Genomic DNA, 115343 nt, shown 5'->3' with positions numbered 1-115343 from the left:
TTCGAAGGAGTCACTATTTATTCTGCCAACGATGCTACTGTTGCATTGGCTGAGTATATGGCTGGTTCAGAAGCCTCTTTTGTGCTCATGATGAACGACAAGGCACATAGTCTAGGCTTATCTTCTCGTACAATATTTACTAATGCAACGGGACTATCAGGTAAGGATCTTGGTTTCACTGATCCGAATATGCATATCAGCGGTGAGACTATGATGACAGCTCGTGATACCGCTAAATTGGCTGCCGCACTAATCTATCATCATCCGGATATTCTCAATATTTCCAGCCGTACACAAATGCATTTGAAGAATAAGGGGCTATATGTAAGTAATAGCAATTTCATGTTGCCAGCTATGGGTGGCATTTACGCTTATGAGGGTACAGACGGTTTAAAGACTGGACACAATAACCGGGCAGGGTACTGTATTGCAGGCTCGGCTCAGCGGGATGGGCATAGGCTTATTGCAGTCGTTATGGGGGCAAAGACTTATGAGAGCCGATTTGAAGGGGCAGCAAAATTATTTGATTACGGATTTTTCCGTGGTTTACAATCCGGTGATCGGGTTAAACATATGATGAATCCGCTCAGAATTAGGAACTAAAGTCGGAGCGCCATACCAGTATTTATTACTTGGTTTGGTGCTTTTTCCCTATTCATGTCGTTATTTGTGGTTTCTTTTTATCCATTTAGTGATTACAATAGAAATATTGTTTTAGTGCACATTATTTTAGAACCGCAAAAAACTTTTTTTCTATAATTTTGAATGACCTGAATTTCTTGAAAGGGGGGACAATAAGATAATGGAATAAGGGTCAGTTGATCGCCGTGAGAAATAAAGTCATGACTGCCTGATAAAGATTCAGGAAGCATTATATATATGGCAAGCAATTATTCTACAATAAAGAAGGAATCAAAAATGAAGGAATCAAAGATGAAAAAAATAAAGAAAAGATATATCGCCCTCATTGTTCTTGTTGTTATTATAGCGGGAGGCTTTCTGTTTCGTAATTCCCTGGCTGTATTAGCCTTTGACCTCTTTTTGTCTGATCGGGTTGAAACTAAGCTAAAGGAAGAATCTTACCAGCCGCTTAAGGATGATAATAAGGTTAAGCCAGAACCGGTTGTGTACAAGAGCGATCCGTTCTCAATTATGTTGCTAGGTACAGATCAACGTGATAATGAAACGGCACGTTCAGATACCATGATGTACGCTGTTGTTCGGCCTGAGGACTATAAGATCCTGCTCATTTCTATTCCGCGTGATACGTATACGGAAATTATAGGTCATAAGGATAATAAAAAGGATAAGATTACACATGCCTATGCTTTTGGGGGGCAACAGATGGCCAAGGATTCTCTAGAAGCTCTGCTTGGTCATGATATTCAATATTATGCGACAATAAATTTCCAAGGACTCAAGGATGCTGTAGATGCTATTGGAGGCGTTCCGCTGCCGATTAAGAAAGACATTGTGAACAAGGGTAAGGATCATGAAAAGTTTACAATTGAAGCTGGAAAGTCGCTTTATAACGGACAAGAAGCACTGAACTATACGCGTTATCGTGAGGATAGTGACTTTAATCGTACCAAACGCCAACAGGTTTTTATTGATGTTGTAGCGAATAAAATGTTATCGATCAGTCAAATTGGCAACATTCCGAAGTTGCTGGATATTATGGGAGATAATTTCAAAACCGATATAGAGCCTTCGATGATCATTAGTCTAGCCAAAAAATTCATGGGCGGAAAAGGCATGGATATCTCAAGCTTCACAGTTATGGGTGAAGGTAAACGTATGGATGGTGTTTACTATGATATCGTTGATGAAGAGGATTTGAGTGAAGCTAAGGCGATGATCGACAACTGGATGAGTGCAGCAACACCTGTAGATCAACTAATTGAGCCGGGAAAAGCAAGCAATGCACTGGAGCCTAAATCAACAGCAGTTACGCAATAATTCTAAAGTGGAGTTCAAACTCATATAATTAATTGCAGCAGCCATTCACATTCTTATGGCTGCTGCTTACTGTCTTCATGCTATAATGTATTGGAACGATTATTAAGCTGCCACGTATTAATAATTTTGCATGGTAGTAAAAGGAAGTTAAAGAACCGTAATTCCTTCGGAACTCTTTGAGGAGGATCAAGAGATGAATATTGCATTTTTTTTACTTCCGAAACAGGAAGTCGCTTGCGTAACGATCGATTCAACGCTACGCCAAACGTTGGAGAGGATGGAGTATCACCGTTATACGGCTGTCCCTATTCTGAACCGAAATGGAGAATACGCTGGTACGGTTACAGAGGGTGATCTGCTCTGGTATATGAAGGAATCCGAGGGCAAGGTTACTTTCGAGAACGCTTCAAAATTCTTGCTTAAAGATTTGCCGTTGAGGATGAATAACAGACCTGTCTCGATTGATGCGGATATGGAAGATCTGATTAATTTGGCTAAGGTACAGAACTTTGTTCCTGTAGTCGATGATATGAACCGGTTTATTGGCATCGTTCGCCGGAGTCAAGTCATAGAATATTGTGAGAAATTTGTATCAAAACAATCTCAAGAGTCATTATAGCCCAATTTATTCGCGGTAATAGAAGCAATCGGAACAAGGCCTGTATTTCCGGCGATAACGGAAAGCAGGTCTTTTTTAAAAATGTAAGAAGTACTAGTTCATCCCTTGTTGAAGCATACTTAAGGTGCGTGGGGCGCCTTTGTGTGACACGGAATTTTTTATGCTATAATGGAGAATAAAGCTTTTTGCCGGAGGTAGAGAGACGTGTCCAATGTGCCGAAGGATCTGGATGTCGCTAAACGCGCCAAGGTAATTGAATGGCTAAAAACAGAAGTGATTGACCAAGTTTCAAGGTTATTTAAAGCGTTATGGGAAGGCAGTACTACCCGTGTGGGCGACAGCCTGGCTAGTTTGATTATGAGCTCTTATATTTTGGGCCGCAGACTAGGGATTCCCTATCGTCAATTAGATGACTTGCTACTCGAGAAGCTCAGAAAGCATAAGCAGGAAGGGCATCAACTGGAAGAATGGTATCAAGATATATCTGCTTTAGAAGAACATATGCGTAAGAGGTGAATACTGTTGAAATTTCGCTGGTCATCTGTGGTTTGGAGCGTAGTATATTTACTTTTGCTGCTTAGTTTAACGACTCCACTGCTCATCATCACTACCCTATTTATGATTGTTCCGGCAGTAGTGTTATTCACTACGCTGAACACCAAACAATTCGTTCTACACGTATTGCCGGTGTTGCTGATTGTTGGTCTGATTACACCTATTTATGTGCTGATCGCGGCGTATTTCTTAATACCTGCTCTGGTTATGGGACGTTGGTATAAAAGACATGCTTCAGCAGTATCTACCGTGATTGCAGGTACGGTTACGATTCTTGGAGAATTCCTGTTACTCTTATTACTCGGTACGGCGTTATTTAACTTTGATTTGTCTAGCTATGTGAACGATGTGCTGCAGATGGTTAACTCGCCTCTGTCTGATCTTGGTACTGCTAATCCACTGTTTACTGATCTTGGATTTACGACTGAGGATGTAAACAAGCTAAGTCATATGACGGTTCAAATGATCCCAATGACTCTAATCGTAAGCTCTTTTATGATAGCTGTCATTACGCATTCTATTGTTCGTCCGATTCTGAACAGTATGAATTATGCAGTGCCTAAGATGAAGCCTGCTCGTGAATGGAGACTTTCGAGATCGTTTATTTGGTATTATTTGATTGGTGTGGTTCTTCAGCTCTTCTTCTCAGGATCAGAGAATAATTACATCCTCATGATTTCTGCCAATCTACTGCCGTTGCTACGAATTGGCTTTATGATTCAGGCGATTGGATTTTTCTTCTTCCTGGCGCATGAACGCAAATGGAACAAGGTGGTTGCCATTCTGCTAGCAATACCGGTCATTTTGCTGCCGCCGCTACGCATTATCGGTATTATTGATCTTGCTTTCCCACTGCGGGAGTATGTGACGAAATCGAAACGATAGGGTGAGAGTTCATGCCTAAATTTCTGCAAAGACGCTGGCACGGCTATCATACCGTATGGGCGTTCATGCTGCTGTTGGCCCTTATTATAATTGTTAGTATTTATAACTGGGCTCTTGGGGTCGTTAGCCTGTTTCTGGCAGGTACATTATGCTTCTATATGCTGAAGACGGAAATTTCGTTCCGCCGTAATCTGGTGGAATATATTAATGGATTAACTTTTCGTATTAAGCGAGTGGAGGGAGAAGCAGTGAGTATGCTGCCCCTCGGAATCATTCTGTTTAGCGAAGATCGAACAGTAGAATGGAATAACCGCTATGCTGGTGATATTTTTGCGCGCAAGTCTTTAGTTGGGGAACCGCTACTGGAATTGCTGCCGGATATGCAGTCTTTTTTTACGACGAATGTATCGGGAAAAAGGGATGTTCACAAAGAAGGCGTATTGCATGACACTCGCCTTGAGCTCACTGTGGATGAACGATTTTACCAAGCTGTCATTATTCCAAGTGAACGTATTCTTTACATGTATGATATCACTGAGCTTGTGGTGCTACGTGAACGTTATGAGGATGAAAAGCTGGCGATTGGCATAGTGATGATGGATAATCTAGATGAATCTGCTCAAGGAATGGATGATCAACAGCGTACTTCTCTGATCGCTAAGGTAGCGAGTGAGATCACCGAATGGAGTAAACAGTTTGATGTTTATCTACGTCGTCTGTCGTCTGAGCGTTATTTAATGCTACTTAATCATCGTAGTCTGCAAGCACTGGAAGAAAGTCGATTCGTTATTCTCGATGAGATTAGGGAAATGACAGCCGACCTTAAAGTGCCTATGACACTGAGTATTGGTATGGCATTTGGAGCGGACTCTGCAAGCGAGCTAGGTGCCTTAGCACAATCAAGTTTGGATATGGCGCTCGGCCGAGGTGGAGATCAGGCTGCTGTAAAAGCAGGTCAGAGGTTGTCTTTCTACGGTGGAAAGAGTAATGCTGCGGAGAAGCGTACACGAGTGCGGGCACGAGTCATTGCGCATGCGCTACGTGATTTAATGCAGGAGAGCGACCGTGTGCTGATCCTCGGCCACCGCACACCAGATATCGATGCTGTTGGTGCTGCGATTGGCCTTCTGAGAGCCGCACAGATGTATAATGTAGAGGCTAGCATTGTGATGGAGACTCCTAATCCTTCCATAACGAACATGATGGAGCAGATTCGGAAAGATGATGAATTGTTTAAGTCGTTCATCACAACGGAGCAGTCTTTACAAGTGATGACGGAGCATACACTGCTTATTGTTGTAGATACCCATAAGGCATCTATGACAATGGAACCGCGGCTTGTGCAATATGCGAGTAGAATTGTGGTCGTGGATCATCACCGTAGAGGTGAAGAGTTCATCAACGATGCTGTACTTGTCTATTTAGAGCCTTATGCTTCATCGACCTGTGAGCTGGTGACAGAGTTGCTTCAATATATCCATGAGAAGGTAAAGATTAGTCCATTGGATGCTACAATGCTCTTAGCGGGAATTACTGTAGATACGAAGCACTTTGCACTGCATACAGGCTCACGTACATTTGAAGCTGCAGGGTTTCTGCGCCGAAATGGTGCGGATACCGTTCTTATTCAGCGTATGCTGAAAGAGGATTTACAGGAGTATATTTCAAAAGCCGAAATTATCAAACATGCGCGTATGATTTATGATCAAATCGCATTGGTCGTTACGGCACCAGGTATGAAGATTCCACAGCTACTTATCGCTCAGACTGCAGATACATTACTTGGGATGACGAACGTAGTCGCTTCATTTGTCATTAGCGAGCGACCAGACGGCCTGATAAGCATTAGTGCTCGATCACTTGGGCGTATGAATGTACAGGTCGTGATGGAAAAAATGGGTGGCGGTGGGCATCTATCGAACGCGGCGGTACAGCTAGAAGGAACATGTAAAGAAGCAGAAGCCAGACTGCTGCAAGTGCTGGCTGAAATCGAATCGAAAGAGGGTTTATTCGAATGAAGGTCATTTTCATAAAAGATGTTAAGGGTCAAGGTAAAAAAGGTCAGGTTAAAGAGGTATCCGAAGGTTATGCTTCGAACTTCCTATTACCACGTGGATTAGTTCGTCCGGCAACGGAAGGCAATGTGAAGACGCTTGAGAATCAAGCAGCTGCTGAACAACGCCGTAAAGATAACGAAAAAGAAGAAGCTCAGCAACTGGGCAATAAGATAGATGAGCTTACCCTTACTATGAAAGCAAAAGCAGGTGAAGGCGGCCGTCTATTCGGAGCAATCACGAGCAAACAAATTGCTGAAACGCTAGCTTCCACTCAAAGCATTTCCATCGATAAGCGCAAGATTGAGCTAGGAGAGCCGATTCGTCATTTGGGAGTGTTTCAAGTAAGTATAAAACTACACACTGAAGTAAAGGCTACCCTTAAGGTTCAGGTAACGGAGGAGTAACATGGGTGGAGATCTCTTTTTCGATCGGGTTCCCCCGCAGAATCTTGAGGCGGAGCAAGCGGTAATTGGTGCTGTTCTGTTGCAGGATGAAGCGCTCATTACTGCAATGGAACGGGTGAATACCGAAGACTTCTACGATAAAGCGCATCAAATGATTTTTGAGGCGATGGTGCAGCTCGGAGAAGAGAGCCAGCCGATTGATCTTGTTACGCTTACTTCTAGACTGCAGGACAAGGGAGAGCTCGAAGATATTGGTGGTGTTAGCTACCTAGCTAAGCTGGCGCATGCTGTGCCTACTGCGGCTAACGTAGAATACTACGCACAGATTATTGAAGAAAAGGCTATGTTACGGCGTTTGATTCGTACAGCGACGCAAATCGTAAGCGAGGGTTACACCGGCGGCGAAGATGTAGCCGATATGCTTAGTGATGCAGAACGGCGAATTCTTGAAATCTCTAACCGGCGCAGCGGCAGTGGATTTATCGCAATCCGCGATGTTTTGATGGAAGTATTTGATAAGGTTGAACTCCTCCATCAGAATAAAGATAAGGGCGGCATGTCAGGTATTCCAACGGGATTTGTGGATTTAGACCATATGACTAATGGATTCCAGCGCAATGATTTGATTATTGTTGCAGCCCGTCCTTCTGTAGGTAAGACAGCATTCGCGCTAAATATTGCTCAGAATGTGGCCGTACGTGCCAAAGAGACGGTTGCCATATTTAGTCTGGAAATGTCTGCGCCGCAGCTAGTACAGCGGATGATTTGTGCCGAAGCTAATCTGGATGCGAATACTATGCGTACCGGTGACTTCAAGAGTGATGATGATTGGTCGAAGCTGACTATGGGCATTCAGTCCCTATCGGAGGCGGAGATTTATATCGATGATACAGCAGGGATTACTGTAACGGATATTCGTGCGAAATGCCGGAGGCTAAAGAAGGAAAAGGGCCTGGGGATGATCGTCATTGACTACTTGCAGCTCATTCAGGGCCGCGGTAAAGGCGGGGAAAACCGTCAACAGGAAGTATCGGATATATCCCGTACATTGAAGCAGATCGCTCGTGAATTGGACGTGCCGGTTATCGCCCTGTCGCAGCTTAGCCGGGGTGTGGAACAACGTCAGGATAAACGACCGATGATGAGTGACTTGCGTGAATCCGGTTCTATCGAGCAGGATGCCGATATTGTTGCGTTCCTGTATCGTGACGACTATTACAATCAGGACACTGAGAAGAAAAATATTATTGAAATTATTATAGCTAAACAGCGTAATGGTCCCGTTGGGACAGTAGAGCTTGTCTTCCTCAAAAACTTCAACAAGTTCGTTAACTACGAGCGAGCACATGCAGAACCATTTGCTGGGTAACCTGTCATGTATGATATCCGAACGATTGCACATTTCTTTGTGTAATCGTTCGTTTTATTTGACTTTGAAAAAAACGGCTGTTACACTGAGTATTGTCCTTTAGTGGGTAAATCCGCTTGGAGTCCGGAGGGCTACGTACATAAGAATGACGTACAGGGCCCATATTATGAAAAATAATGGTGCTTGCTAGCACCTACGGAGGAATGAACATGTCAACGGTAGTCGTCGTGGGAACACAATGGGGAGACGAAGGTAAAGGGAAAATCACTGACTTTCTAGCGGAAAGTGCAGATGTGGTTGCCCGTTATCAAGGGGGCAATAATGCCGGTCACACGATTCTGATTGACGGTGAGAAGTTTAAGCTCAGCTTAATCCCTTCTGGTGTATTTTATAAAGAAAAGACTTGTGTAATTGGTAACGGGATGGTTATTAATCCAGCTGCCTTGATCCAAGAAATTAATTATATTCACGAGAACGGATTTGACACTAAAAACTTAGTGATCAGCGACCGGGCTCATGTTATTATGCCTTATCACATGGTACTGGATGCTCTGGAAGAAGACCGTAAGGGTCCGAACAAGATTGGTACAACACGCAAAGGCATCGGTCCATGTTACATGGATAAGGCTGCACGTAACGGTATCCGTATTGCTGACCTGATGGATGCTGAGGAATTCGAATTGAGACTTCGTCACTTGATGGAAGAGAAGAACCAAGTGATTACTCAAGTATATGGCGCGGAAGCTCTTGATGTTGAAGAGATTCTGACTCAGTACCTGGAATATGCGGAAGTGCTACGTAATTATGTGACAGATACGTCGGTCATTCTTAATGAAGCTATTGATGCAGACCGCAAAGTATTGTTTGAAGGCGCACAAGGGGTAATGCTTGATATTGATCAAGGTACGTATCCGTTTGTTACTTCTTCTAACCCTTCTGCAGGTGGCGTATGCATAGGTTCTGGTGTTGGACCTTCTAAGATTAAACAGGTTATCGGGGTTGCTAAAGCCTACACTACTCGTGTTGGAGATGGCCCGTTCCCTACAGAACTGAACGATGCAACTGGTGATTATATCCGTGAAACAGGTCATGAATATGGAACAGTTACAGGACGTGCTCGCCGTGTAGGCTGGTTTGACAGTGTTGTTGTAAGTCACGCTCGTCGTGTGAGTGGAATCACAGGCTTGTCTCTTAACTCGCTGGATGTGCTGAGTGGACTTGAGACTGTGAAGATCTGCACAGGCTACAAATACCGTGGTGAAGTAATCACGCATTACCCAGCTAGCCTTAAGATGCTGGCAGAGTGCGAAGCGGTATATGAGGAGCTTCCAGGTTGGAGCGAAGATATTACTTCTGCAAAAACATTGGACGATCTGCCAGCAAATACACGCAGATATGTTGAACGTGTATCTGAGCTTACAGGGATTCCGATCGCCATCTTCTCAGTAGGCCGTAACCGTGAGCAGACGAATCAAGTAACGCCAATTTATATCTAAATAAATTTAGTCATTTATAAGGGACCTCGCGAGAGGTCTCTTTTTTATGTTTACTTTTATGCGTATGTTTCCCGAAGCCGGTTCTAGTCAATACTGGGAGTATAGAAAAACATGGAAAAAATATACCAGATAGACTTGAACATAGGTGAGAGGAGAGAAGAAATGAAGATCGTGAAGCGTGCACTGGGAGTATGTCTAATTGTAGTACTCGCAAGTACACTTTCAATTCTAACTACGGGCGTGGTTGTAAATGCTTATATTCAGTCGGTGCTGGCGAGCTTCGATATTAAAGTGGATAGTCCAGGCCCAGGTTTAGGTGGGATGGTCAAGAGTATTATTGGCATGGATAGCCAATCGGACTCCAATAAAGCGAATAAAGAAGCGACGACAACAGGCAGCGCAGTAAACAAGGATAAAGATAACAGTAAGGATACACCTGAAAAAGGGGAGCCGGTGGAGGAAAAAGCACCCGAGGATGCTTTACCGGTTATGGGCCAAGCCTCAAATGAGTCTTCTACTAACGAAAGCCAGAGTGGAAGTTTAGAGGACCAGAAATTGGTAATGACACCTGAGGCAATAGGTGACTTAAAAGATAATCTCCCTTCGGCGGAGAAGGTAAATATATTCAATATCTTGATGTCCAAACTACCGCAGGATGAGATGCAGAAAATCTCCACGGCGATGGAGGATGGTCTAACGGAGGATGAGGTTAAGGAGCTGCAACAAGTCATTGCCAAATATGTTGATCCCGATGAATACGAGAGTATAATGAAAATGCTTACACCAACTACAGAAACTCTACAGCAACCATAGTAATTGTCAATTTCTAGACACAAGAAAAAGGCTAAATTTTCATATTTGCGCAAAAAACCCGCGTATTTCGTGGGTTTTTTTATGTGTACAAAGTTGAAATTTTCCGCTCAGCTATGGTACATTAGATAAGGATGTTCAAAGGGTTAATTTTTTGTAACCAATTGTAACCTTTTTGAGGGTCCATTAGAAGCAGGAAATTAGAACTAGGATAAGTGGAAATATTCATGGTCGTAATCTATATACTCGAGATCGTATAACTAGCTTGGCCGCTCGTCTCGGATGACCGAGCGGACTGAAAGGGAGAGTTTCATGAAGGGATTTAAGTTCATGCGCCGGATGGGGAAACTGCAGGATAGCGACACAGCAGAATCCGGAGCAGATGTTCAGCAGAGCCACAATTTCGATCACGACTCCACACACTTTCATCAAGAAAAAGGAACTCGTAGATTCCGGCACTCTTGGATTTTGGGAGCTGTTGGTCTAGTACTTCTAACCACTGTGTTAATTGGTGCAGAGAAAAAGTATGTAGCAGCCAATACTGAAACCTTCTATCAAGTGTTGGTGAAGGGTAAGGAGATCGGGAAGCTTAACGATCAGGCACAGCTTAATCAGCTGTATGATAAGAAGCAACAGGAATATCAGGACAAGTATCCAGATTCAACGATGGTGCTTCAGACAGAAGGCATTACAATTAAACAGGAGAAAGCGTACAAGCCGGAAGTTGATAGTGAAGCAACGCTTAATAAACTAGATGGAATGCTGAAGGCCTATGCCGTAGGTGTACAATTATTGGTAGATGGCAAGGTGGTTGGCATTGTTAAGGATCAAGAGACCGCAAATGCGGTGCTTGAAGGGGTAAAGAATCATTATGTTCCGCAAACTAAAGTAGCAACGGCTAGTAAGCTCACAAGAACAGCAGCCTCAAGTTCAAGTGCTGCGAAAGCAAAAGCTCCTAACCAAGTGGAGTCAGTCAAAATTAGTGAAGAAGTTGCTATTGTTCCAGTGAAGACAGATCCTAACAAAGTGTTGGATGTCGAGGAAGCGGTCAAAACTCTTACCGAGGGTAAAGAAGCACCACTTCTTTATACCGTTCAAGAGGGCGATACGATTTCGGGGATTGCCAAACGGTTTGAAATTACACAAAAAGAGATCTATAGTAACAACCCGGATGTGAAAGAGCTAACGTTGAAGATTGGAGATACACTGAAGCTGAAGGTACCACAGCCAGATGTTACAGTTGTTACTGTAGAGCAAGTGTCAGAGCAGGTGGTTACTGAGCCTGAAGTGATCGTGCGGAAAAGCGACCAGTTACCAGCAGGCAAAAGTAAGGTCGTTCGTCCAGGACAAACGGGCCTTAAAGAAATGCAGTATCGGTTAACAAAGAAAAACGGAATGGTCGTACAAGAAGAGTGGTTGGGTCAGACCGTTATTAAATCTTCACTCCCTGAAGTGGTTTATCGGGGTACGAAGGTAGTTGGTGAAGGAACAGGCATGTTCAGTTGGCCAGTAAGCGGAGCAACCCTTACTAGTAGTTTCGGTGAGCGCTGGAGCCGTGCTCATAAGGGTCTAGATATGGTATCTGGCAACCGAAGCATTAAAGCCTCTGATGCCGGAACTGTAATCTTTGCTGGTGTGAAGAGTGGATATGGAAATGTGGTTATCGTGGATCACCGTAACGGATACGAAACCTATTATGGCCACTTAAACAGCATCTCCGTTTCTACGGGACAGCGTTTGGAACAAGGCGCCAAAATTGGTGTAATGGGCAATACTGGACGCTCGACGGGAACACATCTGCATTTTGAGATTCGGAAGAATGGCACTGCAGTAAATCCAATGAAGTATTTGCGATAATTCATATTTTAACCTCAACTGCTCGATTAAATTCGAGCGGTTTTATTTTTTTTGATATAGGAATGACGATACAGCTGTTTCTTTTTGCTGGGGAAGCCGATTCCTTATTTCGTAGGATGTGACGGTAAGACAGGTATGTTAAAATAAAGGAATGATCTTTAAGTAGGGATAGGAAGGTGAAGCTGAGACATGCAGATGGGAACGATTCTGGTAGTAGACGATGAACAGCCTATTGCTGATATATTGAAGTTTAATCTAGAAAAAGAGGGCTACGAGGTTATTTGTGCTTTTGATGGTAACAGTGCAGTAGAATTGGCATTGTCCAAAAAGCCTGATCTTATGCTGCTTGATCTTATGCTGCCTGGTAAGGACGGGATGGATGTTTGTCGTGAGGTTCGTTCTGCGCATTTGGACATTCCTATCATTATGCTTACTGCCAAAGACGGAGAGATTGATAAGGTGCTTGGTCTAGAGCTTGGTGCGGATGACTATGTGACCAAACCTTTTAGTACACGTGAGCTACTCGCCAGAGTGAAGGCCCAAATGCGGAGACAGCACAAACCGTCACCGCCGGGAATGGCGAATGAACCTGCAGAGACCAGACAGGGTATTTACCATTTTGATCTATTTATTGATACAGATATGTATCTGGTTTATAAGGGTGGGGAGCCGCTTGATTTGACCCATCGTGAATATGAGCTGCTCTACTATATGATTAAACATGCGGGTAAGGTGATGACCCGGGAGCATTTACTGCAGGCTGTGTGGGGATTCGAGTATTTCGGCGATGTGCGGACCGTAGACGTGACGATCCGTCGTCTAAGAGAGAAAATTGAGGAGAATCCCAGCAAGCCGGAATATATTTATACTCGGCGCGGACTTGGCTATTTGATGCATAGCCCTAAAAGCGGAGGACTGTGATGAAGTGGTGGTCCTTTTTCCGGACAATTCAGGCCAAGCTTATTATTATTTATGTGCTGCTGATTCTGATAGCTATGCAGTTAATTGGAGTCTATTTTGTCAGCTCGATGAAGAACTCGTTAACGGATAACTTCACGAAGGATCTTAAAGCACGTGCGGAGATGCTGTCCATCCTGACTGCTGATAAATTCGGTAGTGAGGCTGGTACCGTTGACGAGGAAACGGCTGTAGAAAGTCTGCGTGGTATGGTTAATAATCTTTACATTAACGGGGCTGAAATTCAAGTACTTGATGCTAGCGGCAAAATCATCACCACCTCCGTGCCCTCGCAGAATGACTATGTCGGACAGCGCAACACTCAGACCGTAGTCAATCGCGCCTTGCAGGGGATCAGCGATAATGAAGAATATATTATTGCCGATGATAATGTGCGGAAAAAGGTTGTGGCCAAGCCGGTACTTTCCGGTGACAAGGTAGTAGGTGCAATCTATATTGCTGCTGACATGAAAGATTTATATGCGACCATGGGCAGGATCAACAGTGTATTCATCTCTGGTTTGCTGTTAGCCTTGGGACTGACAGTTGTCCTATGTGTTATTCTTGCACACACCATTACGCAGCCGATTAAAGAAATGACTAGGCATGCAACAGCTGTTGCTGAAGGTCGGTTCAATCGAAAAATGCCCGTACTCGGCAACGATGAAATTGGACAACTCAGTCAGGCATTCAATTATATGACCGGCAGATTGCGTGAGGCGCTCTCTCAGAATGAGGAAGAGAAAGAGAAGCTCACCTCTATTCTGACGAATATGAGTGACGGTGTGGTAGCCACGGATGAGAATGGTGTAGTCATTCTTATGAACCTTCGAGCAGCACTTATGCTGGGAACAGAAGGTCCGTTGCCGGAAGGTGCGCCACTGGATAAATTGCTAGGTCTTGATTATGAGCAGAGTGGTTCCTTGGCTAAAGGAAATGCCCAGTCTGCAATGCTTCATCTGACACATATGGGTGGAGAAGATTCTAATATCGTGAGAGTTACGTTTACTCCGATTCATCGCCGTGAAGGTGGGATTGCCGGTACTATTGCCGTGCTGCAAGATGTAACTGAGCAAGAGAACCTGGAGGAATCACGCCGAGAGTTCGTCGCGAACGTTTCGCATGAGCTAAGAACACCACTTACAACGATTAAAAGCTATGTGGAGGCACTTGATGATGGAGCGCTTGAGGACCCGCAGTTAGCGGTTCGTTTTGTTGGGGTTATTCGTAACGAAACCGAGCGTATGATTCGTTTGGTTACGGATCTACTGCATCTGTCGCGTCTGGATTCCAAGGAGGCACTTCTCAGAATTCAGCAGACGGATATTACTGAAATGCTAGAGGATGTAGCAGACCGCTTTTCTTTTCAGATTCGGCAGAAGCGGATCGACATTAGTACAAGGGTCCGTAGGGATGTCAGCACAGCATGGCTCGATCGTGATCAAATCGATCAGGTCTTGGGGAATTTGGTCTCCAATGCATTAAAATATACGCCAGAAGGCGGTACGATTGAATTGGAAGCCTTGAAAAGTGAGGATGGAATGCTCTCCATTTCTGTACGTGATTCCGGGATTGGTATTCCGAAGAAAGACATCGAGCGGATCTTTGAACGTTTTTATCGGGTGGATAAGGCGCGTTCACGGAATATGGGAGGCACCGGACTTGGCCTTTCCATTGCCCGGGAAATTGTGAAAGCCCATGGAGGCTCTATTTCCCTGCAATCCGAGCTTAATGAAGGCTCTAAGGTAACCTTTACACTACCTCTGAATGCGCAAAGGGGGAGTGAGGCATGAAGGAGAGATTGAAGTCATGGATTCTAGCCTTGCTCGTGCTGGGAAGTCTTGTTGAGAGTTACTATTTGATTTATCGCTTGCCTGGTGCAGACTCAGCGGTACTCTCCGAGAATCTATATGTGAAGACAGACAATATGGGACCGGAGGAAAAGGTCGAGAACCTGCTGTACCCTGATAAAATGATCATCCATATGGGCGATAACAAACATACGCTTTTTTATCCAGACTCAACGTTCTATAGCTTGATTATGAATCGGTTAAAAGGGCGTGGATTTGAAAGCTTCCAGCGGCACTCGGTACAGGATTATGATTGGGATAAGATTCGAAATGAGAATCCGGGGATTGAGCTTTCGTTCGGATCCGGCATTCCGGTAACGTTACTGCAGCGGGTTATGCAGCTGTCACCTGATTCCCTATTTGAAGGAGAAAGCATTGATCGCATTTGGATCTATAACATTAAGAATGACTCCAAAGCGCATGCCATTTTCTTCAGTACGAGAGGCGACATTATATATGAAGCGGCAAAAGCGGATTTAACTGTGCAAGACGTGCAGCAGCATGTGGATTTCGGCAAGAACTGGACGCCTTACAAGTCCGTAGATGGTGATTATTATGTGCCAGACAGCAAGATTTCTCTGGTTCAGGTTGAGATGCCTTCAGGCATGTATACCATAGAACAAATGCAGAACAATCTTTTCTTCGATGTTGGAAGCACTAGATATATTCGCGAGAAAAATGGCTCGGAGATTTATACGGATAGCAAACGGAGTCTTCAGGTCGATAAGGAACGGAATTGGATGAGCTATAGCGATCCTGCCGCACTTCCAGCCGGAGACAGTACACCTGCCAAGGATGCGCTTGAAGCTGTAGAATTTGTGAACCAACATGGTGGATGGAATGGAACCTATCGTCTTGAAGCCACCGAGGAGGGGAGACAGGAGAGAAAGGTCTCTTTTCAACAATATTATGGTTCCTATCCATATGGCTCCTATCCGATCATGAGTAACTCGCAGCTGCAGTATGGTGTAATTAATCTGGAATTGCAGCAAGGCACCGTATCCTCTTATGAACGCTCGTTAATCTATATTGATGAGAGTAAGGCAGAAAAGAAAATCGTAGAGCTATCTGGAGGCGTGGAGCTAGAGAATCAATTGTCTGCGGTTAGTAAAACTTCGGCAGTGAAGGATTTAACGCCTGCGTATGTACCTGTAGTGAAAGAAGAGAAGCTGCAACTACTTCCAGTCTGGAAGGTTACGCTTATTGACGGCAGCGTTCTTACATTAAATTAATGTACAAGTTGTTCATATAACATTTAGGAGGTAAGGGTATGGATTGGGGAAGAGCCAAAAATGTACTAATTTGCGCCTTTTTAGGTCTAAATCTGCTGCTATGTTATCAGCTGTGGATTGATTTGCGCGATCAGGTTAGTGCCAATCTCGATTTCACTTCCCTGTCCGAAGAAACCCAGGCGGTCATGGAGCAGAAAGGGATTCGTGTGTTGTGTCCCATTCCGGCTTCTACCCCGCAGCTTCCTAATATAACTTATCGATATTCTGCTGAAGAGCAGAATGAACCACCCATTAAATTAGATGTTCCTATAGACAGCAAGCTGATCTATTCTTCCTTCACTGACCTTAGCAAGGCGCTTGAGAGTCAAATACCGGATATCGCAAATTATCGTTTTGATTCTCAAGAAAGTGAAGTTGGGAAGTTCGTGCTTCACCCGCTAGTTCAGAATCAGTGGTCGCTATTCCGAGTTAGGTTAGAGTTGATTAATAGTGATCAGAAGATTGTAGCTTTCCGCTCACCTAAGATTGAGATAGGGGCAAGCAGTAGCGATAAGGAACAGAAGGTACTGCCGGCATCGCAAGCGCTTAGCAGTTTGATTGAAAAATATTTTCCGGCAGACTCCGTAGTAAAGGAGATTGAGCTTGGTTATTATGGTGAGTTGTTCAACTCCGAAAGTCAGGTAGCGTCGCCAATGTGGCGGTTCATGCTGGAGAACGGCAATGCCTATTATGTGGATGCTATAAGTGCGGACATCATCAGTCCGAAGACAACAGATTAGAAGGAGTAAGGAAAATGGGGATTTCATTTACAGTACTGTCCAGTGGTTCTACCGGAAATGTAACGGTGGTTCGGAACGGGGAGACAACACTTATGATTGACGCGGGACTAAGTGCCAAGCGGATCGATGAGCTGTTGGCCATGCGCGAGCTAACGGGTAATGATATAGACGGGATTCTAGTCACACACGAGCATTCCGATCATATTAAAGGACTCGGGGCAATGGCCCGTAAATACGATCTTCCGATTTATGCGAACACCAATACCTGGGGAGCCATTGAAAAAGGCATTGGAAAAATACCCGACTATAACCGAATCATTATGGAGTCGGGACAGCATAGGGATTTTGGTAGTCTGCGTGTAGAATCGTTTGCAATTTCTCATGATGCGGCGGAGCCGGTGGGTTACAATTTTTATGATGGAAAAGAAAAACTGTGTGTAGCTACAGATCTGGGGTATGTTAGCGACAAGGTAAGAGATGCGATTTCAGAGGCGGACGTATTAGTGCTGGAGGCGAATCATGATATTGAAATGCTGAGGATGGGACGTTATCCGTGGAATACGAAACGACGTATACTTGGCGACATGGGTCACCTTTCTAATGAAGCAGCCGGAGCAGCACTAAGTGAAATTCTCACAGGACGGACTAAACGTACCTATTTAGCGCATTTAAGCCGGGATCATAATATGATGGATTTGGCTAAAATGTCGGTACGTTGCGCAATGGAGGATCGGGGCTGTTTCTTTAAAGATAGTGAGTTTAAGCTTTGCGATACGTATTATGACCAACCTACGCCATGGGATAAGTTGAGCCAGTTGTCATAAGCTGATCAAGCTCGGCAGTCTTTCGTTCTAATTCTTGGCGGGAGATCAGGCCTTTATCGATCATCAATTCGATCATAGCACTGAAGGCAAGGGTCATATGGTAGTGTTCATCCTTCAAATCGCCAAGCTTACCGATAAACTCCACCAGATCCATACTTGTGGAAAAAGAATTCATAATTATACCTCCTTATGTAGTAAAAGCAGAACTGGAGTTGTAAAAAATTCGCAGGCTTTTTACCTCAGGAAAATCACGAATTGAGGGTTGCCTGTGATACAATTATAGACGTGATAAGCAAACTCTAAATTTATGGAACCTTTCTATTAGTGTAGTCTTTTAAGTTGCAAAATATTCCTAGTAGAGAAGATATATTGAAAGATTCTAAAATTCTTTCGATTAACTGAAACTATTGTGTGGTTAATGGATAAAGTGAAACTTTTTAGTGATTGTTGGAGTCTAAAGGATGCAGAGGTATATGCTTGGAACGTGATTGCTAGAGGTTCAGGTTTTAGATACTGTGAACGGTTGGCAATAGAAGGGGGAGATTTTCGGTGGGATTGTTTGATGACGATTTCTATTCAACTAAAGTATCACGGTCCAGAGGGGATGAAGCATCAAAGGGATCATTTGCTAACCGCAAGCATTCTGTGCGAAGATCGCGCAAGGGCTTATCCACTTGGCAAATATCCGCCGTCTGCTCCTTAATCAGTGCTGTGGTGGCAGTGTTTTTATTCAGTATGCTTACTGGACAAATGAGTCACGAAACTGCCCCGAAGTCGGTAGTAACAACTGGGGAGGTTGCCCCAAGCAGAGATCCGTTTGACCGTATCATTCAAGCCGCTGCTACGGTTCGTCCTGCAGTAGTAAGTATTATCAATCATAAAGAAGATAATAAAGAATTGAACATTCTGGATGAGTCAGCATTAGGCTCTGGAGTGATTTATAAAAAGGTAGATAATAAAGCATTTATCATTACTAATAACCATGTCATCGAAGACTCTAGCAATCTTGAAGTCGTAACAGTAGATGGCGAGACACGTAAAGCTACACTTGTTGGAACGGATAAAGTGAGTGACATCGCGGTGCTTTCGATTGATGCCAAGGGTATCAATACAATCGCAGAGCTCGGGGATTCCTCGAAGCTTCGTCTAGGTGAAACGGTCATTGCCATCGGAAACCCGTTGGGACTTGGTGACACATTGACTTCAGGAATTGTCAGCTATACTGAACGGAAGGTTCCCGTATCCTTGAATCAGGACGGCGTATATGATTGGGAGCAAGAGGTCATTCAGACCGATGCAGCAATTAATGAAGGCAATAGCGGCGGGGCGCTTGTGGATCTGGATGGTAAAGTCATCGGTATTAACACGATGAAAATCTCCGATGCAGGTGTAGAAGGGCTGGGTTTTGCTATTCCAGCTAACCATGTGATAGATACCGCTAATGAACTGGCTGAGAAAGGGCGGATTGCCCGTTCCTACTTAGGAGTATATTCGGTAGATTTAAACAATCCTTACATTCCTCTCGCAGAGGACCAACGCAAGGAACTGAACCTACCGAACAATGTTAAGGATGGGGTTGTCGTTCTGGATGCTGTTGGACCTGCACAAGAAGCGGGAATACAGTTCAATGATGTAATTACGAAATTTAATGATGAACCGATTACATCCACGCTTTCCCTTCGCAAGTATTTATATAATCAGACGAAGATTGGTGAGGATCTGAAGATTACCTATTATCGAAATGGGAAAGTCAATCAGACCACAGTAAAACTTCTTGAAAAACCAGAGGAATAATATGCTGGAAGTCGGCATATAATGATATAGCAGTAATGACAAGTAGAGCGGACTACCCCTTCGGTTGAGAAGGTAGAGCTTCCTGAAATAGCGATACTCTGTATCGCTATCGGGGATCTATTTCTTCTAAAGTTTTGATAAATATGGCAATTATAAGCTGATTTAATCAATTTTGGGCTGACTGGCAACCCTTACATTGGAAGGTAATACTTATTAGGGTAGAAACGGATATATACGGATGCCAGCTTGCCTTTGCTAATCAGGTGTGGTAATATGATATCAATCATACATTTAGTCCCTAATTTTCGCATTGAAAAGGGCTGTTATATTCGGTAATACAACCTTTTTCAATGTGTGAATTTTTTCTTTGTTTGAAGATAAAAAGAACATATTAATTTAAATTTGTGGAGGTAACACACATGCAAACAGGTACAGTTAAATGGTTCAACGCAGAAAAAGGATTCGGATTTATCGAAGTTGAAGGCGGAAGCGACGTATTCGTTCACTTCAGCGCAATCACTGGCGACGGCTTCAAAACTTTGGACGAAGGCCAACGCGTTGAATTCAACGTTGTTCAAGGCAACCGTGGACCACAAGCCGAAAACGTTGTAAAACTGTAATAATAGAAGAAACCGTCCCAGCTTGTGAAAGTTGGGACGGTCTTTTTATATCTAGTTAGTCACTATTGACTTACAGGATGGGAGGAACGGCAATGAACTACCGGAAGAAACCTTTGGAAGAAATACCGGAAGAAAATACCGCGATTTGGGCGTGTACCAATGATGGATGCAACGGATGGATGAGGGATAATTTCGCATTTGAACATGCGCCTTCTTGCCGTCTATGTGACTCTCCAATGGTTCGCAGCACGAAGATGCTACCACAATTGCTTAATTCGAATGGCGATCTCAAATCGCTGAAGAAGGGTATTTCCATTACCTAACCAATGCCTTTATGAGTCAAGCTTTATAGAACAGTGAACAACTTCAAGACGGTCAAACCGTCTTATTTTTTTTGCTTTTTTTAAGGTAAATTGTGATTTTTGTCACAAATCATTTGAATTTCACCGTTAAAAGCACCCCTTTGTGTGACATTTATCACAAAATGACGTCTAAATTTTTGACACAATATAATTAACGAAAAGGGGAGAAGGAAGGGAAAAATATGGATACAGTAATGCTGTCGCGTATACAATTTGCGTCGACGACAATATTCCACTATTTCTTTGTACCGGTATCAATCGGACTAGCGCTCTTGATTGCGATCATGGAGACCATGTACGTTAGAAAAGGCAATGAAGAGTACAAAAGAATGGCACAGTTCTGGGGAAAGCTGTTTCTCATCAACTTTGCAGTAGGGGTAGTTACAGGTATTTTGCAGGAATTTCAGTTCGGGATGAACTGGTCTGATTATTCACGTTTTGTGGGTGATGTCTTCGGGGCTCCGCTTGCAGTTGAAGCATTGGCAGCCTTTTTTCTGGAGTCTACTTTTATTGGGATCTGGATATTCGGCTGGGACAAAGTGTCCAAAAGAGTGCACTTGTTATCCATCTGGCTGGTAGCATTCGGTACGATGTTATCCGCTTTCTGGATTCTAGCAGCGAACTCCTTTATGCAGCATCCTGTGGGCTTTGCGATAAATAATGGACGGGCAGAAATGAATGATTTCTTCGCGCTCATTACGAACGGACAATTGCTGGTTGAATTCCCGCACACGGTTCTTGCTGCGTATGCAACAGGCGCCTTCCTCGTAACGGGTATTAGTGCGTATAAGATATTGAAGAAACAAGATGTATCTTTCTTTAAGAAATCTTTTCAAATTGCAGCAATCGTAGGGATCATTTCTTCTATTGGTGTAGCCGTGGCAGGCCATGCGCAAGCACAGTATTTGGTTGAGACTCAACCTATGAAGATGGCGGCTTCCGAAGGACTGTGGGGTAAGAGTGGTGACCCGGCACCTTGGACCGTATGGGCAAATATTGATCCTGAGAAGCAAGAAAGTACTGGAGAATTTCAAATTCCGTATATGCTGAGCTTCCTTTCATACAGTAAATTTTCCGGTGAAGTTAAAGGTATGCTTGAACTGCAAGCTGAGTATGAGCAAACCTATGGCCCCGGTGACTATATCCCGCCTGTACGTACGACATTCTGGAGTTTCCGGATCATGGTTCTAGCAGGAACATTGATGATTGTACTGGGTATGTACGCAATGTATTTAATGTGGCGCAAAAAGATGGACCGTCCAAACACTTGGTTTATGCGGTTTATGTTATGGGGACTATTGCTTCCTCCAATCGCGAATACAGCGGGTTGGGTAATGACCGAATTCGGGCGTCAGCCATGGACGGTATTCGGACTGATGACAACGGAAGACAGCGTGTCGCCTAATATTACGAGTGGTCAGGTTCTATTCTCTGTTATTTCTTTTACAGCGATTTACGCCATTCTCGGATTAGTTCTAATTGGTTTGTTTATGAAAGTGATTAAAAAAGGTCCTTATGCGATGGATAACGATCACGGGGATTCGCATGATCCATATAACGAGGAGGGCGCCCAATGATGTCTCTTAATGAATTGTGGTTTGTGCTCATTGCAGTTCTGTTTATAGGGTTCTTCTTCCTGGAGGGTTTCGATTTCGGCGTAGGGATGGAAACACAAATTCTCGCTAAGAATGATACAGAGCGCCGGATATTGATTAACTCGATCGGACCCTTCTGGGATGGAAACGAGGTATGGCTAATTACCGCTGCAGGTGCAATGTTTGCGGCTTTCCCTGAGTGGTATGCAACGTTGTTTAGCGGATTTTACATTCCCTTTGTCTTTGCTTTATTAGCTTTGATTGCACGTGGTGTTGCTTTTGAATTTAGAGGTAAACGGGATTCCGTAGCTTGGAAAAAAACTTGGGATGTGTGTATCTTTTTCGGCAGCTTCCTCCCACCGTTCCTCCTAGCTGTGGTGTTCGCCAGCTTCATCAAAGGTTTGCCGATTGATGGGGATATGCAAATGTACGCAAGTTTTACAGATATCGTAAATGTGTATACCGTAGTAGCTGGTGTGACTGTTGTCCTTCTTTGTTTGGTACATGGTCTCATGTTCACAACGTTGCGTACAGTGGGAGATCTACAGGCTCGCGCTCGAAAAATGGCGCAAAGATTGCTTTTGCCACTTGGGGCTTTATTGCTTGCTTTCGTGGTAATGACTTATTATATGACTGATATTTTCGAACAACGTGGTTTAGTTCTTATGATTATAGTAGCGCTGGGAATTATCGCGTTTATATTATCGGGTTATTTCATGACGAAGAAGAAGGATGGCTATGCTTTTGGTATGACAGGAGCGGTAATAGCATTGTCCGTAACTTCTATCTTTGTAGGATTGTTCCCACGTGTTATGATTAGTTCAATCGATCAAGCCTTTAATTTGACAATCACCAATGCGGCCTCGGGACATTACTCTTTAAAGGTAATGACGATTGTGGCACTGACCATCCTTCCATTCGTATTGGGATATCAAATTTGGAGTTACTTTGTCTTTCATAAACGCGTTCACGAGAAGGAGCATCTTGAATACTAATGGATAAAAATTTGCTTGGGTATAAAGGAGTTAAGCCGGTATTTCTGATCGTTGGGCTCCTTACCCTGGTGCAAAGCATGTCCATACTTCTGCTGGCCAAATGGCTGGCAGAAGTCATCTCTGCGCTATTTGCAGGAGAACCTCTGAAGGAACAATGGGCTACTTCGCTATTGTTCCTTCTTGCATTTCTAGTGCGCCATGCTTGCGCCATGCTGATGAGCCGTATCTCTTACCGCTTTGCGGAAGCAACGGGCAGCAACATGCGGAGGGAAATGATGGATAAGCTCTTCCAGCTTGGACCCAGAATGGTGGGCGGGCGTGGAACCGGGGATCTTGTCACACTTGTGCTGGAAGGCGTAACAAAGTTCCGCACATATTTAGAAGCGATTATCCCTAGAATGGTAGGGATGTCAATTACACCGATTTTGGTACTTATTTATATCTACAAGATGGATACCGCGAGTGGGATAATTCTAACGATCACCATGCCGATTATTATTGTTTTTATGATCTTGATCGGGATGACGGCTCGCAAGCAGATGGACCGTCAGCTGAAATCTTATCGCACCTTATCTAATCATTTCGTAGACTCCCTCCGTGGGCTAGAAACGCTGAAATTTCTGGGCCGCAGTCGTAGTCATAGCACGAGCATTGCCACCGTTAGCGATCGATATCGCTCGGCGACGATGCGTACACTGCGAGTGGCCTTTTTGTCTTCGTTCGCGCTAGACTTCTTTACGATGTTATCCGTTGCTTCCGTCGCGGTAAGTCTCGGCCTGCGTCTGGTCAACGATCAGATGACCCTTGTTACGGGTTTAACCATTCTGATCTTGGCACCGGAATATTTTTTGCCTGTACGATTGGTAGGTTCGGATTTCCATGCTACTCTCGATGGTAAGGAAGCCGCTGAGGCAATGAAAAGCATTATAGATCAGGATGAAGTGAAAGCTGAAGTAGTAGGTTCTAATGGTGACCAAGCATTGAAATCAGCATCGAAAACACCAGAAGAGATATTCACTTGGCATAAAAATAGCACACTTACATTAAATGATGTCAGTGTGAAATACGAGGAAGCTGGTCTTTCTTCGCTGGAAGCGGTGAACCTGCAATTTAAAGGAGCAAGCAAAATTGGGATTATCGGAGAGAGTGGGGCCGGTAAATCTACGTTAGTGGATATATTAGGGGGCTTTTTGCACCCTACTTCAGGAAGTATCACGGTTAACGGTACAACGGTTAGCGCATTAACGGATGAGGCTTGGCGAAAGCAGACCTCGTATATCCCGCAGCGCCCTTATATTTTTAGTGGGACATTGGCTGATAATATTCGCTTCTATTACCCTGAGGCTTCTATGGAAGCTGTGGCTGCAGCTGTGAAAGCTACCGGATTATCAGAGCTGGTGGCAACCCTTCCGAATGGCTTGGATGAGATGATCGGCGGCGGAGGTCGTTCGTTCAGTGGTGGACAGGAACAGCGGGTTGCGTTGGCTCGAGCTTTACTCAGCAGTCGTCCAATTATGTTATTAGATGAGCCAACGGCACATCTGGATATTGAGACGGAATATGAGCTGAAGGAGACGATGGTGCCTCTTTTTGAAGGAAAGCTGGTCTTTCTGGCTACACATCGCCTGCACTGGATGCTTGATATGGACATTATTGTAGTAATGAAACAAGGAAAAGTAGCAGAAATCGGTACCCATCAGGAGTTACTTGCCCGCAAGGGTGCGTATTATGAGTTGATTGGGTCGCAATTGGAGGGAATCCATTGAAACGTGAAGGATGGTTTGCTCCGTATGTATCGTCGTATTTTTGGCGTTTTGTGCTTATTATCGTGCTTGGGGCGTTGACGATTTTTACAGCCTCATCATTAATGTATACTTCAGGATTTCTGATCTCAAAAGCGTCTACACCCGTCGAAAATATTCTAATGATTTATGTACCGATTGTAGGTGTGCGTACGTTCGGAACGAGTCGGGCTGTCATTCATTATGTAGAACGTTTAGTTGGGCATGACACGATTTTGCGAATTCTATCTAAGATGCGTGTGCGTCTGTACAATATTTTGGAACCACAGGCTTTGTTCCTGTCGTCACGCTTCCGCACTGGGGATATTCTCGGGATGCTTGCGGATGACATTGAATATTTGCAAAATGTATATCTGCGCACCGTTTTTCCAAGCATTATTGCTTTGCTGATTTATGGAGCAGCTGTGATTGCACTGGGTACTTTTGATATCGCCTTTGCGCTATTGATGGCTTTGTATATATTGGTGTTAGTAGTGGTGTTGCCGTTCTTATCTCTATTGTTCACACAGAAACGCCAACGTGAAGTGAAAGTAGAGCGTAATCGTCTCTATCAAAAGCTGACTGACGCCGTACTTGGTATGGGTGACTGGGTCATTAGTGGACGACAAAGCCAGTTCGTAGACACTTATGAAGCAGATGAGAGAAAAGTAGCCAAAACCGATGCAGCGCTGCGCAGCTGGGCACGTATTCGTACGTTCATTGGGCAAGCGGTAATTGGGATTGGCGTGCTTTCTATGCTGTATTGGGCCGCTGGAGAGTTTGCAGATGGTGCTATTGCGGGTACATTGATTGCGGCGTTCGTACTGGTTGTTTTTCCTGTAGCAGATGCCTTTCTTCCAGTGTCTGAAGCGGTGGAGAAAATCCCGCAGTACCGTAACTCCTTAGAGCGATTGTCTGGTGTAAATGGAACTGAGCAGAACATCGTCTCTGAAAAAGCAACTGTAGTCGATGCTCTGCCTCAGGCCATGAAGAGTGCTCACATCAAGCTCGAAAATGTAGGTTACCACTATGGTTCAGAGGCTAACTGGTCGGTTCGCGATCTCAGCCTCGATATTCCACAAGGTAAAAAGATTGCGATCATCGGCCGAAGTGGTGCGGGTAAATCGACGTTATTAAAGGCTATTCAAGGTGTTATTGAACCTTCTGACGGCTCGGTTACGATTAATGGAATCGCTGCAGATGCCTATGGCGAGCATATTCCTTCTATTATAGCGGTGCTTAATCAGAGTCCACATTTATTCGATACTACAGTAGCTAACAATATTCGTATGGGTGATCCGAAGGCTTCCGAACAAGCCATTAAAGAAGCTGGTGCCTTAGCCAAAATGGATACGTTGATCTCCTCGTTGCCGGATGGATATGATACCTTTGTCCGTGAAGCAGGGCAACGATTCTCTGGTGGAGAGCGTCAGCGGATAGCGTTAGCTCGTATTTTGCTGCAAAATACACCTGTTGTCATACTCGACGAACCGACTGTAGGGTTGGACCCGCGGACGGAACGTGATCTTTTGAAGACAATGTTCGAAGCCATGAAGGGTAAGTCACTAATTTGGGTAACGCATCATTTGGTCGGTGCGGAGCAGATGGATGAAGTGATTTTTATGGAAAACGGCTCGGTAGAAATGCGTGGAACCCATGCGGAGCTGATGAAAAAAGAACCACGTTACCGCAGATTATATGAGCTGGATCGTCCGGTGGAGTTTCTAGGGTAGGATGGAGAGTTTAAAATAATATTTATAGAAAATAGAGAGAGAGAAGTGATGAGATTCCTTTTGCCCTTCGGGGTGGGAGGAATCTTTTTTTGGTGAAGGGCAAGAATATAGATAATGGATGAACAGATCGCTGGAATGGATAGATAGGAGTTCCATTTTCGTGGGAAGTATGGTAGAACAATAGAAGGAGTATTAGGCCGTAGCGGCACAGAAAGGGATGCTTGGTTGAATGTATGTAGTATGTAAAGAACATGTAGAATTAGCTATTGATTTGTTTGTGGACGAGTATGAGGATGCACCAGATGTAGTGGATTTGAAGGAAACGGAATTCTCTGACTGGGACCCGCCGGCAAAGTGCACCCAATGTGAGAAGAACGCTGAATATTTGGTGGTCTAAAGGACCTTTAAGACTTATAAAAAAACACCTTGCAGTCCCGGAAATGGGCCGCAAGGTGTTTTTGCGTGGAATAATTATAGGTGCATTGGAGGATTAATCTTATGCATCTGCTGCATCTGCCATATTGGTCAGGGAGCTACCTCGGTTATTCTTGCGGTAGACAATGGCTGAGATGATGGCAAGCATTGCAGCAATAGAAAGTCCCCAGTAGATGTTCGAGTAAGCGGCCCGGAGCGGCAGCCCACGCTGCCATTCCAATGCACTTGCGGCCATAGCTACGCTGAAGGCGCCGCTAAAGAATTGCAGTAGCTGGAACAGTCCCATCCCCGAGCCGATTTGTGAGGAAGGCAGAATCCGTGAGATTTCATTGGATACACTACTGGACAATGTAGTGAATGCAAGACTCATAATCATATAGATCAGCATAACGGCAATCCAGGACCGCCCAGCGAAAAATGCGAACAGGACGGTAGCGGTCAGCACAAGCAGTGGAGCGAAGCGCAATATCCCCGCATTGCCATAACGGTCGATAATTCGCCCGACGGAGCGGGAAACGAAAATGGCGAGCAGTGAACCCGGAAAGATCACAAGCCCGGCATGACTTGCACTGAAGCCAAAGTGATGAGTTAAAATCTGTGGCAGCAGGAACAAGGTGGCGAAGCTGCACAGATAGGAGGCTATTCCGACCACCGCCAGCACGAGATATGAGCGGTTACGGAAAAGCGCGGGCATTACAAATGGGTCGGGCGTGCTGCGGATGCGGCCAACAAATAAAGCGATGGCGACAAGTCCGGCGACCAAGGCCACCCACAGCCCACTAGTCAGGAACAGCAGTAGACCGGTGGTGCCGACGCCCAAGAGCAGCCCACCAAGCACATCAAAGGAGCCGCGGGTGGGCACCTCTTTAGGCAACAGGATAAGGAACAACGGTACGAGAAGCAAAATAGCTGCCGTTACAGCGAACAACCAGATCCAGCCGAGATATTCGACGATGGCTCCGCCCGCGACCGGACCAAGGCCTAGGCCGAGTGAAACGGCTGACATAATCGTCGCCATCGCTTTGCCGCGACGGGCTTGCGGGACATAGCGGGTAAACAGAACAAGAGATAAGGACATTACTGCGCCCGCGCCCGACGCCTGTAGAATGCGCACGATAAGCAGAAAGATAAAGTTGGTGCTGAAGAAGCCGGCCACAGCCGCAAAGCCTAGCGTCAACAAGCCTATCACCAGCAGGCGGCGGATCGGCAGAAAATCAGAGAGCCGGCTGTACGTGATTGAGGCAATCGAAAACATAATGGAATACCCGGTAACAATCCAAGAAGCGGATGCGGCTGAAATGCCGAAGGCTTCGGTTACATCAGGCAGTGCCAGATTGAACATGGCTGTATTCATGATGACGAGAACCACAGCGATGCTGAACAGCAGAGTCAGCAGGCCTTCCCGTGGAAGAGTCGCTTCCGGAGCGGAGGCTTCATGATCCGCATTCGCGGAAAGGTTATTTACAGAAGTCATGTGCGAAGCACTCCTTTTATTATTGTTTAATAGTTCGATTACTTACGAACAATTGAAATATAGCATGCGTTGATATAAAATGCAATTAGGAGCACCAATATTTTTTCGCATTAAAAGTAGGACAAAGGGGATAATCATCCATGAAAATACTATTTCATCCAGACCGCAAGGACATTCAGCTTGCTTCCGTATTGTATGCGCTCAGCGATCCGATTCGCCTCCATATCGTATCGGATATTCATAGAAATGGAGAACAGGCTTGCAACGCCTTCAACGTTCCGATCGCCAAATCCACCATGTCTCACCATGCCCGTACGCTGCGCGAGTCAGGGGTTGTGTTTACGCGGGTGCAAGGAACCCAGCGCATACTGTCGTTGCGGACGGAGGATCTTAACGCAAGGTTCCCAGGTTTGCTGGATTCTATATTGAGTGCTTACGAAGCTGGGGAAAAGCCGGATTTTGCGATGGAGGAGCGGGAGGAGAGTAAGTAGGGGATGGATTGTCTGAAGAATAGGACGTTTAAGGAATGCGAAAGATTAGGAAGCTACTTACTAAAACTACAAGGGACGCCCAGTGCGCGTCCTTTTGCTATTTCAATAGAGGACTATAACAGGAGGCACTTATGCTTATTCAAATTATTGGCGTAGGAAAATTGAAGGAAAAGTACTTGATCAATGGCATCGCGGAGTATGCTAAACGGCTGACACCGTACCTGAAATTTCAGGTGATTGAGGTGGCAGATGAAAAAGCACCCGACTCTCTAAGCGAAGCAGAGGTCGGTATTGTTAAGGCGCGCGAGGGGGAACGCATCCTCGCGCACATAAAGAGCGAGGCGCATGTCATTGCGCTCGCGATTGACGGCAAGCTGTGGAGCTCGGAAGAGCTTGCCGCAGAAATTGACCGGCTCGGCACCTATGGGACGAGCCATGTCGTGTTCGTCATCGGAGGGAGCCACGGGCTCTCCGATGAGGTCATGCGCCGCGCGCAGCAGCGCATGAGCTTCGGGCGCATGACGCTGCCCCATCAGCTCATGCGCCTGGTGCTGGTGGAGCAGATTTATCGCGCGGTGAAGATAAATCGGGGGGAACCGTATCATAAATAAGGGCAAGTTTTTTGCTGACTTTTTCGTGCAGAAATTGCAAGGTATTCATTTTTTATTTCCGATAAAATTACCTTGAAGGGAGGGAATACGATGGATTGGTTGGACAGGATGAATAGTGCCATGGAATATATCGAAACAAATCTAGCGGACACTATTTCATTTGATGAAATAGCACAGAGAGCCTGTTGCTCTACCTATCATTTTCAAAGAATGTTTCCATTTATTACTGGCGTATCGTTATCGGAGTACATTCGACGTCGACGGTTGACATTGGCGGCATTCGAACTGCAGACAACAGACTCAAAGGTTATTGATGTAGCTATGAAATATGGATATGATTCGCCGGAGGCGTTTGCACGGGCCTTTAAGAATCTTCATGGTATTATGCCGACATCTGCGCGCGATACAGGCGTTTCTCTAAAAGCCTATCCTCGAATGTCCTTTCATATTTCAATAAAAGGGGATGTCGAAATGAATTACCGTATTGAGCAAAGAGGTTCTTTTGAGATGTTTGGAGTATATGGATTTATAAATGCAGAGCAGAAAACAGCGTTCTCTGAAGTTCCTCAATTCCGTATAAAATGTGATGATGATGGCAGCGTTGATCTTATGAACGACTTACTGGGACGTTTTGGTGACACCATGTTACACGCCGCCCTTTACGATCACACTAAAGAATCTTTCAAATACATGGTCTGTTATCATTTACCTAAGGGTCTTGAACTTCCGGAGAGATTTACAAAACTTTCTGTCCCAACATTAACGTGGGCGATTTTCCCGGAGCCGCAATGTGATATGCAAAAACTATGGCAACGAATCTATTCTGAGTGGTTTCCGACATCTGAATACGAACAGGTTGAGGGCCCTAGTTTCGAAATGTATTATGGAATGGCACGGCATGGGAATGTTTCAGGAGAAATCTGGATACCGGTGAAGAAAAAATAACGTCTTATGCGAGCGAAATGTAGGCGTTAACAAAGATGACAACTGAACAAATCTAGATTAATAAAGGGTCATCCCCACAAAGGATGGCCCTATAACTTGCCGTTACAGACAGCGCGGTGAGCCTTATCATAAGTAGGGCCAAAAAAAAGGAAGTGACCACTTAATTTGCCGTCTTATTGACAAAATCAATCTCATTTCTGATCCCTTTATGGGCGTCATTCCACAGGCCCTTTGTTAGGCGAATGCGCAGCAGGCATGTGTTAGGGTCTTCGTCGTTATTGGCTTCGTTATACCACTCGGCGAAAATTGTGCGCAGCTTTGTCATCATCTCCGCGTTCTTCTCGTCACATACCCAGCCCAGGTTTTGACCGATACCATCGGCCCCCCGGTTCCAGCGCGATGGTGGACAGAGAGATTAGGCCGTCCTTGTTACCTACTTGTTCTTCCAGCAGCTTCATGGCTTCGTCGTACTTGCTCATTATATTACCTCCTAAAGTATCATAAGGCATACAATGTTAAGCTTATCATTGTGAAATCTTAGTGCATGTGAGGAATAATACGATAAAATATTAAATCGCTATCATAATCCTCTGTTCGACTTAGGTATGGTTCAACTGAAACGAGCATGAAATAAAAAAACACTAAGAATCAACTTAGTGTTTTTCGTTATACAAAGGAAAGCCTCAATTGCCCTCAAGAATCCACTTGCTTAGCTCTTTGTCAAAGGTTCGAGGTTCTTCAAACATCGGATTGTGACCACTATGCTCAAAGATCACTTTTTTGACGTGCTTATAGGCTTCATTAACAGAATTCCAAAGTGAAACAGGCGCTACCAAATAATCATACCTGCCTAAACCGATAAATACTGGTTTGTTGAAGTTAGCGAGTGATTGTATAAGATTCAATTCTCCGAATGCTTCTCCCCACAGATAATCGATAATTGGCATATTCGTATATACATCTTCCCACATGTAAGCTGCGTCAAATGTATAATCATAAAAGCTTTGGGCTCCCATCCGAATACACATGTGAACGAATCGCCGTTCAGGATCTTTCTGAATGTCGCTTTCTAACAAAGCAATATCCATCTCGAACTGTCTTTTTCTCTCCGGACTTGCTGTCTCATTAAAAAATGCAAAACTTTGACGCTGTCTTTCCCCGCTATTTGTAGGTGCTGAATTCAATAAGGCAACTTTTTGGACATGGTAGGGATATTTTTTAGCATATTCCAAAGCCATGAAAGCATGTCCTGAATGCCCTAATAAGATGAAATTTGTTAAGTTAAGATCTTGCCTTGCCGTCTCTATATCATCTAATACTTTCTCCAATCTATAATCTTCCGGTTGCAGAGTTCGGGGCGGCTTCACAAATCCTCTATGATCAAGGAAAATAAACTGAAATGTATCATATAAATCTTCTGAGAATAATTGAGGATAATAAACACTGCTGCCTATCACCAAAATAGGTTTCCCAGTTCCTTTTACACAATAATTCAGTTCAAATCCATCGCTATTTATAGTTTGGTATTTATTCATTGTTATCATCCTTTTTCATTTTTATTTTACACATCACTCCTTCCCTTCACGGATTCCATTACATTCTCCATGGAACGTTCTAACATTCCGATCACCTCAGATTTTGTGGCTTGTAATAAATATTATGGTAGCATACTTTTTATTATTGATCATTTCGTCATATCAAGGACGATTCGACCATTGATTTTGCCTTCTAACATAAGATCGTAGATCTCATTAATATCTTCTAATTTACGTGTCTCAATAATGGTTTTTATTTTTCCTTCTGCAGCGAATTGTAATGTTTCTTGTAAATCTTTGCGAGTGCCGACAATCGAACCGACTACCTTTGTACCGTTTAATACCGTATCAAAGATCGGGACATCCATGGATTCAGGAGGCAGTCCAACCATGACGCAGGTACCGCCGCGACGAATGGCCCGGTAGGCTTGGTCGAATGCTTTTTTCGCAACCGCCGTACAAACGACACCATGTACTCCACCGATTTCTTTTTGAATCCAGTCTGCGGCATCTTCTTTTAATGCGTTTAGGGTTTTGTCTGCGCCAAGCTGTTTGGCAAGCTCCATCTTTTCATCCGACGTGTCGATGGCCACTACGTTCATTCCCATCACCTTTGCATATTGTACACCAAGATGACCCAATCCTCCGACGCCGAAAATGGCTACCCATTCACCTGGCTTTACACCTGATACTTTCAAAGCTTTGTAGGTCGTAACGCCAGCGCAAAATAAAGGTGCCGCTTCGATGAAGCCTAGATTATCAGGAACCTTCACTACATAATCGGCAGCTGCCACACAATATTCTGCATATCCACCATCTACGGAATATCCAGAATTTTGCTGATCGAGACAAAGAGTCTCTCTTCCTGTAAGACAATACTCACAATGACCGCAGGCTGAGTACAGCCATGGAATTCCTACTCGGTCTCCTACCTTTAAGTGTGTAACTCCTTCACCTATTTCTTCAATGATCCCAACGCCTTCATGTCCGGGAATAAGAGGGAGTTTCGGTTTTACGGGCCAATCGCCATGAGCAGCATGCAAATCAGTATGACACACTCCGCACGCCTGAATATGGACAAGGATTTCTTTGTGTCCGGGTTTTGGTTTAGGTACGTCTTGTATCTCTAACTTTTCTTTGAATTTCTTTACTATAGCGGCTTTCATTAGCATACTCCTTTAGTTTTTTGCTTTTCAAAAAGTAGTATGTTCATGAGGCTAACTTTAAATTCTTGAGACTTTTATCACTGATTAACACTCACATCACAAGTAATATGTTAGAATATCAGAACAGCTTTACTGCGTTACCGCTTTATCAACTTCATAATTCACGAGCTATGATGGCTAAGGATTACACTTTAGCTGGAGCAGCTTCTGGAGAGACTGCGGAAATTCCGCGGCGCCGAAGGGTTCACAATCTCAGGCAAAAGGACAGAAGAGTACTGGATATGTATTTGTCATGCTGATCGCCATCAGTAGGGCGAATATTATTTGATATTCTTACGATCTGGGAGATTGGATGACATCCAATCTCTCTTTTTTATTCCAATTTATTGTACTCACAAGGGGGAACTAGGTATGGCACAACCAGAATTAAAGAGAGAGCTGGCTAATCGGCATGTTCAGCTTATTGCTATTGGCGGCACCATTGGTACAGGATTATTCTTGGGGTCAGGCAAGGCGATAGAGAAGGCAGGGCCATCCATTATGATCACGTATTTAATCGTGGGTATTGCTGTGTTTTTTGTGATGAGAGCACTGGGAGAACTCCTATTATCTAAAGCGGGCTATCAATCGTTTACGGATATTGCTGAAGACTACCTTGGATCACGGGTCGCATTCATTACCGGTTGGACCTATTGGTTTTGCTGGATCATGACGGCTATGGCTGATGTCATTGCTGTTGGCGTATATGTACAGTACTGGTTTGATATCCCGCAGTGGGTTCCTGCCATCGCCTGTCTAGTCGTGTTATTAGGACTTAATCTATTAACTGTAAAGAGCTTCGGGGAACTCGAATTTTGGTTTGCTTTAATTAAGGTAATTACGATTCTCGCCTTGATTGGTCTTGGGGTCATTTTACTGATCATTGGATTTAAGACGGATGCAGGATCGGTGACGGTACGAAACCTATGGGAGCATGGGGGATTTTTTCCGAACGGCATATCAGGCTTCTTATTTTCTTTTCAAATGGTTGTATTTGCTTACGTGGGTGTGGAATTGGTCGGGGTGTCGGCAGCGGAAACAGCGGATCCGGAGAAAAATATCCCATCGGCGATTAATAAAATTCCTTTACGGATTCTATTCTTCTATGTTGGTGCGCTTTTCGTCCTGCTATGCATTAACCCTTGGACGGAGCTCAGTCCGGCAGAGAGTCCTTTTGTAAAAACCTTTACTTTAGTAGGGATTCCAATTGCCGCAGGGATTATTAATTTTGTCGTATTAACTTCAGCCGCTTCCGCTTGTAATAGTGGGATGTTCTCGACCAGCCGAATTCTCTATAATTTGAGTAGAAATAACCAGGCGTCACCTCGTTTGGGCAAACTGAATAAAAACCATGTACCAGGTAACTCGTTATTCATTTCTACAATTGTTATATCTGTGGGTGCTCTTTTGAGTAAACTTATTCCGGAGCAGGCTTTTGGAATCGTGACAACGATTAGCGCCATTTGTTTTATATGGGTGTGGGGCATTGTTCTTATCTGCCATATTAAGTATAAGAAAACCCGGCCAGACTTACAGGCGAAATCCAAATTCAAAGCACCGTTCACACCGGCTATTAATTATATTGTCTTAACCTTGTTCGCTGGAATACTGATCATCATGCTGTTCGCTGGAGAGACGCGCCCGGCTTTATTGTGTACTCCATTATGGTTTGTTTTATTATTCATCCTGTATTCGATTAGAAGCAAAAAAGGAAAAAGTAATCAAGCCTGAGTTAGGTCAACATCAACTAGCGGTAAGCCTAGTGTTAACTGCAACTTGGGGTTGCGGGGCTGCAACTAAAGCGTTCTTTACTTCTGCATACGATTAATCCAATATAGGCTTATGAATTGCAGAAAGGTAGTTGCTGCTATGATCTTTGGGGAGAAGTTAAAAGCGGAAAGAAATAAAAAAAGTTGGTCACAAGAAGAACTGGCCGAGAAGCTGTTTGTAAGCCGACAGTCGGTTTCGAAATGGGAGAATGGTCAAAACTACCCAAGCATTGAAATCATTATTAAAATAAGCGATCTTTTTGGGGTAACTATCGATGAGTTACTAAGGAGTGACGAGGAGTTGACCAAAAAGGTGATAGAAGAAGGCAAGAAATTGGCTCACCCGAAATTAAAGTTTGTATTTGATGTCTTCGTAATAGCAGGCATTGTGCTATTAGTGATTAAACTCTGTGTTCTCTTTCTGAACAAAGTAACGGCACTAGAGATTACCTTGAATGGCGGGTCATTCTTTTGGAACTTCGGTTCTTTGATTTTAATGGTTAGCGGGGGAATCGGCTCCAGCATCCTGAAAGAAAAATATAAACAAGAGTAAGCCGAAGAGCCGGGAATAGCTATTAATAATGTAAAAGGACAGCTGATCGCTGTCCTTTTTACATTCCACGTTATAAGGTTATTCCTTGTTAACTAGATTTGCTTTCTTTTCAACCATGATCTTGCTCTTCATCGGCATAAATAATGTTATAACAAACGCGGCGACGGATAAAATCATCATAAAGTAATAGGCGTCACTTGCCCCAAGAATGGATGCAAGGGATTTAAGGATCTCAGGAGTAGTAGAGGGGTTGCTCTGCATCACTGTGGCCGCATGACTTGTTGCCTGTACTGTATAAATCGTAATTACGACAGCAGTACCGATGGCTCCGGCAATTTGGCGAACGGTATTGTTCACAGCTGTACCATGCGTGCCGAGTTGTTTGGGCAGTGCATTTAGTCCAGCCGTATTGAGTGGCATAGTGATGAAGCTTAATCCAATTCGCAGGCCAATGGTACGAATCATTAGATACATATACGTTGTAGATTCAGATAGATCAGTTACCGCCCACATAGATGGAATAATAAACAGTAAACCAATAATGAACAGTGGTTTAGCACCAAAACGGTCGTATAATTTACCGGTGACGGGTGACATGAACGCATTTACGAGCGCCCCTGGCAGCAATAGTAGTCCTGCATCAAATGCTGTAAAGCCACGGCCATTCTGCAGATAAATAGGCAATAGAATCATATCTGCGTACATCATCATCGTGATTAATACGTTAATAAGAGAAGTCATCGTAAAAACTTTATTTTTGAAGACAGACAGGTTCAGCAGTGGATCATCAGACTTGATTTGTCGAAGACAGAATACGGCCGTAACAGCGATCCCGATCCCTAAGGTCAGAATTACTATTACATCGTCCCAGCCTTTACTGCCTGCACTACTGAAGCCGTATAAAATTAAGCCAAATCCAACGGTCGATAAAAGAACACTTACTACATCAAGCTTAGACTTAGACGTCTCGGATACATTCACTAAATACTTGAATGCCAACGCTATAACAATGATGACGAGTGGAATGAGGCCGATAAATAACCAGCGCCAAGAGTGATATTCAACAATAAATCCCGCAAGCGTCGGCCCAATAGCAGGAGCAAATATCATCGCCAGTCCAAGCAGTCCCATAGCACTGCCGCGTTTTTCAACAGGGAAAATAGCGAGCACAACGCTCATCATGAGCGGCATTATAATACCGGCACCTGCAGCTTGGATCATCCGTCCGACTAAGAGTAGACTAAAGCTCGGCGCTGCTGCACAAATGATTGAGCCAATTAATAAAAATGACATGGCACTTAGAAATAATTGACGTGTTGTAAAACGTTTCATTAAATAGGCTGTAATCGGAATCAATATCCCGTTGACCAGCATAAAACCCGTTGAAATCCATTGTACAGTTGTTGCCGTGACATCAAATACATCCATCAGACTACTTAAGGCGACATTTAAAAGCGTCTGATTGAGTGTAGATAAGAAACAACCAAAAATTAGAATGGTTAGTAGGATTCCTTTATTTATTTCCTTAATATCTTCTTGCATGGTGCAGGCCTCTCTTCATTGCTTTTTCGACACAGTGTCGATAAAATAAATCATATCAGCATTTAAACGGTATTCCTATTTGCAATTTTATTGAAAATGTCGACTAATCGACAGAATGGGTAAATTAGTTGATGAAATACTATATAAACGATAATAGAGGGATGAAATGTCCGAACATAAAAGAGTTGATCCACGAGCCATTCGCTCAAAAAAGATGCTGAAAAATGCTGTTTTTTCATTATTGGCCGAGAATGTGGAGATTTCTCAATTGACTGTCCAAAAAATCGCCAACCGTGCTGAGCTGAATCGTGCAACGTTTTATTTGCATTATGAGGATATTAACGATTTATTGCGCCAGATCGTACATGAAATCTTTGATGACCTGTCCATGAAGGTGGAACCGTTATTACAAGTGAAGAGCAGTATCGAGCAGGAGCAGTTGGTCACATTTTTAAGTTATTTTTATGAATACCGGCAAATCTTTGCTGTATTGGTAGAGCACAAAGGCTTCAAAAACCAATTAACCAACCTATTAAAAAATACTATCGAAAAGCGAAGAAACGTGAGAAACATAGATTCCACTAAGGAGGTTGTCTCCCTTGATATTATTGCAGCATCACTATTAGGGATTATTATGTGGTGGATTAAGGATGGCAGCCAATATAGTGCGGAATACATAGCAGGCCAAATTACCTTGATGTATAAAAGAAGGTATTTATAATCGCTAGACTATGCTACAGGAGGATATGGGTAAAAACCGTTGTATGATGTAGAGAGACAAATTTCAAGATAACGGATATTCTCCGCACCAACCTTAGGTAAAACTATAAAAAGCGGCAGTCTAGGACGCTAATTCTCGTCCAAAGGCTGTCCGCTTTTTTTAAAATCATGCTATTAAAAATCAACTTTAATTTGTGCTATCTCACTGTTCGTACCAATGCGTAATGGCGGTCCCCAGGTACCCACACCTGATGTAACAATAACTTGAGGACTGTCTAAATTCTTCTGATAGTGTCCGTAATCTACTGTGAACATAGCATTGGTGATTAGATTTGCAGGAAATACTTGTCCTTGATGCGTATGTCCGCTAAGTATCAAATCGACGTCATCTCCGTACTGAATCATATTCGTGGGTTGATGATCCATTACGATAACGGGCATAGTTGTATCAATGTTACCCATCACTTCAGAAGTAACTGCTCTAGCATTTCCTTGATCACCAATCGGTGATGAATCTCTCCTGCCAACTACAACGAATTGATTATCAATAACGACATGCTCATCATTTAGAAGTTTAATATTACTCTTATCTATAAAGTTCACAATCTCATCGTATGATCGTCCTGCATCATGGTTACCTAAACAAGCATAAACCCCATAGGTGGACTGAATAGTATTTAATAACTCTATTCCTTTGGAAGGATTAGAGAGCGCATAGTAGTTACCATTAAATATATCTCCTGACATCAACACAATATCCGGTTGCATGTTATTAATACGATCAACAACGTCTTCAATAAACTTTACATCATTTACGTAGCCTAAATGTAAGTCGCTGATCAGAACAATATTTAAATGCTCTAATGAGGTGCTTTTGTGTATTTGGATCGGATAAGTAACTTCTTTTATCTGATTCGCATTATAAATCCCATAGGACACCAACCCTATGACTAGAATTAATACTACTGACCTTGTATGAAAAATAACACGTTTTGGCGCAGGGGAGGGGATGATTTTGATCCATTTAATAATAAGTAAGATTACATCGGAAAGGAGTAACAGCAAGAACAAATAGAAGTAGATCCCCATCCAATAGTCCCCGAATTGACCAATAAAATTAACAATACTTGAATCGTTCGTCATAGCTGAAGAGGACAATAGTAAATTAATAATGATTGTTACCGCACACAAGCTGTAGATGACTCCGTATATAATCCCATTAATACTTGGAAATACATGTTGTAACCATTTAAAAATTTTTCTTGCGATGTAATAGTTACTTGCCGCGTACATAGCGAATATAAACAGAAATGCAAATACCATATGATGCACCGTCCTATTTCTTTAGATTTCAGAGAGCAATCGTTTATAATCAATAATTATGAGCAAATGGTCAGGTACTCAGTAACAGTAACATATTTTTTCATGTTGGAAGAGGAGATTGTTGATTTTGAATAAGAAGAAAAATGGATCAGATCAAATCCTACTAGCCGCAATCGAAACGATTGAGGAAGTGGATTTTCTACTTATGACGGAGTTAACGGCATGGTTTGTTCTTTCTGGTTATCTGGAAATTATGCGAAACGGTTCGGATATTTTGATTCGGACAGGCGATATTTTCGTTTTCAATAAAGGTGATATTGTTCGTGTAATTGGCAGTGAAGAGAATGCGACGCTCTCGGTAAAGTTTCTAACCAATGAGTATCAAGAGGAGTTTCCGGCATTTAAGCTTAACATTCCACTATCGATGGTGTACAAAAAAGATGGATATGAGCTTGTGAAGAATTGTATGGCGTACTTGTACGTCGAAAGGATATATCCGGGAGCCGGTTCTGATTATATCATCGAAGGGTATTCGAAACGTTTAATCGGATTGCTGTACCGATATCTTGGGCCAGAAGATGAAAAGAAGCAAGTTCATACTGCTTCGGATAAGGTAAAAGAAATTGTATCATATATCAATGTTAATTATGCGGACAAACTCAGCCTGGATGAGATTGCTGAAAAGTCTTATAGTAGCAAATACTACCTGGCACATTCCTTTAAAAATCAGCTAGGGATTTCAATCGGAAATTACATCAAAGAAGTGCGATTGTTTCATAGCTTACGTATGCTGGAAAATACGAACGAGAAGATTGTCACGATTGCTTTAGCTAACGGCTTTCCCAATGTACGCTCATTTAACGAGGCATTTAAAATAAGGTATGAGCTTTCACCTGCTGAATTTCGTGAACAGCGTCAAATAAGAGCGGTGCAGAATCGTGTCGATGCGGAGCTGTCCCAAGATGTATTAGCCTTACTATCGCCGTATGTGCCGTTAGGTGAATTACCGGCTGGCCCATCTATTGCCCCCAATCGCATCGAGGTTCAATTAGATTTGCATAAAACGATCGGCCAGTACTCAAAGGTGAATCATGTTCTTAAAATAAAAGGTAAACTTATGGATAGCCGTTTGCTCGAAGTGCGTCAGCGTCTAGGGGTGAAGTGGGTAGCGGTCAATCGTATTTTTAAAAAAGTGGATATACGGTTGAGCGAAGGGAAGCTGGTCTGTTCATTTAGTGAGTTGGATCGAATATTGCAGCAGATCGTGTCTGTTGGCATGATTCCCTACCTTCAATTTCAATCTATAGATTTGGATGATTGGGAGGAGCGGGGATTTCATAACAATGAATGGTTTCAAACGGTAATGACTGAATTGAATCTCCATCTGCAGCAAAATTATATGACAAGTCAGGATTGGATGTACGAGTTCCGCTGCTTCTATGAAATGAAAAATAGCAGGCAATTGCGTCTGTCGCTAGTGAATGCCATTTCAATTTTTAAAAACTATAAGAACGTGGTCATTCATTTTCCCATCCCGCCAGAAGATGCGGTGTTGCTTGATATAATCTGCCATAATGCCGTTTATTGCATTGATGACTGGACCCGTATGCGCAAGATTCCACTTGAAACTGCGCTTAATTATCTATTTGATGAAGACTACATTCGGGTCATTGGTGAGAATACAAACATACAAGATCAGAACCGTATTTTGGATCGAATGCTGATTTACGATCAGGATGATTATCTACACGCCTATTCGGATCTAGCGCAAGCAAATGCAAGCATTTGGCAATATATAAACCTAATGAATCAAAACGAAATTGCAGGTCACTATTTCCCCCCATTATCACTCGATTCTGCGAAGCTGTTTGAGTATTTTCCAGATGAGCTGGCAAGTAAGCTTTCATTACTTACACCGGATGGTCGTTACAAGGACAATTGGTATGCGACAGAGTTTGTGAGTCGCTTGTTTGATGAGATTGTGTTCAAAAACAACTCATGTATCGTGACAAAACAGCAAGATAATTACCGCATTTTAACTGTTTATCCAGAAGAAGAGCAGCATCTGTTTATCAATGAAAATAAGGAAAAACTGGAACTAGCTTGGCATAAGGCAAAAAGTCCCTATGTTTTTGTGAAGATGGAACTTACAAACCTTGAAGGGACATACCGATTGATCAAGCAACGATTAACAACTGAGCAGATAGATCAGCGATTAGACCTTGCTGATTTAAGAAAATGTAAAAAGTTGTCCTTCGAAGATATTGCGTATTGGAATGCGATTAATCGACCTTCGAGAAGCGTAGAGCAACTGAAAATAAAGGGAAATCATACACTTGAGTTCGAAGTCCCGATATTCGGAATCTTTATGATCGACCTAGAAAAGACTAATGATTAATGCTAAATATTGCTCACTCGATTTCTTGATAAATCGAATGAACGCAATATTTAGCTTTTTTTTCGACAAGATCCTCATAGTTAAAATGTAAGCGCTATATTATGATTGTGAAAAAGAAAGACGATACCGGAGGGGGTCGCCGTGGTGGACAATTTTAATACTAAACGCGTTAAGAAAAGTGAAATTGTGCAAAAGGTGAAGGAAGATAAAGCTAAGCTGCGAGCGCGAAAGCAAGAAATTAAAGCGCTACCGGAAGCAGAACGAACAGCAGCGATTGAACAGGACAAACAATTAAGAAAAGAGCAAAAGCAACAAACAAAAATGGAGTTGAAAGCTCTAAGTCGCAAAGATCGTAGAGCGATGAAAAAAGAAGCGAAACGCTACAAGAAAATTAAAAATAGACCAAGACGTTTCACAGGCTGGTCGATCGTAGCGCTTGTTGTCATATTGTTGTTCGTACAATTCGGTGCAACCGCTTCTAGCATCATCGATGCGCTGACAGGAAAACACATTACAGCCGTAACCGATTCCCCTGAGGCGCTTGCAGCACGTGAACAAGGTGGGAAAATAGCTGAAGAAATTGCGAATGAAGGCATTGTTCTATTGAAGAATGATGATAAACAGCTGCCTTTGAAAGATAAAAAGGTTAACGTCTTTGGATTAGCTGCATTAGAGCTACGTTATGGCGGTGGAGGATCTGGTGCGGGGGATACTTCCCGTGCGGTTAATTTATTTAGAGGTCTAGAAAATGCAGGTATTTCGTACAATACCGAGCTTCATGACTTGTATCAAGAGGTTGGTGCAAAAGCAGGAGTGGGCAGCAAGGCGAGTACCGGAGTCATTCAAGTTGTAAAAGGCATGTTAGGTGGAAACTCTAGCGATGAACCTAAAATCGATTATTTATCGGACGAAGCAATAGCACAAGCGAAATCCTATTCGGAAAATGCAATTATTGTCATTGCTAGTGAGAGTTCAGAAGCTAGTGATGCGACCGCTGAGCAGTTGAAATTGACAGCTAATAAACGCGCTTTGATTGAAAAGGTTGCACAGTCATTTGAAAATGTCACAATCGTTGTAAATGCGGGGAATGCCTTAGAGCTTGGTTTCGTAAATGAATTTAAATCTATTAAATCTGTCTTGTGGATAGGAACACCTGGGCCTTATGGTGCCAACGCATTAGGAAATATTCTTGCAGGAAATATTAATCCATCAGGCCGTATCACGGATACGTACGTGTATGACAATTCATCGGCTCCAGCAAGTGAGAACTTTGGAGACTACAAATACGATAATTTGAAGTATTCATTCCTCAATTATCAAGAAGGTATTTATGTAGGATACCGTTTCTATGAAACCTTCTTTTTAAATGACCAAGCAGGTTATCGAGATACGGTGTTATATCCTTATGGACATGGATTAAGCTACACAGATTTCGAGTGGAAGGTTTTGAATCAGTCATTGTCGGAAGACAAGATTGAACTACAAATCGAAGTGAAAAATGTTGGCGACAGAGCCGGGAAAGATGTTGTTCAAGTATATTATTCAGCTCCGTATATTGCAGGCGGCATTGAAAAATCGGCCATCGAACTGGCCACTTATGCAAAGACGTCTCTGCTGGAAGCAGGTCAATCCGAGGTGCTTACTCTTTCGTTTGCTACCGATGAGATGGCTTCCTATGATATGAACGTAGAGGAAGCGTATGTATTAGACCCAGGCACATACACGATTAAAGTGGCTCGCAATGTCCATGATATCGTGTCAAGTTATGACCTTGAGTTGGCTGACAAGAAGGTTTTCAAACAAGATAAGGATACCGGAACAACTTACGAGAATCGCTTTGAATTAGCAAAAGGTGAAGTTACGTATTTGTCCCGGAACGATTGGGAGAAGACATACCCTTCAGATGAAAATATTAGTCATAAAGCACCCCAAAATGTGGTCGACGCATTCTCAAAAGAGCCGGAAGCTTCAACGATGGAAATGCCAACGGTTGGCGCTGATAATGGCTTAGTACTGGAGGATTTGAAAGGTTTAGCCTTTGATGATCCGAAATGGAATGAATTCATGGATCAGTTTACATTGGACGAAATGATTGATTATGTAGCAAACGGCGCTTATAGAACGATGGCAGTAGAGCGTTTGGGTGTTCCTAAAACGTTGTTGATGGATGGACCTGCTGGATTTAGTTTCTTCTTTAAGCATATTGAAGCAGCGTCATATCCGTCTGAAATCGTCATTGCTGCAACATGGAACAATGATCTAGCCTATCAAATGGGAGAAGCGGTTGGTAAAGAAGCGCGTGCGTATGGCATTCAAGGCTGGTATGCACCGGGGATGAATATTCACCGTACAGCACAAGGCGGCCGTAACTTCGAATACTTCTCAGAAGATCCTGTGCTTTCAGGAAAAATGGCGGCATCTATGATAAACGGCGCAGAAGACCAAGGCATTATTGCCTTTATGAAGCACTTCGCGTTAAACGATCAAGAAACCAATGCTCGTTCAGGAAATCTGATCTGGGCCAACGAGCAAGCGATTCGCGAAATCTACTTGAAGCCGTTTGAGATTACGGTTAAAGAAAGCAGCCCTCTAGGCGCAATGTCTAGCTTTTCGATCATCGGGACAAAGTGGGCAGGAGCGAATTCTGTCTTGTTAAATGATGTTCTGCGTAAGGAATGGGGCTTTGATGGATTTGTTTCCAGCGATGCAGTCTTTGGGTTTATGAAAGCGCCGGATGCGGCTGTAGCTGGCAATGATCTCATGCTCGATATTATGACACCAAGTAAAAACGAGAAATTATTAAAACAAGCATACAAGAAGGATCCTGCAGGAATCACAAACGGGGTTCGCACAAGTGTTCAGCATGTGTTGTACACGATCCTGCAAACCTACTTATTCGAAAAATAGGCGTAAGCAAGCGGGGTGAAGAGATTGAAGTATAGAGCGTTAATCGAAAGTATGACCGTAGAAGAAAAGGCATCTTTAATGTCTGGCGCAAACTTTTGGAATACAAAAGCAATCGATCGAGTGAAGATTCCCAGCATTATGCTGACAGATGGACCGCATGGTTTGAGGAAGCAAGGCGGAAAGGCAGACCACTTAGGCTTAAATAAAAGTCTGCCTGCCACTTGTTTTCCGACGGCGGCAACCTTGGCTAATAGCTGGGACAGACAATTGATCTATGAGGTTGGTCAAACGATTGGAAAAGAAGCAGCTAGCGAAAAAGTGAGTGTGTTGCTTGGTCCTGGATTGAACATCAAGCGGAATCCGTTATGCGGACGAAATTTTGAGTATTTTTCCGAGGACCCTTATTTAACGGGAGAATTAGCGAGTGAGATGGTCAAAGGCATTCAGGTGAACGGCATTTCTGCATGTCCTAAACACTTTGCGGTCAATAGCCAAGAACATATGCGAATGACGATTGACGAAGTCGTGGATGAACGCTCGTTAAGAGAATTGTATTTAGAAGGATTTAGACGTGTAGTTGAGAAGGGTCAACCGAAAACCATCATGACCTCTTACAACAAAGTCAACGGCACGTTCGCCAATGAAAATAACGATTTGTTACAGGATATTCTGTACGGTGAATGGGATTTTAATGGCGTAGTCGTTACGGATTGGGGCGGTAATAATGACCGTGTTGCAGGATTGAAAGCAGGCAATCAATTGGAGATGCCTTCAACCAATGGAATTACGGATCAAGAAATCGTGCAAGCCATTAAGAACAATGAGCTAGACGAAGAAGTGTTGGATGACGCCGTCGATCGTCTGCTCGGATTAGTCTTTACTACCCAGCTGCATGATCAAGACACACCGCGCATTGATTATGAGGAGCACCACAAAAAAGCGATAGAAGCTGCCAAACGTTCAATTGTGTTATTGAAAAATGACGATAAGATATTACCGCTTAAACACGGCAATAAAGTTGCGATTATTGGTGATTTCGCCAGTAATCCTCGCTACCAGGGTGCTGGAAGCTCGCTTATTAATCCTGCCAAGCTATCCAATGCCTGCGATGTGCTCGGTCAATCTGGCTTATCGATTGTGGGATATGCGAAAGGCTTCAAGCGAATGGGTGGAAAAAATGACCGTCTGTTAAAGGAAGCTGTTACGTTAGCTCAGAAAGCAGATACCATTTTGCTGTTTTTGGGGCTGGACGAAGGCAGCGAAGCCGAAGGTGTTGACCGCGTAAACCTTAGCTTACGTGATAACCAGCTCGAACTGCTTCGTTCATTAACAGAAGTCAATTCCAATATTGTGGTGATTCTCGCTGGCGGTGGTGCCATTGAAATGCCGTTTATAAAGAATGTCAAAGCTATCGTTCATACCTATTTATCTGGACAAGGAAGTGCTGAAGCGTTAAAGAGTGTTTTACTTGGAGAGTACAACCCAAGTGGTAAGCTCAGCGAGACATTCCCGATCAAGTATAGTGATGTCTCTTCTGCTCCTTATTATCCAGGTAAGGAGGCAACCGCAGAGCATATCGAAGGCATTTTTATCGGTTACCGTTATTTTGATACCGTGAATAAACCTGTGTTATTTCCGTTTGGTTATGGGCTGTCCTATACAACCTTTGCATATACGGATTTAACGGTTAATCAGCATCAGGTTTCATTTACCATCACCAATACAGGGGCAGTCGCAGGGGAAGAGGTTGCGCAGCTCTACATCCAGAAACAAGATTCATCGATATTTAGAGCCAAACGAGAATTAAAAGGTTTTGAAAAGGTGAGCTTAGAGCCGGGCGAAAGCAAACGTGTCACAATGATTTTGGAGGAACGTGATTTTTCGTATTATAATCCGACGATTCACGATTGGGCGGTCGAGCCTGGCGCTTACGACATTCAAATCGGAAGTTCGATCCAGTCTATTCTTTTGCAGGAACGTGTTATGCTTACGGGCGATTCCGTTTCTTGTGAACATACAAAGGATCAATTCCCGCATTATTTTAGCGGACATGTTCATGAAGTAACGGCAGCGGAATATAAGGGGCTGTTGGGTTATGAACCTCCTTCTCCTTATTGGGATCCAAAGCAGGACTTGGGGTTAAACGACACCATTGCTCAAGCCAAATATAAGAACGCACTTGGAAAAACAATCTATCATATTGTCCTTTTCTTTAACAAGTTTTTTGAAGCAGTCAATAAACCTCTGCTAGCGAATAATGTCTACTTTGTTCTGAATATGCCTTTTCGTCAAATCGACCGTTTTACTGGCGGGAAAATTAGTCGAAAGCAAATCTTGAAGGTATTGAAATGGATAAACCGATAGGAAAATAGTAAGCGAGGAAAAGGGGATACTACGGTATCTCCTTTTTCTAGGCTTCAAAGGAGAAATAGAAGAGTATGAGCGAAGTAAATATCGAGAAAAATACAGGAATGATGGGTGTTTGGAATACATTCAAGGGACAACATCCGAATATTGCACAATTCATAGTATTTTTTATACTGAGTGCTGGAATGACGGTATTACAACTTGTTCTAATGCCTTTATTTAAACTCATATTTGCACAGACATCATTACTATCTACAAGCTTTCAAGTTTTTCAGTTAGGACATAACTTTGATGGAAGTGCTTATTATATATTCGATTATGCGGCTGGTTCGCTTACATCAGGAGGTGGAGGAGGACTTGGCTATTTTCTTGCCGTTCAAATCACGCTCGGCATTGCACAGATCATTAACTTTTTCGCACAGAGAAGCATTACATTTAAATCAAACAGTAACGTTTGGAAGGCTGCTTTCTGGTATGTATTAGCGTATATTCTTATAACCGTTGGTGCTGCCGCGGCGCAAGGATTTTACAAGGCTCCTATCTATAACTTATTAATTAACACATGGGGAATGGGTTCAATGGGGGAGACAACAGCGGATATTATTACAATGATTATCAATAGTACAATTTCGTTCTTGATATTCTACCCTATTTTTAAAATCATTTTTAAACAGGATCCTGCAAAATAAGCCTAGTAAAGGCACACCTTTCCTGATTTACGGGGGAGGTGTTTTTTTTATTTAAAGCGTTTATTTATCTGAAAGCTTTATAAAAATGTAAACAATAACATTTTACGACAATATTCACCTTACTTTTACATGGGAGGTATGATATATTCTGGTTGAAAATGGATAATAGGAAAAATGAAAGGAAGAATGCGTATGGAAGCGCTGGTGTGGACATCCAATGATAAGCTAGAGCTCTGCGAATGGGAAGAGCCACAGATTGTAACCCCGGATGAAGTTAAGATTCGGATTGAGATGACAGGCATTTGTGGAACAGATCTAGCGGTCATAACCGGTAAAGAGGAAGGAGTTCCAGGAATCATTCGCGGTCATGAGGCTGTGGGGACCGTAATTGAAATTGGCAGTAATGTTGACCGTGTTAAGGTGGGGGACCGAGTAGTTATCGATCCGAATCAAAGCTGCAATGAATGTTATTTTTGCTTGAAAGAACAGCCGCACTTATGTATAGGCTCCGATGGAAATGGGATGCCTATTGCTGGTTTGAATCGAAATGGGACATTCACTTTTTTTTTCTCAACTGTACAAACGTTTGCACACCTTTTGCCTGATCATATGAGCTGGGAGACGGGGGTATTAATCGAGCCGCTTGCCTGTGTGCTGCACAATTTCAAAGAAGCTAATGTCACGGCTGACGATAAGGTGCTCATTCTTGGATCGGGTCCAATGGGGCTGTTAAGTCAAATGGTGAGTAAATCAAAAGCTGCGCTCACGGTAGCGACGGAAATTAATCCCTATCGGTTGGCATTTGCTAGAGAGATCTCGGATTTTGCTCTAACACCATCCCAATTAAATCAAGCTACCGTAGATGAAATCTGCGCGGGACATAAGTTTGATGTGATTATCGATACGGTGGGCACTCAGCTCGAAGTAGCGGAGGAATGGATTGAGCGAGGAGGGCGCATCGTTCCTTTTGGAATTAATGCGAAGTATCGGTACACCTTTTCCCCTACCAGATTCGTACAGCATGCAATCAAAATTATCGCAGCAGGCGAATACCGCTACATGTTCGAGGAAGCTTTGCGGTTTGCCGCTGAGACACCTGAACTGGAGAAACTGGTGACCAGAAAAGTTAAGCTCAATCAGCACGAGGCAGCAATAAACGAGTTGATCGGCTATGAATTGAACTCTTTGAAGGTGGTTGGGAGTGACACCGTAAAGACGGTTTTTGTTCCCTAAATGTAGAACTGCAATCAACGAGAGGTGGATCTGTTAATGAGCAAAGAAAGCAAATTTAGACTTGTTCAGGATTACTTGTCTACACACAAAGATAAAGACGTCGCGCCAATTTGGATTCCTGCTGTGTGGAATGAGTGCAAATATGAGTGTGTTCTTTTCGAAAAAGACGGTGAAATTTGTGTACATCCGTATGATTTTTTGACAGAGCATTTGAAGTATGTAGACAAGCTATCGTGGAGATATACGCTCAAGGAACGCACGAATTTAGACGACAGCGCGATCTATTCTTCATTAATTCGTTATTCGACGGCTTGGGATTACAACCATGATGGAACAATTGAATCCGGCACTTTTTTAAGATTCCTTATTCTTCTGCCGCTGTTAAAAAAAATGGGCATCAATATTCTGTATATGCTTCCAGTGAACCAGTACAGCAAGTTGAATCTGAAAGGAGATATCGGGTCACCTTACGCTGTGCAATCGTTATTCCACTTGGATCAGAACCTACACGACAGCCTGCTGGATGGTATGGAGGAGTTTACGATCCACGATGAGCTCAGCGCTTTGGTAGAAGCTTGTCATTTGCTTGATATTAAGACTGTTGTTGATTTCATTCCCCGTGTAACGGCGAAAAACAGTGCGTTCATTACCGACCATCCCGAATGGGTGTATTGGATCAAAATGCAGGAATTAGAAGGCTTTGCACCGCCATCGATTCCTGAGCTTGGATTCTTTGAGGAGTGTACGCCTGACAAATTGGAGACGGTCTACCACAGCCAGGAAACCGCAGCATTTCTGCGGAAGTTCTCGCCGCCGCCCAATGAACTTCATCCAATCCTTTGGCAGCAGTTAAAAGAGAGGGCTGCTAAAACTGGAGATGAGCTATTAACTTTGGTGGAGCAAGAGATGGGGATAACGACTGCTCCCGCGCATTCGGATTGGATTAACGATGTACAGCCGATTTGGACAGACATTACGTTCTTGCGCCTCTACAAGGACTTTTCTCCGCAAGTGAGACATCTTATAAGTTCGGATCAGGCACCATATGTTCTTTTTGATACGATTAAATGCAATGACTACCCGGGTGAGGAGCCGAATCTGGAGCTGTGGGATGTGCTGGAGGAGGCCGTACGGTTTAATCTCGAAAAGTATGGGATTGATGGCTTCCGCATCGATATCGGACATGTACTTCCTATTCCGCTGTTGACTCGTATTTTTGACACGATTAAAGAGTTGAATCCGAATGCAATCTTGATCAGCGAAGATTTGTTCAATCGTAATCACAAGAAGGCGGCGAGCACCGGCTACAACATTATGCTTGGCAGCGGATGGAATGTCATGACGCAAATCAATAAGGACAATCTCGTTTCATTCTTAGAGGATCTGCCTGAGTTAAACATTCATGTGTTCGCCTGTGCAGAAACAGCAGATACGCCTCGGATCACGAGCCGTGGCGGTGTTGAGGTGGCTCGGATGATTGCGGTATTTAATCAATTTCTTCCGAATGCAATTCCATACGTGACGACTGGCTATGAAATGAATGAGGAGCAGCCCCTCAACTGTGGTCTTGGAGACAACACGAACGGAGAGGAGATTTCCCGCGCTTTTTTTAACGTCATGCAAATTAATTGGACTAATCCTGCACCGATGCTGCCGCTGCTGACGGAGCTGAGTGAATTCAAAAAAGATTGGCCTCAGCTAGTGAAGCCAGAAAACTTTTTCGTGGCTCAATCACCGGAAGGTACAGTTCTGTACGGGTATATGCATGGCGAACAGACGCTGCTCTGCTGCTTTAACTTGAGTGCTGATGTTTCCTGCCAAGTTGATTTGAAGGCTGCGGTACCTGGGCGGTGCCCAATGACCGTGACACTGGATAGTTCCTTAACGGGCAGCATCGCAGGTCAGACGTTAGACAGCTTACTGCTTGCACCAAATCAGGCTTTAGTGCTCGTAAACAATCATAGACAAGTTAGTTAAGGGAGAGAGGCAGCGATGGAAAAGAAGAACAAAGAAATTGTGTTATGGCATGAGTTTGACGGTCCGGGAGATACCTCGATTGAGGTGTTGGAGGGAATTTGCAAGCTGTATACAGAGCGCTTCGGCGTACAAATTACGCCACAAGTGATGAACATTACGGAGTTGACTGCGCGCCTGAACCAAATTAAGGACACCCATCAAGGTCCGCATCTGGCGATGGTTCCTGCGGATATGTCCTCCTACGTTGAGAATGGCCTTTACTCTGAAGTACCGGGCTGGCTGTTTGATGATGCACTCACTGAAGGGGCACTTTCAACGATGCAACTGAATGGTGTTCAGTATGGTATTCCGGTATTACGGGGCAATCATCTGGTTGTGTATTACAATCCGGAGATTTACGCCAGTGCGCCGACGACATGGGAAGTGTTCGAAGAGGCAGCAGAGAGGTTGTCCGCTCAAGGGATCATACCGATTGGAGCAGATTTACAGCAGGGTTATTGGTTTATTCCGTTTCTTACAGCTTTCGGTGGTTGGCCTGTTCAGGATGGAAAGCCGAATATCGTCACCCCTGAAATGAAGCAAGCACTTGAGTTCATCCATGACAAGATGGATCAAGGCGTGCTTGTCAGTCTCGATGGGTCCACAGGGCTGCTAGAGCAATTCATTGACGGTAAGATTGGCGCCATTATTTGTGGAGAGTGGATTTATAACCATCTGGACAAGCAGATGAACAACAGGCTTGCGGTCTGCCAGCTTCCGGTCATAGAGGGCCAGCAATCGCTATCCATGTCTTCTTCTATCGGCCTGATTTACCCGAATCATTCGTTAACGTCGGAGGAGCGGGAAGATATTTTGTCGTTCACGCATTTTATGCTGAGTGATGAGTGCCAAACCATGTGGACGCTGGGTGTACAGCGGATTCCAGCTCAGGAAGAGGTGCTGAACCGTCTAGCTGCCTCTGCTACGCCTAACAAAAAGATGATTATATCGCTGTTGGAGCACGCACGGCCGATGCCGACTTACCCCTTCATGATTCATGTATGGGAGGCGTTAAATGCGGGTCTAACCGAGCTGCCCTTAAGCAATTCTGAACAAGCATTGAATAAAATTGAACAGACCATCCAAGCATTCTGGGGCGCATATAAAAGCTAAAAAGAGACGGGGAGAAGACAAATGAAAACAACGATATTCAGCCAAATTTCGATTGACGGTAAGCTCACTATGGGAGCTGGTAATTCGAGTAAGGAGCTTTTTTCTTTGTTTTCCAGTGAGGATATGGAATTCATTCATCTATTCCGGGGGAATGTGCAGGGCATTATGGTCGGCAAAAATACAATCCTGACGGACAATCCCTTTCTTACTAATCGGTATGAGGAGAACAAAAATCCAATCCGGATCATTCCGACGTCCACCTTGGATATTCCGCTGGATAGCAATGTGCTCTCGGATGAGGGGAGGACGATTATTGTCACAACCGAGAAAGGACGGGATGAATATAAAATCAAGCAGATCCGGGAAAGAGGGAAGGAGTGCCTCATCTGCGGTGAGGATAAAGTCGATTTCGTGGAGCTTGAACGTCAGTTGGAAGACAACTTCGGGATTACCAGCTTGATGGTCGAGGGCGGCGGCTTTTTGAACTGGCATATCTTCGATCAGGACATTGTCGATGAAATTATTCTGATGCAGCTTCCGATCATCATAGGCGGTTCCACGAACATTACTTTAGTGGATGGAGACGGGTATCAGCAATTGTGCTTTGCGAAAAAGTTCAAGGTTGTAGAAATTCAGCCAAAAGATAATTATACGCTCATGCGCTACAAAAAAGTGATATAACCTCACACGAAGTCATAGACTGCGAATGGCTATGGACGCGGTAAAATCGAGAATATGGGGGTTGTGAATGATCCATGTCAGAGAAAGAGAACTTCTACAAAAGTGTGTATAAAATCGCTGTACCTGTTACGCTTCAAAGCTTACTGATGGCATTGCTCAATTTGACGGATCAGTTGATGGTCGGGCAGCTTGGAGATGTGGCGATTGCCTCGGTGGGGATGTCCACCAAAATATATGGGATCATCGCGGTTGTCTTGGCTGGTTTATCGACGGGTGTATCTATTTATGCAGCCCAGTTTTGGGGGAACAAAGATTCCAAAAGCGTCTCCCAGGTGCTGGGCCTTGGACTGATCGTCGGCTTCTCGTTCTCGTTCTTATTCTCTGCGGCTGTCTTCATCGATTCGCCGCTTTTTCTGAGCATGTTCACGACAGATGCGAATGTAATAGATAATGGGTATATTTTTCTGCAGATCATGTCGATCGGCTTTGTACCTATCATGCTCACGATGATGTATTCCGCGATTTTGCGTAGTACGGGCCATGCCAAATGGCCGATGTATGTAAGCTTAATTGCTGTTGTTTTGAATATTATACTGAATTACGTACTTATTTACGGGAACTTCGGCGCTCCAGCGCTTGGTCTGAAGGGCGCAGCTATTGCAACCCTTATTTCCAGGGTAATAGAATGTTTGTTGATCATTGGTGCCGTGTACCGATATCGTTTACCGGGCGCTGTTGGGTTAAAGAACTTGTTCATCATTCCTAAACCGCTCATCCGCAAGTTTTTTGGAACGACGTATCCATTGCTGCTGACTGAATTGATCTGGGTATTGGGTGAAACGGCATATGCGATCATCTATAGCCGTATGGGGACGATGGAGATGACGGCGATGACCATTACCTTCCCATTGCAAGGGCTTTGCATCGGCTTATTGTCCGGTCTGGCTAGTGCAGCTGGGGTTTTGGTCGGCAACCGTTTGGGCGCGAACGAAACGGATATCGCACTCGATCATGCGAAAAAGTTCATTCGTCTTGGCATTATCATCTCTCTAATTGTCGGGGTTATCATTGCAGCAGGCTCGAAGCTGTATGTCTCCGCGTTCAATATCTCCGAGGATGCTAAACAGATGAGCATATATATCGTTATCGTATTCGCTGGATTTCTTTGGGCCAAAGTTTCCAATATGATTATAGCAGGCGGCATTCTAAACAGTGGGGGAGACAGCAAGTTCGTGTTCAGTATGGAATCGACCGCGACATGGCTGATAGGTGTCCCCTCCGGGCTATTGCTATCATACGTCTGGAAGCAGCCAGTCTACCTTGTATATCTCGTCATATCACTTGAGGAGGTTGTCCGTTTTGGCTTCGGTTACGCCCGGATTTACTCCCGGAAGTGGATGAGGAATTTAGTTAACGATTTGGCTGAAAAGGCGATGTAAGGTTCTCAGTCGCTCAAGGCTCCCGTGTATTCCCGCCTAAGGGAAAGTCACGGGAGTCTTTTTATAACTAATGATATGATTGTCGTATGGGGTGGCTTTGAACGGGTGATAATTAATTAAAAATGTCTAGTCAGAAAGGAACTGCTATGCAAGAGACTTCTAGAAACCTTAGGTTCAATTATTTTTTTGAAATGATTCTCTACCTCATTTGCGGAGTATCAATTGTTTATTTTGCCCTGATTGGGAATTATGATAAAACATTTCAAGCGGGTCTTATCATTGTCGTCCTGATACTCTTTAGGGGCTTAATCACGTGGACCAAAAGTGAACTGCCTCCTGCACTACGATTCTCGGTGCTGGTCTTTATCGCGATTACGATGATGCTCGCCAATTTGTTCAATATGTATGGTGTTATCCCTTATTTAGACAAGATTGAGCATCTGCTGTCTGGAGTTATTTTATTCTTCGTAGGACGATTCATCTTGATCAAGATGGCTAAGCGTAAAGGGCTGGGCGGTCTGCCTTCCAACATCATCATTTGGTTCGCGTTTCTATTTGCTGTTGCAATGGCTGGAATGTGGGAGATTTATGAGTTTACGGTGGATCATCTCTTTGAGCTTCATTCGCAAAATGGTAGTTTGACCGACACGATGATGGATATGATTTGCGGAACATTGGGCGCTCTCGTCGCCTCCTTCTATTTATTCGTAGAAGCACGCAGAAAAACGTAGCTTTGATCGACGTTAATTTTCATGTTCACTAGTAGACTTCTTAGGAATTCTAATCTGAAAAATGGTTTCCGTCACAGCTTCGTCCAGCAAACGCACGCTGCCATGGTGCAATTCCGCGATTTCCTTGACGATCGAGAGCCCGATGCCAAGTCCCTCGCCTTTTCTTCCACCGTCGGCGCGGTAGAAACGCTCGAAGATACGCTCGCGATCCTCTCGTGCGATCCCTTTACCCCGGTTTTTGACCGTGAGAACCACTTCCTCTTGTTCCTCCGTCAATCCAATTCCCAGATAATGTCCTTCTTCACCGTAACGAACGGCATTGTCCAGCAAGTTGCGCAAAGCACGTTCGATCAGCGGTGCGTCGATCATAACCTCGATATCTGTATCTTGGATGTCTGCCTCCAACACGATGTTCTTATCGTCCAGGAATAAGAGGTACTCGGCTGCAATCTTTCGCATTAATTCCGACAGGTTATGTGGAGCGAGCTGAAGCCGAAGTAGATGCTCTTCTTGACGGGTAATGTCGAGTAACTGATCAAGCAGCTTATCCATGTAGCGAGAGCGCTGCAGGATGATTTTGGCCCCGGACTGAAGCTCATTCTCATTCTTGTACGCGCCGGTACGGATCAACTCGGCATAACCCAAAATCATAGTTAACGGCGTTCGCAAATCGTGGGACAGGTCCGATAAGAGCAGTCTTCGCCGATGTTCTAACTGTTTGATTTGGGCAGACTGGCTCTGGATACGCATTGCCATTGAATTGTAGTGATGGGTCAGCTGAGCGATCTCGTCCCTCGACGTATCTTCCAGCACGATGACATCGCTTCGGATTCCGACTTGGTTCAGCGCGTTGTTCAGTTTTGTAATGCGACGATCGGTGGAAGAGAAGAACCATAAGGAAAGGAGATAGGGAAGCAACAACGCCAGTAACAGAGGTAAAATAAATGTTAGTAAAGCCTTATACGTTCGGAGAAAAAAATATATTTGTCCAGATGTCATGTCTTCGCTGGATAAACTCAATAACATGTAATAGGATCGATGATCATGGGCAACGGAATAAGTAAGAGTGATCGGAGTATTTTCACCCCAAAGATTATTTGGCATATGGTCAACACGGTCGGCTAATTTGCGGAAGTCGTAGGAATTATTCTCGCCGGCGGAATCATACAGCGTCGAACCGTCCTCAGCCAGCCACTCTAGGCGGATCTTGGAATGCGGGCGTAGTACTTCTTCCAGAATGGGTTGAACCTCTGGTCCCGAGTAGGCGTCTTGCCGTTCTATAGCCGTAAGTACTTCTTGTGAGATGGCGTTTAACGTCTTCAGATCATATCCCGGGGTCCAAGTCTTCCCGGTCATTAGGGTAATCGTAATAAACAAGACGATGCTTCCTGCGGCACTGGATAGCATCATCAGCCATAGCTTAGTTCGTCTCTTCATCGTCCGTCACCTGAGAGGCGGTAGCCGATGCCGCGAATGGTATGAAGATTAGATTGGGACCCGGGTGCGCTTTCAAGTATTTTTCGGATGCGGCTGATGAAGACGCTGAGGTTGTTGGCGTCATAGTTTTCATGCTGCCAGACTTGTTTGTAGATTTCTCCTTTTGTTAGTACGCGATCAGGATTGAGCATGAACACTTGCAGTAGATGGCATTCGACTGGAGTCAGTCCATGTTGTTGCCCATCATTATGTAGCACATAATTGTCGATATCCAGAATAAGTTTATTCAATTGAATCACATGGGGCCGGTTGGAGGTCTCAGGATGGCGCCTGCGGAAATGGGCCTGTATCCGCGCCAGCAGCTCCATTGGACTGAAGGGCTTGGTCATGTAATCGTCGGCTCCCAGTCCAAGTGCGTCGATTCTGTCTTCCACTTCTCTTCTCGCACTAAGCGCAATGACCAGCGTTTCCGGACGATGTTCCCGCAAGTAGCGTAGAACTTCGAAACCGTTACCGTCGTCCATCATGATGTCCAGAACGATCAGTGAGAAAGGCTGCGCTTGTAGCTGTAAGATCGCCTGCCGCCCAGACTCCGCTTCGGCGATGTCCCATCCGGCGCGTTCCAGATGTAAGCGAATAAGCTCACGAATGTCGGGTTCATCATCGACGATCAGAATCCGGTCCATGTTTTCATCACTCTCCATTTTTTGCTAACTATGATTTCATTATTATAGCAAAATTAGGTAAAATTAGGATCGGAATATCGGATGGGGATTTTGATAAGTAGAAGTCGGTTCTTAGATAAACGTATAATGGGTACATTGAAAAGGACAAAAGAGGGAGCTACATACATCGTAACTTAGGTCATAACTGAGGAGTGGTAGGCATGGCACGTGTCTTATTTATTAATGCTGGATCAGAGGGACATATCAATCCAACGATTGGCGTTGTACAGGAGCTCATTTCTCGTGGAGAAGAGGTAGTGTACTTCACTATAGAAGCTTTTCGGGAGCGTATGGAGGAGACAGGTGCTATAGTACGGACATTGGACGCTCAACAATTTATAAAAGCCTTTATTTCAGGTGGGAGAGATTATCTGCTTGAAAGAGTCAATGGGCTTTTACTTACGGCGGATATCGTTATACCAAGCGTTCTTGAACAGATTAAGGGGGAGCATTTCGATTACATCATCCATGATTCGATGTTTGGTTGTGGACGTTTACTGGCTCAAATTCTTAATCTTCCTGCAATCAACTCTTGTACTTCTTTTGCACAGACAAAGGAATCATTTGATCAAGTCATGGAACGATTCTACACAGAAGCCCCTGAAGAAATAGTAAAAGCTGTAGACGATAGATTTCAAAGTCTGACCATAAAAATAAAGGAACAATATGGTGTGCAGATTCACTCTCCTTACGAAGTGTTCTGTAATCCTGCACCACTTACAATCGTGTATACGACAAGGGAGTTTCAACCTTATGGAGAAGCCTTCGACCCATCGTATAAATTCGTTGGTCCTTCCATCTCTTCACGATTAACGCCAGATCATTTTGATTTTTCTGCAATTAAGGGAAAGGACCTAATTTACATTTCAATGGGTACGGTCTTCAACCAAGCAAGTGATTTCTATAAGCTTTGTTTTGAGGCATTCGGGAATACGGATTATACGATTGTTATGTCCATTGGGAACAAAGTGCAAATCTATGATTTGGGAGAAATTCCTCCCAACTTCATAGTTAAAAACTATGTTCCACAGACGGATATATTACAGTACACAAAAATATTCATTACACATGGTGGAATGAATAGTGCGCATGAGGGTCTCTACTATGGGGTTCCGCTAATTGTAATCCCACTAAGTGCGGATCAGCCGATCATTGCGGAGCAAGTGGTCAATATTGGAGCGGGCATTAAATTACAAATGCAAGGATTAACTGCAACTGAACTGCGTGAAGCTGTAGAGCGTGTGCTCACCCTTCCGTCATTCCAAAAAGCTGTTGCAACGACTAAAGATTCCTTTCGAACATCCGGTGGATCTCATCAAGCTGTTGATGAGATTTTCAAATGGAAGTGTCAATATCTTGGTTAGTGTGCATGGCCATCCGTTGAAGGATGGCCATATTTGTTTAACTTTCGAGACAAGCCTATCGCGTACTCTCCACATAATTAAAAATAGCATCTCTCAACTCAAACTCGTACGTCAAACCATTCACAAGTCCCACCACATGATTGCTGTCATACAGATCGAGCATGAAGCCAGCCATTTCCTTTGCGGTATGGAATTTCCGCACAGCGCCGTGATATTCGAAATTCGTGACATCGAAAGCACGTTTCGCGAATTCTGTTTCTGTTGCGGCAGGTGCCAACACTTTAGCCTGCATAGGTGCACCTTGACTCTTCAACTCATGAGATAGTCCTTCAGTAAATGCACTTACATAAAACTTGCTCGCACAGTACGTTATAGCATTGCCCACAATCGTATAACCGCCACCAGATGAAACGTTAATTAATTGCGTGCTATCAATAGTGGAGTAGTCTCGAACGAATAAAGAGGAGAGTATAGTCAACGCTTCTATGTTCAGATGTAGCATTGTAGTTATTTTATTTAAATCTTGCTCGGCCACTGAAGCAAAGTTCCCAAATCCGGCATTGTTGATCCAGGTTTCGATGGAATATCCTTGCAGGCTTTCATACAATGTATAAGCATTCTCGATAACGGATAAGTCAATCGTTTGAATGACAACCTCTACATTAGGATGAATACCAGCGATTTTAGACTGTAATTCCTCTAGCTGTTCCTTTCTGCGGGCCACAAGGATTAAGTTTTTTCCACGAGAAGCAAAAGCTAGGGCAGCTTCATAACCTATCCCTGAACTAGCCCCGGTAATTACAGTATATTTCATGTGATTTCCTCCTATTTTTTCTACGAGAATGTAATTCGATCTTACAGCGATTTGATTATATAGGTTAGAGTTTACTCTAAGGCAAATGTTTTTTATAATCAGGGTGACTTTCAAAATAAAATAGATTAGAGGATTTGCATGTACACGATTAGCGAGGTATCCAAGTTATTGGAGATAACCACATATACACTGAGATATTATGAAAAAGAAGGGATCGTTGCTCCGTTACGCAATGCCAATGGAGAAAGGGTATATGATGATACTCATCTTGCTTGGCTGCGATTTGTACTGAGGTTGAAACAAACCCAAATGCCCATCTCACAAATCCGGCAATATGCCCAGTTATATTTAGAAGGAGAACATACAAGCCAAGCCCGCTTGAATCTTCTGGAAGATCATAGAAGCTCAGTTCAAGATCAAATCAGACATTTAACAGAGACAGAGAAGATGCTGAACGACAAAATTGCTAATTACAAGGTCTTCATTAGTAAAGGGAATACACTGGATTTGTCTATGGATGATTAGTTGTAAAATTACGCTTCATCCATGAAAAAGGGGATTACCTCAGGCCTCACGGCCAACAGGTAATCCCCTTTTCCTCATACATATGGATCTGTTGCAGCGTTTATTATTTCAGAGGAATTTTGATCTCTAGTTGCTTGTTGTAATTTTTAACTACATTACCTTTGGCATCTACTTTATAAGCCCCTGCAGTGCCTTTTTCAAACACCGCTTGATAAGGTCTGATAATGAGATATTCTGCGGCCGGGCGAAGCGCCTCGAACAATAAATCTTCAGAAACCGTATTATGGGTTGTTGCAACAGATTCCCGTGCAATATATTCTAATTCGTTTCCCAGATTATCATAAATATCATATCCTAAAGCCTGTGCTTGGGTAGCAACCCCTTTAACTGCTAAAGCAATGCGCACAGAAGTCTCTCCCACAGCAACACGATTAGTTTTGATTTCAAATTGGTTGTCTTTCTTTAAAGCTGGTAGCTGAATGTTACGCGCTACTCCTGATTGCTTAAGAGAAAACTTTAGTACATACGGATCTTCGATTCCGTTAAGCTTCACATGGATGCTCAATTCAGAGGAAGCCAGGCTTGCCTTTTGCTGCTCAGTTAGCCATCCGGTCTGCAATACAACAACCGCCTTGTTGGCGTCACCATCACTGATCCAGCGTGGTGATTTAAAATCAATTCCACCTGAATTAGTGAGCTTGGCGTCTACTGCCATAATGGTTCCTTCTGCAAGGTAAGGCTCACCTTTATCGTTCAAGGTTACACCTGCGAGCATTCCTGAGAACAGGGATACCTCACGGCTCAGATCGATCTTAATATAATTACCGTCAAACTGTGCACTGCCCTTTAAAGTAAGCTGATCGTGTGAATCGGCGACTTTTGTTGTATTCAGGGAAGCTTCAGCGGCGGTTTGAACACTGGCTGCTTGGGTTAAAGCCGGCATTCCCAACGCTCCAAGGCATACAGCAGCACTTAAAATTACAGACAATTTCGTTGTCATTTTCTTCATGATATCATTCTCCTTAGTGTTTATTTAACTAGCACGTTTATTTCCAGACCATCGATATAATGCTTCACAGGATTTCCGGAGCTGTCTGTTTTGAATGCGCCACTCTTACTTTTTGGATCCTCGAACTCATAAAGATAGCCACGGATTGTGAGCATATTGGGATGTTTCTCGAACGGCTCTACAAGCAGATTCAGATCCTGTGATCTATTGGATGAAAGGAGTGCTTTTTGCGATATATTTTCCAATACCAGTCCCTGTTCATCCGTCACTTCAAAGCCCAATGTATTAAAATCTGCGTAATCCCCGTCAGTCTCTTGTTCAATGTTGAGTAACAGGCGCGTGGTTAATGGGCTATATTCCAGCTTTTGCAGCGTCAGACTCCATCCCTCTGCTTGTGCGCGCATATCAGGTACGACAATACTATTTTCTGTAACCTTACGTGCAGGAATCTCCAGAATGTATGGTGTATCTATACCGTTTAAAAGAAGGGTTACAGTCAGTTCAAATTGATCAGGGAAAGGCTTGGTGATCCCCAAATTCGAAGAATCCACCAGTTGAAAAATAGCTGTACTCTGCTCCTTGCCTTCCATCCAGGTTAGAAAAGGAACAGCTTCCCAATGACCATCTGAGAATTCCTCCATTGAAACCCCATCGATCAAAACTTCTGCGGACATTATTGAACCTTTGCCTAGAAAAGGCTTCCCATCCGCTCCAATCGTCACGCCGGTGAGCTTCCCGTCCAGCCCTTCTCCCTCGCGCTTCACTGAGAATGCCAATCGGTTGCCATCAAATACAGCCTCTTCGGCAGACAAGGTGATTCCATCATGCGTATCACTACTATTCGGTCGGGTAATCAGACCCAGACGCTGAGCAGCTTGCAATCCTATATCATCTGCCCGTTCAAAAATTCCGCCTATCCATGGAAGCTGCTTGAGTGCATTGGCCAACGTTGGCGGATAGACGGCCGTTAGCATAACACTTAGCACTATCGCTGCAGATACAGCAGCTGCGATTTTTGGATATATCCGTTTTTTCTTTTCCTTTTCCACAGGATCCTGGACAATTGTGGCGAGTGATGCATAAATCGAATCCTGCCGCGACCGCAGTAAAGGTGGAAGCTCCTGTATATTAGCCTTTCCTAGCTCCCTGATCTGCTTTTCTAAATTGTTATTATTCATTAGCAAGACCCTCCTCCCGCACAGGATGTATCTGTTTGGACAACAATCTCCGTGCGCGATGAAGTCGTGCCCTGACCGCTCCTTCGGAGATGTCGAGCACATCTGCAATCTGCTTAATGGATAAATCGTCATAATAAAAAAGCACGATAGCAAGCCGCAGGGATTCGTCCAACTGATTAATGAAGCTTTGCAGGTCTACGTTGCCTGAATCTTCAAAATGCACATAGGAATCGACCGGTTCTTCGGGAATTTCCGCCACAGCTATAGTTCGCTCTCGCATACGAAGTAACTGATTGCATTCATTAATCAGGATGCGTATAACCCAGGTTTTAAAAAACTTAGGCTGTTTAAGGTTGGCCAACCCTTTATACACCTTCAGTGTCGTCTCCTGAAGAGCATCCGCGCAATCTTCATCTTTTAGCAGAATGGTTTTGGCTAATCTGTACAACTGGGATTCCAGTTGCCTGAAAAGACGGGTAAACGCCTCGTGGTCGCCTTTCTGCGCTTTTTTGATATCCAGTTCGTTTTCCAGCAAATGATTTTTCCTCCTTGAGGGCCCTCTGTATGATTAGATGGAGAAGGCATACAAAAAGTTATATTTGGATAAAAAAATCTGAAATCTATTTAATATCATCTATTCCAGAATAATGGAAAACGAAGATTAAAGCCTATAAAGCTTGCTTAAGCATACAAAATGTTATCTTTTCATCCGTTACTAAATATTTTAACTATTGGTATATTGATTTGTAAGTGCTTACATAACTTGGGACGCACACATATGCATCTGAAAATTTAGAATGGAAGGTGATCAGAACGTGAGAGTTAATCAAAAGGGTATCTCTGCATTTTTAGCAGTGTTGTTGCTGCTAAGTTCATTCTCATTCAACATGAGGAGTGCTTTGGCTGCAGATTCGAACAGTTCTTTAATAGTAAATGGCGGTTTCGAGGACAATTTCTGGGATGATGGATCATGGAGTGTCGATACGGCAGATTGGAATCATGTAGAAATTAAGCATTTTGCATATGCCGATGATACTTGGCTAAATCCAGATGAAGGAGCTCATGCTTTCAAATATTGGATTAACAAAGTCGCTACTGGAAACCAGACCATCTCGCTCAAGCAGACTATAACGAACCTCCCTGCGGGAAGTTATGAGCTCTCAGTCAAGTCGATGGGCGGTACTGACAATGAGACGGGGAATGTTGAATTGTTTGCGGGTGACGAGAAGGCATCCGCTGTTGCTACCACTGGCTATAATGCTTGGGGAACGCTCACCCTGAAATTTATCTTGAAGCAGGATACCCCGAGTCTTGAGGTTGGTGCGAACATAAGCGGCGCTCCAAGCGCATATGGATTTCTGGACAGCTTTGAGTTGAAACAGTTGAGTACGGATACGACCCAGCCGGTGCCGGCGGATATTTTTGTAAAGAAGGTGGAAGGACTCCAGCCTGATTTTATTAAGGGCGTGGATATCTCCAGTATTATTTCTTTAGAGAATAGCGGAGTCGAGTTTTACAATGAAAACGGAGAAGTGCAGGATATTTTTACAACCGTACATGAAGCGGGGGTTAATTACGTTCGGGTACGGATATGGAATGATCCTTTTGATACAGCTGGAAAAGGTTATGGTGGTGGCAATAATGATCTGGCCACCGCGATTGAAATTGGGAAAAGGGCGACCGCAAACGGCATGAAGTTGCTAGTGGATTTTCATTATTCTGACTTTTGGGCCGATCCGGCCAAGCAGCATACGCCTAAGGCATGGGCAAATTTGAGTTTTGAAGATAAGAAGACAGCGCTTTACGAATATACCAAAGTAAGTCTGCAAGCTCTGCTTGATGCAGGTATTGATATTGGTATGGTTCAAGTAGGCAATGAAACGAATGGACAATTCGTTGGTGAATCTAATTGGACGAAGATGAGCCAATTGTTTAATGAGGGAAGCAAAGCCATTCGGGAGATCAATCCTGATATTCTGGTTGCTCTGCATTTTACAAATCCGGAGTCAGCAAGCAGATATGCCACTATAGCGAAGAATTTGCAAGATAACAATGTGGACTATGATGTGTTTGCAAGTTCTTATTATCCATTCTGGCATGGTACATTAAGCAATTTGACATCCGTGTTGAAGCAAGTAGCTGATACTTATGGTAAAAAAGTAATGGTAGCCGAAACCTCTTACGCGTATACCGCAGAAGACGGGGATGGACACGGAAATACAGCGCCGCAAAGCTCAGGTCAAACTTTAAACTACCCTATCAGCGTTCAAGGTCAGGCTAACTCGGTTAGAGACGTGATCGAAGCGGTTGCGAATGTGGGTAAAGCGGGAATTGGCGTGTTTTATTGGGAGCCTGCTTGGCTTCCGGTAGGTCCGAAAGACAATCTGGAGCAGAATAAGTTGATATGGGAACAGTACGGTTCCGGTTGGGCATCCAGCTATGCGAAGGAATATGACCCTGATGATGCAGGGGAATGGTATGGCGGAAGTGCCGTTGATAACCAGGCTTTGTTTGATTTTAACGGACATCCGCTTGCCTCGCTGAATGTGTTCAAATATGTGAATACAGGCGCAGTGGCCCCTATTGCTGTAGATGAAATTAAGGATGTTTCGATAACGGCGATTGCTGGGGAGCCAATCCATCTGTCAACAGACGTAAGTGTTACTTACAATGATGGAAGTTCCGGCAAGATGTCAGTGGTTTGGGATCAAGTTGCGCTTGAGCAAGCCATTAGCAAGGGCGCGGGCAGCTATGTGATCGGTGGAACGGTGGAAGGCGGTCAGGTGGTAAAGGCTCTTCTAGTTATTAAAAAAGAGAACTTTATCGTCAACGCAGGCTTTGAAAATAGCGATAGAAGCATGTGGAAAATCACCTATGCTGACGTTAATGCTCCACATACAGACTACCAAAATAAAGTTACAGATGCCAAAACAGGCAACTATTCACTACATTTCTACTCTGCGAAAGCAGTGGATTTTAGAGTAGAGCAGACTATTTCTGGTCTGAAGCCGGGATATTATAATCTTTCGATGTTTATTCAAGGGGGAGATGCTGCCAACCCCAATATGAATCTGTTTGCTGTAACGGATGGTAAGGAAGTAAAAGTAAACACCGGTGTGAAAGGATGGGCACAGTGGAATAATCCTGAGATCCAGGATATTCTCGTTACCGATGGAACCCTTACAATCGGAGCTAATATCAAAGCAGACGGCGGCGCATGGGGATCGATTGATGATTTCTATCTAAGCTTTGTCAAAGGTATTGAGGAACCTGCTATTGTTGATACGGATGCAGAAGTACAAAATATCACTTCTATGACAGCTACGGTTGGAGGAAATATCACTTCGGACGGTGGCGCTAAGGTTACAGAGCGAGGAATCGTATATTCTACTAGTGCCAATCCGACAATTGAGGATGGTAAAGTTATAGCTGAATCAGGTGGAACAGGTGCCTTTTCAGTAAGTCTTGCAGGACTTCAATCTGGATCTATCTATCATGTACGTGCCTATGCAGTGAATGCAACCGGAGTAAGCTATGGACAAGAGATTACGTTTACAACATTAAGTTCTAGTGCAAGCTTGAATAGCTTGAATTTGAGCGGCATAACATTGGATCAAACAGTGAGCGGAAGTGTATACGACTATACAGCGAGTGTACCGTATTCTTTATCTAACTTCACAGTGACGGCAACGGCCAGCGATGCTGTTTATGGTACCTTGACAGTGAGTATGTACAATAGTGCCAATACACTTGTGGCCGGTCCGATAAGTTTGGCAAGTGGGGCAACAAGCATAGAGCTTCCCCTTGAAATAGGTAGTAACCGATTGGAGTTATTCGTAATTGCCCAAGATGGCACAGGTACGAGATACACAGCAACAATAACGAGAGCTGCGCAAGATAACGGTTCTGATGGTAATGGAAACGGTGGTAATGATGGTGGTAGTACCTCTAATGTCGTACTTCCGGTTATCTCCTCCAATGGGAAACTGACGCTTCCTGCAGGTCAAGCGGGTGAAGTCAGATTGGATAATGGGCTTGTGATTTCAATTCCAGCTAATGCTTCAGGCAAGCAGTTGGTATTAACGATTGAGAAAGTGCTTGATTCGCAGAATCTTCTCAGCAATCATGAGATTTTCGTAAGCCCGATCTATGAAGTTCTAAAAAACTTCGCGGAGAACTTTAGTAAACCAGTCACGCTAACCTTTGTGTTCGATTCAGGACAAGTGAAGAGCGGCCAAACTGTAGCGATCTTTTATTATGATGAAGTGAAGAAGAGCTGGGTGAAAGTTAATGACGGCAAAATAGATGGAAATCGCATTGCTGCAGATGTGGATCACTTTACGAAGTTTGCTGTACTCGTAGTGGATCAAGCGACTGGATTACCGGTAACCAATGTATCTACTGAACCGACGACAGAGGTTCAATTTAGCGATATCTCGGGACATTGGGCACAGGCTAATATTAAGAAAGCGGTGAGCGAAGGGATCGTCAAGGGTTATGCCGACGGAACGTTCAAACCGAATGGTGCGGTGACACGCGCTGAATTTGCGGTGATGCTGATGAATGCGCTGAAGCCAACTGGAAACGGTGTGGAATTGGGCTTCACAGATACAATCCCTGCTTGGGCTGAGAAGTCCATTGCACAAGCCTTAGAGGCGAAGATTATACGCGGCTATGAGGATGTTACCTTCCGTCCGGCAGCGAGCATAACACGTTCGGAGCTAGCAGTTATGATCGCTAGAGCAGCAGGGGTAGATTTAACAACGGCGGCATCAACAGGCTTTGCTGATGATAGCCAAATTCCTGCATGGGCAAAGGATGCGGTTGCAGCCGTGAAGAAATCAGGCATTGTGAGCGGACGTAACGGCAATGTATTTGCACCAAATGAGACCGCAACAAGAGCAGAGGCAGTAACCATCATTATGAATCTGCTGCAAACTAAATAGTAAACCTACTGTAGTAAGAAAAAAGACCGTCCTTAGGACGGTCTTTTTGTCTATTCTCTATGTGCGCCCAAGCTTGGCATTCAAAAAAAGAAGAACCAGCAGAGTCTGCTGGTTCTTCTTACTTATATAAATAATTTGCATGCAAAGAAAGATCGTGATATTATAAAATAATCACTGTTGATTTCTCTAATTTAAACATAAGTGTAACATCATATCTACACTATTATAATACCATGTGGATTAACAGTTTGTCAAATTTTAATTTTTGCTTCTTTATAACAAGAATGAAAAGGAGCGTGTTCGTGAAGATGGTAAACGTAATGGATTGGCAGCAAGAACAAGATCGGCTTGATTTGGTTACGGAAAAGCTGCAATCAAGAATCGCAGAACTAGAACCAGAAGTGACTGGGCTACGTGATCAAGTGGTGGACATTCGCAAGCGGTTTTGGGAAGAAGTCACGGTCAATACGAGCACAGACGAAGATTTCGAAGAGACCTTCTACAGTATAAAGCAGCAAGAAGCATTGTTGTCGGAGCGGGAGCGCAGCCACCGGCAGCGGGTGCAGCGTTTTAAGAATATGAAACGGCTACTGCCGTCTCCCTATTTTGGGCGAATGGATTTTCAAGAAGATGGTTTGGGCTTGAGTGAGAAAATTTATATCGGAGTGGCTTCTTTCGTTGATGCAGACGGTGTGGAATTTCTGGTGTATGACTGGCGAACGCCTATTGCAAGCATGTATTATGATCATTCCCCAGGGCCATCTACTTACGAAACGCCGGGAGGACAGATTACAGGTGAGATGATGCTGAAGCGGCAATATCAGATCCGTTACGGTCAGCTCCAGAACGTGTTCGATACGAGCTTAACGATCGGGGACGAATTGCTTCAGCAGGTGCTTGGTAAAGGCGCAGATTCACAAATGAAGAGCATTGTGGCGACCATCCAGAAGGAACAGAACGCCATCATCCGCAATGACAAAAGCCGTATGCTTATTGTGCAAGGAGCGGCTGGCAGCGGAAAAACGTCCGCAGCGCTGCAACGGGTAGCGTATTTATTATACAAACACCGTGATAGGCTCAAGGCCGACCAGATCGTTCTTTTTTCGCCAAATCCGATGTTTAACAGTTATGTATCGACGGTGCTCCCTGAGCTCGGCGAAGAGAATATGCAGCAAACGACCTTTCAGGAGTATCTTGCTTATTGGCTTGGATCCACTGTTCAACTAGAAGACCCCTTCGAGCAGATTGAATATGTACTGACGTCACAATCCTCGCAGGGGTATGAAGCACGGTTAACGGGGATGCAATATAAGGCTTCTGAGTCTTTCCTGCATGCTCTTCAAAGCTACGCGTTATGGTTAGGCAAAGAAGGTATGCTGTTCCACAGTATCTGTTTCCGGGACCGCGAGTTGATTACTGCGGAGCAAATGAAATCGCAATTTTACAGCTACGACAGCTCTATACGATTGGCTAATCGCGTTGCTTTACTACGTGAATGGCTGCTGCGTGAGCTGACTAAGCTAGAGCGTCAGGAAATGGAAGCGCCCTGGGTTCAAGATGAAGTCGATTACCTCGACAACGATCAATATGCCGAAGCTTACAGTGAGGTGCTTAAGAAGTACCGGCGAGAAGAAGCTGTCTTCGATTTTACAGAGCAGTATCTTGAAATCTATGGCGATTTTCGTACTCAGAAGGACGGGGAAGAGAATGTCTTTGATTTTAGTTCTCAGGAAGATGAGCTGCTGCGTCGTATGATCGTGAAGGAACATTTCAAACCGCTAAGACGGGATGCCAAACGTTTGAAGTTCATAGATACGGTTGGATTATACGAGCAGTTATTTAGGGATGAAGCCACTTATCAGAAAATGACGGGTGAGACCGAAGTACCTGATCAATGGCCAGAAATCTGTATGCAAACGAAGGAAACGTTGAGCCATACCGAGCTGTTTTATGAGGATGAGACCCCATTCCTGTATTTAAAAGAGCTTATCGAGGGTTCTCGCACGAATACAATGGTGCGGCATTTATTTATTGATGAAGGACAGGATTATTCGCCGTTCCAATTCGCGTTTCTCAAGCAATTGTTTCCCCGCGCCAGCATGACAGTACTCGGCGATTTCAGTCAAGCGATATTCCCGCAAGCGACGAATCTGCAAGAGGTAGATTCTCCTTTGATCCGGCTTTATGGTGAAGAGGAAACGAATCTATTTCGTTTAATCCGAAGCTATCGTTCGACTCGCGAGATTGTGGAGTTTACGAAGGCGCTGCTACCTAATGAAGAGATCGTGCCTTTTGATAGGGGCGGCAAGAAGCCGCACCTATTGAAGGCTAGCAATGAGGTGGAGCGGGCGGTACGGATAAAAGAGGAGCTTGCGGCGCTTATGGCCGAAGGTCTCGACTCCATCGCCGTTATTACTAAGACTGCTACGGAAAGCCGTGAAGCCTATGAAGCACTGCTTGCACAGGGGGGCGAGAATCTGCGGCTTATTACGAAGGAGACGCTCACCTTTGAGAAGGGAACGCTGATTATTCCTGCGTATCTTGCTAAGGGCGTAGAATTCGACGCCGTGCTAATTTACGATGCTTCTACTCAGACTTATCATCGGGAGAGCGAACGTAAACTCTTTTATACAGCTTGTACGCGCGCGATGCATCGACTTCTGCTGTACACGACAGGCAATTGGTCGCACTTTATTCAAGCCTTGGATACCTCTTTGTATGAGGAAGTGTAATTAGATTGTCCGCACGGCTTGCTGTTGACGAACGGATGTCAGGTTCTTTTAGTGTTTATTTTCTCTAAACTTGTTGGGTGTTTGGGAGTAGACTTCTTTAAATTTTTTGAAGAAGAAGGAGACGCTTGAATACCCGACTTCCTCTGCGATATCAGGAATGGGAAGTTCTGAATTGGACAAATAGATGACGGCCTTATTCAACCGTTCAATCTGGAGAAGTTCCTTAAACGACTTCCCGGTCGCTCTTTTGAGCATAGCCGAGATATAGTTAGGGTGATATTTATAGTGCGCAGCCATTTTGGTGAGGGTGCAATCACGATGATTCTTTTCAATATATCTTAGAAAGTCAATAACAATAGAATCTTTCTGACTTATATTTCCGGCCTCAATACTGGTCTTGGTGTTACTGTTCCGAATTAATTCTGTAAAAAAAATAAATAAATAAGAGTCAATCATATCCGTAGAACAAAAGTCTCGATCGAAATATTCACACATTATATTCTGCATGATTTCTACGATTTTAGAGCCGTTTTCTAAGGGGAAGTGGAGATAATTATTTGCTCTTCGAGAATCGATCAGAGAGTCTATCAACAATTGAGAGATAGTGCTTTTTTGTGTGAAACGGCTAAGAAAACCTGAGTTCAAGTAATCATGTTTTAGCTTGATATCGATGACAATATCCGAGTTCGAAATTCCTTTTAGTGTGTGAGGGGTTTGCTTATCAATGATGATGACTCCGCCCTCATGCATGTTGATTTCCCCATTTTGCATGACCACTGTGCATTTTCCTTGGTAGACGTAAATCAATTCGATGTATTGATGAATATGCAGCGGGACTACCGAGGAAGGCACGGATTGAAAAATAACAATGTTATCCTCAATGGGTGTATAGGCCATATCAAAACTCAAGTTAAATATATAAACCGTCTGACCAGCTACCTCTATCGTTTCAGCGTTATATGTGTTTTTAATAAGTTCCCAATCTGGCACATCTCTAAGGTTGTTGGATATCAAATAGGATTGTAATTCACTATTATTCATTGGAAGGCTCCTATTCTTTGAAACCAGCATGATTTATCTTTTTTAAATTATAGTTCAATATATATTTTACCTCAATAGCGTGATGAATTAGTTTACTTGGAAGCTCCTAAGAAAGAGGGGAGCTTCTTTTATTTTTATGAATGGCTTCGAAACAGTAAAAATAAAATCTTTGAAACGAGCACTAATGTGCTTGGATTTTAGCATTAAAATAAATGAAAACGCTTGCTAAAATAGGTGGTGAAGGAGGGTTTAATCACATGAGGTGAAAGGTTCAATTTGAAGCTAATCATGATTTTAGGGGGACAAAAGATGGCTACACCGGCGATGGGAACCGAAGCGATTATAGTAGATAACGGAGCTCAGGATGCTTATACAAAGATATCGTTGAAAGAACGTTTTGGATATGCGATAGGTGATTTTTCTACAAATATTATTTGGACGGCTATTACAACCTTTCTCACCTTTTTTTATACAGACATTGTTGGAATTTCAGCAGGTATTGTAGGTACAATCCTTCTGGTTACTCGACTCCTAGATGGGGTAGCTGATGTAGGCATCGGTGCTTTGGTTGACCGGACGAAGAGTAAGCATGGCAAGGCTCGACCTTGGATCAAATGGATGGCTGTGCCGTTCGGCTTGTCGGTCATGATCTTGTTTACAGCACCAGAATTAGGCCACACAGGAGCCATTGTCTATGCGTCGCTCACGTATTTCATTGTCAGCTTAATCTATTCATCCATTAATATTCCCTATGGTGCTTTGAATTCGCTTATGACACAGGACCCTTATCAACGTTCTTTGCTTAGTATAACTCGGATGGTCTTAGGCATTTCAGGAGGAGTTCTCATTAGTTTTTTCGCCATGCCTATGATAAACACATTCGGTGGTGGGAAAATGGGTTGGTTCTTAACTTTTGTAATCATCGGGGTGATCTCCCCTCTCCTATATGCCATTACGTACAAAACAACGAAGGAGCGCGTAAAACCAATTGTTGTACAGAAGGCTATTCCATTCAGAGTGGGTTTTAAGGCTTTGCTGCGGAATAAGTTCTGGTTAATTGTTATTCCATTCTCCACGCTGATTTTCCTAAGCTCGGGGGTTAGCGGGGCGCTAAATATCTATTACGCGCAATACATTCTGCATAATCCGGCCCTTGTCGGAGCCTTATCTCTTGCTGGATTGGTGCCAATTGTGGTCGGCATGATCATCTCAACACCTCTCATTAAGAAGGTTGGAAAAAGAAATGCAGCTCTAATTGGGGCTTGTATCTCCTTGGTTGGATCATTACTGATTCTTGTAGACCCCACAAGCTTTCAAGTCATTATGATCAGTACAATATTGAAGACACTTGGAATAGCTCCAGCCGTTGCCACAGGTGCAGCCATGCTTGCTGATACCGTGGATTACGGAGAATGGAAAACCGGAGTTCGCACGGAAGGCTTAATTTATAGTGGACACAGCGTAGCATCGAAAGTCGGTAGTGGGCTGGGAGGAGCGGTTGTTGGATGGACATTAGCCTTCGGAGGATATGTAGGTGGGCTTGAGGTTCAATCGGATATGGCTCTATTATCCATTAAGAATTTGTTTATATATGTTCCAATGGTATTGGCTGTACTGCAAATCGTGTTGATGTCTATTTATAGTCTGGATAAGAAATATCCTGCAATTATGGCCGAGCTGCAAGCTTTGGCTAATGATAAGAAGGCCTAGACCTTAACGGAAACTGCAAGAGCCATTTACGTGGTGAGGTTCGTGCAGTTGTCCGAATCGGGGCTTTAAAATATAGAATAAATTAGGATTAGGAGTGTTGATTGTGGAGAATTTATTTCCTGTAAACTTTATTTGGGGTTCATCTACGGCAGCTTACCAAGTAGAAGGTAACAACACGAACAGTGATTTTTGGGCAGAGGAACATGCAGAGGGTTCTCCTTATTTAGATAAATCAGGCGATGCTGTTGATCACTATCGGTTGTACCGAGAAGATATTGCCCTTATGGCTAGTTTAGGATTGAAAGCCTACCGTTTTTCCTTGGAATGGTCGAGGATTGAACCGGAATCCGGACAATTTTCACGTTCTGCTATCCTTCATTATCGAGATGTGTTGCAGACCTGTCATGAGTTTGGACTTACACCGATTGTGGCATTGCACCATTTTTCTTCCCCCAAATGGTTAATGAGACTAGGAGGATGGGCTAACCCGAATATTCCTGACCTTTTCTCAGCCTATTGTGAGGTTGTTATCCGTGAACTGGGCGATTTAATCCCCTATGTATTGACTTTCAATGAAGTGAATCTTCCGATCATGTTACGGGATGTTTTCTCAAATATCGGAGTTATTCCCCCTGTAGGAATTGATACCAAATCCTGGTCCTCGCCTAAATGGAGAGAATCTGCGGCTAAGCTCTGTGGAACTACAGTGGACCAATACTTCACGTTTCATATGATCTCTGATGAAGCAAGTATCAGCATCCTTAAGGAGGCACACCTGAAAGCACGTGAAGTTATCAAGGGTATACAGCCTAACATTCAGGTAGGCTTATCCATGGCCCTTTCCGATTTTCAGTCGATCCCGGGTGGTGAAGCACTCGCCGAGAAAAAATGGAAAGATAACTTTGGTGAGTATGCAGATATAGTGAAAGGGGATGACTTCTTTGGGCTTCAAAACTATACCAGGGAGGTTTACGGTCCGAATGGTCTGGTCAAGCCCGCGGATGAAGCAGAGCTTACACAAATGAAATATGAGTTCTACCCTGAAGCGCTTGGGAATGTCATTCGAAAAGTAGCGAAAGAGCTAAATATCCCCATCATTATTACGGAGCATGGAATTGCTACAGATGATGACAGTCGTCGTATTGAATTTATTCGGAGAGGACTGGAAGGCGTACAGGCTTGTTTGGCAGAGGGGATCGACATAAGAGGATACATGTACTGGACATCCTTTGATAACTTCGAGTGGAATTCAGGGTATTCGATGACATTCGGGATTATTGGAGTAGATAGAGGCACACAAGAACGTAAAGTTAAAGAAAGCGCTGAGTATTTAGGACGGATCGCACACAATAATAGTTTGGATTTTTAAAATTAAGGCTAAATGATTTAACCAAGAGAGCAACTGAATAATTATTAGAAAGGAGCCATCTCAACATGAGAAGGCTCCTTATTTGTATTCTTGTTATTTGCCAATGTGCTGAGTGGATACATTTTAGTTTACATTGGTCGTACTAGACATATCAAAATCAACCTCTTCAAGAAATTCGATAACTTCCCCATTGGGGCTGTGAACGATCGCGTTCTTGATCAGAAGAGGAGGTTCACCAAGAGAAAGCGAATCTGGTGCTATAAAAGCCTTTGCTCCATGAGCAAGGGCTTTTTGGTACATTTCATCGACATTATCGACGTAGAAGGCGAAATGTAAGAGTGCTCCGTGAGCTATATCCTCTTCAGACAAGGCTTTTTTCCCTTGGGCGGCAATGACTGCATCGTTATCAAAAATCTCTATGCAAGTTCTTTGATCAGGTGAAATAAGCATCGAAGCTTCTTTGATTTGAAAGGAGGGCAGACTCCAATGATGACCTAACTTAAATCCTAAGACGTCAATGTAAAATGAAATTGTTGCTTTATAATCTTTGGCTTGAATCGCTATATGTGCAAGACCTTTTACGCTCATTATTAATCACTCCTATATCTAATGTACTATTTATTATAGTTGGATTAAAATAGGAGATACATATATAAGATAAGTGTTTTATCCTGACATGGTTATTGAATATAAGGTATTTTAGTTGAATGGGTTTATTTATTAAAAAGAGCTAGGAGGCGCTTGATATGGAACATCTTATGGATGATATTGATAAAAAGATTATGCAATTATTGCAGTACAATGCTCGTATGCCCATTTCACAAATCAGCAAAGAGGTTTCGATGTCACAACCATCCGTTAAAGAAAGAATCATTAAGTTGGAGGAAAGGAACATCATATCGGGGTATCATACAGCTTTTAATTTGCGGGATCTGAACCGGGGTACGACTACTTTTATTCTAATCAAAACAGAACATTGCCAAGAGCTCACCGATTTTTGCAACGATGCTATGGAAGTTACCGATTTGTTCCGCATTAGTGGAGAATATAATTATCTCATTAAGGTACAGACCTCAACGATTGAGGCGCTTGCTGAATTTCAAGATCACCTTATAAAGTTCGGACCTTCCAAATCGCATATCAGCTTGAAAAATATTTTGGAGAACAGAGTGCTACTCTAAAGCGAAGTTTCCAAATACAAGATATAGTAACCGCTTTCTTTTCGTTGTAAAATGGGTCGAAATAGCAGTCGTATTGATACGTATATAAGGGAGCATGCGCATGGAGAGGAAACTGTCTGGTAAAAAGTATATTCCATTCACATACAAGATGATGATTCCGTATCTCATTCTTGTATTGCTGACAGATGTGCTGGTTGGCTATATAGCCTACACAATGCTCGTAGAGTCCAGGACTGAAATGGCGGAAACGAATGTCCGGACCGCATTAAAGCAGACGAGGAACAACATCGAATACCAGACAGATGAAATCAAACGTATGACCAACTCGCTGTTTCTAAATACGAATTTTCAGAATGCCCTTCAGTTCAGGGGAGATCCTTTGGAAAATATGCTCAAAATGAGAGATGATATCGTTCCTTATATGAAGGCCCCTCTGCAACTGTATGGGAACAAGCTGAGACTTGCGCTTTTTACGGTCAATGAGACGATGCTTGAAATTACCGGTGATGATATGTCGACATCTATCGGTCGAAGTGATTATTATGTTCTTTCTGATCAGGTGATCGAGAATACGGAGTGGTTTAAGTCGATTGTTGCGAATAATCAAGACAGTTTCTGGCTTCAAGCGGATACCGACCGTGAGCTAGGTAATATTTCATATTTCCGTAAGCTTGTATCTTCCAAGGCAGCACCTGCGATTATCGGATATATTCGCGTTACGGCGAGGATTGATGAGCTATTTGGTAATTTTGATACTTTTCCGATTGAACAGGGGATTGAACTTCGTCTGTTGGATAGGGCTACAGGAATGACTTTGTATGAGCAAGGTGTTGCTGCTGAAGATACGAAACTAGATGCTTATTTAATTATTAGTGAAGATATTCCGGTATCAAGCTATGTCATTGAGGCGCGCGTACCTCACTCTTATTTGAACAAAGATGCTAGTAGAATGCGGAAGGTGATTAGTACCGTTTGTTCCATCAGTTTTTTGGTGATGGCTATTATCGGTTTTCTAGTTGCACGTATATCTGGCAAGAAAATCAAGCGGATTGTGTATTTGGTTCGATCGTTTCAGGAGGGTAATTTTTATAAAAGAATCGGATTTCCGGGGAACGATGAATTTGTCTATATCGCTAATAGCTTCAACCAAATGGCGACCAGCATTCAGGAACTCATCCGGAACGTCTATGTGCAGGGCATTCAGAAAAAGCAAGCGGAGCTGGATGTGCTTCAAGCCCAGATCAGTCCGCATTTCTTGTACAATACGCTGTCGACCATCGGCAGTCTGGCCAATTTGGGGGAAGTGGAGAAGGTTACGCAGATGGTACAAGGTCTCTCCAAATTTTATCGACTCACATTAAACGATGGGCATGTATATATCTCCCTTGAAAATGAGCTGGAGCAGGTGAGGATGTATCTGGAAATTCAGAGAGTGAAGTATGCGGACGCCTTTGAGGTTTATTATGATGTCGATCCGGAAATTTTACAGGTGCCTATTATTAAGCTGATTTTACAACCGTTTGTGGAGAATATATTCAAGCACGCCTGGTTCGGGGAGACCATTGCGATTCGTATTACTGGAAAGCGGCTGGGTGACCGCATCGAACTCAAGGTCATTGACAACGGGATCGGCATGCGGCCGGAGACACTTCAAAACATGCGATCAAGCGCATATCAACCAGGCAGCTACGGTCTGAGAAACGTGGAAGAACGAATTAAACTGCGATACGGGAGCGATTTCGGCATTCAAATCGGTAGCTATTTTGGAGCGGGAACGACAGTTCAAATTATTTTACCGGTGGAAAATGCAGAGATCAGGGAAGTGATGGGGGAGTGAGGAGTATGGCGATGGAGATCAATGTTCTGCTGGTGGATGATGAAGTAATCGATTTGGAATGGCTTAGACGGCGTGTAGCCGGCAGTGATCATTTGCCTTTGCATAGCGTGAGAACTGCAACAAGCGGGTTTGCCGCTTTGAAAATGATGGAGCAGCACCCTGTAGATATCATTCTCTCTGATATCGGTATGCCGATTATGTCAGGCGTGGAATTTGCACGGAAAGCGAAGGAGATTAACCCAGATGTCCATATTCTATTTATTAGCGGACATCAGGATTTCAATTATGCCAAGGAAGCGATTCAATTGAACGCATACAGTTATTTGCTTAAGCCTGTGGATGATGACGAGCTGAACGAGACGCTGACCGAACTCTGCACAAAGATTGAGAAAGAGAGGACGCAGCGTACTTCCTTGTCGGAAACGCTGACGCTTGTTAATCAGGAGCTACTGCTGCGTTGGTTTAACGAGGCTGCACCGGGACAGGTTGAAACGCACATTCACAACGTTCTCACGCCATACTTACAAGGTGCATCAGCGGTTGCCCTCATTGAGATCGACGACATGGCGCGAAAAATCCAAACCTGGACGGAAGAAGAGCGGAGTTTGTGGAGCAGCACTGCCAATCAGTTTATCCGAAAGTTTGCACAGGATCAAAATTTGGGCATGGTGATTACGACTTATGACTATCACTTTGTGATCCTTGCTGCGGTTCAGGAACAATATTTTACAGCTTTGCTGGAAGAGTTGATTCGGGCGTTCTATCAGGAGTTCTCCTGTTCGATTACGATCGGAAGAGGAATGTACACAACCGACCCGGTCAAGCTACATGATTCCTATCGGCAGGCGCAGGCCGCTCTAAGCATTAAATGGATCGTAGGGAAGAATAGGTTGATCCAAGATGCCTCGGAATGGTCTCCAAAGGAAAAGATGGCTTCGGACTTAGAGGTTATTGTGGATCGTATGCTTAAAGCTATGCTCGACTACGACCTTACCACTATTGATGATTGCTTGCTTCAGCTATTTGCCGGAGACAGCCCGATCTCCCAGAAAAACGACATCTACGATATCATTATCCGGATTACCTCTAAGCTTCATGCTGATCTGCAGCAAATGAATGAGCATTTGTACGAGATTTTGAATTGGGATTCTCATCATCCTTTTGTGCTGTTTCAGTTCGAAACGGTGCATGATATCCTTTCGTGGCTGAGAAGAAGATTCTTTGAACTGTCGGAGCTGCTTTATTTGAAACGCCAAAGACAAAAGCGCAAGTTAATTGATGAAATCACGGAGTATGTGAAAGAAAGATTAGATCAAAAAATAACGCTAAACGAGGTCGCCGCACATTTCGACTTTACCCCTAACTATCTAGGGCATCTGTTCAAGGTCGAAACCAATAGTCTCTTCAGCGATTTTCTAAGTGAATTGCGTATGAAGCGGGTATGCGAGCTGCTCGAGGATCCTACGAAGAAAGTATATGAGATTGCGGAACAAGCCGGATATAAAAATATTATTTATTTCAATAGGCAGTTCAAGCAATATATGGGCATGTCGCCCGGCGAGTACCGGAAGAAAAATAAAATCTGAATCGATTACTTATTGAGGAGGCTCATGTTCTATATGGAACAGGGGCTTCTTTTTTATCGAAATTGTTTATGAATCGTTGAATTAGTATTATGTTTAGTTGTTTCGCTGAATTATCTCACCGCCGCCGTCCTTTTATAATGAGAGATATAGAGAAGAAAGGGGTGCAAAGATGAAAGGGCATACATTTTGGAGCGATTTAAAAAACTATAGGGTTCTGTTGCTGATGCTGGCTCCGGCGGTTGCTTTTTTTCTTCTGTTTGCCTATGTCCCAATGGCGGGCATTATTATTGCCTTCAAGCATTATGATTACGCGGGCGGTATTTTTGGAAGTGCCTGGAACGGGCTCGATAACTTCCGCTTTTTCTTTGAATCAGGAGATGCTTGGCGGGTAACACGGAATACAGCATTGTACAATATTGCATTCATCGTTGTAAATAACTCTTTGCAAATTTTTGCAGCCATTATGTTGTTTGAGGTCGGTGGCAAATGGTTCCGCAAAATTACGCAATCGGCGTTGTTTCTTCCCTACTTTATTTCATGGGTAGTTGTCGGCGCGATTGCCTATAACCTGCTCAATTATGATATTGGTACTGTGAACGCACTCCTTAGAGGACTCGGGCTAGAACCTATTGATATTTACAATACGCCTGCCTACTGGCCGTATATCCTAGTTCTCGTTTCCGCCTGGAAAGGCCTTGGATACGGAACAGTAATGTACTTGGCCGCGATTACGGGCATAGATACTGAACAGTATGAGGCAGCTGAAATCGATGGCGCCAATATTTTTCAGCGGATCCGGAAAGTGACGATTCCAAATCTTTACCCGACGATTATTATTTTGGTGCTGCTGGCGGTCGGGAATATTTTCCGCGGTGATTTCGGGATGTTTTATAACATGATCGGCAATAACGGTTTGTTGTTCTCTTCGACGGACGTTATCGATACTTTCGTGTTCAGATCGCTGATTACTTCGAATGATATCGGCATGTCGGCTGCGGCTGGCGTTTTCCAGTCCGTTCTTGGCTTCGCAACGATCATGACTGTGAACTATGCTGTTCGTAAATACGATAAAGACCGCGCCTTATTCTAACCGCATCAGAGGTACAGTTTTCATAATGGAGGTAACGATATGAAGCAGCTCGATCGTAAAATATTCTCGGGTATTGGTTATGTATCCCTAATCTTTCTCGCAATTTTATGTATATTCCCGTTTATACTTGTCGTATCTTCATCGCTGACGGAAGAGTCAAAAATATTAACAGATGGCTATCAATTTATACCTACGGCCTTCTCAACAGAAGCCTACAGCATTTTGTTTAAGTATCCCGACCAGATGATTCAAGCCTATATGGTGACCATAGGCGTTACTATAATAGGCACACTGTTTGGTTTGTTTCTGACTTCAATGACGGCTTATGCGCTATCCAGAAAAGATTTTAAATGGCGTAATAAATTTTCATTCTTCTTTTTCTTTACAACTTTATTTAACGGCGGTCTGGTTCCTTGGTATCTGCTTATGGTCAATTACCTCCATATCAAAGATACATTGCTGGCTTTAGTGATTCCGATGATGCTCAACGTCTTCTACATCATTGTTATGAAGTCGTTTATGGGCAGCATTCCGGAAGCAATCGTAGAATCGGCTAAAATTGACGGTGCAGGCGATTTTAAGATCTACGCTCGTCTAATCCTGCCTCTCTCCAAGCCGGCGCTAGCGACTATTGGTTTGTTTCTGGCTCTTGCCTATTGGAACGACTGGTACAATGCCCTTCTATTTATTTCCGATGAGAAGCTGATGCCGCTTCAATATTATTTGTACAAAATGCTTGGCAATATGGATGGCATGCGAAAAGCCATGATGGGTGCAGGAGCAGTCGTAACCACATCGATCCCAAGCGAGAGCTTGAAGATGGCAATGACGGTTGTAGCTACAGGTCCGATTCTGCTCGCTTATCCATTCGTTCAGAGATATTTCGTTCAAGGCTTGACGATTGGCGCTGTAAAAGGATGAACCCGGGGAAATCCGGTTTATCAATATAATTAATACAAGGGGGAAGGCTTGAAATGCTGAGAAAAAATAGATTCATTATGCTCGCACTCGTTTTAACCTTCGTAATGATTTTGAGCGCATGTGGTGGTGGCAACAACGCCAATACATCCGCTAAGGCTACCAATAATGCCGCTGAGGTAACAAGTGAGCCTACAGAAACAGCGAGTGCAACGAATGCAGCCGAAACTTCAGATACCATAGACACCTCTAAAGAAGTAAAGTTGAAAATGATCTTCGTTGGGCCTAAACCGATAGACTATGATAGTGTTTTTGCTGAAATTAATAAGAAACTGAAAGAAAAAATTAATGCGACCCTTGAGGGCGAGTTCTTGGACTGGTCTGACTGGGCTCAAAAATATCCACTGAAGCTGGCGGCAAATGAAGATTTTGATCTCATCTATTCGGCAAACTGGGCTGGTTATAATGATCAGGCGCTGAAAGGCGGATTTCTAGAATTGACCGACGAGCTGCTTACCAAATATATGCCGCAAACTAAGGAAGCTATGTCAGATGTGAGCTGGGATCAGGCAAAAGTAAACGGTAAGCTGTATATGGTTCCGCAAAACAGAGGAGAGTCTGTTGAAAAGCTGATTCTATATCGTGAAGATTTGCGTAAGAAATACAATCTTCCTGAAATCAACAGCCCGGAAGCATATGCTACCTATTTGAAGACGATAGCTGAGAAGGAAAAAGGAATTACACCTTTCACTCCGGAAACGGGAGACTGGAAGTATCATAATTTGGACCGTGTATTACTGAAGCAGCAAAACGAATGGAATATGTTTGACCTAGATCTTCCATTTGCCTTCAAACTGACCGATGAAACAGGTAAAGTCTTTAACGTCTATGAAACGCAAGAGTTCAAGGATCTACTCGTGTATTATAAAGATCTTGCTGATAACAATGCCTGGTCGAAAAACGTTCTGAACAGTAAAAATGATCATCAGGCGGATTTTAAAGCAGGTAAAACCGCCTCAATTACGCACAATAACGGAACACTTGGGGCACTCATGGCCTTGATGCGCCAAGAAAATTCTCCTTATGAAGTAGCATTGGCTGATATTAACCAAGGGAAGAAAAAATCAGTGGCGATTTCTACACAAAACGGTACGTCGATTCATGCGACTTCCAAAAATGTAGAACGTTCCTTGATGCTGATCGATCTGCTGCAAAACGATAAAGAACTGCACGACCTGATGATGTACGGAATTAGTGGCGTGCACTATGAACCGGTTGGCGACACCAAATATAAAGCACTCGACAAAAATCCGAACTTTACCGGCTTCTCTAATTGGAACTTCAACTCGCCACTTAACCTTGACAATGAAGCATTCCCTCAAGAAGCTAACGATCTGGCTAAGGGCTGGGAAGCTAACGTCTACCACTATGCCCTTGAAACCTTTGTATTCGACAATAGCAAAGTGAAGACGGAAATTGCCAATGTGGGCAATGTAATGCTCCGCTATGCCATTCCGCTTGAGTACGGCGTAATTAAAGATATCGACAAAGGCCTTGCAGATTTGAACAAACAGCTGAAATCAGCTGGCATTGATAAAATCCAAGCTGAGCTGCAAGCGCAAATCGATGCTTTCTTAGCGAACAAGTAATATACAGGATAAGGGAGGCCCAACAGTCATGAAATGGCTGTTGGGCCTCCCTGTTTTGGGGGATCGTCCGAATATGAGGCTCACTAGTGGACACAGCTGTGCGGCGTATGAAGAGTTGAAAGGTTGGATTTGTCTTTGTATGAGCTAGTATAATAAGGCAAGAAGCTCCCTCTCGGGAGCCTAAATAGCTTCAAGGACATCATAAGCCGGCCATTAGCTTCGGAGATTGGAGAGAGATATGAAAAACATATTGTATAAGTATATGAGTAAATTTACATCTCTTAATGAAGAGGATCAGCAGGATATTGTTGAGGGTATCCTTATAGAGGAATTTAAAAAGGGGACAGTGCTCCTTAGACAAGGAGATGTTCCCACAAAATGTTTTTTCGTGCTAAAAGGTTGTGTTAGGCAGTACTCGATAGATGAATCGGGAAAAGAAGTCACATCTAATTTCTACACAGAAGAGCAAGCGGCTTCGATTTTTAATCGGCATCAAGAAAGTAAGCCCTCTGCGTACACCTTAACCTGTCTGGAAGATAGCACATTGGTGGTTGGTGAACTTAATGCGGAACAAGACATGCTTCACAAACACTCGCAATTGGAAACGATGATCCGCAAAATGGTAGAGGAAAACTTAGGTGAGGTACAGGATGAATTAACTTCATTTATCGCTTCCAATCCTGAAGAACGTTACAAAGCTTTGTTGCGAAAAAGACCTCACTTACTCACTCGCGTACCTCAGCATCAATTGGCCAGCTATCTGGGGATGACACCAGAGTCATTAAGTAGAATTAAGAAGCGGGTTCATTCCAGTGATAACTAAAAAGAAAGTCATACACTTTTGGGGAGTTTTCCTCCTCTAAGCAGCAGCCATATCCCAAAGCCTAGTTCTCCTACAATCATAGGAATAGTGAAAACGTAATTTAATGTTGTAATGACCCCTTCGTATTGTGGAAGAAATATTTTGCTTAGATGAATGATCATATAACCTATTGAAGCAAGCAGCAATAAGATGCCGATTACTTTAGGGATGATGTCAGACTTTAAAGCCACACAGCCCACAATTAACAGATGCCCGCCAAAAACGACTAACCCCATAGACCAAATCCATTGAAATGCTTCCAGAAATAACATCATAATTGCTTGAGTCTGTTCGATTTTTAATGAGGAAAAGTCGATTGTATTTCCCGTGAGCAGCAGCACAACGATCAAGTTTAGTATAGCGATTCCCAATATAGCGGAATAGGTTAGACGAAGCCATGCGCCGAGTAAGGAGAGCTTTTGGTTAATCGGTTCTAGAAACACATAAAACGCCCAGGCGACCAGGATGTCAGTAATCATAATGATGATCCAACCCAAAATTTCACCTTTGAAAAGGTTAGTCGATGACACAAGGTTATTGAATGTGACGCTGGCATCGCCCTGAACAACAAGATTCTCATGGACAAAGCCATACGAAAAAAATGAGGCAAGGGTCATGATAATAAGTGAGATTCCAGCAGTTAAAGCGGACTTTCGCTGATTCGATAGATCTTTTTCTGAGATAGCCATAGATAGCCTCCTAAAGGACTTTTTATTTTCATTGTAATTAGGAGTAGTATGGCGGGCATTGACTTAAATCAAGAGTGCATCATCAGACAGAAAAAAATGCTTATTATCACAATAACGGAAGTTCATCCAGCCGTTCGTAAATCAACAATCCTTTCTCTTGCGCAACCTGTACCATTTCATCGGCACCCTGAGATGATCCTCCAACTCGAAGCACGGCATCACAGTAATTAAGCAGGCGAATGGAAGACGGATGGAAAATCCGGTTGAAAACGTCGTCTCCTAGATTAGTGGAACCGGCTGTAGCAATAAGAGGCAAAGCATACCACTCCCCCAGCACTGGCATATGCCCAGCCTCGTAAACTTGAAGAGCAATTTTATTCATGCATTTGACATTTTCCTCGATTAATACTGGATCATCATTGGTTCCAGAACGATACGGGCCAGCGATAAGGATATGCAGCGGTTTCGATTTTACCTTCAAGAGACCTTGGATCTGAGCGTATTGGAGCAGCATTACCGTCTTAGCATCACGAATCTCGCCGCTTTGGACCATGTCAAGCGCTTGAGCAAACGAAAGTTCCACTACTTCAATATTTTCCTGTTCCTCCTCAAGTCCCCCACCCGGACCTTTTGTCATGACATCACTATACTCAGCTACAAAGAAGTGCAGGGTTTCGGTAACAGATCCTGGTGACATATAGACCTCGCCAACTTTCTGCACTCGGTCGATACGGTACCCCGTCTCTTCCTCCGTTTCCCTCAGAATACTTTCTTCTGGTGTTTCTTTATCGAGTAGCCCCGCGCAGGTTTCGATAAGCATTCCAGTCACATTGCCGTTTAGATAAGTAGGCATTCGGAATTGTCTCGTAAGTACGATGGTTTGTTTGTGTCGATTATAGAGTAGAATGGTCGCTCCGTTGCCTCGGTCATACACTTCACGGGATTGTGTCTCCCATTGTCCATTTTCTTTTTCATACTTGAATGTGATCTTCTTTAAGGTGTACCAGTTATCCGATAGAAGTTCCTCTTTTATGATCCGTACTCTTGGGTTGTAATGCTGTGCCTTCATCTCATTTCCTCCCTAGAAAAATCCCATTTTCTTTAGTCATTTCGAGGGCTCCATTCTCCTGTAGAAGCCGATTGACGTGGTTTCGAAATTCGTCTATAGCCGCACCGACAAGTCGCTCTTTTGCGTTCATCGGGGTCGATATCATATATTCAATCAGGGGTTCAGCTTCGTCGACTAACAGACGGTCGTCGTAACGTAGTAACCGAAGATCGGAGAAGCAAGAAGACAGCAGGTCTCCTCCGTTACCCAGATTAAATCGTTTAATAGCTTGATCCAATACATGAAGGTCGGGGTCGAACGAGACCGCCAATTGTTCAATCTCTTGTAGGTGTTGAGTGCTCATTGTAGAGGTGCATATTATACCTCCTCGCTTTAGTACGCGGTGTATCTCGTGGATCGCTTTAGGGATGTCCGGCACGTGATACAGCATGTTGTTAGCGATAACCACATCGAAATGCTCATCGTGGAAGGGGATTTGTTGCGCGTCAACAGATAAGAGCTTAAACTGTGAACTTTTACTTCCTAAGCGGCAACGTGCTTCTTCTACCATCCCGCTCGAAATATCAGTAAGTGTGATGCGCCAACTGCTTGGAATTCGTTCGGCGTTTCTTATCCAAAAGGTTCCATCGCCGCCACCTAATTCTAGAATGTGGGCTCCAGGGTGCACCTCCAGTTGTTCAAACACCCAATTATGCCAGCCTTGCGGATTTGTACTGAACTTGTCATAAAGATGTATCCGCGTTTGCAAGCGGCTCGCCGTCCGATACTGTTCCCCCCAATCTTGCTTACTCTGCAAGGTTTGAATAACATTTGCTAAGTGGTTCCAATCAGACCGATTGACCGACATTTGCATAGCATCTCGTATTGCATGAACTACATGCTCCGTATGAGTGATTTTTCTCTGTAGAACATCGAGCTGTGCTTGTAATGAATGTCTGATCTCCCCTATGGATAGCGACTCTGCATCTAAGATGTCTTTTATTTCTTGAAGTGATAGCCCTAAGTATTTCAACGTTTGAATTTGCTGCAATTTTTCTAGGTCTTTCATGTTATAAGATCTTATCGATCCCGCATGATGATTTTCTGGAATTAGAAGCCCAATCTGATCGTAATATCGCAATGTCCTGACCGTTATTCCTGTACGCTTTGCAAGCTGCCCTGTCGTTAAATAGTTCTCTTTGTACATCCTTTCTCACATCCAATCGATTGCTCCAGCGTGTTGTTCTCAGTTAGTATAGCAGGTGACGTAACGTCACCTTCAAGCAAAATTTATGCATAAGAAACAGAGGGCAAGCACCCTGACAGCAGTTGGCCTTTCAGCGCCCTCTTGGAAATAATCGGAGCAAATCAACAGGGGTGGAGATTTCGTTTTCCGGGCATGTTACTTAAAACATGTTAGGAGGGGATAAGGGATGTCCAGAAGAAACAGGAAATATGCAGTGCCGGGAGTCAATCGCGGAATGCAAACGTTTAAAGCCGAGGTGATGCGGCGCGAGGGTTATGATGTAGATCCGGAGCGGCCTGATGATGTGAAATATGAAGTCGCAAAAGAACTTGGTATCCCATTGGAACACGGTGAGAATGGACATTTGAGTACAGAATCAGTGGGTCAGATTGGCGGAAAAATTGGTGGATCGATGGTCCGCGAGATGATTCGTCTTGCACAGCAGCAATTGGTGGATCAGGAAAGGGAGTAGCATTTTTTCTAAATCATAAAGTTGCAGAAAATATAGGAGGCGGCTTTAGTCCTGAATTGCCTGGGACTGAGACCGTTTTCTTTGTGTTTTCCCAAAACAACCTAATTAATGGTAGAATTTTACCGATGTTCCACGGTATAGTGAAGAAGGCTATAACACCATTCAATTCTGTATTGGGAGAGGAATCGTCAGATGAATCAGAGGTATCGTAAACGCAACACAGCTGCTTTCACAGGGGTATCGTATTTTGCATTGGCTGCAGGTCTTTTTCTATTCTGTTTGGGGGTGTACAACGACGATTGGGAATTGAACGTGAAAGGGTATTATTTGCTTTGCATGGTGTTAATTACGATTAGCTGTATCGTTGTGCAAAAGGTCGTTAGAGACAACTCAGAGGATAAAGAAATTAAGCTAGAAAATCCGAAACACAGGATGAGAAATACAGGGGCTTTCACAATTATGGCTTTTGCAGGCTTGGTTATTGGGTATGTAATGTTCTTTATTGGTCTGTACAATGCTCCATTTCAATTGAATGTAAAGGGGTATTATATAGCTGTTATTCTGTTGATTTCATATAGCGCCGTTGGCGTTCAGAAAGTGACGAGAGATAACGCGGAGGACAATGAGATTCTCGCCGAGCAAGATGCCAGGAGGGACATTCAAGGGTAAAGAGGGACCTAGATAAGGAGTAGTGAGATGAAATTTTTAAAAGAAAATCTTTTTTGGCAGTATCCAGTAAGCACTTTTTCTATTACAGATGAGAAGATTGAAATTGTAACTGAGCCTAATACTGATTTTTGGCAACGTACCTATTATGGATTCAGAAATGATACTGCACCTGCGCTGCTAATGAGGACTGACGAGAAATACTTTTCTTTAATAGTGAAAACTGATTTTGACAGCGCTCATAGATTTGACCAGTGTGGAGTCATTATTTATCAGGACAGTGACAATTGGTTCAAGGCATCGATTGAATATGAGAATGAAGAATATCAAAGATTGGGTAGTGTAGTTACGAATCACGGATATTCGGATTGGGCAACCACAGATATCGACGCAACAATAAAAACAATGTATTACAGATTAAGTCGGCGTGAGAGTGACTTCTGTGTTGAAAATTCTCTTGATGGGATTACATTTAAGCAGATGCGTATTTTTCATTTGTTTGAAGGGAGTGAGCATATCAACTTTGGTTTATATGCTTGTAGCCCAGAGGATTCGTCATTTAAAGCAACATTTACAGAAATAGAAATCACAGAATGTCAGTGGTTGGAACATAAATAAAGTTAAGGAACTAAGAATAAGCTAAAGGAGCCTCGTGAGTAGTGACGAAGCTCCTTTTTATTTTAAAATCTTTGTATGTTAAAAAAGTTTTGAATGAACTAACTAGGTTGGCGTAGGCACTCTTTTTTTAAATAAGCAGCAAAGCTCTTGATATTCATCCGTATATGCCGATTATTGCCCTCGAGCTTACTCATCATGATGCCGCCTTCCATGATGGAAAGGGAGAAGGTAGCTAGTGCCTCAATATCGAGATCAGGTTTGAATTCACCACTTTGTACACCTTCAGAAATGATTTTCTTTTTGAATTCAAGTGTGCCTATTAGGGCTTGCTGGGCTTTTTCACGTAAGCCTGGATGACTGTCGTCGCTTTCAATAGCCGTGTTGAGCAGCGGGCACCCCCCAATAAAGGGTGGCGCTTCAACTACTTTCTCGTACACATGTAAATAAGCTAATAGCTTGCCAGAGGCCGTTTCTTGCTGACTAATGGCATGAGCTAGTTGGGCCCCCACAATACTACCCGCATAGCTAAAGGCTTCATATGCAATCTCATCCTTACTGGAAAAATGACGATAAATGCCACCTTTCTTAATGCCTGTCAATTCTGTTATATCAGATAAGGATGAGCCCGAATATCCTTTCTGGTTAAACAGTTCAGCGGCTTTAGCTATGATGTAATTGCGAGTCTTCTCACCCTTTTCCATTGTCATCCTCCGTCCTTGATTGTATATGTACACGTAGTATATCAAATGAAATTATTCTGTTGCAAAGAAAAGCATCTATGCTATTATAAAAGATACCGATCGGTATCTTTTATAATAGACAGGGGTGGAAACCATAATGGAAACGACATGGTTTAAGGAATCCAGGTATGCATGGATTGGATTAGGATCTCTCTGGGTTATTGGATTTATTGGTGCATTGACTCGCTTCAGCTTGTCTTTTTTTCAGGTGCAAATATCGACGGATTTACAGATTAGCAGGGGATTCATCTCAATGGCATGGTCCACCAATTTATTCATCGTAGCCGTATGCGCGCCTTTGGGGGGCTGGCTCGTGGATCGTTATGGCACAAAGAAGATACTAATGTTAAGTGCAATCATGAGTACTTTGGGTACTGGTATTGTCGTGTTAGGCCACCATCCTATTGTCTTTTTTATTGGATACGGTGTTATCTCTGGTTTGGCAGGTATTGGGGCGACGACAAATTATATATTGATGTTTGAATGGTTTCGGCATCATCGGGCTAAAGCAATGGCCTTGCTGGCGAGTGCCTCTTCTGTAGGATTAGCGATTATTACACCCATTTTCGTATCCATGGACTGGCTGACTTGGAAAAACGCCTTTGTGGCTTCTTTTATCCTAGGTGTTTGTGTAACACTTCCCGTAATTTGGTTAGGAATTAAGAGTTCACAACAGAAACATACGGAGAGAGCTCCTTCGGATCGTTCAATAGAAGTCGAAGGTCAAGATACATCACCTAGAGTAACTCCACCGTCCAAGAAATTTATTTCTCTTCCTATCTTTGTCGTAGTCGCGATTGCGCTGTTCACCTGCGGTATCAATATGGGATCCGTCGAGATGAATTTGGTAGCCATACATCAGTTGGCAGATGTATCACCAAGCATGATCGCCTTATCTATGAGCATCCTTGGTATTATGGAAATCACGGGGGCACTCATTTGCGGCTATTTTCTGGACCGATACAATAAATTAATGATGATGTCTCTATTGTATGGCATTCGTATTATAGGTTTTGCTTTCCTCTTTATGCACTTGGGAAGTTCACCTATTCTTTTTGCTATAGCGTTCGGAATTACCTACTTAAGTGCATTACCAGGTGGAATGCTTGTCATTAATGAGTTTGCAAAGGGTAAAGGAAGACATACCGGTGTTCTACTTCTCATGCACCAGGGCGGCGGTATAGTAGGTGTATTAATTGGAGGCCTATCCTTCGATTATTTTGGGAATTATCAGAACTTAATTGTAGTTGATGTTATAATCTGTATCCTCGTAACGCTAGGGTACTTCGGATTATTCACGACACATAGAAGGAATCTTCGGATTCAAAATAAGAAGGTTGCAGTAAGTGAGGCACTTTGACTTAGATATGGAGGGATGTAAATATAACTGCGTGCATAATTGGCTATCTTGTCCTTCATATTATAGAGGGTACTCATCTAAGAACAAAGGAGAATATAATTTGCAGCAGCAACCACAGTTAGGAAGTATAACGATGGGCGGACAGCAGCTAGGTCACGGCGCCCACGAAATGTTCGATGTGCACGAGGTATTGTCCTGCCAGATCAATTTACTGGACCAGTTCATGATGTTCAGAACCTTTGTACAGGATCAAGAGCTACTGTCTATCTTGGATCGGCAGTACAATTTCATGCTGGATCAGTACAACTTGACCTGCCAATGTTTTAAGACAGGGCAAAAGCCAAGCCAGGAAACGGCTACCTATCTTATCCCGAATATGACACAGCCGGTTTACGGCCTCCAACCGGCCCCGCCCAAGAAGCCTAACTCGTCACTGGCGGATGTGAAAGATGCGGGCGTCAGCGGGTATATGTTGGGTCTAATCAAATCCCATGCCTCACTGCTGGCCATGTCTTCACCGGAAGTGACGAACCCAGCGCTGCGTCGGGTGCTGGCTTCACAGGTGCAGCATTTTATTGAAATGGGATATGAGTTGTTCCTTTATCAGAACAAACATGCCTATTATCAGGTTCCGCAGCTTCAGGTTTCAGTAATACAGCAGATGCTGGATGCCTATGTTCCCGCTGCCGGATCTCCTCAGATGCCCGTAAATAATTAGGGCGCTGACCATTCTAACTGTAGAAGACCCGACTCGCTTGTTGTTGAACAGGAAGTCGGGTCTTCTTTTGCCTGCCTAAGCCTATACCAGAATAAAATAACACCCGATAACGCATAGTAACACCAGACGGAGGGGATATACATATGGGTACTCCAACTGGCAAGCTACCTTGGTGGCAGCTTACTTTATTTGGTGTAGGCTGCACGATTGGCACGGGATTCTTTCTTGGTTCCAGCATCGCTATCCGTAAGAGCGGATTATTGGTGTTGGTTATTTTTGTGTTGGCGGCTGTGGCAACTCTGTTCGTCTATGAGGCGCTGGCCCAAATGACTATACAAAATCCTCAAAAGGGCTCTTTTCGTAGTTATGCCAAAGAGGCTTTTGGCCGCTGGGCCGGGTTTGGCATGGGCTGGATCTATTGGTACTCAGAAATTCTAATACTCGGCAGCACCTTGACTGCTTTGGGTCTGTTCTCGCGGGTCTGGTTTCCGAGTTGGCCGCTTTGGGTTTTTACCGCAATTTATGCTGTACTGGGTCTGCTGGTCATTATTCTAGGTAGCCAGGGGATTAACAAAGCGGAAAATCTATTCGCCATGATCAAAATCGCCGCGGTACTGATGTTCATCGTGGTCGCCGTGGTTGCCCTTTTGAGGGGAAGGGGGAATTGGGATACGGTTCACAGTTCGGCAGCATGGTTGAATAAAGGATGGATGGGTGCTTGGAAAGGGTTACTTTATGCGTTCTATGCTTTTGGGGGTATTGAGGTAATGGGCTTTATGGCGATGGACCTACGCGACTCAAAAGAAGCTCCAAAAGCAGGCAGGTTTATGCTGCTGGGCGTGACCCTGCTCTATGTACTGTCGATAGGACTCGCCCTATTATTCGTGAGCCCTGAGAAAGTGAGATCTGATCAAAGCTCAATTATTGCTGCACTTGAAGCGATGGGACTACCTATTCTTGTATATGTACTGAACGGGGTAATGATCGTGGCCGGGTTCTCTATTTTAGTGGCTTCATTGTATGCGGTCTCGACTATGCTGGTAACCTTGGCCGAGGATAAAGATGCTCCTTCTTGGCTGGCGGTGACCAAAGGAAAAAGAAAGATGCCGCTCTACGCGCTTGGTATCAATATGCTGGGCCTGTGTGTGACAATTGTACTGAGCTTGTTTCTGCCAAAGCAAATTTTTGAGCATATCACCACGGCGGCCGGTCTAGTTATTTTGTACACATGGCTATTTATCCTTGCCTCTTTCCTTAAGTTATTGAGACCAAAGATGGGCGGTTGGATTAGATCCATGGTCGCTATGGCGCTGATCATTACTGCCGTGGCAGGTACACTTTTTGAAAAAGGGGGCCGTCCCGGCTTCTGGTCCAGCCTTCTGATCATCTGTGTCATTGCGTTGATTACCTGGTTTAGGGAGCACCTCTTGAAAAAACGCGGACAAATCTCATAAGCGCTTAAGAGTGAAATTTAATTCCTATTGCTTTGAACTTGTTCTTCATATAAGTATATGGACATTTAGACGGCGCACTTTCGTCATCTCGCAGAAAATATTGCTTCCATTCTAAATTGCTCTCCTGCCCATACCATTGAAGGGAGGGATGTGCGGGAACACTGTCGTAGTCAGCAAGCTTCTTGCGGATCTGCTTCTTCATATTGCGGCCAAATGCGGTAGAATCATTAATATTCTCGAACACCCAACGCGGCTGAAAAGCAATGACAAAATAAGGGGTATGGCGGCTTCTCCGCAGCTCATGTGCCGGGGTTGCGCAGAACGCGAAATACGGGTGCCCATCAAAGCAGAACTCCCACGAAGGATGGGAGGGATCTGTAGAAATTTCATCCGGCCAGGGCACCGTGTCCACCGCACTGACGCGGCCCAGAGTGGACCAGAACAAATTCTCATATTCCTCAATGGAGAAACCTTCCGCCAAATCTTCCGGAGTTTCAAAAAATAGAACAAGGGAAGCATATTTTCCGGTATCCCGCGAGCATTCCCCATATTGACGAAGTAATTGAGCGACCTCTATTGCAGACTCTTCACTTCGTGGATCAGCTACGAAGCCAAAACGCAAATGATTGGACAGAAATCCCTGACGTCCCGGAATACAGGGATATTTGCCTTCGGGATCTGCAATCATAGATGTAAATTGACGAAAAGCATCCTGCTGCCAGTAAGGTAGCTCAGCCAGATGTTCATCCAGCCAGACCTTTGTGTTCAAATGGGCCATCCAAAAACACCCTCCTCGTTAAGTTCAAAACATCCTATGCGAAGGGAGGGAGATGGGTGAAGGCCTAGGAAAGCTCTTGCTGGTTGAACCTATTAGCCAAACAACTGTATAAATGCCTGAGAACCGAAGTAGATGCCAAAACCAAGAAGGCAAATCCCCGCGGCAAGGGAAATGAACCGGAGCATAGAAGGGCCGGTGAACCGATGAAAGAAGCTAGACAGCATCGCCATCACCACATCCCAGAGTAGGATGCCGACAAAAATACCCATGCTGTTCCACAGCACCTGATCGAAATGTTGATTTTCTATGCTTTTGGCCAGAATGGAGCCGTAGATACCTAACCAGAACAGAATGCTGAGTGGGTTCATTAGTGCCATCAAAAAGCCTGAACGGAAGGCGCTAGTGCCGGTCTGTGCACCTCGTGAGGCGGATCCAGGCACGGCATTGATATTTTTTAAGGTGTCAATTCCGGTATAAAGGAGAACGAAGCTGCCGAATGTCCACAGGAAGGTTTTCATAAACGGGGTATTCAGAAAGTGGGCTAGTCCAAAGTAAATGAGTAGCATATACACTAAATCCGCACACATAGCCCCCAGTCCGATCATCCAGGATTGGAAAAATCCCATCCGCGCTCCCCGGTCGAGCTGGGCTGCATTGATGGGACCAATCGGTGCAGATAACGAAATTCCGAGTACGATATAGGTTAAAAAGCTATTCATGGTCATCGCTCCTTGAATGAGATGTTAACTTGTACAAGTCATTCTATTCAAGAAGTAGGTAAGTTAGAAGACGAGCCATTTGGCACGAACCTCTTTGCGACATACTCTAAAGGATCTCCACGGCAATCGGTGTACATTTATACCCGTTGCAGACACTTTCGGAGCAGGGACAAGCCGATATGGCAATGATCAGATCCATCTCAGCCCGCAACTCAATATAATCCCCAGCTTTAGAAAGCGGTCGCTCCACGCTGACTTTTCCAGAAGGATCAATGACAGTATTCATAAAAAGATTAAACGGATAATGCTGATCGGGAGCGGGCAGGCCAAACTCCTCCAGCGCCTCATTCAGGTTATTGTAGCAGCTGGCGTGATTCTTTTTGTTATACAGCACCTCATACATCTCGGGACGACAGGCAGAGTTAATGAAATCATGGCGGCCCACAGTATCCTTAATAATCGTAAGCAGTGGTCTGTATTGATTGGAATAGAGGATGTCCCCCGGAAGCACATTCATCTTGCCTAGAGCATCTATCGTCACACCAGGGTCAATTCGCTCATTAGGGCGAACGGCGTTATAAGCAGCGAAATCTGCTACTTGCTCTCCTTCTACATCGGTTACCCGGACGATCTGCCCTTTGTCCAACTTGAAGCCCAATCCCTTGGTTGCTGGAATCAGCCATTGTTGTTCGCTCATCAGTACTCTCCTTCGGGATAGTCATAGTCTGTGAGGGTTAGTATGGCTCTTTGCTAAAAAAGTCATACAAAGTATAGAGCTGTCTGGCGGCATCATAGAAAGAGTTTGCATTCAATTCGATGACAGTCTTTGAGGATCAGAATGACATTTATTTTGAAGGAAAACTCATTCGAAAGATAGCTCCACCATGCTCTCCGTTATGAGCGGATATAGTACCGTCGCACCGTTCAACAATTGCACGTGAAATGGCGAGTCCAAGTCCCGTTTCTCCATTCTTACCTTTAATAAAACGCTGAAATAGCTGAGGCAGTAATTGATCAGGAATACCTTGACCATCATCTATGACATCGATCTGCACTTGTCCATCCTGCTCCGAAATTTCTATATCCACGGCTTGTGATGCATGCCTGATCGCATTGCTCATAATATTTAGTACTGCTTGTAATAGTTTTTCCGAATCTCCATGAATATGAAGTTTTCTCGGGTTATCCACTTCGTACTTTACTTTGATGTCAACTTCCTCATTTATAGCTAATGGACGTATTCGATCGGCGGTTTTATCGATTAATTGTTCTACTGACACTTCTTCTTGATCAAAAATACCATCTTCACTTTCAAGCTTGGCTAACAAGATCATCTCTGTAACAATTCCCTTAAGTCGTTCACATTCACTTGAGATGACATCAAGACCATTGTCAGCACGATCCCCGGTGAAAATACCATCTCGTATTCCCTCTGCATAACCTTGAATCGTCATTAGTGGGGTCTTAAGTTCATGAGAAGCATTCTGGAAAAATTGTCTTTGAGCATGATGGTATTGTTTAAGTTCTCCTGCGAGATGATGGACACTTTGGGCTACCTCACCAATTTCCCCGCCAGTTTGAATGAGCTGCACCTCATCGAATTGGCGTTTTTCAACTTTTTTGAGCTCAAGCTTTAATTTCTCAAGAGGAGTAACGAGACGTTTGGTAATAAATAAACTTAGGCCAAAGGCAATAGTGCCCCCAATCACCATAATGAACATCATTCTTGTAAAAAGCTCTGATTGATATGATTTTACTTTGCTTAGCGGTGTAGACAAGACAAGGGTGGCTGCGGTTACAGCACTAGTTGGATCAAGATTCTGTGGATTAGAAGTTAAGGTCTCAACAATATATTTCTCCTGTCCATTTTCCCATAAATCCTGCTGATTGTGACTTGAATGCTGTTCAATGAGCGGTAGCCATGTCTGTGTCTGCGCTTCAGTCATTGTACTAAATAATATATTACGATTCGGCTCTATGAGTAACGCATCGACGGATCTATTAATTTCTTGAGCCGGCTGTACGATAGCTGCTGCTGACTGAGAAGGTGTTAGGTCTTGAACAGGTAACGAATTGACCAACTCCATCATTGCACTGCCTTGTGATCTTAGCTCTTCTCTTTGATTATTGATTAGTGTGTCCATTAGTAGAGGATAAACGAATGTAGCTGTAAGCACGAGTACGCATACCAGTAATATTCCAAATGATAAATGAAGCTTATAGATTAGTTTCATGTTATGTCTTCACTCCATCCACGCGCATTCGATAACCATAGCCCCAAACGGTTTCAAGAGGCAGGTCTTCCATTTTACGACGAAGTCTTTTGACTAAATCGTCAATTGCCCGATCGCTACCGAAATAGTCATCCCCCCACACTAATGTTAACAACTCATTGCGAGAAAAAGCTCGATTCGGTTGCGCTGCTAAGGTATGAAGCAATGAAAATTCCTTCACCGTCATTTCAATTTCTTTAGACCTCCAGTAAACCAGACGACTATCTAATACTAGACGAAGCTCATCGATGATGAGGTTGTTTGATTTAGAAGAGACTATACTCTGTTCTGATCTTTCTGTAAGGCAGTTAAGCCGATGGAATAAACGATTTACTCGTGCGACCAGCTCACGTGGGCTGAAAGGCTTAGTTAAATAATCATCGCTTCCAAGCTCAAGTCCAAGTATCTTATCTACTTCCTCATCACGAGCAGAGATCATAATAATAGGAACTTCGGCTTCCTTACGAATTTGTTTGCAGAATTCATAGCCATTCATACCTGGAAGCATGATGTCTAGAATCCACATATCCGGGCGCTCTGTGTTCCATAACATGAGCGCTTCTTCTGCTGAACCTAACGATAGGGTGCTATAGCCTTCCTTCTGTAAATAATTCTCAACGATATCTCTTATATGACAATCATCTTCAACGATTGCGATTTGATAGTTCTTCATCAACAGACCTCCTGACCAATACATCTATTATTCTAACAAACTTGTCCTTTCAAGCGGGCTTTTCCATACTTTTTCCACAATTGCTCCAAATTAATACCGAAGCTGATCTATAGAATAGTTATTTGTACGGTAAACATGTTGCTTGTATGGAACAAGCTCGAAAGGAGGTTGAGGCTGTGAGAATTTCATATTTGGCTCGCAAGGAGATTCTTGTGGCGTTCTGCTTTCTTGCTCCGAGTTTGATCGGGTTTGCGCTATTTTATTTGATTCCGTTTGGTCAAAGTGTTGTATTTTCATTTGAGAATCCAAGTGGTGAGGCAGGGTTATCGTTTGCCAATTATCAGAGCCTATTAGCTAGCTCGTCCTTTCAAAAGGCGGCAGGGAATACATTCTGGTTCACAATAATTGGTGTTCCGATCCTTATTCTGTTGTCACTTGCTCTTGCCATGCTGCTTAACAAACGAGTCTACCTTCGGAATTGGCTGCGTACCTCTTATGTACTGCCACTGGTTGTTCCAGTAGCATCAATTGTGCTCGTATGGCAGATCCTATTCGACTGGAATGGTTTTTTCAATCATGCATTAGAGTGGATTGGAATGGAGCGGATCGATTGGATGAAATCAGAATGGGCGCAAGGGGTCATTATTTTTATCTATGTATGGAAAAACATTGGCTATAATGTGGTTCTATTCTTGGCTGGACTGCAAAATATCCCAGATCAATATTATGAGATAGCAAACCTGGAAGGTGCAAGCTGGGCTCGTAAGCACCAGATCACCTTGATTTATTTAATACCGACAGGATTTTTAGTGATGCTGATGTCAATTCTGAACTCATTTAAGGTATTTCGGGAAATCTATTTAGTTGCGGGTGACTATCCACATGACAGTATCTATATGCTTCAGCACTATATGAACAATATGTTCTTATCGCTCGATATTCAGAAGCTGTCGGCTGCAGCTTTCTTAATGGTGCTCTGCATTTTAGTCATTGTGTTGATGCTCTTCCGAGTTGAACATAAGTTCCGTTCATTTATGGAGTAAAGGGAGGGGTGTAGATGAACAAGAAACAGATAAGAACACTGCTACTTACTATTTTCTTAGCCGTAATCGCGTTGGTAATGCTATTTCCAGTTGTGCTCACAATGGTAAGCTCCTTGATGACGGAGAAGGAAATTATGCTGAATTACGGCATGTTAGGTAATACACAGATGAATGACTTTGTGAATTTGAAGCTGGTTCCAGATTGGGTTTCGCTGGAGCAATTTTATAAGGTGCTTATTTCAACCTCGCAATTTCTTCGTATGTTTTGGAATTCTGTATTTATGGTGTTTCCAATCATTATAGGCCAGGTCGTGGTGGCAACATTAGCGGCATTTGCATTTGCCAAGCTGCGATTTCCTGGCAGAGAGCCTTTATTTATTGTGTATCTGATCACGATGCTCATGCCGTTCCAGGTCACGCTTGTGCCGAACTATATCATGTCCGATCGACTAGGGCTGATTAATAGTCCAAGTTCCATTATTTTACCAGGGATATTTGCGGCGTTTGGTGTGTTCCTGCTCAGACAATTTATGCTCCAAATTCCAACGGCATATATGGAAGCAGCCCAAATGGATGGGGCGGGCTATTTTCGATCCTTTATCAGGATTGTCCTGCCTATGGTGAAACCCGGCATGGCAGCGCTTGTTGTTCTGCTGTTTGCAGATTACTGGAATATGGTGGAGCAGCCCCTGATCTTTCTGCAGGATGCCAATTTGCAGCCCTTGTCCATTTTTCTATCTCGTCTACAGGAAGATGCGCTTGGGGTATCCTTTGCGGCTGCGGTCTTGTATATGACGCCTATGATTCTCTTGTTTCTTTTGGCGGAACGGTATTTTATTGAGGGCATAGAGCTTTCTGGAATTAAAGGATAGGGGAAATGAGATGACAAGCACATCTAAGCGACAACGATTAACGGCTGCTTTGTTTGTATTGTTCTTTGCGATATTGGCTGGTTTGACTTTCTTTAGCAGCACACTCGAAACGATGACGCTGCCCAAAGTAGTTACGGAGAAACTTACCTCGAAATCATTAGTTCATCAGGTTAGAGGGAGTGGAGTCTTAACACCTCGAAAGCAGGTGGATTTATTGAATGAGGCTGGCTCTAAAATTGTGAAGGTTCATGTAAAAGAGAATGCTGAGGTTAAGAAGGGTCAAAAGCTCGTGACATTCGACAGCTCAGATCAGGATGATCAGATAGACCAAGAGGAAACGGCGCTTAAGAAACAAAAGCTAAATCGGGAGATTCTTGAGGAGGATATGCTCAATGCATTGATAGGTGGTGATGAGCAAGTGATTGCCAAGGCTGAGCGAGCTCTTGAGCTGGATAATATGGATCTTGAACTGGCGCAAAAAAAATTGAATAAGCTGCGTAAAGAAAAAGTGGATAAACAAACGCTGACAGCCCCTTTTGATGGCAAAATCACAAAGATTACAGCAGAGGATAGCATGGCTGCTTCACAAGGGGGGACAATCCTGACCTTACTGGATAGTGGCAAGGGCTTCGAATTTTCATTTGCTATCGAGTCGGATAATACGGCATTATTCGAGATTGGATCTAAGGTTTCTGTTCGATTGGCGAAAGACAATACACTGGTTAACGGTGTAATTGAAGAGATTAAAGCTGCATCCCAAGAGAGCAGTGAAGAAGATTCATCCGATAAATCCAGTTATCAGGTTGTCGTTTCTGTCTCCGATGATGGTATTAAAGGCGGCGAACAAGTCAGTCTAGATATAAAGAAGGAGTCAAATGAAAAAGGTTATGTGTTACCAAAAAAATGGGTTCATAAAGATACAACAGGGAGCTATGTCTTTGTAGTTGAGGAGAAGAAAAGCTCACTCGGCAATACGTTTAATGCACGCAAGGCTTACATTATAACAGGTGATTCAACAGAGGATGAGGTTGTAGCTGTGAGCGGGTTAAGTCCTGATGATGAGATCATTATTGAATCAAGTGAACCATTACAAGAAGGTAATAGAATCCGAGTATATTGAAGGGGATGAATGAATTTGAATAGAAGATGGGTATTGGCCTTATTAGCAATGATAGTCGTATTATCGGGATGCTCTAGCAGCAGCGTGGGATCAGGTACAGAAGGAACATCTAATGAACAATCAGGTCAGGATGGCAAGAAGATTGAGATTGCGACTATGGCGGTAACTCCTTATTTAGAGGAGGCGGTTAAGCAATACAAAAAAATTCGTCCAGATATACAAATTGATATCAAAGAGTATCTAGCTAGACCCCAAACGAATGAAGATGGAATGAGTCAATCAGGAGAAGCATTCTCAAAGGGCGATGTTGAGAAGTATATACAAACAGTGAGCACACAGATGATGTCTGGCAAAGGGGCGGACATGATCGTAATGAACGATCTACCACAGGACAAATATGTCGCCAAGAACATGCTGACTAATTTCTATGATCTGATGGATAAGGATGCTGACTTTGATCGAAATCAGTACTATCAGAATATTTTTGAGGGCTCCCAAGATGGTAATGGTTTGTATGCAATGCCATTCTCATTTGTCATCGACGCGCTAACTGGGAATACAGAGTTGTTAGAACAAGCTAACATTAAAATCGATGATCAGACATGGACATGGGATGAGTTTAAAGATATTTCCAAGAAGCTTAAGGGAAAAGTTGGTGAGGATTATTTCGCATTTGTTAATCTATTCCCGATTCAAATGTTAGCGGAGTATATAGAAGCTAATTATGATAAGCTCATTGATCAAGGTCAAGCGAATTTCGATTCCGATCTGTTTCGAGATATGATGAAGCAAATCAAATCGATGTATGATGAGGGCGTACTTAGTAATGATTTTACGTACGACTATACCAAAACCTTGTTCAACAATGCTAACCTTTTCGATCCAATAGGAGGCCTGTCCCAAGTCCTTGATCCAAAGCTTAAAATATATCAAAAGCCAACAGTAAATGGAAAATATAGTGGAACTTCATTTAAGTCATATTTCACTTTAGGTATTAACAGCAAATCTAAGGTTCAAGATGAAGCTTGGAACTTTATTAAGTTCATGCTTTCCGAGGAAATGCAATCTTCATCAGTCGTACAAGGGTTTGCGATGCATAAGGGAGCTGTGGAGAAACAGCTTAATGATGCTAAGCAGCAGGCAGTAGCGGGAACACTACCTCTTCTAGAACAGAAGTTTGATACTGAGACTGTAGAAAGCAAAATCCAAGAATTACATCAGCTTCTAGATGGTGCAAGCAGGAATTTATCTAGTGATCATAAGGTCGTTTCAATTGCAATTGAAGAGTTTGATTCATATATGAGTGGTCAGAAAACCGCTGAAGACGTCAGCAAGCTGATTCAAAACCGAGTCAACACTTACATTAACGAGTAAATAGGTCCTATTCGTAAGGCGTTTAATCATTTAACGGTGATTGAACGTCTTTTGTTTATTTTGCAGGAATCATCCCATTTGTCGTTGAATATATCCCGGTAACCGTATTGCGTATTCAAGATACGCAGCCACAGGAGGAGAACAACCTTGAAATCGACTACCGTTCAAAGCCTTACGGAAACGTTTAAGCTGGAAGTGCTAGCAGGTGCTAGCTGCATGGATCGTGAAATCACTCGTTCAAAGACGCATAGACCTGGACTTGAGTTTGTGGGTTACTTTGATTTTTTCCCAACGAAGCGGGTGCAAATATTGGGCTGCAAGGAAATCAACTATCTGTTAACCCTAAGCGTTGAAGAGCGTAAGTTACATATTGGTAATATCGTCAACTATCATCCACCATGTTTTATTGTGACGACAGGTCAGCAGGAGATTCCCTATTTAACTCTTTTCTGCGAAGAAGAAGGTATCCCGCTGCTTCGTACGCAGGAAACCACGACAGAGATTATCGCAAAGATTGACACTTATCTGATGAAGGCGCTGGCGCCAGAGCTTTCAATTCATGGGGTGTGTGTAAATGTGTCCGGCATAGGCGTTCTACTCAGGGGCAAGTCGGGGATTGGTAAAAGCGAAACCGCGCATACGCTCATTAGAAGAGGCCATCGGTTTGTAGCAGATGATATCGTGGTGCTGAAGAAGCTGGGACCAGCAACTCTTCTCGGCACACATAACGAGACGACCCGCGAGTTCCTAGCGCTGCGCAGTATCGGTCTGATTAACGTTGTGCGCCAGTACGGGCGTAGAGCCTTTCAGGATGAAACGCGAATTGTGCTCGACATCGAGTTGTCTCCTTGGCGAGAGAATTCTTTGAATAATGAGCTCGAACTTGAACCGAAGTTCACAGACTATCTTGGCGTCCAAATTCCGCATATTGAAATCCAGCTTCAGCCCGGCCGCGACGTAGCCGGCCTAATCGAAGCGGCCGCCAACAACTGGTATCTGAAGCAGCTTGGCTATAGTGCCGTTGAAGAGTTCATGCAAAGGATCGAAGACAAGCAATGAAGGGTACCCATAAATTTCTTTATAGGTAAACAGGCCGCAGAAGAGCTCTGGGGTCTGTTTTTTAACTAAATTTTGCCCTTTGATGCGTGATTGGCTGGGCATAGGCTATAAATGGTATAATTTCTAATAGGTATTTTGAGTGATCGTTAATAGGAGGTATTAATGATGAGTGATGAGCTATTGGAAAAATTGGATGCGTGGCATGAAGAGGACGAATTTCAAGAAATCGTGGATGCAATAACGGAAATTCCTGAAGAGGAAAGAGATTATGTTCTAACTAGTCATTTGGGCAGAGCGCTTAATAATCTCGGGCAATATGAAGAAGCTTTAGAGCAGTATTTGAGCATTGAAGAAGAGGGCGAAGGTGACCCACTCTGGCATTACCGTATCGGAGTTTCCTATTATTATCTCAAGCGGTATGATGAAGCTTTAAAAGCATTTACAATTGCAGACGAGCTAGAGCCTGATGATGAGGACACTTTGGAGTTTTTGGGATGGATCAAACGTAAATTGGCTAAGAAAGCTGCGAAAAAGCCTCTGAATAAACCCGCAAAGAAGCCTATAGTAGCGATCGACTCCACCAATTTTTGGGATGACAGCGAGTATGCGTTCTCAGAATATATCTCTGAACCGCCTACAGATGCAATGATTGCTTCAGTAGAAGAAGAGCTGGTTTTTAAGCTGCCAAAATACTACGTTGAAATGATGAAGCTACATAATGGGGGAATTCCTCATAACACTCGGTACCCAATTCCGGGAACAGAAGAATTTATTACGATTTCAGGGATCCTTGGAATTGGACGAGATAAGAATAAGTCGCTGTGTGGAGCTTCAGGCAGCCGGACTGTGATTGAAAATGGACGTTATCCTGAGGTTGGTGTGGTGATTTGTGATTGTCCTTCTGAGAATGAAGTAATCATGCTGGATTACCGCGAGTTTGGAAATGATGGCGAACCCGAGGTTATTCATGTTGATCGTGATAACAAATACAAGATCACACGCTTGGCTGACAATTTTGAGTCCTTTATCGGCGGACTGGTGAAATAGTGGATTCGGCGATTTAGCTGAATGTGGGGCTGATAAATCAGCCAAATAAACGACCGAAAAAAACAGAGCAACGGTTCTCCTATAATGGAGGCTGCTGCTCTGTTTTTTAATCTGCTCAATTGTCACTATTAAACACCTTGGACTGAAGCACATCGAGTGCTCGGTTGATTTCTTCTAGTTCTTCAGTAGAAGAATCCTTGATCCGGTCCAGGAAACGTTCGCCGATCTGCCCAAAAGCTTTGTTCATCATCGCTTGTCCAGCGTCAGACAACCGAATCATTTGTTTACGCCGATCTTCTGCGACATCCAGCTTTTCGCAAAGATTCTTTTCTGTTAATTTCTTGAGCTCACGGCTCGTGTTCGGCATAGAGATATTCTTACAATCACTAATTTGACTGAGAGTAACAGGCTGGCTGACCGCAATATACTCCAGAATACTATATTGAACGGGCGTAATACCTTCCGGTCTAACATCTTTGGTTAAGTCGAATGTTACTTCATGGACTGCCGTCGTAAAGGTCACTAATTTATGAAAAAACGCTTCTTTGTCCATAACGATCACCTCTTAGTGTAAACTTTAACAAAATAATTATCATAATACAATTATCATTTGACAACTAAATGAAGGTTATGATACGATTTTGTTATCAAATGATAATTAAAGAGGTGGAGCAATGAACGTTTTAGTCATCTATACTCATCCGAATCATAAAAGTTTAAGTTATGCTTTTCTCAATAAGGTCATTCAAGGAAGTAATGAAAATCGAACGATCACGAACATCGAGGTGCTTGATCTATATGAAGAGGAATTTGATCCGGTGCTGGTCTTTAACGAAAATAAACGTAGAAGAGACATGCATATCGATCCCAAGTTTGAGAAATATCGTGAGCAGATTCGTCAGGCCGACAAAATTGTGTTTGTGTATCCGATCTGGTGGGGCCGGCCTCCCGCCATGCTACTCGGTTATATTGATCAAATGTTTGCCTCTAATTTTGCTTATAGAGAAAAGGGCGGTCTTATCCCGGAGGGGCTGCTGAAAGGGAAGTCAGTAGTTTGTATTTCCAGCATGAAGGGGCCAACCCTTTATCCTTTATATTGGTTAAACAATTCCCATAAGGTACTGATGAGAAAAGCATTATTTCAATATTGCGGTATGAAAAAAGTGAAGTTTTTCGAGTTTGGGAATATGGAGAGTCCAAAAGGTAAACATGACAAAAAGCTAAATCAGGTCTACCAATATTTTAAATCTGTAGCTAATTGATGCCTCAAAGATAATAGCTCGATGATCATTTGGACTCGTTATAAAGATAGGCGACATAATCCTGCAGCACTGAGGTGTGGTCCATTTGTCGCAGCATAGTCCCGATATTTCCACGGTGATAGCTGCCATGGTTTACGATGTGGAAGATAGCCCCGGAAATGGATGTCTCAAGTGATCCCATAGTTGGATGATCTAACACAACGGTGGGGTCCTTATCTATTTGACTAGCCAGCACCATTTTATTTTTGCTGGTTAGCTCACGATAGAGGACATCCATTTCTTCAATATCTTTTATAGCTAATAAGGGCTCTAATTGGGCAGCTGATGCTTTAGCTTCATTCCTAGTTCGCCCTACAATCAAGTCAAACCAAATGTTCTCCACGACATAAATATGCGTCACAACCTTCGCTACCGAAGAAAAACCGCTCTGGATATCCTTATGATAAATGTCTTTAGGCAACTCCTTTAAGCGATGGATGATCGTTTGATTAGCCCATACATTGTAGTCATACATTTCTAACGTCGGATGTTTCTCCATGAGTTTCTCCCCCTAAGATTATAGATGCTTTAATTATACCCATTCCAAAAATGTTCGGTACAATTTAGAGATGTATATTATAGGATCCTTTGTCCAAAATAAACCAAAATACAGACGACAGCGATAAAGCAGAGGAGTAACCAATTCGCTAGCTTCATTCCCATCTAAACCGTACCTGCCTTGATCATTGTTAAGTCCTCGCCGCTTACTTGTTTGATTAAATTCATTACCTTATAGGCTCCTCTGCCGTTCTCATAAGGCTTCATCTTATCATTGTAAGTAGAGCGGTTCTCGTATAGCGTCATGATCGAATGAACAAAGGTTTGATTAGTCATCTCTTCTTCAAGTAACATTTCAGCGAGTCCAGTTTGTTGAAAATACTGCGCTTGGGCAAGTTGACCAGAGCGGCTGCCACCATTCGTGTGGGGAATTAATAACATTGGCTTTTGCATAGAAAGAAGCTCCATCATAGAATTTGAGCCTGCACGGGATACGACAACATCCGCCATAGCTAATAAATGCGGCAGCTCACAGCTTGTAATGAATTCATACGATTTGTAGCCTGACATCGAGAGGTGATAATCAACCTTTCCCTCCCCGCAAATATGAACCACTTGAAATTTATTTATCAACTCAGCGAGTACATTGTTCACCATTTGGTTAATGCTGTGTGCCCCTTGGCTTCCTCCCATAATAAGAAGAACAGGCTTAGCAGAGGTGAATCCGCAAAAGGCTAAACCACGTTGTTTATCAGCTAATTTGAATTGCTCCTTCAAGAGCGGTCCCGCATGAACGGCCTTGAGAGAAGCAGATTTGGTTACAGTATCCAGAAAATTTGTACACAGATGAGTGGCAAACGGAAGTGATATTTTGTTAGCTAGTCCAAGATTTAAGTCTGGTTCATAAATAATGATGGGCACTTTGTTAAGTTTGGCTCCAATCACGACCGGTACAGAAACAAATCCACCTTTAGAAAAAATCACACTTGGTTTGATGGTTCGTAGGAGTCGGTAAGATTGAAAGATGCCCTTCATGATTTTGAATACATCGGTCACATTCTTCCAATCGAAATAGCGTCTCAATTTCCCTGTGGAAATGGGATGGTAGGTCACTTCCTCCTTGTAGTCAGACAAAAGCTTACGCTCAATTCCTTGTTCGGAGCCTATATAATGGACGTCCCAATCCTCTGCTAAACACTTAGGGATCAACACGAGGTTGCCGGATACATGTCCAGCGGAGCCTCCACCTGTAAATACGATCGAGGTACTCATGCTAGAAACCCACCTTGTTGTAACATTTCTTTTATCGCAGGTTTGCTCATCAACACATGATTCGAATCATAGCTCTGGAAGTCCACAGGCGGGCAAGAGGCATAGGCTTCTTGTAAACCTTCTATAGGAAAAGGAGGAAGAATCACATAATAGTGATCATCCAGATGAATAGAAGAAGCACTCTCAAATTCCGATATCAGGGCCTCACTTAAGCTTTCACCGGGACGTATCCCCGTTTCCTTGATTTGGATCGTGCTAGTTGATAAGTCGTCAATTAAGACCTGGGCAAGATCCTTAATGCTGCAAGCAGGCATTTTGGTCACAAAGACTTCTCCGCCTCTGCTTTCTTCTGTTGCTTTAAGGAGTAGGGTAATTGCATCATCTATGGTTAAGAAAAAACGAGTCATTCTAGCATCTGTAAGGGAAATGTCTACTCCATCCACAATACTTTGTTTGAAAATAGGCACCACGCTACCCGTTGAGCCAAGTACATTGCCACTTCTCACACATACAAACTGAGTTTTGGTTTGTCTGAGATTGGCATGGACCATTAGCTTTTCACCGAGTGATTTTGTCATTCCGTAGGTGCTCGATGGTTGCGCTGCTTTATCGGTTGAGACATAGACTACTTTTTTTACGCCATGTTTAATAGCGGCTTGAATCACATGCTGAGTTCCGAGTACGTTAGTCTTCATCGCACTGTCTGGTTGTTGTTCGCAGATCGGAACATGCTTCAAGGCCGCTAAATGATAGATATAATCTACCTGATGGCAAGCTTGCATCAGTTCTTGCTTATCACGTATATCACCGATGATGAACGTTAGTTTGGGATTATGATGATATTCCTGTTGTAGTTCTACTTGAAGTGACTCATTGCGGGAAAATATTCTGATTTCTTTTGGGTCTCTTTCCAATAACCGTTTTACGAGTTGTCGTCCCCAAGATCCGGTTCCACCGGTAATTAATATGGTTGTATTTTGCACGGTTTGTTCCTCCTATGATCTTAGCTACACAATAATCATAGTGTTCATATGTTACGTGAATATGGCAAAGCGAAAGCTCTCAAAATCAAAAAAAGGTTAAAGAACCCTTATAACAGGTCCCTTAACCCTTCATTTAACTTCTAATAGCCATCGGTTTGTTTACCGGATTGCTCTGCAATTTCCGCGCCTTCTCGATTATCTGAAGTACCTAGATGCTTGTGGTCGGCTTTGGCTTGAGCAAGACCTTCAGCCACTCGACGACCGTAGTCTGGATCAGCTTTTGTGAAGTGTTCGATCATATTATTTTGAATTACAGGCGCACATATTTTCAGTGCATCGACCAGGTTATGAATCAATTCATCCCGTTCCCAATCCTCGAACTTGCGATAGGTATCTCCAGCTTGCCCGAAGTCATTTGTACGATTGATTTTCTCGCGAACTAGTCTGTCATTATACATCGGTTGATGGTCTTTGCCAGAAGGAGCTGCCTCCTTTAACCCGCCAAGCGAGGAAGGTTCGTAATTCACATGTGGGTTTTGCTCAGGCGCCTTATCCACATGATAAGTCATTTGCCCATCCCGCTGATTCGTCGCTACCCTTGTCTTTGGAGCATTGATCGGTAATTGAATGTAGTTGGCGCCCACCCGGTGCCGCTGAGTATCCGAATAGGAGAACGTCCGGCCTTGCAGCAGCTTGTCATCCGAGAAATCCAGACCGTCTACTAGAACTCCAGTCCCGAAAGCGACCTGTTCGACCTCGGCAAAATAATTGTCTGGGTTTCGATCCAGAACCATCTTCCCTACAGGTAAAAATGGAAAACGTTCATGATCCCAAAGCTTAGTAGGATCGAGTGGATCAAAATCGAGCTCAGGATGCTCATCGTCACTCAGGATTTGCACACAAAGCTCCCATTCAGGGTAATCCTTGCGCGCAATAGCCTCATATAGATCCTGCGTAGCATGGCTGACGTTTTTGGCTTGTATATCCTCAGCGGCTTGCTGAGTTAGATTCTTAATGCCATGTTTCAGCGGCTCCCAATGGTATTTGATTAAGACGGCTTCGCCGTTTTCATTCACCCATTTATAGGTATTAACTCCAGACCCCTGCATCTGCCGATAGTTGGCTGGAATCCCCCAAGGAGAGAACAGGAATGTAATCATATGAGTAGCTTCAGGAGAGTTCGATACGAAATCAAACATCCGCTCTGGGTTTTGCAGATTGGTCACGGGATCTGGCTTGAAAGCATGAACCATGTCAGGAAATTTCAGCGGATCACGGATAAAGAAAATCTTCAGATTGTTTCCGACCAAGTCCCAGTTTCCATCCTCTGTATAGAACTTTGTGGCGAAGCCACGTGGATCACGAAAGGTCTCCGGAGAGTACATGCCATGAACCACTGTTGAAAACCTTACGAATACAGGTGTTTTTTTGCCTGCTTCTTGAAAAAGCTTAGCCCGCGTATACTTCGAGACGGGTTCATCGCCTACTTTTCCATAAGCTTCAAAATACCCGTGGGCTCCTGCACCCCTAGCATGCACAACACGTTCCGGAATACGCTCTCGATCAAAATGAGATATTTTCTCGATAAAGTGGTAGTTTTCGAGCGTCGATGGCCCCCGATTCCCTACCGTTCGTATATTTTGATTATCTGTAATGGGATGACCTTGTCGATCCGTTAAAATCATATCTTCTTTTTCCTTATCCATATGGCAAAGCTCCACCTCTTTTCAGATATGAATAGTATTTTCTACCAGAATTCTGAAAAGTATGCGAAACCCACTGACAAGAGATGTTATGAAAGTTACAATTTTTATTGGCATTTGAAATAATGACTGTTATATTTGAAAATACTATGTGTTATAAGCTTAGCAACTTGGTATCGACAGAATGGAGAGGCGGAATTACATGCAACAATTTTTAGATAGTATGATTAGCGTAACAAATGATTTTTTGTGGTCGAAAATATTGGTGATCCTTCTTATTGCTTGTGGACTTTATTTCACCGTAAGATCGAAATTTGTACAGTTTGGTATGTTCAAAGAAATGTTTCGGGTTCTTAAAGGATCCAATGAAAGGTCAAAAGATAGTATTTCATCCTTCCAGGCCTTCTGCATTAGTATGGCGGCGAGGGTAGGGACAGGTAATATAACGGGAATCGCAATTGCTATTGCCATAGGTGGTCCAGGGGCTATTTTCTGGATGTGGGTGATTGCCATTATTGGATCAGCGTCCGGTTTTATAGAAAGCACTTTGGCACAGGTATATAAAGTGAAGGATAAGACCGGATTTCGCGGTGGGCCTGCCTATTATATGGAGAAAGGCCTGAACAAGCGCTGGATGGGTGCGATATTCGCGGTTCTGATTACATTATCCTTCGGGCTTGTATTTAACGCGGTCCAATCGAATACGGTCACAGTGGCCTTTGAGAATTCATTTGGCACCAATCGGGCCATTCTTGGGCTTGTAATGGCTGCTGCCTTTGCACTGGTTATCTTTGGCGGTGTTAAGCGTATCGCAAGAATGTCCGAATATATTGTAGTGGTAATGGCAGGAATCTACATTGGGGCTGCTCTTATTATTATGCTGATTAATATTACAGAACTCCCAGGAGTTTTCGCACTCATTGTGAAAAGTGCCTTCGGATTTGAACAAGTCGCTGGTGGCTCTCTTGGTGCAGTAATTCTACAGGGCGTGAAGCGTGGTTTGTTCTCTAACGAAGCGGGTATGGGTAGTGCGCCTAATGCTGCGGCAACGGCAACTACGAGTCATCCGGTGAAGCAAGGGCTAATGCAAGCGCTAGGCGTACTCACAGATACGTTACTTATTTGTTCGAGTACGGCGTTCATTATCTTGTTGTCTGATGCCTATAAGCAGCCAGGGCTGGACGGAATCAAGCTGACACAAGCCGCATTAAGCGAGCATATTGGTTCGTGGGCATCCGGATCACTAGCGATTATGATTTTTTTGTTTGCTTTCAGCACGTTAATTGGAAATTATTATTACGGTGAAACCAATATAGAATTTTTGAATTCCAACAAAAAGGTATTACTATTCTATAGATACAGTGTTTTGGCAATGATTATTTTTGGTTCCGTAGCAAAGGTTCAATTGGTATGGGATTTGGCCGACTTATTTATGGGCTTCATGGTTATCGTGAATTTGATTGCCATCCTGCTATTATCTAAAGTGGCCTTTGCCGCCTTGAAGGATTATAAAAAGCAGAAACGTGAAGGGAAGGATCCTGTTTTCTATAAAGACAGCATTCCGGGGCTCGAGAACGTTGAAGGTTGGGACAATTCTTCAGATATAAAAAGATAGAAATGTATTTGAAGGGCTCAGGAGACTGAGCTCTTTTTGCTGTCAGATTACAAAAACGAGCCTTTAGAATTGCTTCTAAGGCTCGTTTTGCGTACAGTATTTTAAATTAGTCCTGCTTAATATAGTTTATCCTGCAGCCCAAACATCTAATTCAATTTTCAATTCAGGTAAACCTAATCCTTTAACATAAGCAATGGTCATTGAAGGAGGCGTCATCCCGAATACTTTATTCCAAATTCCATAGAAATGATCCCAATCGATTTCTTCTGTGGCCCAAATGTTGATTTTGATTACGTTATCGGGAGTCAACTTTTGAGAAGAGAGGACTTCCACAATATTACTCATCGTGTTTGTTACTTGTTGATTAAAATCTGTAGGGATATTACTGTTTTGATCGATTCCAATTTGACCAGAAAATACATACATTTCAGCGTTTCTGCTTATTTTTGTTACATGACTGTAGTTACCAACGGGTTTCGCAATATTTTCTGGATTATATCTTGTGATCACATGATTATTTAAGTTCATTTTTATGAAGTCTCCTTTAAATAGAAGATACATAACGATAGCTAGGTTATATATCTCCACTGTTTTTTAGTTTTAATTTTTGACAGACTTATCCTATCAATCATTAATTCTAGAAAAAAACAGCAGTAGAATACCCAATACCAAAAGATAAATATTTTAGGGATCTCTTTTTCATCAGGTATTCCTCCTTCATATTTAAAGTAAGATAACTTCATCAGAATGATAACATTAATCCATGTGGGACGGCAACTTTGCCTCCTCCGGCACAACATGACAAGGATCTTTTTTTGCTGTATTTTATGAAAACTTCAATGCTTTTTTTGGGAAAAAGTAAAAAGAACTTACATTAACGGATATTATATTGTTATAATTACAAACAGACCGGTTGGTATGTTAGGGGGAATACGTAATTATGGATACAAAATCACTAATGATTGAGAAGGCGACACTCCTTTTTCAACAAAAAGGTTATAAGAGTGTAGGCGTTAGTGAAATTTTAAAAGCTTGTGATGTTACCAAAGGAGCGCTCTATCATCATTTTCCAAATGGAAAAGAAGAGCTATTAATTGCTTGTCTAAAAAGCCTAAAGGAAGCAATAACAATAGATATGGAGGACATTTTCAAAAAGCATTCTTCTACACAAGAGGCCACGCAATTCATGCTTAATAAGTTAATTCACAACTTGGAAACCGAGGGCAAGCTTACAGGCTATACATTTAGCAGTATTGTCAGTGAAATGGCTACGGTCAGTGAGCCTGTTCGCCAAGCATGTAACTCACTTTATGAGAACATTCAGGCTATTTACTACACGAAGCTTGCAACTGAAGGCTTCTCGAATGAACTAGCTTCTGATATTTCTTTACTGATGACAACCTCGATTGAGGGTGCGATCATGCTGTGTCAAACACAGCGATCTACTGCACCTTTAAAGACTATTGCGAAACTATTACCGACAATTTTGAAAGGAAGAACATCATGAATCTAGAAACAAGATTACCGAGAAACGGTAAAGAGGGCGCATTATACGGTGCAATTATTTGTACACTAACCGTTCTGTTTATGTCTTCATTAAATATCATTTTAGCGGTTGGAGAATTTAATGGGGAAGTTGCTTTATCGATCCTTAAGGTGTTTCCGATCATTTGGGTCATTGTTATGATTATAGAGCCTGTTGTTATTGGGCGTATCGCAGAAAAGCTGACAGCTAAATTCACACAACCTAGCGATAGCTTCAACGCCAAAATTCTATTTCGTATTCTTTTCACCGTACTAGGAATGTCATTTGTGATGACCTTTATTGGAGACATCATCGGAAACGGATTGAGTTCTGAAACGTTTAATCACTTCTTAGCGAATTGGCCAAGAAATTTCCTAATTGTACTGATCGCTGAAAGTATAGTGATCCAACCTTTTGCACGATTTGTGATGGTAAAGCTGCATGCTTCTCAGGATAAAAAGAAGTCCAGCGCCGCTGGTATAACTGTAAATGGATTATCGGAACAAAACTCATAACATAAATATGCTCTCAGGCGAAGCGTTTCGTTTGAGAGCTTTTCTATTACCGTATATAATGATATTTTAGTTGAATCATTGAAACCCTCCTATATAACAAAGAAAACTTAACAATGAAAGGTAATATCGAACATGATGATCTATAGTCGTCTTGCCATAATGATGCCCCCATTTCCCTAGCTAGGCTCATATTCTTGTTGTTGTTCGAGGATATAAGCTTGTAGGAGGGCGAATTTAATATGAAAAAATATGCAGCACCATCTTTACTGCTAATGATTGTTCTTGTGGCTTTTCCGCAAATTAGTGAGACGATCTACACTCCATCGTTGCCGGATATTGCGGTAGCACTTGGGGTCTCTAATAGTTCTGTACAGTTAACATTAAGTATATATTTTATCGGATTTGCTTTAGGTGTTTTGTGTTGGGGTTGGCTCTCTGATTTCATCGGACGGAGACCTGCCATGCTGGGTGGCCTCATTGTATATGGTATTGGAAGCTTGATGTGTTTTTACTCGGAATCCATTACTCTACTTCTGGTCAGCCGTTTCATTCAAGCATTTGGAGCAGCAACTGGCTCTATCATTACGCAAACCATTCTTCGGGAGAGTGTATCCGGGAATAAGCGGCATGCCATGTTTGCCCAAATCTCGGCGGTGATCGCTTTTACTCCAGCAGTAGGGCCGCTTATTGGCGGATGGGTGGATCAAGCTTTTGGTTTTCGAGCGGTTTTCTTTACATTAGTGATGATGAGTGTGTTGTTATTTGTGTATGCTTTTTGGAAGCTGCCAGAAACGACTGATGTTTCCGTGAGAAAAAAGGTGGCTATTCTACCTATCGTTAAAAGAATGCTCTCATTGCCACGTGTACTAGTGTTTGGGTTACTGATCGGGGGCATCAATGGAGTTTTATTTAGCTACTATGCGGAAGCACCCTTTATATTTATTGAACACTTTAACATTTCACCGGGAGTATATGGTTTTTTAGGCATTGTTGTGGCTTTGGCATCGATAGTGGGAGCAATGATGTCCAAGAGATTATTGAGTCTCTATGCCGCAGAAAAAATAATTCACATCGGCTGTTTAGTGATGACCAGTGGGGCTTTGCTATTAACAATCGTAAGCAGCCTTGTCTCGTTGCCGAATATGATGTTGATGGTATGCATTCTAATAACCCTTTTTGTCATGTTAATGGGGGCCGGTATCGCTTTACCTAATTGTCTAAGTCTTGCGCTTGTCAATTTTCAGGATGTTGTGGGAACAGCAGGTGCGATCTTCAGTTTGGGATATTACTTATTAGTTAGTTTGGCGACATGGGGAATGAGCGCCCTGCATAATGGTTCATTACTGACGATGCCCATCTATTTCTTAGGGATTAGCGGCGGAATGTGGTTATTAAGTAAAAAGTTTATTGTAGCGGAATAGAATTTACTTCTTAGTTATTTGATTAGAAGGAGATATGGAACGGGGTATCCATAAATGAATGGCAGTCTGGAACTTTTTGAGTTCCGGACTGCTTTTTATTTGTTAGTCTACTTCCGGCACAATGACTTGGATATGACGAGGGAGAACACTTAGCGTAATTGGTAAAATCGGACCTTCTTCACCATCCACATTGGTTCTTACGGCTTCTGGAGAGCTCACAGTCACATTTTGGGTCGTGAAATAGACAACGTCTTTATGATCCTTAAGGCTGCCAAGTAGTAAAGAAATACTGGCTGTAATGGTATTGAGTATACTGAGGTCTTGAATAATAAAACAGTGAAGCAGACCATCGTCAACCGCAGCATCAGGTATCAGATTCTCGAATCCGCCAACGGAGTTGGTTAACACGGCGAGAAAAAGCGGGGAATCGCCTTGCCATGTCTTCTCATCATAATGAATGACAAGAGGGTGGGGGGAAGTGCTTGTAAGTTGTTTTAGGCCTTCTTTCAAATATGCCAATGAGCCGAGCTTGGTTTTCTCTTCGATTGATACGGAGGATAATGATCCGGCGATTGAACCTACAGCAACAACATTTCCGAATAAGCGGTCATTCAAGCAACCAATATCTACTGTCTTTATGTTAGAGGAAGCAAGGGTTTGAATGGCTATTTCGGGATTCAATGGAATCTGTAACGCGCGGGCAAAATCATTAACCGTTCCTAAAGGGACTACACCTAACTTTGGGTGTTGTTTCTGATTCATAAGACCATTAATGGTCTCGTGAAGCGTGCCATCCCCGCCAATGGAGACGACTAGATCGTAACACTCCTCACAGGCAGTGATACAATAACGAGTTGCATCTAGTTCTTTTGCCGTCTCCTTAATCGTAACCAAGTAGCCTTGATCAGCTAGAACTCTTTCTGCATATCTGACATATTCACCAGCTTCTTCTTTACCAGATGAGGGGTTAATAATAATCATAGCTTGCCGCATAGGGATTATCCTCTCTTGTTCAATCTAATAGCCTATTAGATGATTACCCCAAAGTGGTATAGCAGAAATCATAACAACCTAAAAAAAGGTGAGCAAGAACGACCTAAGTCGTCTTACTCACCTCTTTTTAAAAATATAAGAAAGTATAAGTTTCACACGATACTTTCTTATAGTTCTCACTTAAACGCTTGTTAATAGACCTTGTCACCATTAAAAATGGAATTCTTAACGATAACATAATCTACTTTACGAATGGCTTCCAATTTATTGCCTCCAGCATAAGAAATCGAGGACTGAAGATCTTGCTCCATCTCTCTCAACGTTTCTGCTAAAGCACCTTTGTGCTCGACAACAATTTTTTTGCCCTCAACATTCTTCTTTTCACCTTTTTGGTATTCAGAAGCGGAGCCGAAGTACTCTTTATACAGCTTTCCATCGATCTCGATGGTATCACCAGGAGATTCTTCATGCCCAGCAAATAGGGAACCGATCATGACCATGGAAGCACCAAATCTAATGGACTTGGCGATATCACCGTGTGTCCGAATGCCTCCGTCAGCGATAATAGGCTTACTTGCAGCCTTGGCACACAAGCGCAGTGCGGCTAATTGCCAGCCACCTGTTCCGAATCCTGTCTTAATCTTCGTGATACATACTTTCCCTGGTCCAATACCCACTTTAGTAGCGTCGGCCCCAGCGTTCTCTAATTCTCTAACGCCTTCAGGAGTTCCCACGTTTCCAGCAATAACGAAACTAGCAGGTAAATACTGTTTAATATGTTTGATCATTCGAATGACAGCCTCGGAATGACCATGTGCAATATCGATCGTAATGAATTCCGGAATCAACTGTTCGTTAGCTAATT

Annotated in this window: 102 protein-coding genes, 4 pseudogenes and 1 riboswitch (2 of these 107 running past the window's edge); of the genes and pseudogenes, 71 read left to right on the top strand and 35 right to left on the bottom strand. The window is 43.3% G+C overall.

Annotated elements, in window-relative coordinates:
- The 16 genes from MHI27_RS30585 to MHI27_RS30510 form a co-directional block, all read left to right on the top strand.
- Positions 1-603 carry the 3' portion of a D-alanyl-D-alanine carboxypeptidase family protein gene (locus MHI27_RS30585; protein ID WP_339244147.1) on the top strand. It extends 342 nt beyond the left edge of the window, so 603 of the gene's 945 nt are visible here — the last part of the coding sequence; the start codon falls outside the window, past its left edge; its stop codon occupies positions 601-603.
- Between the two features lie 315 nt (positions 604-918).
- Positions 919-1959, top strand: coding sequence for an LCP family protein (locus MHI27_RS30580; RefSeq protein WP_179085792.1), 1041 nt, complete (start codon positions 919-921; stop codon positions 1957-1959).
- Positions 1960-2152: 193 nt separating this feature from the next.
- Complete coding sequence (locus tag MHI27_RS30575; RefSeq protein WP_042193039.1) at positions 2153-2578, top strand: CBS domain-containing protein; 426 nt, start codon at positions 2153-2155, stop codon at positions 2576-2578.
- A 213-nt stretch (positions 2579-2791) separates the two neighbouring features.
- Positions 2792-3094 carry a MazG-like family protein gene (locus MHI27_RS30570; protein ID WP_170880353.1) on the top strand — a complete coding sequence of 101 codons (303 nt, stop codon included), beginning with the start codon at positions 2792-2794 and terminating at the stop codon, positions 3092-3094.
- Between the two features lie 6 nt (positions 3095-3100).
- A complete protein-coding gene (locus MHI27_RS30565; RefSeq protein WP_405175332.1) occupies positions 3101-4018 on the top strand; it encodes a DUF2232 domain-containing protein in 918 nt (305 codons plus the stop codon).
- 11 nt (positions 4019-4029) lie between these two features.
- A complete protein-coding gene (locus MHI27_RS30560) occupies positions 4030-6036 on the top strand; it encodes a DHH family phosphoesterase (RefSeq protein WP_042193037.1) in 2007 nt (668 codons plus the stop codon).
- Positions 6033-6479: a 50S ribosomal protein L9 gene (rplI, locus tag MHI27_RS30555; RefSeq protein WP_405175331.1), complete on the top strand. Its 447-nt coding sequence runs from the start codon at positions 6033-6035 to the stop codon at positions 6477-6479. Before MHI27_RS30560 ends, rplI begins: the two co-directional genes overlap by 4 nt.
- A 1-nt stretch (position 6480) precedes the next feature.
- Positions 6481-7848 carry a replicative DNA helicase gene (dnaB, locus tag MHI27_RS30550; protein WP_042131710.1) on the top strand — a complete coding sequence of 456 codons (1368 nt, stop codon included), beginning with the start codon at positions 6481-6483 and terminating at the stop codon, positions 7846-7848.
- A 209-nt stretch (positions 7849-8057) separates the two neighbouring features.
- On the top strand, positions 8058-9344 hold the full coding sequence (locus MHI27_RS30545) for an adenylosuccinate synthase (protein ID WP_060626292.1): 1287 nt from the start codon (positions 8058-8060) through the stop codon (positions 9342-9344).
- Positions 9345-9506: 162 nt separating this feature from the next.
- Positions 9507-10157 carry a hypothetical protein gene (locus tag MHI27_RS30540; protein ID WP_339799569.1) on the top strand — a complete coding sequence of 217 codons (651 nt, stop codon included), beginning with the start codon at positions 9507-9509 and terminating at the stop codon, positions 10155-10157.
- A 309-nt stretch (positions 10158-10466) separates the two neighbouring features.
- On the top strand, positions 10467-12011 hold the full coding sequence (locus tag MHI27_RS30535; RefSeq protein WP_405175330.1) for a peptidoglycan DD-metalloendopeptidase family protein: 1545 nt from the start codon (positions 10467-10469) through the stop codon (positions 12009-12011).
- Between the two features lie 189 nt (positions 12012-12200).
- Positions 12201-12932 carry a response regulator YycF gene (yycF, locus tag MHI27_RS30530; protein ID WP_042193032.1) on the top strand — a complete coding sequence of 244 codons (732 nt, stop codon included), beginning with the start codon at positions 12201-12203 and terminating at the stop codon, positions 12930-12932.
- Entirely contained in the window at positions 12932-14761 is a 1830-nt protein-coding gene (gene walK, locus MHI27_RS30525) for a cell wall metabolism sensor histidine kinase WalK (protein WP_042193031.1), read from the top strand. Before yycF ends, walK begins: the two co-directional genes overlap by 1 nt.
- Positions 14758-16050, top strand: coding sequence for a YycH family regulatory protein (locus MHI27_RS30520; RefSeq protein ID WP_042193030.1), 1293 nt, complete (start codon positions 14758-14760; stop codon positions 16048-16050). Before walK ends, MHI27_RS30520 begins: the two co-directional genes overlap by 4 nt.
- Positions 16051-16088: 38 nt before the next feature.
- Positions 16089-16829 carry a two-component system regulatory protein YycI gene (yycI, locus tag MHI27_RS30515; RefSeq protein WP_042193029.1) on the top strand — a complete coding sequence of 247 codons (741 nt, stop codon included), beginning with the start codon at positions 16089-16091 and terminating at the stop codon, positions 16827-16829.
- A gap of 14 nt (positions 16830-16843) precedes the next feature.
- On the top strand, positions 16844-17653 hold the full coding sequence (locus tag MHI27_RS30510; protein ID WP_042193028.1) for an MBL fold metallo-hydrolase: 810 nt from the start codon (positions 16844-16846) through the stop codon (positions 17651-17653).
- Here the strand turns inward: MHI27_RS30510 and MHI27_RS30505 are convergent.
- Complete coding sequence (locus MHI27_RS30505) at positions 17619-17828, bottom strand: hypothetical protein (RefSeq protein WP_042193027.1); 210 nt, start codon at positions 17826-17828, stop codon at positions 17619-17621. The two genes, MHI27_RS30510 and MHI27_RS30505, sit on opposite strands and share 35 nt — an antisense overlap.
- Positions 17829-18202: 374 nt before the next feature.
- Between MHI27_RS30505 and MHI27_RS30500 the strand changes: the two genes are divergently transcribed.
- The 8 genes from MHI27_RS30500 to MHI27_RS30465 all read left to right on the top strand — a co-directional run bounded on the left by MHI27_RS30500 (position 18203) and on the right by MHI27_RS30465 (position 26930).
- Positions 18203-19447, top strand: a complete 1245-nt coding sequence (locus MHI27_RS30500) for a S1C family serine protease (RefSeq protein WP_042193026.1) — start codon at positions 18203-18205, stop codon at positions 19445-19447.
- A gap of 419 nt (positions 19448-19866) precedes the next feature.
- Entirely contained in the window at positions 19867-20067 is a 201-nt protein-coding gene (locus MHI27_RS30495; RefSeq protein ID WP_019914582.1) for a cold-shock protein, read from the top strand.
- 92 nt (positions 20068-20159) lie between these two features.
- Positions 20160-20390 (top strand): cold-shock protein, encoded by a 231-nt coding sequence (locus tag MHI27_RS30490; protein WP_042131698.1) that lies wholly within the window; start codon positions 20160-20162, stop codon positions 20388-20390.
- Positions 20391-20611: 221 nt separating this feature from the next.
- Positions 20612-22006, top strand: a complete 1395-nt coding sequence (locus tag MHI27_RS30485; RefSeq protein WP_076285054.1) for a cytochrome ubiquinol oxidase subunit I — start codon at positions 20612-20614, stop codon at positions 22004-22006.
- A complete protein-coding gene (gene cydB, locus MHI27_RS30480; protein WP_076285053.1) occupies positions 22003-23019 on the top strand; it encodes a cytochrome d ubiquinol oxidase subunit II in 1017 nt (338 codons plus the stop codon). Before MHI27_RS30485 ends, cydB begins: the two co-directional genes overlap by 4 nt.
- Positions 23019-24785 (top strand): thiol reductant ABC exporter subunit CydD, encoded by a 1767-nt coding sequence (cydD, locus tag MHI27_RS30475; RefSeq protein ID WP_042193023.1) that lies wholly within the window; start codon positions 23019-23021, stop codon positions 24783-24785. The genes cydB and cydD overlap by 1 nt, the downstream gene beginning before the upstream one ends.
- Positions 24782-26533 carry a thiol reductant ABC exporter subunit CydC gene (cydC, locus tag MHI27_RS30470; RefSeq protein ID WP_042193022.1) on the top strand — a complete coding sequence of 584 codons (1752 nt, stop codon included), beginning with the start codon at positions 24782-24784 and terminating at the stop codon, positions 26531-26533. The genes cydD and cydC overlap by 4 nt, the downstream gene beginning before the upstream one ends.
- A gap of 229 nt (positions 26534-26762) precedes the next feature.
- On the top strand, positions 26763-26930 hold the full coding sequence (locus MHI27_RS30465) for a CxxH/CxxC protein (protein ID WP_076120603.1): 168 nt from the start codon (positions 26763-26765) through the stop codon (positions 26928-26930).
- 99 nt (positions 26931-27029) lie between these two features.
- Here MHI27_RS30465 and MHI27_RS30460 read toward each other — a convergent pair whose 3' ends face one another.
- Positions 27030-28442, bottom strand: coding sequence for an MFS transporter (locus MHI27_RS30460; protein ID WP_405175329.1), 1413 nt, complete (start codon positions 28440-28442; stop codon positions 27030-27032).
- A gap of 140 nt (positions 28443-28582) precedes the next feature.
- Here MHI27_RS30460 and MHI27_RS30455 point away from each other — a divergent pair, with 140 nt between their 5' ends.
- From MHI27_RS30455 to MHI27_RS30445, 3 genes are all read left to right on the top strand, one after another.
- The gene (locus MHI27_RS30455; RefSeq protein ID WP_405175328.1) at positions 28583-28933 is read left to right on the top strand and encodes an ArsR/SmtB family transcription factor; all 351 of its coding nucleotides are present in this window, start codon (positions 28583-28585) and stop codon (positions 28931-28933) included.
- A 131-nt stretch (positions 28934-29064) separates the two neighbouring features.
- Positions 29065-29544, top strand: coding sequence for a 23S rRNA (pseudouridine(1915)-N(3))-methyltransferase RlmH (gene rlmH / locus MHI27_RS30450; RefSeq protein ID WP_042131690.1), 480 nt, complete (start codon positions 29065-29067; stop codon positions 29542-29544).
- Between the two features lie 90 nt (positions 29545-29634).
- Positions 29635-30489 carry an effector binding domain-containing protein gene (locus MHI27_RS30445; RefSeq protein ID WP_405175327.1) on the top strand — a complete coding sequence of 285 codons (855 nt, stop codon included), beginning with the start codon at positions 29635-29637 and terminating at the stop codon, positions 30487-30489.
- Positions 30490-30649: 160 nt separating this feature from the next.
- Here MHI27_RS30445 and MHI27_RS30440 read toward each other — a convergent pair whose 3' ends face one another.
- The 4 genes from MHI27_RS30440 to adhP form a co-directional block, all read right to left on the bottom strand.
- On the bottom strand, positions 30650-30817 hold the full coding sequence (locus tag MHI27_RS30440; RefSeq protein WP_405175326.1) for a hypothetical protein: 168 nt from the start codon (positions 30815-30817) through the stop codon (positions 30650-30652).
- Between the two features lie 16 nt (positions 30818-30833).
- A complete protein-coding gene (locus MHI27_RS30435) occupies positions 30834-30968 on the bottom strand; it encodes a hypothetical protein (protein ID WP_341059121.1) in 135 nt (44 codons plus the stop codon).
- Positions 30969-31172: 204 nt separating this feature from the next.
- Positions 31173-32024 carry an alpha/beta fold hydrolase gene (locus tag MHI27_RS30430; RefSeq protein ID WP_405175325.1) on the bottom strand — a complete coding sequence of 284 codons (852 nt, stop codon included), beginning with the start codon at positions 32022-32024 and terminating at the stop codon, positions 31173-31175.
- A gap of 149 nt (positions 32025-32173) precedes the next feature.
- Positions 32174-33190 (bottom strand): alcohol dehydrogenase AdhP, encoded by a 1017-nt coding sequence (gene adhP / locus MHI27_RS30425; RefSeq protein WP_405175324.1) that lies wholly within the window; start codon positions 33188-33190, stop codon positions 32174-32176.
- Positions 33191-33387: 197 nt separating this feature from the next.
- A riboswitch (glycine riboswitch) is annotated at positions 33388-33468 on the top strand.
- 133 nt (positions 33469-33601) lie between these two features.
- Between adhP and MHI27_RS30420 the strand changes: the two genes are divergently transcribed.
- Both MHI27_RS30420 and MHI27_RS30415 read left to right on the top strand, forming a co-directional pair.
- Positions 33602-34960 (top strand): amino acid permease, encoded by a 1359-nt coding sequence (locus MHI27_RS30420; RefSeq protein WP_076285040.1) that lies wholly within the window; start codon positions 33602-33604, stop codon positions 34958-34960.
- A gap of 138 nt (positions 34961-35098) precedes the next feature.
- The gene (locus MHI27_RS30415) at positions 35099-35551 is read left to right on the top strand and encodes a helix-turn-helix domain-containing protein (protein WP_076285039.1); all 453 of its coding nucleotides are present in this window, start codon (positions 35099-35101) and stop codon (positions 35549-35551) included.
- A 78-nt stretch (positions 35552-35629) separates the two neighbouring features.
- Here MHI27_RS30415 and MHI27_RS30410 read toward each other — a convergent pair whose 3' ends face one another.
- Entirely contained in the window at positions 35630-37093 is a 1464-nt protein-coding gene (locus tag MHI27_RS30410; RefSeq protein ID WP_405175323.1) for a DHA2 family efflux MFS transporter permease subunit, read from the bottom strand.
- Between the two features lie 166 nt (positions 37094-37259).
- On the opposite strand from MHI27_RS30410, the gene MHI27_RS30405 reads away from it, so the two are divergent.
- A complete protein-coding gene (locus tag MHI27_RS30405) occupies positions 37260-37814 on the top strand; it encodes a TetR-like C-terminal domain-containing protein (RefSeq protein ID WP_339267989.1) in 555 nt (184 codons plus the stop codon).
- Between the two features lie 173 nt (positions 37815-37987).
- On the opposite strand, the gene MHI27_RS30400 is transcribed toward MHI27_RS30405, so the two are convergent.
- A complete protein-coding gene (locus tag MHI27_RS30400; protein WP_405175322.1) occupies positions 37988-39136 on the bottom strand; it encodes a metallophosphoesterase in 1149 nt (382 codons plus the stop codon).
- 127 nt (positions 39137-39263) lie between these two features.
- On the opposite strand from MHI27_RS30400, the gene MHI27_RS30395 reads away from it, so the two are divergent.
- The 10 genes from MHI27_RS30395 (at position 39264) to MHI27_RS30350 (ending at position 54710) form a co-directional block, all read left to right on the top strand.
- Positions 39264-41534 carry a helix-turn-helix transcriptional regulator gene (locus tag MHI27_RS30395; RefSeq protein ID WP_405175321.1) on the top strand — a complete coding sequence of 757 codons (2271 nt, stop codon included), beginning with the start codon at positions 39264-39266 and terminating at the stop codon, positions 41532-41534.
- Positions 41535-41678: 144 nt separating this feature from the next.
- Complete coding sequence (locus tag MHI27_RS30390; protein ID WP_405175320.1) at positions 41679-44441, top strand: glycoside hydrolase family 3 N-terminal domain-containing protein; 2763 nt, start codon at positions 41679-41681, stop codon at positions 44439-44441.
- Positions 44442-44456: 15 nt separating this feature from the next.
- A complete protein-coding gene (locus tag MHI27_RS30385; RefSeq protein ID WP_405175319.1) occupies positions 44457-46805 on the top strand; it encodes a beta-glucosidase in 2349 nt (782 codons plus the stop codon).
- Positions 46806-46879: 74 nt separating this feature from the next.
- Positions 46880-47497 (top strand): hypothetical protein, encoded by a 618-nt coding sequence (locus tag MHI27_RS30380; protein WP_405175318.1) that lies wholly within the window; start codon positions 46880-46882, stop codon positions 47495-47497.
- 192 nt (positions 47498-47689) lie between these two features.
- Positions 47690-48730 (top strand): zinc-binding dehydrogenase, encoded by a 1041-nt coding sequence (locus MHI27_RS30375; protein ID WP_405175317.1) that lies wholly within the window; start codon positions 47690-47692, stop codon positions 48728-48730.
- A 36-nt stretch (positions 48731-48766) separates the two neighbouring features.
- The gene (locus MHI27_RS30370) at positions 48767-50707 is read left to right on the top strand and encodes an alpha-amylase (RefSeq protein WP_405175316.1); all 1941 of its coding nucleotides are present in this window, start codon (positions 48767-48769) and stop codon (positions 50705-50707) included.
- 15 nt (positions 50708-50722) lie between these two features.
- Positions 50723-51859, top strand: coding sequence for an extracellular solute-binding protein (locus tag MHI27_RS30365; RefSeq protein ID WP_405175315.1), 1137 nt, complete (start codon positions 50723-50725; stop codon positions 51857-51859).
- A 21-nt stretch (positions 51860-51880) separates the two neighbouring features.
- On the top strand, positions 51881-52540 hold the full coding sequence (locus MHI27_RS30360) for a dihydrofolate reductase family protein (RefSeq protein ID WP_076285029.1): 660 nt from the start codon (positions 51881-51883) through the stop codon (positions 52538-52540).
- A 74-nt stretch (positions 52541-52614) separates the two neighbouring features.
- A complete protein-coding gene (locus MHI27_RS30355; protein WP_405175314.1) occupies positions 52615-53979 on the top strand; it encodes an MATE family efflux transporter in 1365 nt (454 codons plus the stop codon).
- Between the two features lie 122 nt (positions 53980-54101).
- Complete coding sequence (locus MHI27_RS30350) at positions 54102-54710, top strand: hypothetical protein (RefSeq protein WP_405175313.1); 609 nt, start codon at positions 54102-54104, stop codon at positions 54708-54710.
- 12 nt (positions 54711-54722) lie between these two features.
- Here MHI27_RS30350 and MHI27_RS30345 read toward each other — a convergent pair whose 3' ends face one another.
- The 4 genes and pseudogenes from MHI27_RS30345 to MHI27_RS30330 form a co-directional block, all read right to left on the bottom strand.
- On the bottom strand, positions 54723-56147 hold the full coding sequence (locus MHI27_RS30345) for a HAMP domain-containing sensor histidine kinase (RefSeq protein ID WP_149645531.1): 1425 nt from the start codon (positions 56145-56147) through the stop codon (positions 54723-54725).
- Positions 56144-56404 carry a helix-turn-helix domain-containing protein gene (locus tag MHI27_RS30340; RefSeq protein ID WP_405176826.1) on the bottom strand — a complete coding sequence of 87 codons (261 nt, stop codon included), beginning with the start codon at positions 56402-56404 and terminating at the stop codon, positions 56144-56146. Before MHI27_RS30340 ends, MHI27_RS30345 begins: the two co-directional genes overlap by 4 nt.
- A 71-nt stretch (positions 56405-56475) precedes the next feature.
- A pseudogene (locus MHI27_RS30335) lies at positions 56476-56575 on the bottom strand (DNA-binding response regulator); the annotation flags it as partial.
- Positions 56552-56833: pseudogene (locus MHI27_RS30330) on the bottom strand (response regulator); the annotation flags it as partial. The pseudogenes MHI27_RS30330 and MHI27_RS30335, both read right to left, overlap by 24 nt.
- Positions 56834-57033: 200 nt before the next feature.
- On the opposite strand from MHI27_RS30330, the gene MHI27_RS30325 reads away from it, so the two are divergent.
- A complete protein-coding gene (locus MHI27_RS30325) occupies positions 57034-58236 on the top strand; it encodes a macrolide family glycosyltransferase (RefSeq protein ID WP_405175312.1) in 1203 nt (400 codons plus the stop codon).
- Positions 58237-58291: 55 nt separating this feature from the next.
- On the opposite strand, the gene MHI27_RS30320 is transcribed toward MHI27_RS30325, so the two are convergent.
- Positions 58292-59050, bottom strand: a complete 759-nt coding sequence (locus tag MHI27_RS30320) for an SDR family NAD(P)-dependent oxidoreductase (protein ID WP_405175311.1) — start codon at positions 59048-59050, stop codon at positions 58292-58294.
- Positions 59051-59188: 138 nt separating this feature from the next.
- Here MHI27_RS30320 and MHI27_RS30315 point away from each other — a divergent pair, with 138 nt between their 5' ends.
- Positions 59189-59575, top strand: a complete 387-nt coding sequence (locus tag MHI27_RS30315; RefSeq protein WP_076285022.1) for a MerR family transcriptional regulator — start codon at positions 59189-59191, stop codon at positions 59573-59575.
- 103 nt (positions 59576-59678) lie between these two features.
- On the opposite strand, the gene MHI27_RS30310 is transcribed toward MHI27_RS30315, so the two are convergent.
- Genes MHI27_RS30310 through MHI27_RS30300 form a run of 3 tightly spaced genes read right to left on the bottom strand, consistent with a single transcriptional unit; the run spans position 59679 to position 62297 of the window.
- The gene (locus MHI27_RS30310) at positions 59679-60584 is read right to left on the bottom strand and encodes a DUF5643 domain-containing protein (RefSeq protein WP_405175310.1); all 906 of its coding nucleotides are present in this window, start codon (positions 60582-60584) and stop codon (positions 59679-59681) included.
- Between the two features lie 20 nt (positions 60585-60604).
- Positions 60605-61762 (bottom strand): DUF4179 domain-containing protein, encoded by a 1158-nt coding sequence (locus MHI27_RS30305; RefSeq protein ID WP_076285020.1) that lies wholly within the window; start codon positions 61760-61762, stop codon positions 60605-60607.
- Positions 61755-62297: a sigma-70 family RNA polymerase sigma factor gene (locus MHI27_RS30300; RefSeq protein ID WP_231573368.1), complete on the bottom strand. Its 543-nt coding sequence runs from the start codon at positions 62295-62297 to the stop codon at positions 61755-61757. Before MHI27_RS30300 ends, MHI27_RS30305 begins: the two co-directional genes overlap by 8 nt.
- A gap of 352 nt (positions 62298-62649) precedes the next feature.
- Here MHI27_RS30300 and MHI27_RS30295 point away from each other — a divergent pair, with 352 nt between their 5' ends.
- Both MHI27_RS30295 and helD read left to right on the top strand, forming a co-directional pair.
- A complete protein-coding gene (locus tag MHI27_RS30295; RefSeq protein WP_405176825.1) occupies positions 62650-66708 on the top strand; it encodes a glycosyl hydrolase 53 family protein in 4059 nt (1352 codons plus the stop codon).
- A 308-nt stretch (positions 66709-67016) separates the two neighbouring features.
- Positions 67017-69440: an RNA polymerase recycling motor HelD gene (helD, locus tag MHI27_RS30290; RefSeq protein ID WP_405176824.1), complete on the top strand. Its 2424-nt coding sequence runs from the start codon at positions 67017-67019 to the stop codon at positions 69438-69440.
- Between the two features lie 48 nt (positions 69441-69488).
- On the opposite strand, the gene MHI27_RS30285 is transcribed toward helD, so the two are convergent.
- On the bottom strand, positions 69489-70481 hold the full coding sequence (locus tag MHI27_RS30285) for an AraC family transcriptional regulator (RefSeq protein WP_405175309.1): 993 nt from the start codon (positions 70479-70481) through the stop codon (positions 69489-69491).
- A 309-nt stretch (positions 70482-70790) separates the two neighbouring features.
- Here MHI27_RS30285 and MHI27_RS30280 point away from each other — a divergent pair, with 309 nt between their 5' ends.
- Both MHI27_RS30280 and MHI27_RS30275 read left to right on the top strand, forming a co-directional pair.
- Positions 70791-72191 carry an MFS transporter gene (locus tag MHI27_RS30280; protein ID WP_405175308.1) on the top strand — a complete coding sequence of 467 codons (1401 nt, stop codon included), beginning with the start codon at positions 70791-70793 and terminating at the stop codon, positions 72189-72191.
- Between the two features lie 103 nt (positions 72192-72294).
- Positions 72295-73560 (top strand): glycoside hydrolase family 1 protein, encoded by a 1266-nt coding sequence (locus tag MHI27_RS30275; protein WP_405175307.1) that lies wholly within the window; start codon positions 72295-72297, stop codon positions 73558-73560.
- A gap of 123 nt (positions 73561-73683) precedes the next feature.
- Here MHI27_RS30275 and MHI27_RS30270 read toward each other — a convergent pair whose 3' ends face one another.
- Entirely contained in the window at positions 73684-74148 is a 465-nt protein-coding gene (locus tag MHI27_RS30270) for a VOC family protein (RefSeq protein WP_076285016.1), read from the bottom strand.
- Positions 74149-74306: 158 nt separating this feature from the next.
- Here MHI27_RS30270 and MHI27_RS30265 point away from each other — a divergent pair, with 158 nt between their 5' ends.
- The 7 genes from MHI27_RS30265 to MHI27_RS30235 all read left to right on the top strand — a co-directional run bounded on the left by MHI27_RS30265 (position 74307) and on the right by MHI27_RS30235 (position 82644).
- Positions 74307-74741, top strand: a complete 435-nt coding sequence (locus tag MHI27_RS30265; protein ID WP_076285015.1) for an Lrp/AsnC family transcriptional regulator — start codon at positions 74307-74309, stop codon at positions 74739-74741.
- A 100-nt stretch (positions 74742-74841) separates the two neighbouring features.
- Positions 74842-76578 (top strand): sensor histidine kinase, encoded by a 1737-nt coding sequence (locus MHI27_RS30260; RefSeq protein ID WP_405175306.1) that lies wholly within the window; start codon positions 74842-74844, stop codon positions 76576-76578.
- A gap of 11 nt (positions 76579-76589) precedes the next feature.
- Positions 76590-78164, top strand: coding sequence for a response regulator (locus tag MHI27_RS30255; protein WP_405175305.1), 1575 nt, complete (start codon positions 76590-76592; stop codon positions 78162-78164).
- Positions 78165-78333: 169 nt separating this feature from the next.
- The gene (locus tag MHI27_RS30250) at positions 78334-79254 is read left to right on the top strand and encodes a sugar ABC transporter permease (protein ID WP_042192982.1); all 921 of its coding nucleotides are present in this window, start codon (positions 78334-78336) and stop codon (positions 79252-79254) included.
- 39 nt (positions 79255-79293) lie between these two features.
- Complete coding sequence (locus MHI27_RS30245) at positions 79294-80175, top strand: carbohydrate ABC transporter permease (RefSeq protein WP_076285013.1); 882 nt, start codon at positions 79294-79296, stop codon at positions 80173-80175.
- A gap of 53 nt (positions 80176-80228) precedes the next feature.
- Positions 80229-81821, top strand: coding sequence for an ABC transporter substrate-binding protein (locus tag MHI27_RS30240; protein ID WP_405175304.1), 1593 nt, complete (start codon positions 80229-80231; stop codon positions 81819-81821).
- A gap of 238 nt (positions 81822-82059) precedes the next feature.
- Entirely contained in the window at positions 82060-82644 is a 585-nt protein-coding gene (locus tag MHI27_RS30235) for a Crp/Fnr family transcriptional regulator (protein ID WP_042192976.1), read from the top strand.
- Between the two features lie 8 nt (positions 82645-82652).
- Here MHI27_RS30235 and MHI27_RS30230 read toward each other — a convergent pair whose 3' ends face one another.
- The 3 genes from MHI27_RS30230 to MHI27_RS30220 all read right to left on the bottom strand — a co-directional run bounded on the left by MHI27_RS30230 (position 82653) and on the right by MHI27_RS30220 (position 85627).
- Positions 82653-83372, bottom strand: coding sequence for a DUF4386 domain-containing protein (locus MHI27_RS30230; RefSeq protein ID WP_405175303.1), 720 nt, complete (start codon positions 83370-83372; stop codon positions 82653-82655).
- A 106-nt stretch (positions 83373-83478) separates the two neighbouring features.
- The gene (nudK, locus tag MHI27_RS30225; protein WP_405175302.1) at positions 83479-84441 is read right to left on the bottom strand and encodes a GDP-mannose pyrophosphatase NudK; all 963 of its coding nucleotides are present in this window, start codon (positions 84439-84441) and stop codon (positions 83479-83481) included.
- A gap of 1 nt (position 84442) precedes the next feature.
- Entirely contained in the window at positions 84443-85627 is a 1185-nt protein-coding gene (locus MHI27_RS30220; protein ID WP_076285008.1) for a MerR family transcriptional regulator, read from the bottom strand.
- A 226-nt stretch (positions 85628-85853) separates the two neighbouring features.
- On the opposite strand from MHI27_RS30220, the gene MHI27_RS30215 reads away from it, so the two are divergent.
- The 4 genes and pseudogenes from MHI27_RS30215 (at position 85854) to MHI27_RS30200 (ending at position 87422) form a co-directional block, all read left to right on the top strand.
- The gene (locus MHI27_RS30215) at positions 85854-86138 is read left to right on the top strand and encodes an alpha/beta-type small acid-soluble spore protein (protein ID WP_076285007.1); all 285 of its coding nucleotides are present in this window, start codon (positions 85854-85856) and stop codon (positions 86136-86138) included.
- Positions 86139-86330: 192 nt separating this feature from the next.
- Positions 86331-86513: pseudogene (locus tag MHI27_RS30210) on the top strand (YiaA/YiaB family inner membrane protein); the annotation flags it as partial.
- 57 nt (positions 86514-86570) lie between these two features.
- Complete coding sequence (locus MHI27_RS30205) at positions 86571-86807, top strand: YiaA/YiaB family inner membrane protein (protein ID WP_305953467.1); 237 nt, start codon at positions 86571-86573, stop codon at positions 86805-86807.
- A gap of 27 nt (positions 86808-86834) precedes the next feature.
- A complete protein-coding gene (locus tag MHI27_RS30200; protein ID WP_341146728.1) occupies positions 86835-87422 on the top strand; it encodes a DUF1349 domain-containing protein in 588 nt (195 codons plus the stop codon).
- Between the two features lie 98 nt (positions 87423-87520).
- On the opposite strand, the gene MHI27_RS30195 is transcribed toward MHI27_RS30200, so the two are convergent.
- Complete coding sequence (locus MHI27_RS30195) at positions 87521-88123, bottom strand: TetR/AcrR family transcriptional regulator (RefSeq protein WP_405175301.1); 603 nt, start codon at positions 88121-88123, stop codon at positions 87521-87523.
- A 136-nt stretch (positions 88124-88259) separates the two neighbouring features.
- Here MHI27_RS30195 and MHI27_RS30190 point away from each other — a divergent pair, with 136 nt between their 5' ends.
- The 3 genes from MHI27_RS30190 (at position 88260) to MHI27_RS30180 (ending at position 91694) form a co-directional block, all read left to right on the top strand.
- Positions 88260-89522, top strand: a complete 1263-nt coding sequence (locus MHI27_RS30190; RefSeq protein WP_405175300.1) for an MFS transporter — start codon at positions 88260-88262, stop codon at positions 89520-89522.
- 133 nt (positions 89523-89655) lie between these two features.
- On the top strand, positions 89656-90240 hold the full coding sequence (locus MHI27_RS30185) for a spore coat protein (RefSeq protein ID WP_042194715.1): 585 nt from the start codon (positions 89656-89658) through the stop codon (positions 90238-90240).
- Positions 90241-90383: 143 nt separating this feature from the next.
- Entirely contained in the window at positions 90384-91694 is a 1311-nt protein-coding gene (locus MHI27_RS30180) for an amino acid permease (protein WP_405175299.1), read from the top strand.
- 4 nt (positions 91695-91698) lie between these two features.
- Here the strand turns inward: MHI27_RS30180 and MHI27_RS30175 are convergent, their stop codons facing one another.
- The 5 genes from MHI27_RS30175 to MHI27_RS30155 all read right to left on the bottom strand — a co-directional run bounded on the left by MHI27_RS30175 (position 91699) and on the right by MHI27_RS30155 (position 96137).
- On the bottom strand, positions 91699-92472 hold the full coding sequence (locus MHI27_RS30175; RefSeq protein ID WP_405175298.1) for a YqcI/YcgG family protein: 774 nt from the start codon (positions 92470-92472) through the stop codon (positions 91699-91701).
- Positions 92473-92564: 92 nt separating this feature from the next.
- A complete protein-coding gene (locus tag MHI27_RS30170; protein ID WP_076285001.1) occupies positions 92565-93191 on the bottom strand; it encodes a LysE family transporter in 627 nt (208 codons plus the stop codon).
- A gap of 106 nt (positions 93192-93297) precedes the next feature.
- Entirely contained in the window at positions 93298-93888 is a 591-nt protein-coding gene (locus tag MHI27_RS30165) for a DUF1989 domain-containing protein (RefSeq protein WP_076285000.1), read from the bottom strand.
- A 148-nt stretch (positions 93889-94036) separates the two neighbouring features.
- On the bottom strand, positions 94037-95425 hold the full coding sequence (locus MHI27_RS30160) for a HAMP domain-containing sensor histidine kinase (RefSeq protein WP_341059150.1): 1389 nt from the start codon (positions 95423-95425) through the stop codon (positions 94037-94039).
- Position 95426: 1 nt separating this feature from the next.
- Positions 95427-96137: a response regulator transcription factor gene (locus MHI27_RS30155; RefSeq protein WP_405175297.1), complete on the bottom strand. Its 711-nt coding sequence runs from the start codon at positions 96135-96137 to the stop codon at positions 95427-95429.
- 146 nt (positions 96138-96283) lie between these two features.
- Here MHI27_RS30155 and MHI27_RS30150 point away from each other — a divergent pair, with 146 nt between their 5' ends.
- The 6 genes from MHI27_RS30150 to MHI27_RS30125 all read left to right on the top strand — a co-directional run bounded on the left by MHI27_RS30150 (position 96284) and on the right by MHI27_RS30125 (position 102652).
- Complete coding sequence (locus tag MHI27_RS30150; protein WP_405175296.1) at positions 96284-97180, top strand: carbohydrate ABC transporter permease; 897 nt, start codon at positions 96284-96286, stop codon at positions 97178-97180.
- 14 nt (positions 97181-97194) lie between these two features.
- The gene (locus tag MHI27_RS30145; protein WP_341146718.1) at positions 97195-98052 is read left to right on the top strand and encodes a carbohydrate ABC transporter permease; all 858 of its coding nucleotides are present in this window, start codon (positions 97195-97197) and stop codon (positions 98050-98052) included.
- 10 nt (positions 98053-98062) lie between these two features.
- A complete protein-coding gene (locus MHI27_RS30140; protein WP_405175295.1) occupies positions 98063-99172 on the top strand; it encodes an efflux RND transporter periplasmic adaptor subunit in 1110 nt (369 codons plus the stop codon).
- A gap of 15 nt (positions 99173-99187) precedes the next feature.
- A complete protein-coding gene (locus MHI27_RS30135) occupies positions 99188-100546 on the top strand; it encodes an ABC transporter substrate-binding protein (protein ID WP_405175294.1) in 1359 nt (452 codons plus the stop codon).
- Positions 100547-100693: 147 nt separating this feature from the next.
- Positions 100694-101605: an HPr(Ser) kinase/phosphatase gene (gene hprK, locus MHI27_RS30130; protein ID WP_405175293.1), complete on the top strand. Its 912-nt coding sequence runs from the start codon at positions 100694-100696 to the stop codon at positions 101603-101605.
- Positions 101606-101770: 165 nt separating this feature from the next.
- A complete protein-coding gene (locus MHI27_RS30125) occupies positions 101771-102652 on the top strand; it encodes an SMI1/KNR4 family protein (protein ID WP_076284993.1) in 882 nt (293 codons plus the stop codon).
- Positions 102653-102767: 115 nt separating this feature from the next.
- Here MHI27_RS30125 and MHI27_RS30120 read toward each other — a convergent pair whose 3' ends face one another.
- Positions 102768-103205 (bottom strand): MarR family winged helix-turn-helix transcriptional regulator, encoded by a 438-nt coding sequence (locus MHI27_RS30120; RefSeq protein ID WP_076284992.1) that lies wholly within the window; start codon positions 103203-103205, stop codon positions 102768-102770.
- A gap of 121 nt (positions 103206-103326) precedes the next feature.
- Between MHI27_RS30120 and MHI27_RS30115 the strand changes: the two genes are divergently transcribed.
- Positions 103327-103914: an NAD(P)H-dependent oxidoreductase gene (locus MHI27_RS30115; protein ID WP_076284991.1), complete on the top strand. Its 588-nt coding sequence runs from the start codon at positions 103327-103329 to the stop codon at positions 103912-103914.
- Between the two features lie 25 nt (positions 103915-103939).
- Here MHI27_RS30115 and MHI27_RS30110 read toward each other — a convergent pair whose 3' ends face one another.
- The 4 genes and pseudogenes from MHI27_RS30110 to MHI27_RS30095 form a co-directional block, all read right to left on the bottom strand.
- Positions 103940-104452: a DinB family protein gene (locus MHI27_RS30110; RefSeq protein ID WP_076284990.1), complete on the bottom strand. Its 513-nt coding sequence runs from the start codon at positions 104450-104452 to the stop codon at positions 103940-103942.
- Between the two features lie 164 nt (positions 104453-104616).
- Positions 104617-105723 carry an undecaprenyldiphospho-muramoylpentapeptide beta-N-acetylglucosaminyltransferase gene (locus MHI27_RS30105; protein WP_076284989.1) on the bottom strand — a complete coding sequence of 369 codons (1107 nt, stop codon included), beginning with the start codon at positions 105721-105723 and terminating at the stop codon, positions 104617-104619.
- Positions 105720-106706: an SDR family NAD(P)-dependent oxidoreductase gene (locus MHI27_RS30100; RefSeq protein WP_042192925.1), complete on the bottom strand. Its 987-nt coding sequence runs from the start codon at positions 106704-106706 to the stop codon at positions 105720-105722. The genes MHI27_RS30105 and MHI27_RS30100 overlap by 4 nt, the downstream gene beginning before the upstream one ends.
- Before the next feature lie 140 nt (positions 106707-106846).
- Positions 106847-108385 (bottom strand): annotated as a pseudogene (locus MHI27_RS30095) (catalase); the annotation flags it as partial.
- A gap of 226 nt (positions 108386-108611) precedes the next feature.
- On the opposite strand from MHI27_RS30095, the gene MHI27_RS30090 reads away from it, so the two are divergent.
- The gene (locus tag MHI27_RS30090) at positions 108612-110024 is read left to right on the top strand and encodes a sodium:alanine symporter family protein (protein ID WP_076284987.1); all 1413 of its coding nucleotides are present in this window, start codon (positions 108612-108614) and stop codon (positions 110022-110024) included.
- A gap of 126 nt (positions 110025-110150) precedes the next feature.
- On the opposite strand, the gene MHI27_RS30085 is transcribed toward MHI27_RS30090, so the two are convergent.
- Positions 110151-110552 (bottom strand): RidA family protein, encoded by a 402-nt coding sequence (locus MHI27_RS30085; protein WP_076298049.1) that lies wholly within the window; start codon positions 110550-110552, stop codon positions 110151-110153.
- A 412-nt stretch (positions 110553-110964) separates the two neighbouring features.
- On the opposite strand from MHI27_RS30085, the gene MHI27_RS30080 reads away from it, so the two are divergent.
- From MHI27_RS30080 to MHI27_RS30070, 3 genes are all read left to right on the top strand, one after another.
- Positions 110965-111531, top strand: coding sequence for a TetR/AcrR family transcriptional regulator (locus tag MHI27_RS30080; protein WP_405175292.1), 567 nt, complete (start codon positions 110965-110967; stop codon positions 111529-111531).
- A complete protein-coding gene (locus MHI27_RS30075) occupies positions 111528-112064 on the top strand; it encodes a DUF2798 domain-containing protein (RefSeq protein ID WP_076284984.1) in 537 nt (178 codons plus the stop codon). The genes MHI27_RS30080 and MHI27_RS30075 overlap by 4 nt, the downstream gene beginning before the upstream one ends.
- A gap of 239 nt (positions 112065-112303) precedes the next feature.
- The gene (locus tag MHI27_RS30070; RefSeq protein ID WP_405175291.1) at positions 112304-113485 is read left to right on the top strand and encodes a multidrug effflux MFS transporter; all 1182 of its coding nucleotides are present in this window, start codon (positions 112304-112306) and stop codon (positions 113483-113485) included.
- Positions 113486-113587: 102 nt separating this feature from the next.
- Here MHI27_RS30070 and MHI27_RS30065 read toward each other — a convergent pair whose 3' ends face one another.
- Complete coding sequence (locus MHI27_RS30065) at positions 113588-114478, bottom strand: diacylglycerol/lipid kinase family protein (RefSeq protein WP_405175290.1); 891 nt, start codon at positions 114476-114478, stop codon at positions 113588-113590.
- Between the two features lie 191 nt (positions 114479-114669).
- Positions 114670-115343, bottom strand: the 3' portion of a protein-coding gene (gene guaC / locus MHI27_RS30060) for a GMP reductase (RefSeq protein ID WP_042192907.1). The gene runs 310 nt beyond the window's last position; only the last 674 of its 984 coding nucleotides appear in the window; its start codon lies beyond the right edge, outside the window — the gene reads right to left on this strand; it ends in the stop codon at positions 114670-114672.

The organism is Paenibacillus sp. FSL H8-0261 (assembly GCF_045040645.1).
GTDB lineage: Bacteria > Bacillota > Bacilli > Paenibacillales > Paenibacillaceae > Paenibacillus_AQ.
The sequence above is the reverse complement of the archived record's forward strand: the minus strand, read 5'-3'. Positions and strand labels throughout refer to the sequence as shown.

Coding starts and splice junctions, on each gene's coding strand:
- MHI27_RS30580 (WP_179085792.1), top strand. CDS start 919: ATGAAGGAATCAAAGATGAAAAAAATAAAGAAAAGATATATCGCCCTC.
- MHI27_RS30575 (WP_042193039.1), top strand. CDS start 2,153: ATGAATATTGCATTTTTTTTACTTCCGAAACAGGAAGTCGCTTGCGTA.
- MHI27_RS30560 (WP_042193037.1), top strand. CDS start 4,030: ATGCCTAAATTTCTGCAAAGACGCTGGCACGGCTATCATACCGTATGG.
- rplI (WP_405175331.1), top strand. CDS start 6,033: ATGAAGGTCATTTTCATAAAAGATGTTAAGGGTCAAGGTAAAAAAGGT.
- dnaB (WP_042131710.1), top strand. CDS start 6,481: ATGGGTGGAGATCTCTTTTTCGATCGGGTTCCCCCGCAGAATCTTGAG.
- MHI27_RS30545 (WP_060626292.1), top strand. CDS start 8,058: ATGTCAACGGTAGTCGTCGTGGGAACACAATGGGGAGACGAAGGTAAA.
- MHI27_RS30540 (WP_339799569.1), top strand. CDS start 9,507: ATGAAGATCGTGAAGCGTGCACTGGGAGTATGTCTAATTGTAGTACTC.
- MHI27_RS30535 (WP_405175330.1), top strand. CDS start 10,467: ATGAAGGGATTTAAGTTCATGCGCCGGATGGGGAAACTGCAGGATAGC.
- yycF (WP_042193032.1), top strand. CDS start 12,201: ATGCAGATGGGAACGATTCTGGTAGTAGACGATGAACAGCCTATTGCT.
- walK (WP_042193031.1), top strand. CDS start 12,932: ATGAAGTGGTGGTCCTTTTTCCGGACAATTCAGGCCAAGCTTATTATT.
- MHI27_RS30520 (WP_042193030.1), top strand. CDS start 14,758: ATGAAGGAGAGATTGAAGTCATGGATTCTAGCCTTGCTCGTGCTGGGA.
- yycI (WP_042193029.1), top strand. CDS start 16,089: ATGGATTGGGGAAGAGCCAAAAATGTACTAATTTGCGCCTTTTTAGGT.
- MHI27_RS30510 (WP_042193028.1), top strand. CDS start 16,844: ATGGGGATTTCATTTACAGTACTGTCCAGTGGTTCTACCGGAAATGTA.
- MHI27_RS30505 (WP_042193027.1), bottom strand. CDS start 17,828: ATGAATTCTTTTTCCACAAGTATGGATCTGGTGGAGTTTATCGGTAAG.
- MHI27_RS30495 (WP_019914582.1), top strand. CDS start 19,867: ATGCAAACAGGTACAGTTAAATGGTTCAACGCAGAAAAAGGATTCGGA.
- MHI27_RS30490 (WP_042131698.1), top strand. CDS start 20,160: ATGAACTACCGGAAGAAACCTTTGGAAGAAATACCGGAAGAAAATACC.
- MHI27_RS30485 (WP_076285054.1), top strand. CDS start 20,612: ATGGATACAGTAATGCTGTCGCGTATACAATTTGCGTCGACGACAATA.
- cydB (WP_076285053.1), top strand. CDS start 22,003: ATGATGTCTCTTAATGAATTGTGGTTTGTGCTCATTGCAGTTCTGTTT.
- cydD (WP_042193023.1), top strand. CDS start 23,019: ATGGATAAAAATTTGCTTGGGTATAAAGGAGTTAAGCCGGTATTTCTG.
- MHI27_RS30465 (WP_076120603.1), top strand. CDS start 26,763: ATGTATGTAGTATGTAAAGAACATGTAGAATTAGCTATTGATTTGTTT.
- MHI27_RS30460 (WP_405175329.1), bottom strand. CDS start 28,442: ATGACTTCTGTAAATAACCTTTCCGCGAATGCGGATCATGAAGCCTCC.
- MHI27_RS30455 (WP_405175328.1), top strand. CDS start 28,583: ATGAAAATACTATTTCATCCAGACCGCAAGGACATTCAGCTTGCTTCC.
- rlmH (WP_042131690.1), top strand. CDS start 29,065: ATGCTTATTCAAATTATTGGCGTAGGAAAATTGAAGGAAAAGTACTTG.
- MHI27_RS30445 (WP_405175327.1), top strand. CDS start 29,635: ATGGATTGGTTGGACAGGATGAATAGTGCCATGGAATATATCGAAACA.
- MHI27_RS30440 (WP_405175326.1), bottom strand. CDS start 30,817: ATGATGACAAAGCTGCGCACAATTTTCGCCGAGTGGTATAACGAAGCC.
- MHI27_RS30435 (WP_341059121.1), bottom strand. CDS start 30,968: ATGAGCAAGTACGACGAAGCCATGAAGCTGCTGGAAGAACAAGTAGGT.
- MHI27_RS30430 (WP_405175325.1), bottom strand. CDS start 32,024: ATGAATAAATACCAAACTATAAATAGCGATGGATTTGAACTGAATTAT.
- adhP (WP_405175324.1), bottom strand. CDS start 33,190: ATGAAAGCCGCTATAGTAAAGAAATTCAAAGAAAAGTTAGAGATACAA.
- MHI27_RS30420 (WP_076285040.1), top strand. CDS start 33,602: ATGGCACAACCAGAATTAAAGAGAGAGCTGGCTAATCGGCATGTTCAG.
- MHI27_RS30415 (WP_076285039.1), top strand. CDS start 35,099: ATGATCTTTGGGGAGAAGTTAAAAGCGGAAAGAAATAAAAAAAGTTGG.
- MHI27_RS30410 (WP_405175323.1), bottom strand. CDS start 37,093: ATGCAAGAAGATATTAAGGAAATAAATAAAGGAATCCTACTAACCATT.
- MHI27_RS30405 (WP_339267989.1), top strand. CDS start 37,260: ATGTCCGAACATAAAAGAGTTGATCCACGAGCCATTCGCTCAAAAAAG.
- MHI27_RS30400 (WP_405175322.1), bottom strand. CDS start 39,136: ATGGTATTTGCATTTCTGTTTATATTCGCTATGTACGCGGCAAGTAAC.
- MHI27_RS30380 (WP_405175318.1), top strand. CDS start 46,880: ATGAGCGAAGTAAATATCGAGAAAAATACAGGAATGATGGGTGTTTGG.
- MHI27_RS30375 (WP_405175317.1), top strand. CDS start 47,690: ATGGAAGCGCTGGTGTGGACATCCAATGATAAGCTAGAGCTCTGCGAA.
- MHI27_RS30370 (WP_405175316.1), top strand. CDS start 48,767: ATGAGCAAAGAAAGCAAATTTAGACTTGTTCAGGATTACTTGTCTACA.
- MHI27_RS30365 (WP_405175315.1), top strand. CDS start 50,723: ATGGAAAAGAAGAACAAAGAAATTGTGTTATGGCATGAGTTTGACGGT.
- MHI27_RS30360 (WP_076285029.1), top strand. CDS start 51,881: ATGAAAACAACGATATTCAGCCAAATTTCGATTGACGGTAAGCTCACT.
- MHI27_RS30355 (WP_405175314.1), top strand. CDS start 52,615: ATGTCAGAGAAAGAGAACTTCTACAAAAGTGTGTATAAAATCGCTGTA.
- MHI27_RS30350 (WP_405175313.1), top strand. CDS start 54,102: ATGTCTAGTCAGAAAGGAACTGCTATGCAAGAGACTTCTAGAAACCTT.
- MHI27_RS30345 (WP_149645531.1), bottom strand. CDS start 56,147: ATGAAGAGACGAACTAAGCTATGGCTGATGATGCTATCCAGTGCCGCA.
- MHI27_RS30325 (WP_405175312.1), top strand. CDS start 57,034: ATGGCACGTGTCTTATTTATTAATGCTGGATCAGAGGGACATATCAAT.
- MHI27_RS30320 (WP_405175311.1), bottom strand. CDS start 59,050: ATGAAATATACTGTAATTACCGGGGCTAGTTCAGGGATAGGTTATGAA.
- MHI27_RS30315 (WP_076285022.1), top strand. CDS start 59,189: ATGTACACGATTAGCGAGGTATCCAAGTTATTGGAGATAACCACATAT.
- MHI27_RS30310 (WP_405175310.1), bottom strand. CDS start 60,584: ATGAAGAAAATGACAACGAAATTGTCTGTAATTTTAAGTGCTGCTGTA.
- MHI27_RS30305 (WP_076285020.1), bottom strand. CDS start 61,762: ATGAATAATAACAATTTAGAAAAGCAGATCAGGGAGCTAGGAAAGGCT.
- MHI27_RS30295 (WP_405176825.1), top strand. CDS start 62,650: ATGAGGAGTGCTTTGGCTGCAGATTCGAACAGTTCTTTAATAGTAAAT.
- helD (WP_405176824.1), top strand. CDS start 67,017: ATGGTAAACGTAATGGATTGGCAGCAAGAACAAGATCGGCTTGATTTG.
- MHI27_RS30285 (WP_405175309.1), bottom strand. CDS start 70,481: ATGAATAATAGTGAATTACAATCCTATTTGATATCCAACAACCTTAGA.
- MHI27_RS30280 (WP_405175308.1), top strand. CDS start 70,791: ATGGCTACACCGGCGATGGGAACCGAAGCGATTATAGTAGATAACGGA.
- MHI27_RS30270 (WP_076285016.1), bottom strand. CDS start 74,148: ATGAGCGTAAAAGGTCTTGCACATATAGCGATTCAAGCCAAAGATTAT.
- MHI27_RS30265 (WP_076285015.1), top strand. CDS start 74,307: ATGGAACATCTTATGGATGATATTGATAAAAAGATTATGCAATTATTG.
- MHI27_RS30260 (WP_405175306.1), top strand. CDS start 74,842: ATGGAGAGGAAACTGTCTGGTAAAAAGTATATTCCATTCACATACAAG.
- MHI27_RS30255 (WP_405175305.1), top strand. CDS start 76,590: ATGGAGATCAATGTTCTGCTGGTGGATGATGAAGTAATCGATTTGGAA.
- MHI27_RS30250 (WP_042192982.1), top strand. CDS start 78,334: ATGAAAGGGCATACATTTTGGAGCGATTTAAAAAACTATAGGGTTCTG.
- MHI27_RS30245 (WP_076285013.1), top strand. CDS start 79,294: ATGAAGCAGCTCGATCGTAAAATATTCTCGGGTATTGGTTATGTATCC.
- MHI27_RS30240 (WP_405175304.1), top strand. CDS start 80,229: ATGCTGAGAAAAAATAGATTCATTATGCTCGCACTCGTTTTAACCTTC.
- MHI27_RS30235 (WP_042192976.1), top strand. CDS start 82,060: ATGAAAAACATATTGTATAAGTATATGAGTAAATTTACATCTCTTAAT.
- MHI27_RS30230 (WP_405175303.1), bottom strand. CDS start 83,372: ATGGCTATCTCAGAAAAAGATCTATCGAATCAGCGAAAGTCCGCTTTA.
- nudK (WP_405175302.1), bottom strand. CDS start 84,441: ATGAAGGCACAGCATTACAACCCAAGAGTACGGATCATAAAAGAGGAA.
- MHI27_RS30220 (WP_076285008.1), bottom strand. CDS start 85,627: ATGTACAAAGAGAACTATTTAACGACAGGGCAGCTTGCAAAGCGTACA.
- MHI27_RS30215 (WP_076285007.1), top strand. CDS start 85,854: ATGTCCAGAAGAAACAGGAAATATGCAGTGCCGGGAGTCAATCGCGGA.
- MHI27_RS30205 (WP_305953467.1), top strand. CDS start 86,571: ATGAGAAATACAGGGGCTTTCACAATTATGGCTTTTGCAGGCTTGGTT.
- MHI27_RS30200 (WP_341146728.1), top strand. CDS start 86,835: ATGAAATTTTTAAAAGAAAATCTTTTTTGGCAGTATCCAGTAAGCACT.
- MHI27_RS30195 (WP_405175301.1), bottom strand. CDS start 88,123: ATGGAAAAGGGTGAGAAGACTCGCAATTACATCATAGCTAAAGCCGCT.
- MHI27_RS30190 (WP_405175300.1), top strand. CDS start 88,260: ATGGAAACGACATGGTTTAAGGAATCCAGGTATGCATGGATTGGATTA.
- MHI27_RS30185 (WP_042194715.1), top strand. CDS start 89,656: ATGGGCGGACAGCAGCTAGGTCACGGCGCCCACGAAATGTTCGATGTG.
- MHI27_RS30180 (WP_405175299.1), top strand. CDS start 90,384: ATGGGTACTCCAACTGGCAAGCTACCTTGGTGGCAGCTTACTTTATTT.
- MHI27_RS30175 (WP_405175298.1), bottom strand. CDS start 92,472: ATGGCCCATTTGAACACAAAGGTCTGGCTGGATGAACATCTGGCTGAG.
- MHI27_RS30170 (WP_076285001.1), bottom strand. CDS start 93,191: ATGAATAGCTTTTTAACCTATATCGTACTCGGAATTTCGTTATCTGCA.
- MHI27_RS30165 (WP_076285000.1), bottom strand. CDS start 93,888: ATGAGCGAACAACAATGGCTGATTCCAGCAACCAAGGGATTGGGCTTC.
- MHI27_RS30160 (WP_341059150.1), bottom strand. CDS start 95,425: ATGAAACTAATCTATAAGCTTCATTTATCATTTGGAATATTACTGGTA.
- MHI27_RS30155 (WP_405175297.1), bottom strand. CDS start 96,137: ATGAAGAACTATCAAATCGCAATCGTTGAAGATGATTGTCATATAAGA.
- MHI27_RS30150 (WP_405175296.1), top strand. CDS start 96,284: ATGGAACAAGCTCGAAAGGAGGTTGAGGCTGTGAGAATTTCATATTTG.
- MHI27_RS30145 (WP_341146718.1), top strand. CDS start 97,195: ATGAACAAGAAACAGATAAGAACACTGCTACTTACTATTTTCTTAGCC.
- MHI27_RS30140 (WP_405175295.1), top strand. CDS start 98,063: ATGACAAGCACATCTAAGCGACAACGATTAACGGCTGCTTTGTTTGTA.
- MHI27_RS30125 (WP_076284993.1), top strand. CDS start 101,771: ATGAGTGATGAGCTATTGGAAAAATTGGATGCGTGGCATGAAGAGGAC.
- MHI27_RS30120 (WP_076284992.1), bottom strand. CDS start 103,205: ATGGACAAAGAAGCGTTTTTTCATAAATTAGTGACCTTTACGACGGCA.
- MHI27_RS30115 (WP_076284991.1), top strand. CDS start 103,327: ATGAACGTTTTAGTCATCTATACTCATCCGAATCATAAAAGTTTAAGT.
- MHI27_RS30110 (WP_076284990.1), bottom strand. CDS start 104,452: ATGGAGAAACATCCGACGTTAGAAATGTATGACTACAATGTATGGGCT.
- MHI27_RS30105 (WP_076284989.1), bottom strand. CDS start 105,723: ATGAGTACCTCGATCGTATTTACAGGTGGAGGCTCCGCTGGACATGTA.
- MHI27_RS30090 (WP_076284987.1), top strand. CDS start 108,612: ATGCAACAATTTTTAGATAGTATGATTAGCGTAACAAATGATTTTTTG.
- MHI27_RS30085 (WP_076298049.1), bottom strand. CDS start 110,552: ATGAACTTAAATAATCATGTGATCACAAGATATAATCCAGAAAATATT.
- MHI27_RS30080 (WP_405175292.1), top strand. CDS start 110,965: ATGGATACAAAATCACTAATGATTGAGAAGGCGACACTCCTTTTTCAA.
- MHI27_RS30075 (WP_076284984.1), top strand. CDS start 111,528: ATGAATCTAGAAACAAGATTACCGAGAAACGGTAAAGAGGGCGCATTA.
- MHI27_RS30070 (WP_405175291.1), top strand. CDS start 112,304: ATGAAAAAATATGCAGCACCATCTTTACTGCTAATGATTGTTCTTGTG.
- MHI27_RS30065 (WP_405175290.1), bottom strand. CDS start 114,478: ATGCGGCAAGCTATGATTATTATTAACCCCTCATCTGGTAAAGAAGAA.